Origin of the sequence: Alteromonas salexigens, from assembly GCF_025628895.1 — a bacterium.
Taxonomy (GTDB): domain Bacteria; phylum Pseudomonadota; class Gammaproteobacteria; order Enterobacterales; family Alteromonadaceae; genus Alteromonas; species Alteromonas salexigens.
Map to the genome: position 1 here is coordinate 1 of NZ_JAOTJC010000011.1, position 115,343 is coordinate 115,343.

Genomic DNA, 115,343 nt, shown 5'->3' on the forward strand with positions numbered 1-115,343 from the left:
ACTGGCCAAATGCTACCCCGCGGTCATCCGATCCCGAAGGGGGATCCCATGGTCTCGCAGAGCTCGACCGTTCATCACTAGCGGAATGCCATTAGGCATTCCTTATCGTCTGCGACGGCCGTGCTGAACCCCCATGTGTGAGTAGCATCGCAAAACTTATATTCGATAAGAAGTCCGCTCAGTTAAGCAGACTTTTTCGTTTCTGTAGCCGGGAAACTGGCCAGATGATCCCCCGCGCTGATATTCTGTTTTTATTGCACTACAGTTAAGGTTCCCTGAAGTAAATCGTTCACGAACCCATTTTTAAACACTACCGTGAAGTGTTTAGCTGTATACAATAACGTCGGACTTTATGTTTATATCACTTAGCGCCAGACACATACGGCTAAATATGTACCCTACACGCGCTCGCGCTACTGTGAGGCTCTGTGCGCTTACTATTAACAAAACGTAATCTAAGTACCACTAATTGTTAGTCGACGAAAGCCGTAAGCTATGATTTATTAAAGATATAGCTATACACGTGAAGGGAGGGATATGCGAACAATCCTGGTATTAGCACTATGGCTTACGAGTACAGGGACAAGCTTGGGGCAGCAGCAAGTGGTTATCGGGCTCACCGAAATCCCTAACCTACTGGGACGCTCTGAAACCGCAATGGGGGAATATAATCTGTTCTTAGAGCAGATACCTGCAGAGTTAGAATTACTATTTTTACCCCCGGCCCGTGCAGATCGCGAGTTTGAAAAAGCCTATGTTGATTGCCTGTTTCCTGCCAGTACTGCCGCCATGGAGGTTACTCACCCGGTGCTGCAAAGTGAAGCTGTGTCTGTGGTCTCTGCGTATTTATTCAGGAAATCGCCTAATGGCGGGGTGGCCAGCAATGGTCTTCCGGTGATTGCTGTTCGCCATGGTTTATCATTTGGTGAAGCACGCAAACGGCTGAACGCCAATTTCGTGGAGACCAGCGGCCCTCTACAGTCCCTTAATCTGCTGATGAAAGGCAGAGTCACCCATGCACTGAGTTATCTTCCCGATATGACTGGGGCGGCGAGACGTCTAAATGTGCCTGTACCCTACTATGACTCACAGGGCGCGGTATATTCCGCAGAGGACGCCTTTGTATGCAAGGACACAGAACAAAACAGAGTGTTTCTGACAGAGGTGAATGCGTTTATTATCCAGTGGCGTTTACAACGCGAACAGTCGCTCAGTAACCTGGCACCGCCAAAAGAGCCACAATCCTAAAATTCAGCGCAATAAAAAAGGCCGCCTTGGCGACCTTTTTGCGAGAGATAATATTAAATTACTCTTCGTATTCGTTTACTGAAGAACGCTGATATTGGGTGTACTCAACCCGGGTCACCAAATCATCGTCGTTCATATCAAGGTCATCGAAGTGAAGCTCTACGCCACTCTTCTCTGCTTCATCAGGCGTAATCTTACCGTCATTATCGATATCCATCATCTCGAAATCACCTTTGGCAACGACCGTTTTTTCGGTCTCCATTGTGACTTCGCCATCGTCAGTATCAATTTCCTTTTCAGTGGTAACTTGCACGTTGGCAGTTTGCTCGGCAGAAAGGTTATCATCACCTGCTGAAGACACTGTTTTAGGATCAACTTCTTCTACATCAGCAGAAAGCGTTTGGACTGACGCTACCACATCATCTTCAAAATGCTGTGGGTTGTTGGCGACGTGCGTCTTAAACTCTTTTTTCGAGAGCATCATATCGCCATTCATATCAATATTGGCAAAATGCTCATAGATATCATCGTCATCCGCTTCCTCGCGACTAATGTAACCATTATCGTCATTATCCAGATCCGCGAATGAAGACTCGATTTTATCTTTTTGATCGCCGGCGATGGCACCTGCAGATAATGCACTACTGATTAATGTAACAAGTGTTAACTTCTTCATAATCTTACTCCTTGGTTTTGCCTCCTGAACTGCATAAACGGAGGAGTGAATTCAAAATAAGACATTCATCGAGCGTGCCAATTTGTGTTTTAAGTATGTTTTTCAAGTGGTTACTGTTTTCTGGCCATTGTGTGAAGTGTGGTGGAGTTTGTTAAATCTCCATACTCAAGTGAAATAGCTACGCAGTTTTTTCAGGTATGCAAAGGCATCACGTGTAAAGGTAAATATGTCGTCGTCGGTAACCTGCCGTGAAAATAAGGTCAATTATCGTGCGACGAACAGCGGCAACCGGACAAGTGCCGTTTAACCGCAAAAAACGGTAACTGGCGGCTTTAAACTTTTTGCTCACTGGCTTCGACTTATAGTTATTGGAAACGTCACACCCCGTTGGTCACACTCATGGATATTACGCGTTCGGCGATAAATAATGCTGCTGGCGTAGCAATAGTTATCATAATCGTTGCTGCACTAGGCATTTATAGTCTGTTCTCGCTTCCGGTACAGTTATTTCCCGATATTGAACGACCGACCATTTCTATTCAAACCAACTGGCGTGTAGCATCACCCCAGGAAATTGAGTCTGAAGTCCTCGAGCCTCAGGAAGAAGTATTGCAGGGCCTGCCGGGCTTACATCAAATGCGGGCCTGGGCGAATCAGGGAAACGCATGGATTAACCTGGAATTTGGTTTACAAACTGAATTGCAAAAAACGCTGATTGAAGTGATAAGCCGCATGAATCGTTTGCCACCCTTGCCCAGGGACGCGCTTTCACCCCGGATTATGTTGGGTGGCAATGGTGGTGGCGGTCCGGCATTAACTTACTTTTTCTTACAGCAACTGCCTGGCAACCCTAACCCCATTAATAACTATGTTACCTATTTCGAAGATGTTATCCGGCCTCAGCTGGAGGCTATCCCAGGCGTTTCCCGGGCGCAGATGGAGAGCGGGGTTGGCGGTGAAGAAGAATTTCAAATCATTTTCGATCCCTACCTTGCGGCCCAGTTGGGAATTGAGTTGACCAACATCGCAGGAATGCTGGGCGCGGCTAACGATGTTTCGGGCGGTTTTGTAGAAGTGGGGCGGCGGCGTTATACCTTGCGTTTTGAAGGTCGCTACGCGCCGCAGAAAATGGGTGACATGATACTTGAGTGGCGTAATGGTAGCCCCATCCGGCTCGCCGACATCGCTGAGATAAAAATACAACGGGGCGATGAGAGTAGTTACAGTGTACAAAATGGTAACCCCGCCATCTCCGTACGCATTGACCGTGAAAATAACGCTAACGTCTTGTCTACCCTTGAAGCCGTTAAGCGCAGAGTGACGGCGTTAAATGATAGTGTGCTCATCCATGAAAACCTGACCATGGTGCAGTCATTCGATGCGTCTGTATTTATCTATCGTGCCGTTAATCTGGTGGCTGGTAACCTGGCGCTGGGGATCCTGCTGGCAATCGCCATCTTATGGCTATTTTTGCGTGAGATACGCGCTACTCTGATTGTCGCGTTGTCCATCCCGATATGCTTATTAAGTACATTTGTCGTACTTAAACTCACCGGACGCACGCTGAATGTTATTTCACTTGCCGGGCTGGCCTTTGCGGTTGGCATGGTGCTGGATGCTGCCATTGTGGTGCTCGAAAATATCGTGCGGGCACGCCGTCTTAATGCGGATGCTAATAGCGCCAGCTATGCTGCCACCAAAGAGGTGCTGGGTGCATTACTCGCCTCTACTGCTACCACCGTGGCGATATTCATCCCGGTTATGTTTCTAAACGACGTGGAAGGGCAACTGTTTGCTGATTTAGCGCTGACTATTGCCATCGCCGTCAGTATTTCATTGATTGTCGCAGTTACGGTGTTGCCGGTACTTGCAAGCCGCTGGCTCTCTGCTTCCATGCCGGACGACAGACTGGCAGGGCTATGGTCAAAAATAGCATCAACTATCATGCGCTTATCAGCCACTCAAACCCGCCGCCTGATTACGATTGCGGTATTGATGAGTGTGCCGGTAGGCGGCAGCTTGCTATTAATGCCGAAACTCGATTATTTGCCACCGGTTAAACGGGACGCCGTCGACGCATTTTTCAACTTTCCTGCCGGTGCCAGCCAGGACTTCATAGAACAGGAGGTAATGGACGAGGTGGTAGCCCGTTTGCAACCCTATATGGAGGGTGAGCAGCAACCGGCACTGAAAAACTATTACATTATTACCTGGACGAATGGCGGGACATTAGGGGTTCGCGCGAAAGATCAGAGTCAGGTGAAAGCGTTAGAGTCGCTGGTTCGGGACGAGATCTTAAAAGATCTGCCGGATACCCAAACCTTTGCCATGCAAGGTAACCTTTTCGGCGGCTTTGGCAATGGCCGTTCCATCGATATACACCTACAGGGGACTGATAAGGAAGGGCTGGCTACCGCCGCGCAGGTTGGGCTGGAGACACTAAGTGAGATATTCCCGGGGGCGAACGTAAGAGCTAATCCGGAGCTGGAACAAAGTGAGCCGGAGCTGCAATTTATCCCCAATGATAGCCGGATTATGGAAGTCGGGTATGACCGTCAGCGGGTAGCCAATCTGGTGCGAGCGATGGGCGATGGTATGTATGTGGGCGAGTACTTTGATGGTATTAAACGTCTGAACATTATCTTTCGGGGGCAACCCTGGTCTGCTCCTGAACAATTAGCGGCCACACCGGTGATGACACCCTCGGGACAGATGGTGCAACTGAGTGATCTGGTCACGGTGGACCGGGCTGTTGGGCCTTCCCGGATCCAGCGAATAGACCGGCGTCGTACGCTCACCCTTAACTTTAACCCTCCGGACGGCATGACGCTTGAAGAAGCGATGGCAGTGGTGAAAGAACAGGTAGAGCCAGCGATCCTGTCAGTCATGCCAGTAGACGGCGCCATCAATTATGGTGGCAGTGCCGACAGCCTTAAAAAAGCTATCACCACCATGAGTGCGAACTTTTTATTCGCAATGGGCCTGTTAGTGTTGCTAATGGCAGGGCTATTCCGTTCACTGAAAGACAGCATTATGGTGGTACTGGCCTTGCCGCTGGCCACAGTCGGCGGGGTGATAGCGATACGGCTTTTAAATCTGATCACCTTTCAACCGATGGATCTGCTTACCATGATCGGCTTTATTATCCTGCTGGGTCTGGTCGTCAACAATGCCATCTTACTGGTACATCAGACCCGGCTGGGAGAAAGCAATGGTTTAAATCGACGGGAAGCGGTTCATCAGGCCGTGCTGCTCCGATTGCGCCCTATCTTTATGAGTTCGCTGACCTCGCTGTTTGGCATGCTGCCGCTGCTGCTACTGCCCGGCGCCGGAAGCGTCATTTACCGTGGACTGGCAGCGGTCATCGTGGGCGGGATGACAGTCAGTACGCTGTTTACCCTCATTCTGCTCCCTACACTATTACAATTACGCCTGCCTGGGTTATCCACTACAAAGCAACCGCAGGTTCCAGACACGTATCAAGCAAAACACAGGATTTAACACCATGACCAAATTAAAGATTGCCCTTTACCAGGCTACCGGAGTGCTGTTGTTTGCCCTGACCACAAATTTCAGCGTGCTGGCGCAGGTAGCTGCGCAGCCAGCACCATTAGTAGAGCTTGACGAGGTGACGCAGGAAGTTATTGCGCAACAGGTTTGGGTACCAGGGACGGTAGTCAGTTTAAACGACGCCTCCATTGCTTCTGAAGTGGCGGGCAGAGTGATTTGGTTAGCTGACGTCGGTACCCAGGTTGCTCAGGGGGACCCACTTGCCCGGCTCGATACCACCAGATTACGGCTCAGCCTGGCTCAGGATAAGGCGAATATAGCGAAGTGGGAAGCCAGGGTGGCCAGGCTGGAATCCCGGGTAGGGCGTTTTACTGCAATGGCGGAAACCAACAATGTCTCGGCAGAGCAGCTCGATGAAACACAAGCAGAGCTTGAAGTGGCAAGGCAGGAATTGTCTCAGGCGATTGGCAGCCAGGCGCTGACTGAATACCAGATAGCGCATAGCGTAGTGCGCGCGCCTTTTAACGCGTTGGTGGTTTCTCGCTTGCGCTCGCCCGGTGAGTATACCGGGGTAGGAGAGGAACTAGTTCATATTGTAGATCCTACCCGTGTAGAGGCAGCTATTCGGGCTCCTCTGACCGTGATCCCTTACCTTGAAAGGGGCATGTCGGTGACAGTGACAGACCAGCTACACACCCGTCGCCAGCCTGTCAGAACGCTGGTGCCTGTGGGTAACGCCAATTCTCGTATGATGGAGATCCGGGTGTCACTCGCGGCTGGCGACTTTGCAATAGGCAGTGCGGTGCGTGTTGCGTTACCGCATTCAGATGCGCACGAAGGGCTCACCGTGCCCCGGGATGCCTTAGTGTTGCGTAAAACCGGCGCATTTATTTATCAGATCAATGAACAGGATGAAGCCAGACAGGTGCCCGTCATCACCGGAGTAGGGGTGGGCGAAAGAATTGAGGTGACCGGCGACCTGCGAACCGGCCAACCGGTCATTGTGCGGGGCGCAGAGCGTCTCCGCCCGGGCCAGAAGGTGCGCTATGCGACTCAGGATACCTCGCTCACCGCACAACACCTCTGAACCTGTTTAGGGCTGGCCAGGGTAGCCTGCTAGCGGACAGCCATGATGCATGGACTCGTCCCGGACTCACCAGGCTTATGGTGTGGCAGGGGGAGTCTTCGGGATCATTTCCACCGTCACCGGTACATAAGGCTGACCGGGGGTTAAAATGAACAGCTTGCCGAAATCACTTTCAGCCAGGGAAAATTCAGGTCCACCCAGTAACCGCACGAGCTGCGGCGTGGTGTTACTGTGGCCGGCCACCACCACGTTGCCTGGCAAGGACTTAAGCATGTCCGCAAAGGCGTTGAGATCATCCGGGGCGTAGTGGCGCAGTTTGAGACCCTTATCCTCCGCAAGGGGGGTGACTGTTTCAGTGGTGCGCTGATAGGGCGTAGTATAAATGGCCGTCACTGGAATATCGCCAAGGCGGGCGGCTAATTGCTGGGCACGGGCCACCCCCTCAGCGGTTAATGTCGGGTCCGGGCCGGTATTTTTTTCGTAGTGACGGGTGAGATAGACGGCAGCTGCATGGGCAGATCCAAGCATCAGATAGCAACATAGAAAAAGTACAGCTTTCACGGTTTATCCTTTAATTTATCGTGGCCTGAGGCCATATAGTCAATGTTTAGAATAACCCTAATTGCTCATTGATTATAGTATCGAACTCACTTCCCACGAAAGGTAAGATGCTGTCTGCGATAGGTTTTATTTGTTTTTCAATGTAATGGTCATAGTCGAGTGGCGCCGATACGTGTTCCACCGTTTGTGGCCCGTGGGTAGTAATGAGGTAACGTATCTGGGTTTTGTGCTGATAGCGAAGCCGCTGGTTCTGCTGGCGGTTGATGTCGTCAGCGCGCTGAGCGGCGCGCACATGAGGTGGAATGGTGCGGGTATATTCGGAAAGCGGTTTACGTAACCGTTTGCTATAAACCAGATCAGCGTCATGGTCACCGGCTCGCACCGACGTTACCAGCGTGCGAATATAGTCCTCTACGGGCTCGCCGGCAAAGATACGGGTATACAGCGTCTCCTGAAATGTTTTCGCCAGGCTGGTCCAGTCGCTGCGAACACTTTCCAGTCCTTTAAATATAAGGACCGGCTTATCATCCTGATAGGTCAGGCCGGCATACCGTTTTTTACTGCCGGTCTCAGCACCACGAATAGTCGGCATAAAAAACGTATCAAAATGCGTTTCAAACTCAATTTCCAGGTGACACTCAAGGTCATATTCGGTCTTCAGGTGTTGTTGCCACCTGGCATTTATATGCCGCTTGAGTTGCTCGCCGGTCTGACGTGCCGCGGCGGCGCTGTCCACATGGTGCAGGTGTACAAATGTTGAATCGGTGTCACCGTAAATCACTTCGTGACCCTGCTCTCTTATCCAGGCGGCAGTGGTTTGCATGATCTCATGACCGCGCAGTGTAATACTGCTGGCCAGTCGGGGATCATAGAACGGGCAGCCACCACTACCCAGGACGCCATAAAATGAGTTCATTAATATTTTTATGGCTTGTGAGCGGGGGCCGTCCTGCTGTTGCTTGGCCTCGTCTCGCTGCGCCCACAAATTAGCAATTATGCCCGGTAAAAAGTGATGGTCACGGGAAAACACCGCACCCTTAAAACCAGGGATCGCATGTTCGGGATCCTGAAGTCCTTCTGCCAGACCTAGGGGATCGATGCAGAAAGTTCGAATGATAGAGGGGTACAGACTTTTAAAGTCCAGTACCAGTACGTGGCGGTACAGTCCCGGCGTAGAGCTCATCACATACCCGCCAGGGCTGGCCAGCCCGCCATTTTCGGGTCTTACGCCACAGACGTAGCGGCGTCTGTGCAAGTGCGGCAGGTACACATTGATAAACGCAGCAACTGATCCCCCCGGCCTGCCTAAGTCCAGGCCAGTCAGACGCGCCCGCAGAATAAGAAAATCAATAAAGCGGGTCTTGGCAGCAATCCGGTTAACCAGCACGGTATCCTGAAAATTATACCGCGCCAGCGCAACGGGATCGTCCCGGTACAGCTGTTTGATGGCCGACAGTTTGTCTTCACTTTCAATAAGCTTACCTTCGCCTAACAACGTCGAGGACACCGCATCCAGTGCGAATGACTCGAAGTGATAGGTCATGGTTTTAAGCGCTTCAATGCCGTCAATAACACAGCGGCCGGGTATATCCACAATGACCTGGCCGTCTGACCAGGTTTGCAAGGTGACCGGGAGGCGGTCGCGGCCCAGCTTCAGTTTAGTCCCCATCGCTTTGGCACGTCGCTCAAGCACGGCAAAATCAAACTGCTTCACATTCCAGCCCAATATGAGATCCGGGTCAGCAGCAGCAATACTTTGTTCAAGCCGGACAAGCAGCTCCCGTTCATCTTTCGCCAGGGTCAGAACAAATGAGCTATCCAGAAGAGCGGGCTGAGGGTGAGTGGGCGGTGGAATGAGGATCACTTCCTGCCAGCTTTCTGATGACAGGGCAACTGAATATAAGCTCCCTTGTTCATCACACTCAATATCCAGGCTGAGGCTGCTCAGATACGGGGCGTAACGGGCGGACTTAACGCGGGCGTCGGTAACGCTGTTGCCGGCAGCAACGCGGCCCTGATAGGCGAGTTCACCGTACACAAACCGCTCCATTAAAAAGCGATCGGGCAAACGGATATCCGCTTCATAGGCGGTGATTGACTGGTCTTTGAGTTGCCTGCGTAGCTGTTGAAGCTGAAAGTCGTTGCATGCCCGGACAATGCTTACAGGCTGCAAGCCCAGGGTTAGAAAGTCACTGTCCTCAATCACTATCGCCAGGCCCTGTTTGCGGATGAGGGCACGTACTTTAGTGACGTCATCCACTGCCACAAAACACACACTCTGCTGGGCGGGAGAGTGCAGGCAGACCGGTCCGTTTTCGGTAGCCAGCCATAATTCAACAAAGGACTCGCCCCCGTGGTTGACTACCCGGCGCGAAATCACAAAGCCTTTACCCGATTGTAGTGAGTGCAATGACGTCATTAAAAATCAGCGATGCTTAGCCGGGCTGACGTGCCTGCACTATGCGATCACGGCCGGCTTGCTTCGCTTTATATAAGGCTTCATCCGCAAGCACGGTGAGTTCCCGCGGGGTCTCGGCCATCGCTGACGATACCAGACCTACAGATGCACTGACTTTGCAGCGGGGGTTGCGAATGCGGCCAGGGATAGTTTTCACATCGTTTATAAAACGCCGAAGCATTTCTTCTGCCTGCCCCGGCTGCGTGTGAGGAAAGGCAAATAAAAATTCCTCGCCACCAATTCGGCCGAGAATGTCGGTGGTTCTAAAAGACGATTTGGCGAGACTGCCAAAGGTGCGCAGCACCTCGTCGCCGGTTTGATGACCAAAGGTATCGTTAATTTTCTTGAAATGGTCCAGATCCAGCAGTGCTACCACTAACGGTTCATTATGGCGTATGGCCAGTTGCACCTGGTTATCCAGTACCTCCATGGTTTTTCGCCGGGTGAGCATACCGGTAAGTTCGTCTTCATTGGCCAACAGTTCGAGGCGCTCCTGATGGCGTTTGCCGTTCACGTACAAATAAAGCAGCAACAGACAGATAACGATTAATAAAAACACCATGGCGAAAATATACTGTTGCAGTTTCCGCTCGTTTAAAAGCTGGGTTTGCTGGCGCAGGTTCTGCTCGGTAAGCAGGGCGTTCTTCGCTTCCTGCTGCTCAAGGTCAAAGGCGGTACGAAGTTCAAGTAACCGCTGAGAATTTTGTTGCTGTTCAAGTCTGGTTTGCAGGTCGCGGATGATCAGCATCAACTGATAAGCTTTTTCGTATTCACCAAAAGACGCATATAAACGGGATTTCTCCAACCCAATGCGAATACTCTGAGCAAGGAACACGTCGCCCTCAGCAATGTCATCGGCACGGTTTAGCAGCCTCATGGCCTCGTCGAATTGTTGCTTATTTTCTTCTATTTTCGCCAGGCTGATTAAGGTTTGAATTTGCATGTAGGGATTATCTGCGTCCTCAAATATTCCCAGAGCTTCATTTAGAAACGTTTCGGCATCAATAAGCTTGCCTTGCTGAATAAGGTGGCCGGCCATAATCGCATAACTGTAGGCGGCGCCCTGCAGATCGCCTATTTCTAACGCCAGATTGGCGCTGTCTTTTAACAGCGAAAGGCCCTTCTGCGGATTGCCTGTTGAATAATATGCCCGACCCAGTCCAAACAGAGTGTTGGCGAGTTCCAGCGAGGCGTTGGTGTTGCGATAGTAAGTTTCTGCCTGTTGGTAAAAGGAAATGGCCTGCTCCCATTCACCGCGATATTCAAATACCAGTGCAATCATACTGGCAAAATCCTCAGGCCTGAGCTGAGTGGTGCGATCTTGCGCAAGCCGGTAGCCTTCCTGAAAGAGGGCCAGGGCATCGTCAGTGGTACTCAATGCCAGGTGAATATAGCCCTGAATACTCAGTGCGTAAGTAAGCAGGTCAAAGCGTTGATTCGTCTTAGCCCAGTCTATTGCAGGCCGGGTAAGCGCCAGACCCTCACGAGCCAGCCCCTGGGTCTCTAATGCCTCGGCTTTAGCCACGGCCAGCTGGTGGAAAAGCCAGGGTTGTTGGTCGGGAGTGACCAGACCCAGGCCGTGCTCGGCATGTTCCAGCGCTTTTTGATGCAGTAGCAGGGCGGAATAAGCGCGGCTTAACAGGGCATGCACCCCAGCTTTTTCTTCGTTACTGATCGCCGACGCGTAAGCGCTCTGCAGCCCACGAATAGCCGTGTCTGGTGTTTTGCGGATCTCTGCAGCAAACGGTGCTGCCACTGCCGGCCAGGTGTCACTTGGCGTTTCCTCAGCTGCTAATGCCTGAGGCTGGTAGCAGACACCGATAAGCAAAACCAGAGTATAAAAAAGCCCAGACAAAAACGGCCTTGTCATGGTGTTCCTCTTTTGTAGTGCAGCACGGCTGCTTTTTAGAATATGATGGGGTTATGCATGCTATCACGAAATGATTCAAGCGATGCTGCATATGTACACTGATAACGTTAATGCAATAGTAATACCGCAGCATGTTTCAGGGGCGTAAAACTAACTTACAAACGAGGGACGCGTAATGGCTAAGTTATTATTATCACTGGATGGCGGCGGCATTCGTGGGGCAGCAACCACGCAGTTTTTGTCGCGCATCGACAATGCACTGCACGCAAAACACGGCTTGCGGATCAGAGACTGTGTCGATTTTTATGCAGGCACCAGTACCGGCAGTATTATTGCGTTGGCGCTGGCCACCACTGACTTGTCAATGAGCGACATCAACCGGCTGTACAGCCCGGTGATGGCACGCAAGATATTCAGGCCTAACCGCGGGCTGTTCGAATTCGATGGTATCAATGCCCCTAAGTATGAGGGCAGTGGTAAAACCGCCGTGCTTGACAAATATTTTGGTGAGGCGAGTCTGGCCGACGCTGTTGCCAAAGATCGACACGTGCTGGCGGTTGCTTACGGGGTGGAAAATCGCCGCCCGTACGTGCTCAAAACCACCCATGCCGATCACCTTACCTTAAAGAGTCGTCATATCGCTGATGCCTCCAGCGCCGCCCCCACGTTTTTCCCCACCCGCCCTCTGGTATTACCGCCGGGAAATGAAACACTCTGGCTGGTAGACGGTGGAGTCATTGCCAATAATCCTACGATGTGTGGCATCGCTGAAGTACGTCGGTTGTGGCCCACGGAGCCCTGGGATGGCCTGCGGGTGTTGTCGGTAGGCACCGGTTACCGTACCCGTAAAATTAATGGCCCTGATTCCCGGCACTGGGGCGCCATTGGCTGGATGACTCAGGGGCACCTGATTGATGTGTTGTCGGATGAGCGTGTGGTGGCTTATCAGGCGCTGACGATGAGCGCGTCAGGCAATTATATCCGGGTAAATGCAGAAATGCGGCGCCAGCCCGGCTTGTCTTCGCCACCGGATGACGCCATGGACGACATCAGCGAAGCCAATATTACCAAGCTTAAAGTGATGGGTGACTTTTGGTACGAACGCTATGGTGAGGCGGTGGTCGCTTTGCTTGCCGATGCTTATGAAGGGCCGTCACTGGATCGTATTGATCCGGCCACAGGCCTGCCCGTGACTTACCAGTGAGTGCAGTCCGGTGCAAATAAAAATGCCGCCGTGCTTGGTGACACGGCGGCATTGGAGATAACAAGCCATCTTTGGCGCTATGTGGGTTACTAATCCATTAACAAATCGTCAAACGCATCAGGATCATCTGCATCCTGAGTGAAATCGCGTCCATTGACCGGTAACGGCGTCGCGGAGGCGTCCTGGGCAAAGGCAGTGCGAGTGTAGGCGGCAAAAGACACCGTTAACGCTTCAATTGTTACCTCTATCGTGCCAGTAGCAGTCGCTTCGCCATCAGAAACCTGGAATGTAAAGCTGTCGTTGCCAGTTACCTGAGGATTAGGTGTATAAGTGAATTGTCCATCTGACATTAAATCGACCGTCCCAAGGGTAGCGGCGGAATCGATAGAGAACGTCAGCGCGTCTCCATCCGCATCCGTTGCCGTCAGGGTGTCGGTGAACGCAGTATCGGCCTGAGTGGTGAACGCTTCTGAAACTGCCTCAGGGGCGGTGTTTTCCTTTATTTCATCGTCATCGTCACTATCGAAGCAGCCGGTTAAGGCCAGACTGCCTGCTATGACAAGTAATAACTTACGCATAGATTACTCCTATTCCGAACCAGGTTTAGGGGTGGACAGGTATGGAAACTGGGTGTCCATCATAGTGGCATCGATTGGTGCACCGTCAGTAAAGGGCACGTCGCCTACGCTCGCGTCCTCAGGGGCACACAAACCAAGATCTGTGTCTTCACCCGCCACTGGAATGGGGTAACACAGTCTGCCCATAACGACACGCAGAGCAATATCTACTACATCATCACCAGGACGGCGTCCATTCGGGAAGCCCGCCAGGTCGTTACCCACTACACCAAATGCGGACTGTTCTTCAGCCGGTGTGGCAGCAATACCGGTGTTTAGTCGCAACATCTCTGAAGGCGTGACGGTAGCCTGTTGGTTGACCCCTTCAAAACCGGTGAGGAATGCGGTAACCAGATCTGTTCGTGGGAAATTAGTCGGTGCTAATGTCTCAATATTTGTACCCAATGTATTGTTTACTGCTTCTTTAAACAGAATGTTCAACAGCTCTGGTAGTACTGGGTGGGTTACATAATCAGCAAACTGACCGTCGCTGCTGGGATGGGCTGTGGAAAAGGTGTCTTTGTCGGCAATACCAATAACCAGCTCGTTTACCAGCGGGTTACCCAGGCGTGATACCTGCGTCATGGCACCACCATTAACTTCAGGCTTACTGAACGTGGCATCAGGGTTCAAAATCCGCGCCTGTGGTAAGCTAGCCGTCGTCCAGCTGCCTATGACGCCATTACCGTCGCCCGTTATACATTCCGCGGGCACTTCTACGGCAATCGCGGTGACATTCTTGTTGCGTAAATCGTCGTTTTCAAGGCTCTGGGTGATGCCGCCCGGGAAGCCTTCGCCATCACCTGCGCCTGGTGAGCTGTCACCTTCTACAGGGACATAATTGACCAGGTCGAATGTCTCCCCCAGGTTCACAACAAAGGGATCATTTCGTTGGCCAACGAACACCCGGCCCATTTGTGGGCAATTCGGAATTGAAAAGTCATACACGAACTGGGCGGAATAACGCTCATATTCCTGTTCACTGCTAAAAGTTTTATTACCTATGTAGTCAAGAGGCTTTCCGAAGCTATCGCCAGCGACTGGGGTGAGTGTGGTACGTGTACCAGTGCGAACCGGCCCCGTTACCATCGTCATCGCATAGGATTCGGAGAAATTGGCTGCACTCATGTCGTCAGCAGAAATAGGGCCGACGTTTTTCAGTGGCACTTTAATCATCTTCTGTTCACCTTCCGGGCCTACCGGCAAGGCTATACCTTCATTTTCTGCGGCCAGCATAGACTCAAAATTGAACGTGAAGCTAATGTCCTCAACCGCGTCGCCGTCATTGTCAATGTGAATGGCATATTCTGCAGCCGTGTCCATTGCATAATAATTCGGACCACCGTAGGGGTCTTGTAAAGGAATGTAGTTCGCGATCATCGTGACATACCCTTCACGGCCTGACTCATAGCTGTTGAATACATAAAAATCAGTCGAGTCTACCGTTGGCATACGGGTAATATTAGGCGCTTCACGGTGGCTGGAGGCCAGGGCGGTAGCTGTGATGGCCATACCTGACAGCGCCACCACTATGGGTTTCATTTTAAACATTTTTGTTCCTTTTCTCTGTGAGTTCATAAAGCCTTACGAGCTCGTCCGGGAAGTGGATGCAAAAATTAATAATTTATTTACATTAAGTTTAAGAGTCGGGGCAATAATGCGAGGCTGCGTGTCGGCCGCCTCGCAGGTGGGGAAGGTAAACTGATGAGGGCTGTTATACCGAAACCAATGGCGAGATATACAGAACTTCGGTAGGCGCACCTGTAGGCGAGCCACCCGGCGGTTCCAGGCTCACTGCCAGGGCGGCGATGTCAGGTCTTAGCAATATAGCGGGCGTAGCGCGATCCCAGCGGCCGTCTTCTGGTAGTACCCCTAACGAAATCGGGGCTTGACCATTGGCCGGAACCATCCACAGCTCAAAGTCCTTGTCTGCGCGTTCGGTCAGTTTAGCCGTAGAGCGAACAGTCAGCGACTCGGGCGAGACTTCAATTAACCACAATGGCTCCGCATCGGCGTTATTGACGACGGCAATATGAGTAGGCGCAACGGTTACCGGTGGCTCGCTGGTTCCAAACAGTACTGCAATAATGAACGCTGCGGCAGCTGCGACCCCGGTCATCGTACGCCAGCGACGGGAGCGCTTCTGATACAGTGAGATAACCTTTTGATTGTCTGCTTCGGAATCGGTAAAGCCCAGTCTGGACTGAATGTTTTCCCATACCGCAGAGGAAGGTGACACCGGCGGCACAGATTCACCTAAGCCGTTCAGGTACTGTTCCCACAGCCAGGTGGTTTCACTAATCAGCTGGCTTTCCATCATCAGTTTCTGGTAACGGCGACGGGCCTGACCACGTAGCGTACCCAACACATACTCGGCCGCGAGGGCATTGCGTCGTTCTTCGGCAAGATAATTCATAGTGACAGGCACCGTTGCAGGCTTTGCAGCCCCCGTCTTATCCAGCTTTTAATAGTGCCTAGCGGTGACGCGAGATGCTTAACCACCTCGTGGTGAGACAGCCCGTTAAAGTAGGCAAGATGAATAGCCTGCCGTTGCTGCTGGTCAAGTTCATCCATACATTTATTGAGTTTCTTTTGTTCGCGGGTCGCCATCGTCGACGGACCAATGTCGTCCGGCGGGCCGTCTTCGGCGTCCAGCACCACTTCGTTGCGGATGGAGTGATATCGCATCAGATCTAACGCCCGGTAACGGGCGATACTGACCATCCAGGTGAGTACTGTGCCTTTACCACGTTGATAACTGCCGGCGTTATGCCAGATTTTAATAAATGCGTCCTGGGTTGCTTCCTCGGCCAGTTCCCGCCGCTTAAGCATCTTAAGGACAACGGCATATAACTGCGGGCTGGTGATTTCATACAGTTCAGCGAAGGCTTCTTTTTCACCGTCCGCAGTCGCGCACAGAAGCGGAAAGAGTTGTTCTTGTTCCACGGCTAATCCTTATTGGTGTTTTATAGCCAAACGGCCAGGCCACCAATATGGATGCAGGGCCAGCCGTAATTATTCATCATCGTGAAACATTTCCGGGGGAATAACAATCTGAAGGCCGGCCCGAATTATTAAATTTTGTTCATTTGTGGTTATGAGGGCAGCCGCACATCAATCTGCACGGGCAGGTGGTCAGAAAAGTGCCGGGCTTTGCGATCCCGTAGTTTTTTGCACTTTAACAGGTGCACGTCCGGGCTCGTCCATACTCTGTCCAGCGAAAACAAGGGCAACTGACTGGGGAACGTGGCCCCCACTTTGTGTTGCTTCAGTGTTTTATTGAGCGCTTTAAACGCGGAGGTAAAAAACTGCCACTCATTAAAATCGCCAGCCAACACCAGTGGCATGGGGTCATTTCGTAGCCGCTTACCAATGTATTCATGCAGTTTGGCAAACTGTGAACGGCGTTCCCGCTTCTTTAGTCCCTTATGCGTGTTAATCACGGTAAGTGGCCCGCTGGGCGTGTCTACCACTACCGTCTGAATGTTGCGGGGCTGACGCCCGGCCTGACTGACATCCAGCGTCTCATTACTGATCACCGGGTAGCGGGAGAGCACGGCATTACCATACCAACCGTCTTTTTCCTCCAGTGCCGGTGACGGCACCAATTTAAACACCGAGCCTGCACAAATATCTTTCACATCCCGCTCAATATTACGCTCGGAGGGGCGAGTGTCCATTTCCTGCAATAACACGACGTCGGCGCAGGCATCGGCAAGAAAATTGCCGATGCGCCGATAGTCCTGTTTTTTGTCTCTGCCGATACCGCTATGAATGTTGTAACTGATTATGCGACACATTCTTCAGCTTCTGCCTTCTCTTTCTGTTGTTTGCGTTCCTGATACCAGCGGGCGAATTTTTGTGAGCCCCAAATCATCAGGCCCCACAACACAATTCCGCCGGCCATATATCCAATTGTCTGCGGTGACGGATTACGGAAGATTTGCGTAATAGAGTCTCCTACCAGACCCTTAGCGATCATCGGCGGGAACATGCCCAAAAAGGTCCCAACCAGAAACTGGAAGATACCAATCGAGGAAATGCCCGCCACCAGGTTCACTAAACTGAACGGCGCAATAGGCAGCATACGAATGGCCGCGACGCCCACAATGCCGCTGGTTTTCAGCTTGGCATCGAGGGCTTCTACTTTCGGGCCGCCTACTTTCTTCAGGCCGGCGTTACCGAGGATCTTACCGATACCAAACAAGGCAGCTGAACTTAACAGTGCGCCCAGAATACCGTAGATAGGCCCCCATATAGGGCCGAAGATTGCTGCCACCGCCAGTGACAGTACGGTTACCGGGAAGAATAACAGCCCGCCGATGACATACACCATCAGCACGGTGGGCAGGGCAAAATAGGTGCCCCGGCTTTTTTCCAAAAAGGAATTGATGTTTTCGGCACTGAGCCAGGGAATGGACTGACTGGCCCAGAACATCAGCCCCGCCAGCAACGCTAGCGCAGCAACACCAAGAGCAATCATAATAGTTCGGCGGCGTGGATTTTTAGCAGGCATAGCGCTCCCGTCAATGGTTGGAATGGATATGAGTGGTTCTTCCGGGTCCGACAGTGAGCGGTACAAACTGGAATTTGACTGGTCAGTAAACACTTCGTCGTTGACTATGTTCAATACATAGCCGTGAGCCAGCTGTCCTGTCATTAAGGCTTCAACCGGGTTGTCGCTTTGCAGCAACTCCGCAGTTTCAGCCACTTCCCGCCCGGTATGTTCGGCCAGAAGATCGTCGCGCAGTCTGGCGATCATGTTTCGGTTATGCTCGGTATTGCCCCGAAATACCGTATCAATTTCGGTATCCAGCGTCATAGAGCGGTTGCTCAGGTTCGAAGACCCAATCACTGCATACTTTTCGTCGATGGTCATGACCTTCGCATGAATACGTTTATAAGCTTTACGGCCCTTAATATCCTCAATGGAAGAGTAGGTCATGGCAATGCGGTGAGGCTCGACGCCTTTTTCAAGAATGTCTTTAAACTCAATGCGGCTTGCCCAGAATGCCTCACATTCAAATTTTCCTTTGGGCTCGTAGGAGCTGACAATGACGACCTGGAGTGTGTCACACTCCTTAAGGCGACGATTCAGGGCTTCGGCAATTTCCTGGCGGGTCGTAAACTGGTTCTCAATATAAATAAGCCGTTCTGCCTGACTGATGAGGTCCAGCAGCATGTTGCGAACTTCCTGCACCGGCTCTACCTCATCCATAAACGGAATGGTTCGCGCCAGTGCGCACTCTACGTTTTCAAACCAGGGGTCATACTGTTCTGGCCAGGCAGAGGGGAGGGGGGCATCCGGGCCGTTTTGCGCGTCGTCACGTTTGCCAATAGGCTGCTCTTCCGCAACCCGTAACCATCGCCAGCGCACCAAATCGGCAAAATCTTTAACCACCGGGCCCGCAGCAACCATGTGTACATCGTGCAATGGCCCGTACTCGCCATCAGGCCCATCACGCTCTTCGCTAATCACCGGATGATCCCGGGTATCCCAGCGGTTTACTGACACGTCCATGCCGCCTGAAAACACCACTTCGTCGTCAATTACCACCACCTTCTGGTGCTGACTGCCGCCCATAGGGATGGTGTCATCCAGCTCGGTTTTTACGTTATCAGGCGTCTTCTCTTCCCAGACTTCTTTGGCCCACATTTCGCGCATTGCAAAAAACGCCAGCGATGAATCCCAGCGTAATAAATACACGCGTAAATCAGGATTCTGTTCGGCTTTCCAGGCCAGCAGATCGCCTATCACGGAAGGCGCTTCAGCGTTGGCTTCCTCTTCGCCACGCAGTAACCGAATGCGGCTATCAATGTCCCAGCCAATAATGAAAATGCTGTGTTTGGCCTTGGTAATGGCAGAATGCAGTGCACGATAGTAGTTTGCACAGTCAATCAGCGGGGTAGCATAGGTAGCAGTGCTCGTTACCCAGCAATTTTCGCCCTGCTTAAAAATGGAGTCTGACCCAGACATGATGCCTCCCGATGTCCAAACTAGTCGTAACTTGCAAAATAACAGGGGTAGTGCATAAATCATTCCATAGCACCCGGCTGTAAGCGCCTCTCTATCTGGCGGTATTTCAGTAGGTTAGCGTGGAGTTAATAAAAGGGGCTGTAATTTTGGCTGTGTTTGGCCGGCAAAAATAACGGACTACTTTGTAATATTTTCTGTCGCTGGCTGCGTGATTTCAGAGGCCTGGGACTCATAAGTTTTAGCGTGGCTAAGGTGTTTTTGCAGCGTGGCGAGTAACCGTTCTCGGGTGACGGGCTTTGCCAGGTGGCCGTTCATGCCGGCAGAAAAGGCCTGCGCCACTTCATCCTCCAGGACTGCTGCCGATACGGCGACGATAGGTACATGAGGGTGGCGTGTGCGGATTCTTCGGGCTGCTTCTAGCCCGTCCATATCTGGCATATGCAGGTCCATAAGAATTAAATCAAATGCCGTTGACTCTGTTGCTGTCACCGCCTCCCGGCCGCTGCTGGCAAAACTCAGGGTAAGCCCACAGCCTTCGAGTAACTCACCGATGACCAGCCGGTTAATTTCGTTGTCGTCGGTAACTAATACGCGCCGCTTAAATGGTGCCACAGCATAGGGTAATGCGGTGACGGTCGTGCTCGCAGTGTCGCATATTGGCAGCGGTAACTGGAGCGTGAATACACTGCCCTGACCTTCAGTACTTTGGAGGGTGAGTGTCCCCTGCATAGCCGTAGCCAGATCCCGGGCTATCTGTAACCCCAGCCCGGTCCCGCCAAACAGTCGGGCGTCGCTGTCACGGGCTTGTGCGTAAGGTTCAAAAATGTGTTCCTGGCGATCCTCGGCGATGCCTATCCCGGTATCGGAGACCCGGAAGGCCAGTGTTTGGCTGTTATCATGGGTGCTTAATACTGTGACTTCTACGCTGATATGACCGGCGGTGGTGTACTTGATTGCATTGCTCAACAGGTTATTCATTATTTGTGCCAGCCGGAGAGGGTCGGTGAGGTGCTGTTTGGCCAACGTGTCGGCAACGTGCAGTTCAAGAGGGAGATGCTTTTCTTTCGCTAGCGGACGGTAAGTGTTTAGTACATCTTCCAGTAATACCGGGACGTTTACCGGAGTGGCTTCAATAGCCAGTTTTCCTGCCGAGAGTTTTGAGTAATCCAGAATATCGTTAAGGATAGAGTTTAGCATCTGCCCGGAGCGTCTCGCTGTTTCGAGTGTTGGCCGTTGTGATTCATCCATGGGCTTGAGTAACACAGACTCTAACAATCCCAGCAGGCCGTTCATGGGGGTGCGTAACTCGTGAGACATGGTCGCCAGGAAGCGGGACTGAGTTTCTTTTGCCTGTTGTTCGGATACCAGCGCCTCTTCGAGTGATTGTGACTTATTAATGCTGGTGGCCAGCGCGTTCTCCAGCAGAGTCACTAACACGTAGACCATAGCCGCGACGGTATAGTTAGTAATACATAACCGTACCCAGACATCAAAATCATAGGGTTGTGCACTGAAGGGCACCAGCAAGGTGCAGCTTGCCAGAGCAACGACGACGACAAACCGGTAGACGCCGCTAAGAAGCATTACCGGCACGATAGTCGCCAGAGCGATAAGCGTAGCGGGTAGCATGCCATTCAGAACGATCAGTAGCGGGGCGGCGGGGGTCGAGATAGTCGCCCAGACGATGGCCATTGTGCTGCTTAACACGGGCCTGGTTAGCGCAATCAGTGCCAGTATCAGCCAGGTAACCGGGAACAGTAACGCGATCCCCATAAAAGCAGGGCGAGAGATAAGCAGCGCGGCCAGAATAATCACTGAAAATACCAATAGGATCCAAAATCCGTAGGTACGAATCTGATGGGCGATTACACGGGTATCGGGTGCCGGCGTTTCCATGCCACGGAGTCACTTTTCATTTTAGTGGGCGCTGCTTAAGTCATAACACAAATTAAAGAAGCTGAGGGATTTTTAATCGTATATGCGACGAAAGTATAGGTTAGGGGCATGCCCTCAGCGCACGGGTAGCATGAGTTTCAACTACAACTAAGCGGATGATGGGCTACAAACTGGAGACGGGCGGTGAAGAAAAGCGATCACCGAACAAAAACACCAGGTTCCGGCCCCGCCGTTTAGCACTGTAAAGGGCTTTGTCAGCGTCTTCGAATAGTGAGTCCCAGGAGTCCAGCACGTCGGTAGACTCAGCAATGCCGATGCTCACAGTAGTGGTCACCCGCTCGCCGTTAAACATGATATCGGCTTCGGCCACCGCCCCTCTTAAACGGTCGGCAATGATATGCGCTTTGTCCATAGGCAGGCCGGGCATCAGGATCGCAAACTCTTCGCCGCCCATGCGGCCGATAATGTCGGTATTACGGATCCCTGCCTTGAGGGTGCGGGCAACCTGACGGAGTACCTCATCACCACAAGAATGACCGTAGGTGTCGTTGATATTCTTGAACAAATCAATATCCACCATCAACAGCGAATGCTGGGCAATATTATTATCGGCTACCGAGGCATAAGCTTTTTGCAGAAATGCGCCCCGGGTGTTTACCGTAGTCAGGTCATCGCGGCTGGCCAGTTTCTGCCACTGGTGTTGTTTGCGCAGCATGTGCAGTATCGGCAGCACCAATGCGGTCACCAGCGTGAGCAACAAGTGAGTGAGCAGGGTAAGGTCGAAGAGCGTAGCAATATCAATGTCATTGCCCGCCAGCATTTTTACCAGCAAGACCGTACCCTGTAAAAACAGAATAAAGGCGTGCACCACCAGCACGGCACGCAATGCCGCGTAGGCGCTTTGAAAAGGCGATTTACGGTGGTAGAAACAGCCTTCCGTTATCAGCAGCATACTCGCCATGGCGAAGGAAGTGACCACATTTACTACCGGCCCAAAGAGGCTGGCGGCGGTAATCGCAACCAGCGCAAGGTAAACCAGACTTTGGGCTTTTTGATAAAGCCGGGCTGAGGTACGGGTTAGTTCAAAATGGTAGAGTCCACAAAATAAACCGTAAGTGGATAGCAGCAACAAAAGACAACCGGTGGCGTTGAGAAATTGCAGTCCGCCAGACGACGCTGCCGTTACGGTGGCCACCAGACCCGCTGAGAATAAGCCGCAGGAAACCGCCCACCATGCATAGGCGCGGTGTGTGGGCTGGGCTTTGGCAATAGCAGCGAAGTAAATGCACACCAGCACATTCACCGCCAGGGCCATAACAATGCCGATTGGAACGCTCAGCGACATGCTGGTAGTCACTCCGTCAGGTTTGAAATTTGACGTTGCGGGTACGTCATCAAAAACAAACCTAAGTATACCAGCTAATGCTTAACCCCTACCTTAGTATAGGTATCGGCCGCACTGTTTAGTTATAGTAAATAATACCCTTGGTGTGGTTACGGGCGTTTACGTTCGTCACATGTGTTTAGCTTCGCCCTGGCCTTGTTATCTTCCGCCAGCACCTGTTTTAAATCTTCCATGCGTTGCCTGATGGCTACGCCATATGACTCGTCATCGCCCCAAAGATCGGCTAGTTGATGCATGGACTCGATATCGTGCTCCCGGAACAACTCGCCAGCACGCTGGGCGTCTGCATCACTGTTACCCAATAGCTTCAAAGCCTCGACGCCCAGTACCAGCGCAGAGTCGAACATCTCCCGGTTCAGGGAATGCACCTGCATTTTTAACAGTTGATACGCGTGCCGGCGGTCACGGGCACGAGCCGCGATTTTCAGATTAGGGTAATGCTTTTGTGCTAGCTTGACGATTTGCAGGGTTTTATCCGGGTTATCAATTGCAATTACCAGCAACTCAGCATTGGGGGCACCCGCTGCGTCCAGCAACTCTTTGCGCGCGGCGTCGCCATAGTAGACCGTATTGCCGAATCGGCGCAGTAAATCTATCTGGCTGGGACTATGATCCAGCACGCTCACTTCGTAGCCCTGTGCATGCAACAGGCGGCCAATAATCTGACCAAACCGCCCGTAGCCGGCAATGATCACATGCCGGGACTCGCCGATGTCAGCTGGCTTATCGAACGCGGGCTTGGTGTCGCGCTGCCGGCGCTGGAGCTTGTCGTACACCATCAGCAGAAACGGGGTTATTAGCATCGAAATGGCCACCACCAGGGTAGTGATGTCAATTTGTGCGGGTGACAAAATACTGAGTTGACGCGATAACGACAGCAACACGAAGGCAAATTCGCCCCCCTGGGCCAGCGCCAGGGTAAACAACCATTGTTGACGGTTGTTGATATTAAACAGTTTACCCAGGGCGAACAGGACCAGCCCTTTTATGGTAATTAATGCGCCCACCAGCGCCAGAATAAGACCTGCCTTGTCGGCGAACAGCGCAAAATCAATGGAGGCTCCCACGGTGACAAAAAACAGCCCGAGTAACAGCCCCTTGAAGGGTTCAATGTCAGCTTCCAGTTCATGCCTGAATTCGCTTTCTGCCAGTACCACACCCGCCAGAAAGGTGCCCAGCGCGGCAGACAGACCAATTGCCTGCATTAACAGTGCAATGGCAATGACCAAAAATAGCGCGAAGACAGTGAAAATTTCCCGCAGGCGGGTTTTGGCAATGTAGCGGATGATAGGGGATGAAACATATTTTCCGGCCACAATAATTGCCACAATGGCCGCTACCGAAATCGCTACCTGACCCGCGACAGGCCAGTCGTGTACCATTGAGTGACTGGTGGCTTCCATACTCGAACGCGGCTGGAACGAAAGCAGCGGAAGCAGTGCCATAATCGGAATAATAGCAATGTCCTGAAACAACAGTACTGAAAAGCTGTTCTGACCGGCATCCAGCTTCAGCCAGCCCCGCTCTTCTAAGCTTTGAATGACAATCGCGGTGGAAGAGAGCGCCAGCATTAATCCTACAGCCAGCGACGGTTGCCAGGCCATGTCCAATACATAAAAGGCCACCGCAAACAGCAGTAAGGCTGACAGACTGACCTGCAAACCACCCAGCCCCAGAATGGAATGCCGCAGTGCCCATAATCGGGCCGGGCGTAGCTCCAGGCCAATGAGAAACAGCATCATCACCACCCCGAACTCGGCAAAATGCATAACTTCGGTTTGATCGCCCACCAGCGATAATGCAAACGGTCCGATAAGAATTCCCGCCAGCAGATAACCTAATACAGAGCCCAGTCCAAGTCGTTTGGCGAGAGGGACGGCAATCAGCGCGGCACCAAGATAAATTAATGCTTGTTGAAACATAGTCGGCGTACTTTAAGGTGGGGTAATACCAGTTAGCCACGACCTGACCGCAAAGGCAACGGACAATATCAGCCCGCCAGTATTTGTGGACCCAGGACACATGAGTGTGGCCAAATTATAGCAATAAAAAAGCCGGGCAGAACCCGGCTCGGTGTTTCATGCTCAACCTGAAATTAGAAGCGGTATTCTACACCCAGGCTGGCTTGCTTAAGATCTGTTTCGAAGTTGGTATCGTCGATATCCTCGACGGCTTCTTCAGCATCCAGCTCCGCATCATACACAGTGTATTCCGCATTAATACGCAGGTTCTGGGTAACCGCAAAGCTAACGCCACCACCTACGAACAGGCTCTCATCGTCATAATCGCCGCGGAACGTATCCATTTCGTATTCAGTTTCTGACCATAGCTGACCCAGTTTACCGTATACTGACCAGCGATCAGTGATGGGGTACGATCCTCTCAGTGCAAATGTGTAGCCATCTGTAGACGCATTGGCAAAGTCGCTGCCATAGTCGCCAAAGTCAATCATACTACCTTCAACGGCGAAATATTCGTTAAAACGGTAGCCTAATAAACCCTGCCATACATCTTTGTCATCGTCGAATTCGTCTTCACCTTCAACGCGCAGGTAGCCATAGTTACCACCAACGTAAAAGCCTGCTTCATCGATGTTTTCATCGTAGCCCTGAGCGTGTGCGCCGAATGCTGTAAGTGCAACAATACCCGCAATAGTGCTTTTCATGTGCTTCATAATGACTTCCTCTAGTTTTTTGACCATCCCCCCCGAAAAAGACTGAGGGGCCGTAATAAATGTCACAAGGATTAATTCAAGGCGCATGCCAGTCCCACAAACACCAATAATCAGCGAATTTTGAGAAAGACTTTCAGGGTTGGGTAAATTTTCTGCGTAAAAAGAACAAGGTAGTGAAAATTGCTGGTGAGTGGCTATGAAAAAATCTCTGCCCGCGTGAAGCCTTTTCACGGCTGGCGTATCTGCCAGCCGTGGTCGCATCTATTAATCTGCTTTTTCAATTAGGTGTATTGGTTTTACCCGTTATACGAAAAAGCCATCCTGAACTATCTTAACTATACGTTCAGCTGTTAACGAAAAATTAACAATGAGGGCGGCGCAGTGGCTGCTCCTCACTTATACAGGTAACTATTGATGGCAAAATCTATTTTCAGACGTTCATTGGTGTCGGGCTTTGTCGCTTTGGCATTATCCAGTGGTGCTGCCGTGGCAGACGATCAAAAATCCATGAGCAAGCCCGAAAGCGCTAAGGGGATCGGTGTCAGTAAGCCCTTTACGCCTAAGTCCAACGCATTCTGGTGGCCGGACCAACTCGACTTATCTGCACTACGGGATCACGACCGCCGCTCCAACCCGTATGGCGAAGGCTTTGACTACGCAGAAGCGTTTAATCAGCTGGACCTTGAACAGGTGATGACGGATGTGGATGCCCTGCTTACCGACTCTCAGGACTGGTGGCCGGCTGACTGGGGAAATTATGGCCCCTTCTTTATTCGCCTGTCATGGCACAGCGCAGGTACCTACCGGACGCTGGACGGACGGGGAGGCGGTGAAGGGGCACAGATGCGTTTCGATCCGTTAAACAGCTGGCCGGATAACGGCAACCTGGATAAAGCCAAACGCCTGCTTTGGCCCGTTAAACAGAAATATGGTCGGGCGCTCTCCTGGGGTGACCTGATGATCTTGGCAGGCACCGTGGGCATGAAGAACATGGGCTTTGATATTTACGGCTTCGCTGGTGGCCGCACCGACGACTGGGAGCCGGACATGGTGTACTGGGGTCCTGAAGTAGAAATGCTGGCCAGCGACCGGGAAGAACGTGACGGCAAATTACAGCGTCCGCTGGGTGCCACCCACATGGGGCTGATATACGTCAATCCGGAAGGGCCTAAGGGCAAACCCGATCCCATGGGCTCTGCGAAAAATATTCGCACTGCATTCTCGCGGATGGCGATGAATGACGAAGAGACCGTGGCACTGATTGCCGGTGGCCACACATTTGGGAAAATGCACGGTGCGCACAAAGCCGGAGAGTGTCTGGATGTTGAACCCGGCGCGGCCGCAGTAGAAGAGCAGGGACTTGGTTGGAAAAACAAGTGTGGCAAGGGTAATGCGGAAGACACCGTAACCAGTGGATTGGAAGGCGCATGGACACAGGCGCCCACTCGCTGGACGACCTTGTATCTGTCAAACCTGTTAAATAATGAATGGGAACAGACACGCAGCCCGGGCGGTGCAATTATCTGGGTGCCAAAAGACAAGGCGATGCATGAAGCTGTGCCGGACGCCCACGTAAAAGGCAAGAAAAACCCACCGGTCATGACCACGGCAGACCTGGCGCTCAAGTATGATCCCGAGTATCGCAAAATTGCTGAGCGATTCCTGGCTAACCCGGATGCGTATCAGCAGGCTTTTGCCAAAGCCTGGTTTAAACTGACTCACCGGGATATGGGGCCACGTGATCGTTACCTGGGTAATCAGGTGCCGGACGAAAAGTTCCTGTGGCAAGATCCGGTACAGGAGATTGACTATGATTTAGTCACGCCGTCACAGGTAGAAACCCTGAAAGCGGCGATACTAGACACCGACGTCAGTGTTGCCACATTGGTGAAAGCTGCCTGGGGTGCCGCAGCCAGTTTCCGGGCGTCAGACATGCGCGGCGGGGCGACCGGCGGACGCATCCGGCTTGAGCCTCAGGTGAGCTGGGAAGTGAATGACCCCGCTGAACTGAACAAAGTCTTGGCGGCACTGGAAAAAGTACGTAGCAACTTTAACAGTAAGGCCGGAGACACCCAGATTTCCATGGCCGACATAGTGGTGCTGGGCGGTGCCGCAGCCATTGAAAAAGCCGCCGCCGATGCCGGATACGACATTACCGTGCCCTTTACCCCAGGGCGGGCCGATGCGACCGCCGCGCAGACCGATGTGGAGTCGTTTGCGTTGCTGGAGCCATCAGCCGATGCATTCCGGAATTATTTCAACCAAGACACGAGTTATCGCGGGCCGGCAGACATGCTGGTGGATAAAGCCGATCAGCTCAACCTGACCGTGCCTGAAATGACTGCGCTGGTGGGCGGTCTGCGGGTATTGGGGGCGAACACCGGTGGCAGCGAACACGGCGTGTTTACCGATAACCCCGGCCAGCTGTCGAATGACTTCTTCGTCAACCTGGTGGATATGGGCGTGAAATGGCGTAAAACCGATGATGCGTCAGTCTACGAAGGGCTGAACAGAGAAACCGGGGAAGTATTATATACCGCCACCCCTGTGGATCTCATCTTCGGTTCAAACTCGGAGCTACGAGCGGTCACTGAAGTGTATGCTTATGACGGCGCGGAAGAGCAGTTTGTGAATGACTTTGTCGATGCCTGGACTAAGGTAATGTTGTTAGACCGCTTCGATCTACGTCACGATCTGAACGCCAGTATCGAGTAATCAGTTATATGGTGAAACGTAAAAGGCCAGTCGCGAGACTGGCCTTTTTTATGATTGAGTGTTTGTTATCCGTTAATCGGACGTAGTGTTCTTCAACGAAATCGGCTGCTCATTGACGACCCGGACTTCCCGCTGAGGGAAAGGAATTTCTATATTATGTTCACGTAATGTTTCGAAGACCAGTAATAGCAAATCACCACCAACCCGGTTTTTACCGTCGTCAATGCCTTCCATCCAGAACTCGACAAACATGTTCACGCCGGAGTCACCAAAACTGTCTATTTCACAATCCGGTCGCTCTTCAAATGGTACATCATCGCCACTAATAACCTGCGGATGAGTCGCCACAGCCTCGCGAATGATGTCACACATCGCACGAATATCGGTTTTGTAGGCTACCGAAAAGTCAATCCGGTAGCGCTGTTTGGGATCTTTGTGAGTCCAGTTGGTGAGTAACGAACTGATAAATTTTTCATTGGGCACCAGGATGTCTTTACCGTCATAGGTTTCCAGTACCGCGTAGCGCATCTTGAACTCGCGCACGAATCCCTTACTTCCGTCATCCAGCTCTACGTAATCGCCCACGGTGAGTGACCGGTCCAGCAGGATAATGATCCCCGATATAAAGTTGGAGGCGATGGACTGCAAACCTAATCCCAGACCGACACCCACAGCACCACCAAATACCGCCAGCGCTGTCAGATTGATGCCCATGATATTGAGCAGCAACAGGAAACCCACACAGAACAACGCCACCTCAAACAGCTTAACGAAGACTTCTTTGGTAGTGACGTCCAGCTTATGGTGGCGACGAATTAAGTCCTGGCCTACGTTGTTAGAAGCGCGTCCCAGCCAAAACAGCAGGGCTCCAAAAATTAACACCCGGGCAATACCATAAGCAGATATTTGCACGTTGCCGACGGATATAGAGGCTGACTCTAAGGCATCAATTACCGCAGGCAATACGCCCACCAAATGCAGAAATACGATGGGCAGGCCTACCCAGCGCATAAAGAGGCCCACGGTTTCACTGGTGACGAAAGCCCGTACACAGGAGGTCAGGAATAACATCACAGCCACCACCAGTGCGATTTCCAGCAGCCAGGCATTGAACTGGTATTCATCGCCTAATACAGCGGTGAGTTTTAACAGCGTAATAGCAAGAATAGGATAAAAGGTGCCACCAATACGCCAGCCCAGCCACCTCAGGGCATGATCACCTTCAGCGGGTTGCTGACGGGTAACCGAAAGCCGGTTGCGTAAGGTGTTTCCCAACAGCCAGGCAATCAGGTAAATACCCGCAATTAAGCACAACTGCACGATAAACTGCTTACTGAGCACTGCTGCGGCGGCTTGCTGCAAGAATGCGTCCCACTGTTCAAGCAGTGAAGAGAAATCCATTGTAGTACCTTTTTTTGCTGTCTCTGCTGGCGCAGAGAAGGTCGCGGCGAAGTACGCCCTTATCTTGCTGCTGTTTGTACCCTGTAATGTATTAAGGGTAAAGCAAAATCATTGCTTTACCAGTGTGGCAACCGCATCGTCGGATGATGCAGGCGCTGCACGCTTAAACTGCAAGGTTAGTCTGGCGCCTCCTAGCGAGCTGTCAGCGGCACTGCACATGCCGCCATGCCATTGCATTACGCGCCTTACGATGGCCAAACCTAAGCCGGCCCCGCCGCCTTGACGGCTTCGGGCAGGATCTGGCCGGTAAAAAGCATCGAAAACAGCGCTTTTGTGCTCCTCTGGGATGCCTGGTCCGTCATCGTCAACATGCAGTTCAATATGCGTAGTATCGGCCGTAACTACCACCACGACTCGCTCGGTGGCGTGTCTGACGGCATTAGTGAGAAGATTATCCAGCGCCCGGGCCACCAAATGACTATCGGCAATTAATTCGACTTCGTCTCCTGTCACAGTGATGTTGATATCTTTTCTTATTGTCAGGGCATTAATTCGCTGCTGACATAAGGCAATTAGTGGAATGCTTTCTATCAGCAGGTCGGGTTCTAAAACATTCAGGCGGGTAAAATCCAACATTTCCTGAACCAGCGCATCCAGCTCATCGACATCGCTGATCAGATCCTGAACCTGGTCTGCATTCAGGCCTGCGTCAGTGGCCAACGCAAACTTCATTCTGGCCAGCGGTGTCTTAAATTCATGGGTGACGGCGCCGGTCAGTTCGCGCTGATTGTGCAGCAGGGTTTTTACATTCTGGCTCAGTTCGTCTAACGCATAGCTGACCGCATAAAGTGGCGAACTGCGGGAGAGGGCAGGCACGTGCAGACTGCCATCGGTTTCCAGTTTTCTGGTACTTTTAACGAGTTTTCCCAAATCCCGCCAGAGGGGATAAATCCAGACCGCTATCACGACGCCCAGCAAAATAAAGAACAGACTACTGTAAAGCCACCAGTAACCAGACGTATCCTCTGAATAAGAAAAGGTAGCGGTGATGACCTCACTCTTGTGCACGGGGATATAAATCTTCCACTGCTGCTCATAAAACCCGTGGACCAGCTCTCCTCTGGCCAGCGAGGCGCTAACTGAAGGCCCTAAGGCGAGTGACTGAGAGGGAATTTTTTTATGGGGTACCCCGGCCTGGTCCAGCAGCTCAGTGAGAACGCGCGGCTGGTTGCGATGTGCCTGCAGTAGTTTCAGCCAGGCTTGTTCTGACTCATTCAGGGCAGGCTTACTCACAGGAAGTAGCTGTTCCAGACCCACGCTCAGGGTGATGAGGCTAAGGACAATAACCACGTATAAACTGAAAAACAGCCTTGTCATGCTGCTAGCTCCTAGCCCCAGGCATCAGCGACAAAAAAGAAGCCCTTACCCCATATCGTTTTAATACGATAAGGGTTCTGAGCACAGTCCTTTAGTTTTTTGCGCAGTCGTGAAATTCTGACATCGGCCGAGCGATCGAGTCCGTCATACTCACGACCGATAATCTGCTTGTATATCTGTTCGCGGAATACGATTTCTCCGGCGTGAGTGGCAAGCAGATATAACAGGTCAAATTCATGCGTAGTGAGTTCGACCGGGTGGTGGTCAAGCACTACCCGCCTGGCGCGCTTGTCTATATGTAAGTTGCCATAGGTAAGCGAGTCTGTGGTGGTAACCTGCTGGGGAGGAATGCGGCGTAATAATGCCTGAATGCGGGCCAGCAGTAATCGCGGCTCCACGGGTTTAGTAACGTAATCATCGGCGCCGAGCTCGAGTCCGAGAATTTCATCCAGCGGATCGTTCCTCGCCGTCATGAATAACAGTGGGCCCTGGTAAGTATTTCTCAGCGTCTGGCATAAGGCTAGTCCGCTGTCCCCGGGCAACATTATATCCAGTACAATCACAGCCGGAGGTGTGGCGGCTACCACTTCCATCAGCGTGGTGCCGTCAGGCAAAGCTATCACATGAAAATTATTCTTTTCCAGATACTCCGTAACCAGTTGGCGCAGACGAGTGTCGTCTTCAACTAATATTACCGTGGGATGAGGCGTCACGTTCAAAACAAGCTCCATGGTAAGCGCACCCGGCGTCTGGGAGGATGCGATTCAATAACACTGTGCTTGAGGAGGAAGCGTTTATGCAACCGGTTCTGTTTGTCTGTCAGCTCAAACAATACGTCATCGTCAATTGTCAGTGGAAGCTGTATTTTGGGGGAGGTGAAGCAGCCATAGCGCGAGTTGTCTATATTTAAGCAACTGTTACGTATGACGCTTTCAGCAGCATAAAGCCGGACAGTTACCAGGCTTTCGCATACTTCATCGGGCTTCGAGACCACACATTCTCCGGGAATGATCTCCCATTCGATAGCTTGCAGTGAAGTACTGAACGAAAACCCAGCGATCGTGAGAAGAAACAACAACCCTTTATTATTTTTCATATTAAAACCGATACGCTACGCCAGTGAAGACCGAGTAAATCGTGTCTTTGTTGACGATGGGGCTGTCAGTCATACCTGCATGAAGTCGCGTAAAGCCTGCACGGGTGAGAAGCGTCCACTTCGAAGTCAGCGGGTAGCTCCCGTTAATACTTACCCCATACTGAAGCCCGGCCCGGCCTGTATAGGTTAGCTCGCCAGTGGCGGTATCCTGCTCACGGATACCATAATAATAATCAGTGAGCGCTGCGCTCTTCCAGCTTACATGCGGTGACATCGCTATCTGCCATTTTTTCCACTGCGTATAATAACGGTAGGTGAGGGCTGCATGAAAACCGCTATATACACCGCTAATATCTCTTGCTATGGCTAATTGGAGCTGCTGATTACCGGCGTACCATTGCCCCCGGATACCGCCGTCAACAGCCCAGTTTCGACTGGCAATGTCGTCGACTGAAATGGTGGTACTGGGCTCCTGGGGACTATCCGGGGGAGCGTCCGCAGCTAGCGAAGCAGCAGGGATCAGAATGTTACTGGTATGCCAGAAGCTGAAATTGGCTTTCTCGGCATTGGGGGCGACAAACAATTCAATACTAAACGTATCAGTAGGAATGAACTGGTAACCCAATTCCCCATTGTCGAAATAGGCAGCCTCCCCGTACCAGGCAATGTCGGGTAACAAAATATAGGGAATAGCATCGCCGTCCACCAGCGGGTTGGTGCGCCCGCCCAGACCTAATGCCAGGCCCACCTGCCAACTATTGGGCGGAATACAGCCAGAGCCGTCCTCGCAGGCCGGAGCCTCAGCTTGCGCCGGTAAAGGGGACAAAATAATTAACAGAAAGAACAGAAAAAGTATTTTCATGGTTGATCAGCACGTTATATCAGCTACAAGCCTACCAAAAGACGTCAGAGTTAACACCGCCCGATTACAATTGGTCACAAAATCACGCAACTGATAACGCTTTTTTCTTTGCCACTGCATTACGCTATCCGGGTCAAGCAAGTCTATTTCAGGAGAGAAACTATGGCTGTCTCACGCGCAGCGATTACAAACGTGTTGGCTTCGGCAATTGCGATTACCGTGATAGGAACAGGATGTAATGACTCAGGGGAAACCTTACCGGGAGCAACGCCGCCCCCGTTGCAGACACCCCAGGCTATTTCCGGGCAGCTGGAGCAAAAGCCGGGACCCAGTGCGGCATTGTTTATTAAAAATGGTGTTTATTTCAGTTACGAACAGTATCTGGCCAACCCCACGCCGGTTGATGCCACCGCTGGTGAGGTGCCGAGTACCTATTCAGAAACCACCACGCAGGTAGAAGGTATTGATGAACTGGACAGAATAGAGTTTGATGGGACGCACTTTTTTGTCGCGCAAAACATTACTTCGTTATCGGATACCGATGCTTCACAGGTGGTCATTTATCGTCGGGAGGCCGATAACCGGCTGGTAAATACAGCCACGCTTCCTCTCTCCCAGCCTGACAGCACCCTATCCGGTATTTATCTGCATGCTGACGAGGAAGCCGCTATACTTGCGGCGGTCACCCAGCAGCACCAATACTTTATCCAGCCGCTGGCGGTATCGGCACAGGTGGTCAGCGACACTGCCAGCTATTTTTCGGTAGATGTATTCGACGTTTCAGATAAACGTAATGTCAGTCAACCGACCAATATTGAGGTAGATGGAAACCTGTGGGCTAGCCGGCGAATTGATGATGCAGTTTACTTTGTCAGCGACTATATCCCGCCGGTACCGGAGTTATCGACAGACTCGTCGCCTGCTGCGCAGCGTGCCCGCTATAATCAAATTCTGGATATGGCGGACACCAGTTTTTTGCCAGAAGTAAAAGTCAATGGCGTGGCGCAGCGGGTGCTGGCTCTTGATAATTGCTACCTGCCTGCCAATGCCACCGAGCAAGACGGATACGCCCGTATCGTGCAGATCTTAAAGCTGGATCTGTCAGCACCTGCATCATTACAGGCCACTTGCGTGGTGGGTTATGTTTCGTCTTTTCACATGGGCCACGAGGCACTTTATCTTACCGCCGGTGGTACAACCGATACCACCATCCATAAATTTAACCTGTCAGATTCCCCCCGCTATGTGGCGACCGGACAAGTCGCCGGGATAGCCGGTACGCACTCTGCCCACTCTCAGCTGCGGATGAGCGAGCGGGACGGGGTCTTCCGCATCCTCGCCACTCTTACTGAGCCCCAGAATACGCATCACCTCTATACGCTAGAGCAGCAAGGCGAAGAACTGGTTGTTGTAGGCGAATTGCCCAACAGCACCTATCCCACCCCTATCGGCAAACCTGGCGAACAAGTCTACGCAGTCAGATATGTAAAAGATAAAGCGTACGTTGTGACATTTGAAACCATTGACCCATTGTACGTGCTGGATTTGGCGGATCCTGCCGATCCTCGCATGCTGGGTGAGCTCGAAATTCCTGGCTATTCGAGTTATTTACACCCGTTCGGTGACGACTTGTTGCTGGGTGTGGGCCAGCAAGTTGAGTGGCAATCGCCAGGCTCAGGGGGCGACGCTGGCGACCAACTGGTGCCGGTAAGTTCACTGAAGGTCAGTCTCTTCGATGTACGGGATCCGGCTAATCCGCTGGAAATCGACCAGTATACTGCGGAATACAGCTACACCCCGGTAGAGTTCGACTACCGCACCCTGTCGGTGCTCGAAGGTTCGACCCACACCCTGTTTGGCATGCCGGTAGTCAACTGGGGGACCGGCGCAAGCGACAGCCAGCTTCTGGTATTAAATGTGGCACACGGGGAGCAGCGCCCGTTCATGGAAGTAGCCAACACAGTTATACCCACGGCGGCAACAAGCCACTACAGAGTTTGGGATAACCGCAGTGTACTCACTGACACAGGTGTGTATTACCTGCATGGGAACGAACTCTATTACCAGTCGTATGGTGACAGCGAACAGACCTTAGGACCGTTTCACTAGGCCGGCCTTCCAACTTTTACCACTCCCCGGTTCCTGTCAGGGGCGGCGTGTAAATTTAGCTTACCGCCCGGCCCCGCTTGGCGAGGGTGCACAGGCACCCCCGCCTTTTTTATTGCATTTGGCAGGTTATCAATGCAGATCTCAGGGAAACGTTATGGTTGGCAGCGCGTCGTCTAAACGCCTGCTAAGCGCTAACGCAATATCCACCTTACTGAGGAAAAAAGCCTGCCGGATATTAGCCACAGAATCGCTTGGTGTGTGATAGTGGACATGAGTGTCACCGGCCATAAAAATACTGTCGATGCCCACGGCCAGAAAGCTGGCATGATCACTGGTTTTGCGCCAAGTGGGGCGCGCCAGATAGCGGGCATCAGGGCGGTAAAGTCTGGCTGGACTGATGGCTATTCGCGCGTGTGGGACGGCACCTTTAAACTGTCCCAGCCATTCACGCAGCAGGCTGTTGCGCCGGGGCGTAAGAATAAATGCCCGCTGGCTGCGACCGCCGTGCGCCAACATATCCAGGTTCAGATTAAGCTTGATTTGCGACAATGGTACCGGGGCGTTCTCAACCCAGTGCTTTGACCCATACAGGCCCGCTTCTTCGGCGTCGGTGGCGAGAAATATCACACTGTGGCGGGGTGGGCGTGCTGTAAAAGCGCTCGCCACGGCCAGCATAACGGCAACCCCCGAGGCATTATCATCAGCGCCGTTAAAAACCCGGCCACCCCGTATGCCCAAATGGTCGTAATGAGCGGTGATTACCAGGTAAGTCTGAGGATGCCTGGTGCCCCTGATGAGGCCACTGATATTGACCCCGCAGGTTTTGCTCACATCTGGGGTATAGCAGAATGGCTGGCGATAGTCGTCTGTCAGGGGCTCCAGTGCCAGCTCGGTAAAGCGGCGCTGAAGATATTGCTTGGCCGCGTGATGACCCGGGGTGCCCGGCTTACGCCCGCCCATGGCGTTGTCGGCCAGTTGCGTGAGATCGCGCAATGCCTGCTGATGGAGGGGGCTATTGTCTGCGCCTGAAAGGCCGGCGGCGAATGCGCCGGTACTGAACAGCTGCATGGCAATAAGCACAAGCAGGGTGAACAAGCCACAGCGAATAAACTTCGTGGATACGTCATTCATACCAGTAGATGGCTCCGTGAGATACCGGCAAGGTGAAGGGTTTACTTGTCTTTAATTACAGTAAAGATTGCGTGATTGTCTAGTCCGGGTTACGGGTATGCGACGACGGCAAAGTTAAAGATGGGGGCATTGGAAGCTGGCACGGGTGAGGGGGGAACAAATACGGCAGGGGAGGCGACTTCGCTTGCCTCCCGCCAGCTACAATTACTGACTACTGACCAGTAAGTCGCTGTCAGCGACCGCATTCAGGTTCTGCCGAATCAGGCGGTGCTCCTTACTTAGTTGCTGGGCTTTTTCAAGGTCTGCATGGCAGGCGTCTGCGCGATCTGCCAGACAGTAATATACCGCCCGGTTATTGTAGGCAATGGCGCTTCCGGCTGCACTGGCTACCGCGTCGTTGCAAGATTGCTGCGCCGTGCTGAGGTTGCCGGTGGCAATGTGGGCGACACACAGGTTGTTTAATAGCGGTGCCCGGCGGGACGGCGCGGAAGACATATTCAGTGCTGCCAGGGTTTTACGAATACCGGCGACATACTCGCCCGCTTCTATTTCGCGCACGCCATTTACGTCCTCAATACTGGTTTTTAATTTCAGCGCCGGGCCGTCGGCAGCATGGGCCGCAACAGGCAGAATAATTGCAGTCACAATTGATAGGATTAACGAATGTTGACGTAGCTTAGCCATAAGATTTCCTTAAACGTGGTGGCGTAGGGTCGCAGCAGCGCCGGAGCCGTCTTATTATTGACAGACGGGTTGTAAATGCGTTGCCTTGTAAGCGAGTATGGTTAGCACACTCAGCAAGCGCCTGATGGTTGCATAACTAAAAGCTGATGATTTCCTAATGATGGGTTATCTTTATGAAATAAATAGAGATTTTATGTTTGTGTCTGGACGGGTGATAATTGACTATGACCGATAATGCTGAGTCGACGCGCTTTACCATCGGCGAATATCTGGTAAATACCGATGATAATACCGTCACGTTTGACGGCACCGCGAAGCATATTGAGCCAAGAGCGATGCAGGTATTGCAGGTGCTGGCGGCACAGGCAAATAAAACCGTGAATCGCCAGGCGCTGTTAGAGCAGGTGTGGGGAGACCGGGTGGTAGTGGATGAAGCGCTCACCCGTACGATTTCTCAGTTACGCAACGCATTTAATGACAGCAAAAGCCGCGCAGTCATTCAAACTGTACCCAAAAAGGGTTACCGACTTAATGCTGCGGTGCACTGGCATCAGGAGGTCGCAGGACTCGCGCCCCCCGAAGTGGTTGATCCTATTCGCCCTGAACAGGCTGACGTACCGCCACTCACTGATGATGTTATCCCGGCTGACTATGATAGTGGCAAGGGGGGCAAGTGGCGCTGGGGGCTACCGCTCTTAATTGTAATGGCAATTATCGGAGTGGTTGCCTGGTTAGTCCAGTCGTCCGACTCCAGCCTGCTGGACGAGGCGCCGTCAGTGGCTGTGCTGCCGCTAACCAGCGCGGGTGGAGAAGAGAAATCCGAATATCTGGCACAGGGGATCTCCGAGGAACTGGTGACTGCCCTGGGGCGGGTTGGCAATCTGCGGGTACCCTCACGCTACAGCACGCTGGCGAGTGTCAGACAACATACGACGGTGGAAAGCCTCGCTGGGGCGCTGGATGTACGCTTTTTACTGGAAGGCAGTGTGCAGCAGGCAGACGGGCGTTTTCACATCACCGTGCGTCTGATTGATGCGACAAAAGATGCCACCGTGTGGAGCAACACTTACGAAGACGAAAATGCCCACCTGCTGACCATATCCGATACCGTGGCGCAGGATGTACTGACCGTACTGCTGCCGTCTGCCGGTACCGCATCGACGCTGGGTTCCCGCGGGCAGGTGAGTAATGTGGACGCCTATCAGGCGCTGCTGAAAGGTAACTACTGGCTGATGAATGGCAGCACCAGTGACTGGTTTTTGCAGGCTGAAGCGGCATTTAACAAAGCCATTGAAGAAGATCCCGGCTACGCGCGCGCCTACGGTAGTCTGGCGTATATTTACGCACGGTACGATTACCACGACCGGCATCTGGCCCCCGCTAAGGCCAGACAACTGGCACAAACAGCCATCGATACGGCATTAACATTAGACCCCAACGATACGTATGCACATCTGGCCCGGGCGATCCTTGCCACCTCAGCCCAACGGTTCACCGCCGCTGAAAAAGCCCTGCAACAGGTACTGCAACACAGTCCAAGTCATCCGTCCGCGCTGTATCTGTATTCGGAATTGCGGCTGGCGCAAAATCAGTTTGATACCGCGCAGCGGTATGCTGAACTGGCGCTAGAAGCCGACCCGTATTCGCCCTGGATCAATGTTAATCAGGCCATTGTCCATTTCTGGCGAAATGAACTGGATGCGGCGCTTGAGGCGACCGATGCCGCCATTGCCATTGATGAAAAATACACCTGGGCGTATGTGTGGAAAGCAAAGATACTGCATCAGATGGGCAGACTGCCTGAGGCAATTGCGGTGATGCAGGCCAGCCTTAAGCAGGATGCTTCTTCGCCGGTGAATACGGCCTATGCAGGGTTGCTATATCTGGAACTGGGCCTGCCCGACCAGGCGGATGCACTGTTTACTACCACGGCATCGTTACTGGGAGACGGTACGGACGCCAGATTATGGAAAGGGTTTGTTCGTTTTGCCTATCAGCAGCAAAACCCTGATGTGGCCGCGGCGCTGCTGGCCGAGTCAGCCTTGCTGGACAACCGCATCTTCTCACTGGTTCCTGTGCTGGTGAGTGTCTACCGGCAGCTGGGAGAAGAACAAAAAGCCATCGAGGTATTACAACAGCCCTGGCCGCCAGAAACTGCGCCCAAGGTAAATTATCTGAATTTGCACCGTATGGCGGGTATCGCGGCATTACGTGCGGGGGCGGAGATTACGCCAGACCCTGCACCAGTCAGCATACCGCCCGTATTGCTGCCCAAAGTAACCGGGACCTACGCCATGCTTTCCGATTCCGGGAACGCGGCCCAGGCCAGGACATTACTGCGCGAGCAGTTGCAAACGCGATGGGTGCCCTTCATCTGGAGTGCCGGCTCCGGCTGGCGCAGCGAAATGGCTTCGCAGGCGCCCGCGCTGACTGACCCATTGCACACCTTCCTACAGCGCCGCCAGGCAGCCGCTGCAAAGGTGATGAACAGCGAGCATTGAAGTTGGCGCTGGTGGCGAGCCAGCGTGGTACCACCCCATGCGCCTCTTTTTTAAATGCACAAAAAATATGCTAGCCAAGCGGAAATAAGGGTGCTACCATGCGCTCGCCTTTTGAAGGTTCTATTTACATTTGATCATTGCTACATCCGAAAGTCCCTTGTTTGTCCCCTAGCGCGATTCACATTACGACCTCTACTGATTTAGATCTGTTACAAAGCGATAGCCCTTCAGTGCGACCCGGGTTGCGAATGCACCCACAAATTAATTTATATCAGGAGTTATCTATGTCTACAGTGACAGGTACAGTAAAGTGGTTCGATGAAACTAAAGGTTTCGGTTTTATTTCTCAGCCAGACGGCGGCAAAGATGTATTCGTACATTTCCGCGCGATCAAATCTGACGGCTTCCGCACTCTGACTGAAGGTCAAAGCGTGCAGTTCGTAGTAGAACAAGGCCAGAAAGGCCCTCAGGCTTCAGAAGTAGAAGTACTGTAAACGCCAGTAATACCCCGGGCGCAGCCTTTGCGCCCGTCTATCCAGCCCCTTCTTCACTTCCGTTTTTCTTACCATCTGAGGTACGCATGCCATTTTCTGAGTTGGGCTTATCCGCCCCACTGCTTAGCGCTATTTCTGCGCAAAATTATCAAACACCGTCACCTATCCAGGAACAGGCAATTCCGCCCATTCTGGCCGGTAACGATGTGCTTGCCGCTGCTCAGACCGGAACCGGTAAAACAGCTGGCTTTGCTTTGCCGATCTTGCAACGTTTGTCAGAAGGGCGTAAGCCTGGCGCAAACCAGGTACGAGCACTTATATTAACGCCAACCCGTGAGCTGGCCGCGCAAGTCGCTGACAGTGTGACCGCACTGAGTGCCGATCTGCCATTATCCACTGCGGTAGTATTTGGTGGTGTGGGCATTAACCCGCAAATGAAGCGGTTGCGTCGCGGTGCCGATGTGCTGGTGGCAACCCCCGGCCGGTTACTGGATCTGCATCAGCAAAATGCAGTGAAGTTCGACCAACTGGAAGTGCTGGTTCTGGATGAAGCCGACCGCATGTTGGACATGGGCTTTATCCATGACATCAAACGAATTCTGAAACTGCTGCCTAAAAAACGTCAGACGCTGTTATTCTCAGCAACGTTTTCAGACACAGTGACAGCCTTTGCGCAAACTATCACGAATAACCCGGTGAAGATTTCTACCGCGCCAGAGAATTCCACTGTGGACGTGATTGAGCAAAAGCTGGTACCCCTTGATAAGAGCCGTAAAACATCGGCGCTGATCAAAATGATCAAGAAAAACAACTGGACGCAAACGCTCGTGTTCAGCCGTACCAAGCACGGTGCCAACCGCATCGTGAAAAAACTGCAGTCGGCAGGTATTGCCAGCGCGGCGATCCACGGAAATAAAAGTCAGGGCGCCCGCACCAAGGCACTGGCAGAATTCAAACAAGGCGATATTGATGTCATGGTGGCAACCGACATCGCAGCCCGTGGTATTGATATCAGTCAGCTGCCGGTGGTAGTAAACATCGATTTACCCAACACCGCAGCCGATTATGTGCACCGGATCGGGCGTACCGGTCGTGCAGGCGCTACGGGCCAGGCATGGTCTCTGGTGAGTGCGGACGAACTGCAGCAGCTCAAAGACATTGAAACCCTTATTCAGAAGTTATTGCCAAGGCAGGAACTGGAAGGGTTTGTGCCAGAAGTAGGGCTGCCTGAAACCCGCTTAACCGCACCGAAAAAACCTAAAAAACCGAAGGCACCGCGTCAGCAAGCGAGCAATCGTGGCCAGCAGGAGCGGCCAGCCCGTTCTTCGGCACCGCGTCGCCGACGGCCTGCACAAGGTTCGTCGCAGTCAGCCGCGTACTCGTCCTGACATGTGACTTCCTGTTTTCAGGTAAACGAAACGGCCGCTCTCTGAGCGGCCGTTTTTGTTTGGGGCATTGTTAAAGAGTAAAGGGCAATGCGTTGTGGTACGCCCGCCTGGTGAGTCGTAGTTCGCTACACAGTTTGCGCCAACGCGAAGGGAACAGGTACGAACGAGCGCGCGGCGCGTCACCTCCGCCATCCCGGCGAATCTAGGTTTAAGCTTTGAAGAGAAATTACACCGGACGGGTAGTATGGTCTGGCGTGGTCTGCTTGCTGATGGGCTTGCGCCTTTTAAAGAGCGCGCGGAATGGGCGAATATAGGCATCGGCAACGCTACGGTGACTGGCTTCACGGCCACCCAGTCCGAACCGCAGACGCTTGGCTGTGGATGAAAGAACCAGGCTGTTAAACAGCCGGTCCCAGACTGCCAGGGTGGTCCCGAAGTTTTTGTCGAAATGGACTGGGTTTGTGGAGTGGTGGATCTGGTGTTGTGCCGGGCTGATGAACCACTTTTCAATGGTATTGCCCCACTTCCAGTAAACGTGAGAGTGGCGCAGGTTTGAGCCCGCCATATTAAAGACGAAAATAAACATGTTGGCACCCAGTATGTCCAGCATGCTGAGCGTAGGGCCAAAGAAATAATAGCTCACGCCCACCGCGGCACCCTGTGCTAATGCCATGCGGGTGGCATACAGGAAGCTCTCTAATGGATGTGAGCGGTACACGGTCATTGGGGTAAGCACCTGTGCAGAGTGGTGTACCTTATGAAATTCCCATAAGGCGGGAATTTTATGCATTGCAAGATGTAACAAAAAACGGGTGAAGTCATCGAACAGGAATAGCAACAGAGTAAACCAAAGCGTCACCGTCACCGGATTAGTCGACAGTGGCTGTAGCTGACCGAATACGGCCTCCAGACCGTCCGACAGGCCAATCGCAATGGGCACCATGGTGAGCAGCACCGGCGCCCAGATAAACAGACGTACCACCCGGTTAATTACAAACAGGCGGTAGTCCAGTTTGGCTGAGGTGTGCCACCAAATCCTGGGATTAAACAGGTATTTCACCATGCCTTTGAAGGAACGCTGTTGTTTTTCGTGCACTGCCCACACCAGCACGGCCAGTAAGGCCGCGCTGAGTGTGTAGCCGAAGAACAGCCGGGTGTTAGGGTTCACTAACGACCCGACCATCTGCCCGGCTTCTGTAAACAGGGTCTGAAAAACGCTATCCCACATTACTGTGTCGGTTCCTCTTAAAACTGATACTGGTAGCCTAGCTGCACCTGACGGGGTTTACCCGGACGGGCCCCATAAGGTCTGCGGCTTACAATATCTTCTTCTTCGGTCACGTTGTCCAGTTTCAGATAGACCTTGCCCCAATCGGGGAAACGATAGGACGCAGACATATCCAGCGTGAACATGGCATCGGTGCGCACCCCAGCAAGCGTACTGTCGCGGCTGTCGCCGGTCAGTGCGGTTTGCGCCGCTTCGGGCATATCGCTCACATAATTCGCCAACAGGTACACATCCCAGCGGTTACCTTGCAGACCGATACTTAACGAGCCTACATTATTTGCCAGGTAAGGGACGCTGTCGCCTTCGTTCACAAAGCCCCATTGCGCGAATGACGAGTAAAAGCTGTTATTAAACTCAGACTCGGTACGAGTGTAGTTCACCGTGATGGGCATAGACCAGCCGTTGGTGAGGCGGTAACTGGTGTGCCAGGACGTTTCCAGTCCATACACATCCACTTCGCCAGCCGCAAAGGTCAGGTCAGTCGCGCAGCCAGATGACAGGGAACAGGATTCAATCAGGTTGCTGTAATCACTGTAAAAGGTGGTGACTTCTACCCGGGTGCCGTTGTTGATGTAGCGCCAGCCTGCCTCATAGTTAATGCTTTCTTCTACATCAATAGACGCATCCTGAATGGGGCTGGTGGGCACAAAGCCTTTATGTACCCCGGCAAACACACCGTGCTCGCGGTTTAACGCATAATAACCACTGACACTGGGCAGCCAGATGCGGGTGGTTTTATGTTGGAAATCCTGCTCAAAACCTGGTGTACGGTTCTGGTAGTAACCGTCAATCAACTCGCCTCTTATGCCTGCGGTTAAACGCAAGTCCCCAAGGGTGATAGTGTCTTGCAGGTACACGCTGATGGCTTCGGTATTTTCGGTGTTGGTGGTGGTGGCCCTGGTGTCTTCGCCGGTGGGCGTAAGCGAGCCGCTGCGCATAAAGTAGTTGGTGGCGGTGTGATTACGCTGAATTTCATCTTCATGGAAACGAATGCCGGTGGCTATTTCGTGCTGTAATCCAAACAGGGTAACGTCACCATCAACATCAATTTGCACGCCTTGTGAGAAGAACTCACGGTCGTTGCTGTTCAGTTGCAGGATTTCCTGTGAGGTACTGTCACGCTGGCCGGTCAGCACCTGATAATAGCGCTGGTTGGTTTCATCTTCAGGCCGGGTAAGAATTTCCAGCAGGCTGGGTACCTGTCCGCCCTGAGAGCTGGTGAAGTTATCAATTTTAAACCAGTCGCGCTCAAAATCATTGCGGTACAACCGGGTAGTCACTCTTAACTGGTCTGTTTCGAGCAGGTGAGTTAACTGTACCTGGCTGTGTTCGGCTTCAAATTTATCCAGCTGACTGGCGGCGTAGCGACGGTACGGTGTGGCTGCAAAGTCTGCATCGGTGAGTCCCAGATAGGTTTCATTGGAAGTTTCATCACTGCGACTGACTTTCAGTTCAACCAGCTGAGACGTTTCGCCAACCGAAAAGCGGTAGTTAAACTTGGCCAGGAGATCGGTTTTATCAAACCCGGTGTCGTCGCCATTATCCAGCTCTTTAAACCCATCGGCGCCCAGGGTGATGGCTTCCAGCAGATAGCCAAACTGACCGTTGGTATTACCATAGTGCGCATGGCCTTTGTAATAGCCATCGGTACCTGCGGCCACATCGACGGCGCCTTCGCTATCAGCCGGGATCCCACGGGATACCATGTTGATAGCACCGGCTACGGTATTGGGTCCATACTGGATGGTGGACGGGCCTTTAGTGACCTCCACTGCCGTCATACGCGAGGCCATAGGGAAATAGTAGGCTGCCGGGGCCGAGTAGGGGGCCGGGCCAATCAGCACGCCGTCTTCCATAATATTTATTTTTTTACTACGCTCAGGGGTGACGCCGCGAAAACCAATGTTGGGGCGTAACCCGTAGCCGTCTTCCTGACGGATATTGACGCCGGGCACCTGACTGAGGATGCGGTTGATATCGTCAAACTGAAACTGTTCAAGCTGCAGCTCACCAATAACATCCACAGCGCCCGCTGCCTGGTCGATTTTTTGCTGATTACCGATAATACTTACCCGCTCAACACTGGTCTCGTCGGCCAGCGCTGGGGTGCTGAGTGACGCGCTGATAATTGCAGCTACGGCAGTGAGTCTGCCACGTGAGGTAAACATACTAGTTTTAGTCATTGTCGCCTGCCGATGTTGCTGGAAGCTCAAGTGCTAAGCTTTGAATAAAGTCAGTTTTTAAGGTGTCGGTGACATCTTTTACCCGGTTGTGCAGAGTTTCCGCCTGTTCGGTCTGATCCTCCACAATGCTGGCAAAACTGCCGTCCAGACTTTCTGCGAACTGTATTGCCGCGTCCAGATCGGCCAGCATACGGGTAGCGGTTTCCTCGTCACCCACATCCACCAAAAAGTCATTAAAGCCTGTGGTCGTTTCACCTTCTGCCGCTACCCCACCGGTAAACAGCAATCGCATGGCTTTCAGGTTGGCAATGATGTTTTGCAGCGAATGGTGAGCATATTGAGACTCAACATTCTGCGGGCAGGGCGACAGGCCACAGTCGTTGGCCAGAATGCCAATAGGTGTAGCCAGCTTGGCGTCCTTAGTCACTTCGGTAAGATAGAACATACTGTCGCTGACATCGTTGACTGCTTCCAGCGCTACCCGGTACTCGCTGTCAGGCAGGCCGGCATTTTTCAGCCTGGCGCCGAAACCGTTGTCTCCTTCCCACTCAGCAATTAACGTTTCGGCGTTAGCAATAAGGTCATCAACGGCGAGCTGAGAATAACTACAGCGGGCAGTTTTCCGGGCTTCTTCGGTGCGGTTATTCCAGCCTTCAGGGGCGGTACCAAACGCGGTGCAGGTATGATTTAAATCGTCACTGAACAAGGTGTATTCCAGCGCGTCCAGCCCTTTACGGGTGGCCGTTCTGTCACTGATTGCATAACTGGCGTCGGTGTCTGCCAGAACCACGTCCTGGTCGACCGCGCAGGTGCTGACATTGGGCCAGGAGTAAATACGGTTACGCAGCGCGTTATTATTTTCACTCAGTGGCCCCAGCTGCATCATTTCTGCCAGTTGCCATACGCTCATCGACCCACGCCAGGCCTGGTGAACATCATCACGGGAGCTGGCTTCGGTATCGGTACCAATAGCCGCGCAGTAGGTGTCCACAGATGTCTGCAGCTGTTGCGCTTTGCTCAGAAAATCTTTGTAGGTGGGGATGATGGCATTGTCGACCAGTGAAACCAGCAGGGCGGTTTGGTCAAATGTGGTGTTCACGGGAGTCTGTGGCTGGCCGTACTGTTCGCCGGTCGTACTGCTGGTGCTTTCACCACAGCCGGACAGGGTTAATATCAGTGCCGCAGAGATTGCGCTTAGAGCAACCTTTTTCTTCATAACTTAGCTCCAAAGACAAACCGACAGGGCAACGGCCCTGTCGGTAACAAGTTTTCTGGCAACGTCGCTGCCTTTACCAGTTAGCGACGTTCTCTGCATCAAAGCCATACGCGGCTTGCAGAATTGCGCGGGCTTCCAGCAAATCAGCTTGATAAGCTTCAACATCGCCAGTTAAAACAGGCTGAGTACCCATGTAGGCGTGTACCTGGACAAACTGCTCATCAGTGACTGGCGACAGGCGGTTAAACTGCAGGCCTAACGCAAATCCTTTCATTTCAGACCAGTGCTTGGCGAGGTCGCTGTAATTAAAGTCGTCAGTACCGATAGCCTCCAGGTCTGCGATTGTGTCATTAATATAATGAACAACCGTAGCCGCAATAGACTTCTCCCAGGCCATCAGCGCGGTATCGCGATAGCCCACAAGCTCTGCCATTTGTGCATCAGTCAGCGGGCTGCCTGCTGTGTTGTTCAGCAGCGCACGGCCTTGCAGGAACGCCATCATCGCTTCGGCTGTCAGGTCAGTTGATACTGTTGCACCCAGATCACGCTTGGCGGCGTTGGTGGATTGGCCGAAGTTGTACTCAGCGGTGAAGTCAATATCGCCGTCACCGTCGGTATCATGGTAACCCTGCCAGTCTTCTCGGCCGCCTTTCGACGCAATCTCTTCATCGGAGTAGTCAAGGTAGTTACGTGCGGCACCAAAATAACCAAAGCCTTCATCAAACTGATGCTCAAGGGCGGTGTAGTCGTTACCGGTGTCAGTGTGATCCGATAACAAGCCTTTCCCTTCAGTATCGTTATCCAGGTAGTCGTCAGCACCTTGAGAGAAAGCAACCGACATCAACAGGAACTTTTGAATGAGCTGCTTAAGATCCCGGCCATCTTCAGTCAGGTAAGGGGTAGTAATTTCATTACCGAATGGGTCGAAGCGTGCTTCGCCATTAATGGTGGCCTGCACATTGTCGCCCAGCATATCGAAATAGGTGCGAACTAAGGCTTCTGGCGTGGTATCGCCCACTGACCCCCAGCCTGCGAACTCGGTTTGCCAGTCTTTGTGTTGACCCGTGGCATCGTTCCCGGCGATTTTGCCTACCAGGTTCTTTTCCGAACCGGAGACGTCAGCCAGTGTGGTTTGCTGTGCGGCCGGAGTGGTAGACGTTAATAAGGCGCGAGCCGATAACGCCTCATAGTCGCTGACATCAAAATAGGTTTCCAGCGCAGCAACGACCGCCGCTTTATTGGGAAACAAGCTGAGGTCCAGTGCATTGGCATCACTGAAGTTATTGGCAATAAGAATGTTCAGATCATTAATCAGCAGGTGACGCGCAGTCTGACCGCTGTAGGAAACCGCAGAGGCGTCCGCTGCAAACTGGCTGTCGAAGGCGTATACATCTAATACATCATTCACATTGATTGTGAAATCCTTGGTGTACGATGCGCTGGCAGCGTCTTCCACTGTGATGGTGACGTTGACCGTTTCGGTCGTTTCGAAATCAAATGCCACATCGCTGGCCAGCGACAGTTCATTGCCTGTGATCACAAACTCACTGCTGGTTGTGCTGTACGTAAAGGTATCCCCGGCATCGGCGTCGGTGGCCGACAAGGTACCTACCACCACACCGGCTTCGTTTTCATTCACGGTATTGCTGCTCAGTGTGATATCGGTCGGTGCACTGTTATCAGGCTGTTCCGGCGCAGAGTTGTCATCCGACGAACTTCCACAGGCTGTAATAAACAGGGTGGAGGCGATGGCCAGTGCAATTGGATTCAGCTTCATAATGGTCCCTCTAATAACTAATTCGAAATGCAAGCGCTTATCGTTTGCGTTGGGGAAATATACTAACTGATTACAAATGAGAATCAATATTATTTATATTTTATTAATCCACTTTTCATGCAGCAGCAATATCGGGGTTGTTTGAGGTATTGTTCAGAAGCGAAAGATCCGGCGCATAAGTGGCTTCGACTTTAGGTGTAGATGAGCCGCTTAAATACGCCATTATTTTTGTTAATGAGCCTTTCCTCTGTAGTTTTTCGCCGATTCTTTCTCGCACATGGTTTTGGATCTTATTTTTCGTCATTTGTTTCTATTTCGTTAAAAATTTCGCCATATTTTTTCTTTATTTTTCTGCACACCTCAATTTGATTAATTAGAATGCATTTTTGCGTTTTTAGTCCCCGTTGAGAACATTTGAACTTCAATAAAATCAATATCATATGTTTTGTCTTTTGGTTTGTATAAAGATTGGCCTGAACTATGCATTAGTCTTCGCAGGTATAACCCCAGCGGTTAATGAGGATGAGAGATGATTGATTTTTGCGCAGTGCAAACTCTGAAAGTGAAAAAAGTGGCGATAGTGGTCTCCGCTGTATTATGCACAGGGTCATTATTATATGCAGGCCAGCAGCAAAGCGGGTATCCCGCCGAAGGCCAAATCGCTGAAGCTGATGTTTCACAACAGCAATCCTATATATTGAGTGGGGCGACGGAGACACAACTGCAACATCTGGTAGATGAATTAGGAATAGAAGTTTCCCAACGCTTCACAGTTATCAATGCCGCTGCGGTGCAGGTGAGTCCAGAGCAGGCAGCCATGGCGCGCCAGCTATACCCGGAGATTTCATTATTTGACGACAAAAGCGTAGCGTTAAGCGGTAAAGGTAACAACAAGCGTGATTGCCACCCCAAATGCACCGACCCCTCAACGGGTGACGAGTCGGCGAATTATTCAGCAACATCCCAGCCAGAGTTAGTCTGGAAAGGCGAACAAGAATTTTACTGGCAGGTTAAAAACACCAGCAAGCAGGCACTGACAATTGAAAAGGTTGTCATGAGTTGGCCCGAAGAAAACGGCAAGTTGATAGAATTTAAGGTGGGGAGCCATCATCTGATTGCAGAACCCCGCTTGCCAGGTATGACCACACTTGATGCAAGTGTTATGAAAGACCCGGTAATTAAACAGAACCAGTCAGTAGACTTCAAGGTGAGCTTCGCAGGCCCTATTGTACAGAGCTCTCAGGCCTACGACATTACCGTATTCTTCAAAGAAGGTATTTCAGAAACGCTGAACTCAACTAACTATAGTTTTGATGCAAGCAAAAAACGTGACACCTACTTCCCGTCTGTAATAAACGCTGTTGAGCTTCATCAAAACGGCATCACTGGCGAGGGTGTAACCGTGGCGGTTATAGACAGTGGCATTTCCAGTCACTCTAGCCTGAAGAAAAATACGTATGATGCAACCCGCATCAAAGCGTTCTACGACGTGTTTTCAGGTAAAGCATACTCACAGACAGAACTGGAAACTGGTGAGGAGCTGGCAACCGGTGAGCCTGTTGAGATTGAAGACCTCAATGGCCATGGCAGTCATATCAGCAGTATTATCGCGGGTAGCAGTGAATCCTACGATTTAAATAAACTACCTCGTGGTTCATATAATGGGATCGCACCAGATGCGGGATTGGTAGTAGTAAAGGCTTTCGATGAGAAAGGGTTTTCTACTTACCATGACGTCATTGCGGCAATAGAGTATGTCGTTACTCACAAAGATGAGCTGGGTATCGATGTGCTGAACATGTCATTCAGTGCCGACGCGCAATCTCATTACTGGGACGACCCCATTAACCAAGCGGTTATGGCTGCATGGGAAGCGGGTATTGTGGTCATTGCGTCAGCAGGCAATAAAGGACCTGAGGCCATGACCATTGGTGTGCCTGGGAACAACCCGTACGTAATCACTGTGGGCGCTGTTTCTGATAACTATACACGTAACTCAACTACCGATGACTTTGTGACTAAGTTCTCAGCTGCCGGCCCTACTTACGAAGGGTTTCTTAAACCCGAAGTAGTGGCGTACGGTGGACACGTTAGCGGAAATATGAAGTCAGACTCTTATTTGGCCAAAAACTTTCCGCAGTTTCATGACGGGTTTGACTTCTTTATGATGTCGGGCACCTCTCAGTCAACTGCAATGACGTCGGGTGTGGTTGCCTTAATGCTGCAGCTTGACCCTCACCTTACTCCAGATGACATTAAGTGCCGCCTGGTAGATTCAGCTATCCCGGCCATGATTGACAGCGGCGAGCTTGCTTACAGTGTCTTTCAACAAGGTGCGGGCATGATTGATGCCCAGCGCGCAGTCGATAACACCAAAACCGGATGTGCTAACCGCGGAATGGATGTCGCCAGTGACTTACGTGGTGACAAGCACTACATGGGCCCTGCACGTCAGGACGAAAACGGTAACTTCTATATAGAAGGCTTTGCCGGCTTCGAGTGGAACGGTGTGTACCGCGATGCCAATCTGTGGAGCGATGCGAACCTGTGGTCCGATGCGAACCTGTGGTCCGATGCGAACCTGTGGTCCGATGCCAACCTTTGGTCGGATGCGAACTTGTGGTCAGACGCCAATTTATGGAGCGATGCAAACCTGTGGTCAGACGCCAATTTATGGTCCGACGTAAACATGGGTTGGGTAACGCAGGAATAATCAGCGAGTGAATGCAATGTCATTCCCAAGAGCTAGTTGAATTTTCCACGAGGAAGTAAAAAATGAATTCGTTAAAGATAGTCCTTACCATCGCAGTTGTTGCCCTAGCCGGCGCGATGGTATGGCAAACAAACCAACAACCCGAACAACAGGCTGGCGCCTATGTTGTGCAGGGCGGTTCACAAGAAGTGCTGACAGCAGCGGTGAGAAACACCGGCGGTGAAGTCACCCATACCTTCAGTGTGATCAGTGCGATAGGGGCCAACCTTACCCCGTCACAGGTCGATGCACTTAAAACCGAAGGGTACTCTACGTTCGCCGATCAGAAGGTGGTAACAGAGAGTCTTACTCAGCAGCTTGACGGTGTTACGGACGCCGTCTCTCAAACCTTTGTGATCCCGACTTACATCACTCGCCAAACCGGCGCGAGCCGGGTCCACCGGTATGGAATCACCGGGCGTGGTGTCACGGTGGCAGTAATTGACACCGGGATCGGATATTCCTCACGGCCAGGCTGGTACGCCCGTAAAAATCCCGACAGTCATGAGCGGATCCGGGCACAGTACAACGCCATTAATGACCATATGATGTACCGTTCTACTGATTCAGACGAACATGGTCATGGTAGTCACATTACCGGCATTGCAGTAAGCAGTATTAAAGATAAAAACGGCGACTACAACGGAATGGCTCCCTTTGCCGACCTGGTAGTAGTAAAGGCTTTTGATAAGAATGGCCAGGGATCCTACCTGAACGTCATTCGTGGTCTGGACTGGGTGGTGAAGTATAAAGACAGACTCAACATTCGCGTACTTAACCTGTCATTCGGTTCGCTCCCACAATCAAACTATTGGGAAGATCCGCTTAACCAGGCCGTTATGGCTGCGTGGAATGCCGGCATTGTAGTAGTGACCTCTGCAGGTAACGCAGGCCCGGACCCTATGACGGTATCAGTTCCGGGTAATGTACCTTATGTTATTACCGTTGGTGCTGTTACAGACAACTATACCCCCTACGATTTCAGTGATGATCGTATGACCACCTTTTCTGCTGCCGGTCCTACTCACGAAGGCTTCATCAAGCCTGACGTCGTCGCCTGGGGTGGCCACATGCTGGGCAAGATTCATGATGTAAACCTGCCTACCTTGGTTATGCAGCATCCTGAGTCTATCTATGGCCGTAGTTATTATGAGATTTCTGGGACTTCTCAGGCCGCGGCAGTGGTTACCGGTACTGTTGCCCTGATGCTGGAGTATGATCCGACCCTCACGCCGGATGACGTGAAGTGCCGCTTAATGAGCTCTGCTAATGCGGCCGCCGTAGATGGAAAGCTTGCTTACAGTCCGTTTCGGCAGGGGGCTGGCCTTATCAACGCAGTGGCCGCTGTTCGTAGTACCCAAACCGGGTGTGCAAACGCTGGGTTAGACATTGAAGCGGACCTGGCCGGTATCCAGCATTTTCAGGGGCCTGCCCGTGTCGATGACAATAACAAGCTGTATATCGTAGCGCCAGATGGTACCAGCTGGAACGAGGGCACCAGCTGGAACGAAGGTACCAGCTGGAACGAAGGTACTAGCTGGAACGAAGGCACCAGCTGGAATGAAGGTACCAGCTGGAACGAAGGCACGAGCTGGAACGAAGGTACCAGCTGGAACGAGGGTACCAGCTGGAACGAAGGTACCAGCTGGAACGAGGGTACCAGCTGGAACGAAGGTACCAGCTGGAACGAAGGTACCAGCTGGAATGAAAGCCTGACCCCTACAGCGGTTAATGGCTGGGTTTCACAAGAGTAACTAGCGGGTTACGCGTGTGATTACAGAAAAGCGCCTTTTTATTTAAAGGCGCTTTTTTTATTCGCTGAGCCGCCAATTTCCCACTTATGAATAATTTGCTTATTGGCATTTATCAGGTAACTTGTTATTACGCGTAAGGTTTTAACTAATGGACTACACCTTGAAATTCTTCTGTAGCGTGGCATTGATAACTGCCCTCTCTTTTTCTCCCGTCAGCGCCGGACACGGCAATTTTGATATCAACGTACGTTTTCAGAAGCTGAACATTGAACAGGGACTATCCCAGGAAGTCGTTCAGAGTATTTATCAGGATGAAGAGGGGTATTTGTGGTTTGGCACGCAGGAAGGGTTAAACCGCTATGACGGTTACAACTTTGAAGTGTTTAACCAGGAATATGGCAATGAAAACGCGCTTCCCGAAGACTGGATATTTGATATTCAGGAAGATGCCTCTGGCAACCTATGGGTGGCTACAGACGGTGGTGGTGTGGCCATGTTCGACGAACCCGAGCATGCGTTCATTGCCTACCAGCACGACAGCGACGATCCCCACTCATTAAGTAGTAATACCGTACGGGTCCTCTTTCTGGACAGCAGTGGCCGGTTCTGGATAGGCACGGAAAATGGTCTGGATGAGTATCACCCTGATTCCAAACAGTTCGAATCAATTAACATCGCGCCCACGCCTTCCTCTGAATTCAGCGGCGAATTACAAGTGCGGGCTATTACAGAAGATGCCAATGGTTTGCTATGGATAGGCACAGATGGGAGTGGCTTGTATTCCTATAACCCTCAGACTGGCAATGTTGCCCATTATTTTTCTGCACAAGAGAATAATATTATACATTCTGATCGTATCTCATCGTTGCTGGTCGACAGTGAGAACCGCTTGTGGGCGGGAACCTATGACAAGGGGATTGCCCTTATTAACCCTTCTCGCAATCAAGCTGACTTTTACCAGGCGGAACCGGGTGAGGCCAGTTCACTAAGCCACAATCAAATCAGAGATATTCTTGAAGATAACCAGGGGACAATTTGGCTTGCCACAGACAATGGTCTGGATCGCTGGCTGTCTGACGCGCAGGCATTCGCACACTATCGTCACTCTGTGGAAAACCCTTTTTCTTTATCTTCCAGCAAGATCAATACGATTTACCAGGATCGAGGGAACGTCCTCTGGGTAGGAACCTTCGGTGGCATTAATAAGTGGAACACCGCTACCGCTGTATTCAGACACATGTTTAAACAGTCAGATAGTGACGGCAGTTTGACAGATAATGGCGTCAATGCCTTTGCACAGTCGGACGACGGAACCTTGTGGGTCGGTACCTATGGTGGGCTTAATGGCTTGCATGAAACAGATCGCGAAGTAACCGTGTACACGGCGGGCGGTCGCTCTGATTCACCAAAATTTTTAAACGATGACCGTGTAATGTCACTGTACAGTGCAAGCAGCGGCCACTTGTGGATAGGTACGCGCGCGGCAGGGTTGAGTAAACTCAATCTGGCAACCGGCAAACTTGAACATTACAGCAAGCAGGGCGACAGCGATGTAAGCCTGAGCTCGGATGCCATAACCAAAATAGTTGGCCAGGAAAATGGTGAGCTGTTGATTGGCACATGGGGTGGCGGTCTTAATCGGTTTAATCCGCAAACTGAAACATTCACCCATTTCCGAGCCGATCCGTATAACGGCGGCAGTCTGAGCAGCGATAAGGTGCCGGAGATTTATATCACTCAGGACAAAAAAATATGGGTGGGTACCTGGGATGGCGGAATAACGGTATTTAACCCTGATTTTTCGGTGCACAAAGTCTTGCGCATGGGACTGGAGCCGGGCCAATTAAGCGAAGACAAAGTCTGGAGTATTCTTGAGGATTCCAACCATAATATTTGGGTTGGCACCCAAGGCGGTGGGATCAGTTTGCTGCGGGCTGAAAACCGGGAACTGGGTGAGTATGAATTTGAACGAATTGGTCGCAGTCAGGGCTTACCCAGCATGGTGGTGTATGGGCTTCTGGAGGCTGACGACGGGTCTGTTTGGGGGAGCACTAATCGGGGCATCTCTAAAATTAACCCGAACGACTTGTCTATTCTCAATTACGATGCCGACGATGGGCTGCAGAGCAATGACTTTAACTCCGGCGCCTATTTTAAAGGTGAGGATGGGTGGGTGTATTTCGGCGGTAGCAATGGTGTGACTGCTTTTCATCCGGCTAGGGTCCAGCCAAACTCACATGTGCCGCCGGTAGTCATTACAGAATATGCGACTATTAACGAGCGTTCGCCTTTGTCTGACCGGTTGGAAGAAATAGACAAAATTGAGGTTGCACATGAGGATTATCTGGTGTCTTTTTCTTTTGCTGCACTGGATTTCGCCGAGCCGCAAAAAAATCAGTATGCCTATATGCTGGAAGGGTTTGACCGCGAATGGTTGTACACCAACGATATTCGTAAAGCGACCTATACCAACCTGCCTGACGGCAACTACGTGTTTAAAGTGAAAGCGGCGAATAACGATGGTCTCTGGAATGAGGACGGCGCGTCGATAAAAGTAAAAGTGTTACCTCCGGTATGGCGAACATGGTGGGCTTACACCCTGTATGGAATAGTGGGCTTACTGTTGTTGACGGTACTTATCCTTGCATACCGACGAAAATTAAAGCGAGCCAGACTGTATCACCAGGAACTGGAAAATGAAGTAGGCAGACGAACCAAAGAACTTACCGATCTCAACGAGCAGCTGTATACCGCGAATACTTCCGATAGCTTGTCAGGGTTGAAAAACCGGATTTACCTCTTAAGTATTCTGGAAAAAGAAGTCGCCGATATTCAGCGCCAGATATTTAAAGCAAAAAAAGAGGGCAACCCAGATTTGTCAGTCGGTCCCCGGGTGTTTTTCCTGATGATTGATTTGGATAAGTTCAGGGCGTTTAACGAGAAGAATGACAAACGCACTGGTGACAAAGTCATCCAGGAAGTGGGTGAGCTGTTATCTGACTTCTTCCGCACCTCAGACACGGTGGTTCGCTGGGGCGGAGACCAATTTTTGGTCGTGGGTCAGGTTGATGATGTGCGGGAAGTAAACCGTATCGCGGATCGTCTGCAACAACGTATCAAGAGTCATCCGTTCAAAAATAAAAAGGGATCCACCTGCAGTATCACCTGTTCACTGGGTTTCTCTCTCTACCCATTTTATCCTTCTCAGCCTGAGGCAATGGACTGGCAGCATGTGCAGAAAATTGCCTCACAGGCGATGCTTATCTCTAAGCGAGTAGGAAGAGATACGTGGACGGGGGTCAGGGAAGGCCAAGGTGCTCTGACCGACGAAGACATTGAGTCAATGAATAAAAACTATAAGGCACTGGCGAAGGCCGAGAAGATCAACGTCGTAGAGTTTCATAGCTATGCTAAGAGACTCTTCTGACACCGGCAGAGTTCTGCCTTACAGGTAATTATTAAAATGCACGATGAACACTTATGCCGTGCACCGATATAGCCGATAAACACTAAAGAAAAAGAATCCGAGGTAATCCGTGCGCTTAGCAAAGTCTGAATTTTCCCTTCCTGTCATAGTGGTGATGCTGAGTGTCGGGTTGCTGTTTTCTTTCCGGTCAGCCTTCGCCAGCATTTACAACTCATCCGAACAGGTCCTTCACTTTACCCAGCTTGATGCGGAGCGCACGCTGTCGAACTCGGTGGTAAATGCAATTGCGCAGGACGAGCTGGGATTTATCTGGATTGCCACCCAGGACGGTTTAAACCGGTTTGATGGCAAATATGCCAAGTATTACAACAACGAACCGGGTAATCCCTCCAGTCTGGCGTTTAACTGGGTGTGGGATATTCATGTAGACAGTAAAGGCCAGGTGTGGGTTGTGGGCGATGGTGGCATCAGTCGTTATGAACCACAAACTGACAGTTTTATTAATTACCTCCCGGAAACGAGCTACCCTAACCTCAAAGGCAGTAAATTCCGCACCATTGCCGAAGCACCGAACGGCACTCTGTGGTTTGGTACCCAAACCTCGGGTATTGCTGTTTATAATCCGGAAGCTGATGCATTTAGCCATATTGATGGCGGTCTCGATACCAACGGCTCACTGAACAGCAATAACATCCGCGATATATTAATTGATGATGCAGGGAACGTCTGGGTGGCTACCTACGGGGGAGGGCTGAATGTGCTTCCCGCGGATGCCCAGGATTTTCAGCAGTTTACCACTGAGTCGGCAGTCTCCACGCCCAGTGACAATATCCGTAGTTTATATTCGGCCAATGATGGCACGTTGTGGGTGGGCACCAAAGATAGCGGCGTATTCACTTTTGACCGTGAAAATGGCGTGAAGCGCCACGCCTTCTATGAAGAAGGTAAGCCTGGCGGATTCTGTGACAATTGGGTACGCGATATCTATCAGGACAGTAAGCAACGTATGTGGTTTGCCACCACCGGGGGGCTCTGCCAGTGGGACGCGGGCCAGGATAAATTTATTGCTCATCGTCATGACAATACCCGCACCGACAGTTTGCTGGATAACCGGGTACTGGCGCTGTTTCAGGATGACGGCGGAGTTATGTGGGTGGGGACCTACCAGGGGATTAGCCGTTGGAATGCAGAAATAGAACCGTTTGATTTAATCAACCGTTCGTTTGGTGTCGGCAAAGATATGGACAGTGAAGTAATCACGTCTTTTGCCACATCAACCGACGGAACCCTGTTTGTAGGGACCTGGGGCGGTGGACTGAATGTATTCGATACTCAGGCAGGTACGCTACAGGTAGTGCGCGCGGATCCCGGCACGCCAGGCAAACTTCAGGGCGACCGGGTTATGAGCCTGCTGGTCGATAGTGACAATAACCTGTGGGTAGGCACTCAGCGTAATGGCCTGCATTTACGTAAGGCCGGTGACAGCGAATTTATAAATTTTCGCCATGATCCACAGGACCCCAGCAGCCTCAGTGCCAACGCAGTAAGTAAAATCGTGCAACTGGCTGACGGGACAGTGGTAGTGGGAACCTATGGCGGAGGTATTAATCTGGTCAGAGGCAGTTACTCTTTTGACGCCTTCCGTTACAGCGAAGACGACACGCACTCGTTATCCAGCGATCGCGTCATCGATATTATGCAAGACAGTAATGGTGATATCTGGGTGGCCACCAACGGGGGCGGAATAAACCGATTTATTACCGCAGATAAAGTCTTTGAACATTTCAGGTTTGATCCAGAAAACCCTGACAGTATTGAAAGTGATGATATCTATTCTATGCTGGAAACGGAGGAACATTACTGGTTTGCCACCCACAACGCCGGCGTCGCGCGTTTGAGTAAGGATAGCCTTGCCGCGGGTGAGCCGGTGTTCGAACATTTCTCACGGCCTAATATATTACCCAGTAGTGTGGTTTACGGTATGCTTGCCGACCATCTGGGCTATATCTGGCTCAGCCATTCTAAAGGATTGTCCCGGTTGACCCCCGCCACCATGGAGGTGATGAACTTCAATACCACCCACGGTTTGCAGGGCAGCGACTTTAATAACGGGGCTTACCACAAGGCTGATGATGGCCGGATTTTCTTTGGCGGTCCTAACGGGTTTAACACCTTCATGCCGGGTAATGTGCCAATCAACACCAATAAGGCCCCCATCCGGCTGACCAAATATACCCGGTTGAACGAAGAGGTTTTGCTGGCCGACGATATGAGCGAAGAGGGTGAGCTGGAATTAAGTTATCACGACGCCTTTATTGGTTTTGAATTTGCCGCTCTGGATTTCACTAAACCGGAAGACAACAGCTACCAATATAAGTTGGAAGGCTTTACCGACGATTGGATTGACGCCGGTCAGGATAACACCATTACCTTCTCAAACCTGCTGGACGGCAGCTACACATTGCGAGTTAGAGGAACCAACAATAACGGTATATGGAGTGACGATGAGCTGACCATTCCTATTGTTGTTTCTCCGCCGGTGTGGCGAAGCTGGCAGGCCTTCCTGGCGTACTTTTTGATACTCGCTGCGATCGCACTGCTGTTGTGGCGTAACCACAGAGAAAAAAGAGACCGACAGAAAAAATATCAGCAACAGCTGGAAAAAGATGTGCAGCAACGCACCGAACAGCTCCGGGCCGCCAATGAACAATTGGGTAAAGCGTTTGAAGAAACCAGTCAGGCACGGGAAGCAGCCGAAAAAGCCGCCTCAGCCAAGGAAGACTTCCTGGCTATTATGAGTCACGAAATCCGAACCCCGCTCAATAGCATTCTCGGGATGAGTGAATTGTTGCTGAACTCACCGCTGAGTGCTGTGCAGCAGCGCTATGCCGGTTCTGCCCACCGTGCGGGAAGCATGCTGCTGGAGTTGATCAACGATATCCTGGACTTCTCTAAAATGGAGGCGGGTAAAGTTGAACTGGAACAGACAGAGTTTGACTATCATGGGCTGATTGAAGAAACCTGCTTTTTATTCGCGAACCGGGCACAGGAAAAGGGCGTTGAGCTGACTATCGTAATTGATAAGAACTGCCCGAGGTTCATCATGGGCGATGCGCTGCGGCTCCGTCAGGTGTTGTCTAACCTGCTTTCTAATGCCATCAAGTTTACTGAGTCAGGCTCGGTGGATATTACCACCTACAGCGATGGTAAAAGCGTATACATGCGCGTGGCCGACACGGGCATAGGCATGAACGAAGAGCAGCGCGCCAAGATATTTGAAGCTTTTCAACAAGCAGACACTTCTACTACCCGTAAGTTTGGGGGAACCGGTTTAGGCTTGTCCATCACCAAGCAAATCGTTGAACTGATGCGCGGCCATATTGGCGTTGACTCAGTACCGGGTAAAGGCACAGTCTTCGCCATCGCGTTTCCGGTTAAAGCCGCTGACGCGCAAGTCGATGACTGCGATCTGGCTTTGGTAAGACAGGTGCGCGTAAATGTGATTGTCAGGCAGCCGGCTGTACGGCGCATGGCCACGAATACCATTGAGCGGCTGGATGTCCGGTTTAAGGATTTAAGCGACGACTACGAAGCAGGGTTTAATCTGCCTGCTGATGATCATGATATCTACCTGGTGGACGCAGCATTAGCGAAGACCGATCACTGGCAACAGGCCTGGAGCCAGCTACGGCTAAAAGTGATCGTGCTGACCAGTGCCTACGAAGAATTCGAACAGCCCAAAGCGTTACCTAATTTACAGTTACTCAGTAAACCGGTAAGGCGAACCGCGTTGTTCGAGGCTCTACAAGCCTTAATGGATGGCGAAACCTCAGTACGTCAAATCGATAAACCGCAGGCGTTTCAGGAGACCAGTAGATTTAAAGCCAAAGTGCTGCTGGCGGAAGATGCGCAAACCAATATTGAAGTGGCTACCGCCATGCTGACCATGTTTGGCTGTGAGGTCGACACGGCTTTGGATGGCAGTATTGCAGTAGATAAAATTAAACAAAGCCATTACGATCTGGTCTTTATGGACTGTCAGATGCCGGTGATGGATGGCTTTGAAGCTACCAGGCAGATCCGGCGCCATGAGCAAGAGACTTCTTCCTCACCGGCAACTATCGTAGCGCTGACCGCTGGAGTAGGGCTGGGATATGAAGAGACGGCCGTGGCGGCCGGCATGAACGACTACATGAATAAACCCTTTACCTCGCAGCAGCTATTTAAAATGCTGAACCGGCATTTAGGGCAATGTCGCTACGATGTCGAGCCAGGGGAACCTGTGATTGTGGATCAACAGACCCACACCGTTACCGAAAATGTGGTTGAATCCGCACCTTCTGCAAATGAAGCGCTGATCGATCACAGCGCCATCGAGGCGATAAGAGAGATTGAAAAAAGTACCGGCAGGGAGCTTTTCAGTCGGGTGTTAGCTACATTTGAACAAGAGATGAATCAGAAACAGCCCGAACTCAATACATTAGTGGAAGAGGGCGATGCACAAGGCATCAACAGAGTGGCTCATGCGATGAAGTCATTGTGTGCGAATGCGGGGGCAAAACTACTCAGGGAGCTATGTGGTATCATGGAAGCTGCGGCTAAAGAGCAGAATTTAGACACGTGCAAGCAGTCACTGGCAGAATTCAATGCTAATTATTTACCCACATTACAGTCGCTAAAATCAATCGTGAGTAATTCGAATGAATAACAATTCTGGCGAGACCTTTCAAAACGCCAAGGTATTGATCTGTGACGATGACCCGACCTATTTACTGGTTATGCGGGATACCCTGGAAAGCGAGAACTTTCAGGTCATTGATGCGGCGGATGGTGATACAGCAATCACCAAATACCTGACCTACCAGCCTGATATTGTGCTGCTGGATGTACAAATGCCCGGCATGTCAGGGTTAGAAGTCTGTAAGCAAATACGCCAGCATAAAGCCGGCAAGGATGTGCCTATTTTAATGGTGACCGGGGCGGACGATTACGCCTCAATTCAGAGCGCCTATGATATCGGCGCCACGGACTTCCTGCCCAAGCCCATTAAATGGCCGATAGTCGGGCATCGGGTGCGGTACATGCTGCGAACACGTAACGCGCTGCGGGATCTCCAGTCCAGTGAAGAACAATTGCGCTATCTGGCCTATCACGATGACCTGACCGGGCTGGCTAACCGCCAGAGCTTTCGCGAGCATTTGCAGAAGTTTCTGACCCTGGCTAAGCGTGATAACCATCACGTGGGTGTGTTGTTTATCGATCTGGACCGTTTTAAGCGAATTAACGACACCCTTGGCCACGAATTTGGTGACAAGCTGTTGGCCAAAGTTGCGAAGATTCTGCTTAATAATTTGCGCGACTGCGACCTTATCGCGCGGGATGCCAGAGAAGACGATGTGAGTGAAGTGGCCAGGCTGGGCGGCGACGAATTTATTGTGATGCTCAGCAAGGTCACCGACACCAATGACATCGCGCAGGTGGCTCAGCGTATTATCGACTCCGTCTCCAAGCCCATTAAAATTGGCCAGTATGAGGTGGTGGTCACGCCTAGCTTAGGTATTTCTGTGTATCCACACGACGGCGAAAATGGCGAAGAGCTGATGAAAAACGCCGATGTGGCCATGTATTACGCGAAGGAGCGTGGTCGCAGATGTTATAAGTTTTATTCCGACTCGCTCAACGCCCGTGCGCTGGAGCGGTTGCAACTGGAAGAATCGTTACGCACGGCACTGGTTCGCGAGGAGTTCGAGCTTTATTATCAGCCGCAGGTAGATCTGAAATCAGAGCAGATCACCAGTGTTGAAGCTTTGATCCGCTGGAATCATCCTACCTTGGGTATGGTGTCTCCCGGGGAGTTTATTCCCATTGCCGAAGAAACCGGACTGATTATTGAAATTGGTGAGTGGGTAATGAAAACGGCCTGCGCACAGGCAAAAAGCTGGATTGATGAAGGTTTCCCGCCCTGTCGTATGTCGATAAACCTGTCGAGTGTACAGTTTAAACGTTCTGCCCTCACCGAAACCATAAAAGACGTTATCGAAGAAACCGGGTTGCCGCCGGAATACCTGGAGCTGGAGCTCACTGAAAGTGCCGTTATGACGGACGTAGAGCAGAACATACAACGACTGAAGCAACTTAAAAATATGGGTATCAAAATCGCCATCGATGATTTTGGAACGGGATACTCCTCGTTGAGCTATCTTAAGAAGTTCCCTATCGACACTTTAAAAATAGACCGCTCATTCGTCACAGACCTGGCAGAAAATAAAGAAGATGAGGCGATCGTGAAAGCCATTATGGCTCTGGCTGATACTATGAACCTGGGGGTTATTGCGGAGGGCGTAGAGTCGCAGAGCCAGCTGGCCATATTAAGGCAGTACGAGTGTGAACTTATTCAGGGCTATCTGTTCAGCCGGCCTCTGAACAAAGATGATATCGGTATGTTATTAAAAACGGGTTTGCCGAAACGCAAACAACAGTAACGTATCGTCCCGGGGGCTCACAATAATTACGGACTGACCACAGTGTTAAACGCAATGTCTGAACACGTTAATACCGACCCAGCAAATACAGTAGTATTAGTTGATAACGAGCTGTTGCCCTCCGTGGAGCTCACCGAGCTACTGGCTGAATGTGGTTTACAGGTCAGGGTATGGAGTAAATCATTTAAGAGCCTGGTGGCCGATACCAGTGCTGATTCGTTTGCGTATGTCTTTTTAAACGTAAATTATTGCGGCGACCCAAAGTACTTTGCTGAGCAGGCGCTGTCACTTAACGCCCCGGTGGTTTACTTTAATCCTCAGAGTGAAGGCGTGGTACCCGACGACGCTGAGCAGCCGTTTTATTACCTGACGGGACAGCCATCAGTGGTAGATGTGCGGGTGGCGCTGGAAGTCAGCCGGTATAAGTTCCGTAGCCGGGGCACTATCAGCAGTCAGCTAAATATGCTGAGCAAAGCCTTCTCCTGCGTGGGAGATTACCTGATTTGTCTGGACTTTCAGGGGCACATCACACATGTGAACACGCGTGCCTGTGAGTTGTTTTGCGTTAATGAAGCCGAGGTTAAAGGAACACCCTGGTACACCCTTATTAAAACCCGCCAGGACTTATCTGCCCGCCACACCCAACAGTTTATTTCAGCGGCCATTAATACCCGGGCGGTCACAAAAATCCAGCCAATCGCACTACAAATCTCGAAGAAAGAAAGTGTACTGGTGGATGGCATCATCGGGCCAACTAACGAGTCAGGCAATAAAACCGGCGTAGTGTGTATCCTGCGGCAGTTAACCTCACTGGGGGCGCTGCCGGATTTAGTTAGCAGTGAAGAGAATGCCGATGAGATTGACATTCACCGTATTGAAGCCACCGGCACATTGCTATTCAGTCCCGACCAACTGAACAATATTAACCTGCGGTATGGGCGTCTGGTGGGTGACAGGATACTGGTGGAGATAGGTGAAGAATTAAAGTCAGTGCTCAGGCCGACCGATCTGGCTACCCATTATGGCGGGGCGAATTTTCTGGTGCTTTTCTCTGAGTCAACTAAAGCACAAATCGACAATTTGGTAAAAATACTCCAAAAGAAGCTGGTGTCGCACAAATTTCATGACGGTCAGATTAGCCTGACGTTCAGCTTTGGGTTGGCAACCAATAACGAGCTGGTTAACTACTCGCCGGTTGAGTTATTTTACTATGCCAATTACTCATTGGCACAGGCGCAGGACTTGGGTGGCGATCAAATACGCATCTGGAAACAGGAAAACGCCCTCCAGCAAATAGGCAACTTTGACCGGGTCAGTGGTAACTTTTCTGAAACCGGCAGCACCGATTATCAGAAAATGTTGATGCTGTGGAGTATTCTTAATAATCCTCAACACATTGCCACCGAAACAGAGTTTCTTGAATTTCTGCTCTCTCATCTCAATTCCGGCTTCGAATTAGCAAAATCAGCTTTTTTTGCGCTGGAAGGTGACAGTCTGAACTTTAAAGTAGGATTGGATGCTACCCGAAGCGTGTTGGGGGCAGGGGATGTGGGGCTGTCCGACAACCAGCAGGAATACATGGAGGAGGTGCGCAATGGCGAGACCCAAGAAGTTATCTTCACCTCCATTCTGGGCGACAGTACCGAAGTGTGTGTGGTGATCAAAGGCAACAAGTCACCGCTTGGATTGCTGTGGCTTGCGTTTGCTGCCGAGCAAACGTTTAGCCTGAAAAACCAGCGGATGCTGGATAATATTGCGGAGTTTGCTGCGGTGAAACTGGAGCAGCTGGCCAGTTCAGTAAACCAACCAAAATCAAAACTAAACACAAGTGCGGGCGAGGAACAGGACGGGATAAATTTCTGGTACACCTCCCGGGAGATGGCAGAACAGGCTGAATTCATTGAAAAAGTGGCGCCCACAGATGCCACCGTATTAATTACCGGTGAGTCAGGCACGGGCAAAGAATTACTGGCCAAAAGCATCCATGCCCGCAGTACTCGCAAAGACAAGCCGTTTGTAATTTTTGACTGCGGTGCGGTAGTGGAAAGCCTCATCGAAAGTGAATTGTTCGGACACAAACGGGGCGCTTTCACCGGGGCGAGTAAAGATTCAGTGGGCTGTATTCAGCGTGCCCATAAGGGCACCCTGTTTTTGGATGAGGTGGGCGAGCTACCCATTGAAACCCAGGTTAAGCTGCTGCGCTTTACCCAGGAAAAGCAGTTTGCTCAGGTGGGCAGCAACAGTTACAAAAAAGTGGATGTACGGTTAGTCGCGGCCACCAACGTCGACTTACTGGAACGAATTAAGAAAGGGCTGTTCAGGGAAGATTTATACTACCGACTTAACGTATTTAACTTAAAAAGTTTGCCGCTGCGCAAACGCAAAGATGACATCCTGTATCTTGCCGGACGCTATTTGACCCTGTTTGCCGAAGAATACAGCAAGTCCATTGTTGATTTCAGTGAAGATGCTAAACAGGCATTGCATCAGTATGAATGGCCGGGCAATGTCCGGGAGCTAAGAAACCTCATTCATAAAGCGGTAATTCTGTGTCAGTCCCGATTGCTAAACTGCACCGATCTTGGATTATATCCGCTGGAAGACATGTTCACAGAAACCGCCGATGTACCTTCAGTTGATAACGCGTCTGTTGTTTCGTTACCCGGCCAGATGGCGAACAAAAGCGCTCCCACCGATGTGGTAACTCTGGGCTTTCCCGAACACGCTGAGCAAACGTCAATGTGGCAGCAAGCATCGACAGCAGACAGCGCCTTTTCAGATAGGGATACTGCGCCATCTCAGGGACGGGCTGCAGATCCGGGCGTGGATGATCAAGAGCCTGTAAATGACAAAGTGCTGGATGATTCTCACTGGACCACGTTAATTTCGATGAGCCGTGAACAGGGCTTTCAGATTGCGCCGTGGCTCGAGCGCTGTCTGATGGAACGCAGTCTGCGAGAAAATAATCAGGTGGTGTTGCGCGCGGCAAATACCCTTGGCGTTGCTGAAAGCTCGTTCAGAAGAAAGTGGCAAAAACTTCAGGATATCAGCGCACCGCTCACAGCCGAATTGGCAGCGTCCAGTGAACGTGCAGTGCATATGCTCCTGAGTACCCCGCAAATCACCAACAAGGTAGAGACCATGCAGGCGTTACTTACCCAAGCATGTGAAGATCTCAGCTTGTCCGCAACCCAAGGCGCCCGGGTGTTAGCCGTCTCCGCGCCTACCTATCGTAAAATGCGGCGTGAGATAGCTGGCTAGTGTTTTTTGTTTTGGTAACGTCAGAATGGGTCGCGCTTAACCGCACGACCCGCATTGGGCAGTATCCCTAATATCTTGTCAGCACCGCTGCTTCAATAAATGACCCGCCTCACTGATGGTACAAAAACGTACCGCCCGCTGTTCTGAAACAAAGTCCACAACCCGCCTGATTGCCGTAGTAATAGTTTCGAATGCATTTTTTTGTGCGACCAGGCTGTTACCGTTATCCACTAACGAGGAACTGTGCATGAACATATGCAGAACCGGGTAATCGTTCTCAAGGGCCCGCTGACACAGTGCAATCATGTCGTCTGACGTTGTGAGCTCAGGGCATAAATATAATTGCCTGAGTAGTCTCGTGTGCCAGGCCACACCTACCGGACGAAGCAGCTTGGCGGCGGGATGCGAAAGCTGTTTATAGATGGCGTTACTTTTCGAAAAGTCAGCCCGGTTAAAGCCGACCGTCACCGGTATCTCGTAGATAGCGCGCTGCGCCCCGGCAACGGTGGGGGTTTGACTGTCTGGCCAGTAAGGGAGCAATGGCGCATCACTGCAGTCAAAGTAATCAGTGCGGTAAAAGGGGTACACACTGGAGTCGACATCTATGCCGTACTGCGTCAGCAGTTGCAGTACTTCCCCGTTAATACCCCATCTGCCGGTGCGGAAGGAGCGCGGTGTAGTACCAAACTGTTCGCGCAGTTTGTCTATCAGGGCTTTTAGTTTCGCTTCGACCTGTGAGGAAGGCAAGTTTACAACGTGGGATTCCTTTTCCCCGGTGGCGCCGTAAAAAGGCGGGTTGGCCCACGGATGAAGGTGGGCACCAATTTCACAGAGCTTTTCTTCCACATAAGGACGCAACGTGTGCACCGCCTGGCTGTCATCAGCAACCGCGTAGTCTACAAAATAGGTGGGACGCACGCCTAATTCGGCGAACAAAGCCTGCAGCCCCGGGAGTTGCTTAATATTATCTAACGCAAAGTCAGACTCAGGAAAGCCCTGCTCCCAGTCCCACTCTTCTTCAGTGTCTATAGACAATACGAAAAGTAGCGGGGGCTGTGTGGGTTTTGTTAATTCACCAACAGAAGGAGCCGATGTGCCCAACCTTGGCGCCAGCCAGGCTTTTTCGTTCGATAATGATAAAGTTGATGCCCGGCGTACGATAGCCGACGAGGCATTCAGTGCCAGATTCTTCTGGTAAGTAGCCGCCGGCCAGTTGTTTCTCACCGGGGCATAATCGGTGGGGGCGGGGGCAGAATTATAAAACTCACTTACCCCCGTATTTTGCATTAATAACGCCAGGATCCGGCAATAGTGTTGTTCCTCTGAGTTTGCCAGCCGTTGCGTTATGTACGCAAGCAACTGGTTTGCTTTTCGCTCCATCGCCGCATACTGATTATTGCTGTAATAGTTAGCCAGCAGCAACACGTTGACCTTCCTGAGATCCTGCGCCGTCCAGGTATCATTGGGGTACTCAAGGATCTCAGGGGTCTGCAGATAGGGCTGTTCGTTTTCAGCCATCCATTGTGCATAGAGAACAAGGGCGTCTCTGGCCTGGTAAAAATATTCGTCACATTCATCCTGGTGACTTTTTACAAACAGGTAGCGGGTGACGGCTTGTAAAAACACCGTGTAAAACCAGCAGTGTTCAATATTTTTAAGATCCCTCTCATCCACATCATCATTGGGGTGGAAAGTATGCAAAATAACATGCTCAGCATGGGCTAAGTAGGCCTTGTTCTGAGTAAGCTCGAAGCTGTCTAACAGGGCCTGAATGTAGTTTGCGGTTCCCCGGTCCAGAGGATACTGTTCTTTGAACGGATTTTTTAAGCCACGCACATGCCGGTTTCGCAGCGATAATGCCAGCTCAAGGCAGGTGCCGGAACCCTCATACACCCGGGTTATCCATTTCGTCAGTGTCAGAACGGCCTGCTTACTTCGTTCATCGCCGGTAAGAAAATAGTGCAGCATCAGGCCGGTGGTATAGCAATGTTGCCCTCCGGGACCGCCACCCCCGGCATGATCCATATATGCGCCCTGCTCGTGGTGTTTTGAATAAGAACGGTGTGAGCTGGTATACGCTTGCAGGTAATGATCGGTGTGCCAGAAAAGCCCGCCGTTATATTCAGGCTTATCAAACTCGGTATGATAAATATCAATATCAACCACATGAGCGGCAAGATCGTTAGCCAATTCGAACCAACGATTATCGCCGGTGAGCAAGTATTGTCTTAACATGCCGTAAAGCGGATCGTACTGATTGTTATAATGACTGACGAATATCTCGCTGCCGTCCTGGTAAGCAGCTTCATGATCCGCATACAGGTCGCCAAAATTACGCCAGCCATATTCATCCAGTTGTTCGCGCTTGGCAAAGAATGAGCTATCGCCATCCAGCCCCTGCTGGATTATCGTGTGCAGTTCATCAGTTGGCCGGGTAGCGCTAAAATGTGCCAGCACATTGCATTGCTGTGTCCAGGCAGGGTCAACATGCCATTGTGTGCCCGCTAAACAGGAATCCAGGCTAAGGTCGTTTTCAGCAAACCATACTGTGTGGGATTTTTTCTCGCCCCCCTGCAATTCATGGGGGGCATTCTGAGCCACGGGGAACAACTCCATGCGTATTTGTGCCGATGTGCAGGTCAGAGCGCTGGGAAAGTTCTGCCAGAAGTCGGCCATCGTAATCACATAGTGTGAGGTGCTATTTTTTAGCTGCGGTTGGCATCTGTTCCCGGCTAGCAGTTCTTGGCCGCCACTTTCAACAACAAATCCATTGCGATCAAAAGGCAGCTTGTTGTGTCTGTTTACATGCACAGGGCTTTGCCAGTTCTCACCACCACTGGCAACCTGAGAAATGGTAAACGGCTGACTGGGTAACGGCTGGAAATCTTCACCTGGCGCGAGTCGGTATTGTATGTCGTCATCCGGGGAATGTGTCTGACATACCGCCAGACTATTGAAGTAAAACGCATTCGGGTCGCCTAAGTCCCATAAACCATTCTCGTGCACTGCCGCAGCAGGATTATGAATGACCAGCTCCAGGCTCGTGGCAGGCAGCCCGGCATATATTCGATAATGTGCCGTAAACGCAATATGAGACTGAGCCTGCTCATTGCGGAACCTGCCGCTCATGGTTACCAGCAGGCTCAGCGTGTCCCCCGTCACAGGAGAACACGCATGTTCGACCCGGTGCTCCTCTGCGTAAGCAAACCAGACATTATTATGCGCATCGCATAACTCTACAAAAGAATCCGCGTGACACTCATCACTAAGCGGCACTGACAGCTTAGATTTACTAAGCGTGAAGTGATGACCACCACCGGTGATTAAAAAATTATCGACACTTTCTTCCACCGATAAGCCTTGCGCACTTTTCTGGGGAAGCGTTTTCAACGGATAAGGGGTCACCGATAAACGACAAGACTCAGGCAGGCCATTACTGTCTACTGCACTTATTTCCAGCCATTTAATGCTTTGATCAGGCCACCGCGCCAGCGTTCGACAATGGCAGTCTATGTCGCCTTTATCTGAGTTTAACCGGAGTTGGGAAATGGACGTGAGAGCCCCTTGTGGGAAAGGCACGCCGGTACTTAGCAATTTGGGGGAGGAGGTGCGTGCATCACGCCGCAATGTTACGTGGAGTTTGCCTTCCTGGTCAGTCTGCATAACGGCGCAATCCGTTGAAATAGTATGTATTCACTACAAAGTTATCTCATCTTTCACAATATTGCTACGCGGGGAAGATAGGGGAGAGAAATCCGGGAATTGCAGCGGGCGTCTAAAGGGGGTGATTTTTATACTATTTGTGTATTTAGTAATCAGCTGAAATCGTGCTAAAAAATTATTAAGCCGCAACAAAAAAAAGCGGTACTTCAACTTCTTTCATTTCTTATTTTGGAAAATGACATTATGAAAACGGATTTTACCCAAGTGGTATTCAATGCTCTGGGCATGATTAACCAAACACGTGCGGATGATCGTCAGATCCCACTATCCCCTGATACGTCCTTATATGGTCCTAAAGGGCATTTGGATTCAATGGATTTAGTGAGTTTACTCGTCGACATCGAAGACGACTTGGCTGACAGCGGATTTAACGTATCACTAAGCGATGATAAGGCCATGTCGCGAACAAACAGTCCTTTTCTCAATATCAACACGTTAGTTAATTTCATCGAAGTGTCGATAAAAGAAAGGGACAGCTCATGGGTCGGTTAGTTGTTATTACAGGAGCCAGTCGCGGTCTTGGGCTAGCGTTGGTTGAGCACTTTGTGGCGAAAGGAGACACCGTGTATGGGCTGTCCCGTGGGATGTCTGACTTTCAGCACGAAAACTATCGTCATCACGAGGTAGATGTTACCGATGAATCCGCGCTCACTCTCTTCTTTCGGGAGCTAAAAAGCCAGGCCTCTCATATTGATGTGCTCATTAACAATGCCGGCATTGCCAGCATGAATGCATTTGCCATCACCCCGTCAAAGACCAGCGAACGTATTTTTGACGTCAACGTACATGGTACCGCGCTCTGTTGCCAGCGGGCGTTAAGTCTGCTCAAGCGCAGTGAATCCCCAAGAATTATCAACTTCACTACTGTCGCCGTGCCTTTACTGCTTGAAGGCGAAGCGGTGTATGCCGCTAGCAAGAGTGCGGTAGAAACGCTAACCAAAATACTCGCTAAAGAATACGGCCATTTCGGTATTACCTGTAATGCTGTGGGGCCGTCACCCATTGCCACTGCGCTTATTCAGTCTGTCCCCAAAGACAAAATAGACAGGCTGATACGCAAGCAAGCGGTAAAACGCATGGCGGAAGCCTCCGATGTGCTTAATGTTGTGGACTTTTTCGCTAAACCGGAAAGTCACATGATCACAGGACAATTGCTTTATTTGGGAGGGGTGTCGCAATGATTGAGTTTTTCCTGGAAACCATGAGAAAGTCGCCGGAGCATGAAGCGGTAGTAGCAGATTCATTACGAATTACTTATGGAGAGTTACTGCAAGAAATTGCCTCGCTTGAGGCATGGATAGAAAAAGAAAACATTCCCGCTGGTGCCGTTGTTTCGTTTAACGGGGACTACTCTGCCAGTGCTATTGCATTGTTTATGGCGCTGGCGAATAACCACAATATTGTCGTGCCGCTATCAAATGATTCACGCGCGCACTTCGATGAGTTTCGGGCCATTGCACAGACAGAATACGATATCAGCCTGGATGACGGCGAGTGTGTGGCTCACAAAACCGGACGTGATGCCAATCATGAGCATTATCAGGCATTAAGAGAAGTCCGGCACCCGGGACTGGTATTATTTTCATCGGGCAGCACAGGTAAGAGTAAGGGAATTGTACAGGACCTGAGCCTGTTGATGAGAAAGTTTAAAACGCCACGTAAATCGTTGCGCATGCTTATTTTTCTGCAGCTTGACCACATTGGCGGCGTGAACTCGCTGCTGTTTGCGCTGGCGAATAAAGGCACCGTCATCGTTGCTAACGATCGGTCCCCTGAAAGCGTCTGTGAAGCAATACAGAATCATCGAGCTCAGGTGCTGCCCACGTCGCCCACATTTCTGAATTTACTGTTGCTGAGTGGTATCCATACCCGATATGACCTCTCCAGTCTGACCCTCATTACATACGGTACTGAGCCTATGCAACAAAGTACGCTGGCTCGTCTCAATGATGTGTTTCCGAACACCCAGTTTCAGCAAACTTATGGGTTATCGGAAGTGGGGATTCTGCGTTCTAAGTCAAAAGATCCTGGCTCGTTATGGGTCAAGGTCGGTGGTCAGGAATTTGATGTGAAGGTGGTGGACGGCACGCTGCGTATCCGCTCTGAATCTGCCATGCTTGGCTACCTTAATGCGCCATCGCCATTCGATGAGGAAGGCTTTATGGATACCGAGGATCTGGTGGAGCAGCAGGGCGAGTGGATTCGGATCCTGGGTCGCAAAAGCGAAATTATTAATGTCGGTGGTGCGAAAGTATTTCCCGCAGAAGTGGAAAGTACATTGCTGGAAATGCATGAGGTCGAAGACGCCGTAGTGTATGGGGAGTCCCACCCTATCACCGGGAAAATTGTGGTGGCGAAAATTAAACCTACGGGGGCCATGACGCCGCGGGAAATGAAGTTACGGGTTAGACAATTCTGCACCGATAAAATGAACAGTTATAAAGTGCCCAGTAAAATATTGCTCACTGAAGATACAACCTATAACGAGCGATTCAAACGCATGCGGAGGGATGTCAAATGATTGAAGCAATAGCGGAAGAAAGAAAGCGTACCGTCAACGGGCGGCAGATGGTGAAGAAAATGATGATAGCGCTTAGCCAGCTTATCGTAATGCCTCTGGTTGTACCTTGTAAGCTTGAAGAATGGCTAAGTGAGGGGAAAGCAGAGACGGTATTCGGCTTTTCTGCTCAACTCGTTGCCATGCTGCCAGGCATGCCGGGGGCATTTTTGCGTAAGGCCTTTTATTCACTCACTCTGAAATCGTGCTCAACCGATTGTCACATTGGCTTTGGGACCCTGTTTGCGCATCGCTCGTCTGTAATTGAACAGCATGTATACATTGGCACCTATGCCATTATCGGGTCAGCGCATATCGGCGAATATAGCCTGATAGGCAGTCGCGCCAGTATCATTAGCAGACAGACACTGCATACGATGGGCAGTGACGGACGCTGGACGTCTTACAGCAGTGATGCAGTAGTGCCTACTACTATTGCCAAAAATGTCTGGGTGGGCGAGGGATGTACTATAGCGGCCGACATTGGTGAGGGCAGTCAGATAAGTTCCGGCTCTGTGGTGACCACTGACATCAAACCGGGGATTCTAGTAGGCGGCAATCCACCCCGGTTCATAAAAAATATTGATATTCCGGTAGCCAGCTAACTCAGGTTTAAAATTATGTCTGTGCCGTCCTCGCGACAAAACTTTATCGACTGGATGAAAACAATAGGAATGCTGCTCATTGTGGCAGGCCACGTAATTGGCGATCCTTACTCCGCGTTTAACCAAATTGCGCAACCCGCTTATACCAAGCAATTAGGTGTCGCCTTTTTTGTTTTTATAACCGGGTGGGGACTGGCTAATGTACGCAGTCCGACGCCGCTTACTGTGTACAGCCGGTTGTTCGCCATATTTGCCTATGGGTTCGTCTTCGCGGTCTTGTTTAGTCTTCTTGCGCTTGTGCTGAAGGGAGGCTTGCAACTGAGTAATTACTCGCCCTTTTTATTAGGCGCCAATGTGTTGTTTAACAACTTTCCCGCCAACCCCACAACCTGGTATATCGGGACGTATCTGCATTTGTTGGTGCTCTGGTTCCTCGTAACCCGGCACATATCTGTGAACATGATGACGCTGGTCGTTGCCTTTATACTGGAAAATATAATCAGGATGAGTCTGTTGAATGCAGGCGTGCCCTTTATTGCTTATATGCTTTTCCCTAACTGGCTGACAGTATTTTTACTCGGTCACTATCTTCACCAGCATACCGACAAGCCATCGTTAAAACTTGCCGCAATTGTGGGCGCTACGTGGGTGCTGGTCGCGGCCGGCTGGAGTAATGTTATGAACGGCATCACGGTTGGTGATGGCTTCCCATTCCGCTCTTTATTTGTAGAGGAGCAGTGGGCGATACCGCTTCAGTCATTACTGATTTCTGCCACTTATTTTATTAGTACCTGGCTGTTTTTCCAAATGGCGAGATGCCTTCCTGAAAGCCGGGTTGTGAAGTTTTTTGCCCGCAATACTATTATTATTTTTATAATCCATTTGCCCATTATCTTCGCTATTTATCCAACCTACTACGCATGGTTAGACACCTTTGGGATACCGCCGTTGGCACAACAATTGAGCCTTATTGTATTTATTTACTGGGGATGTGCTATGGTCTCAGAGTGGATCACCCGTGCGTTACGGCTGGAGAGATGGCGTGAACCTTTATGGAAAAGGTTACAGCTCAAGTGGTTCAGAGCACGGCCGGCCGGGTAGGTGAAAAGAGATTCAGCTCGTGGGCACAGGTGTTGATAGAGTACGCCTTATAGACTACCTCTTTCCCATGGAGCTTTAGAATTGGTCGGTGAATACTGTGACCCTTGTCTCGGCAACAAATGGTCACTCACCGTGGTACGAAAAAACGAGATATACACGGGGTAGTTTCGTTTACAGCAATAACAAACAAAAAGCCGCATAAGCGGCTTTTTTGAATACAATTAATCTAACTTTCCTCACTCGTATTGTTTAAGTGGAAGGCGCGTAACTCGCTCATGCCTAAACTCGGAACCCGTTCACCAGTGATTGCGATGAGCTGGCCATATCTGCCAGTTGCCTGGCGGCATCGCTGGCCTGAGTTGTATCTTGCTCAATTGACTGCGACATTTGTGATATGCGGGTGACATTTTCGCTGACACTGGCCGATGCTGCGTTCTGTTCCTGAGTCGCTTGTGCCACAGCCTCTGCCATTACCTGAACCCGCTCCACGATAGCAGCCAACTCTTTCATGGCTTTGGATACATGGCTAACCATGTTTATACCGTTACCCGCCACCGTCACGGCCTCTTTCATTTGAGCAACCGAAGAACGGGAAGACTGATTCATGCGCTCAATAATAGCGGCAATTTTTTCAGTGCTGGACTGGGAGCGTGTGGCTAACGTTCTCACCTCATCGGCCACCACCGAAAATCCCCGGCCGGCTTCGCCTGCCCTGGCCGCTTCAATGGCCGCGTTTAACGCTAACAGGTTGGTTTGTTCAGCAATGCCGGTTATATCTTCCAGCAGTTGGGTGATATTCACCACTTCTTGCTGCAGCGATTCAATCACACTCTGAGACTCGGTTAGTTGTCCTACCAATTGCTCTATGTTTTTAGCTGCTTCATGGGCAAGCGCCATATTTTCACGCAGGTTATCCCGCGCCGTAACGCCATGGTCCCGTGTTTCTACTGTGGAACGAGCCACGTCAGAAATTGAGTTAGACAGCTGTTGTACACAACTTACCACCTGCTGTGTTTCATCGTGCTGACGACTGACACTGTCATTACTGCTTCGCATGATGGTATTGAGTTGCCCCGCTGCGGCAGACAGGCTGGTGGCATCATTTTTAATTTTCCCGACAATCGTTTGAATTTGTTCGATAAAATTATTAAATGGCCGGATTATGTCATTAATTTCAGGAATGCTTGACGGTGCCAGGCGGCGTGTCAAATCACCGTCTCCCTGGCTTAATGTTTCACAGGTATTACCGAGAGCCGCCAGAGGTTTAAGCACCATTTTGGTAAGCATGAGTGCCAGAATTGCAGCAAGTATCAATATGACCAACGATTTAATCACCACGGAGAGTAGAAGTCGGTTTTTCAAGGCAACCGCGGGCGCCAGTGCCTCGGCTACGTCAATTTCCGCGAGCAGACCGTAGGTGTAATCGCCTAGCCTGACGGGCACATAAGCTGAGAATACTGATTCACCGCGATAATCCTCGACAGTATCAAAGCCTTGTTCGCCGCGCAGGGCTTGGTTGGCCGCGCTACTTTCAACGCGTTGGATCCCAACTGACGTGCCGGCTTTACGAATTTGTGGAGCGATATCCCCAGGGATAGCTCGCAGGTATTCTTCAGGCTCTTGCAGGAAAAAACGGCTTTCCGTCACCAGCAGATGATCCGGCGATACCAGGTACGTTTCACCTGAGTTTCCAAATCCGCGGGCTTCCCATTCACTGTCGTGGGTCATAATTTGACTGATGCGATCGATGGGTATCTGAAAAATAAGGATCCCAACCCGCTGGCCCTGCGCATTCACAATCGGAGAAGACAGGAATCCCGCTAGCGCATCATAAGAGGGTAAGTATACCTGTAGCTTACTCATGGAGACGTTTTCAGCGTCCTGTTGTTGCATTGCGAGACGGTAAGCTTCACCAATTCCGGTATCTGCATAAGGACCGTGTTTCACACTGCTGCCGTAATCAAGCTCTTTAAAAACGCTGTATACGATGTTCCCGGTGGCGGGGTCGACGATAAAAATATCGTAATACCCGAAATCGTACAGAAAGCGTCGGATGTGGGGGTGGAACTGCGCATGGGCAGTGGTATAGCGTGAGTTAACAGGAGGCTGTAGCAAAAGATCTTTTTCACCCAGGCCATGGTTGGAGCCAGCAATATAATCGTATTGAAGGGTTTGCGCTGTAGGATTTAAATTATCGAGCAACGCCAAAGGAGCAGTAAAGGCTTCGCCATTGCGCGTTCTGAATGCTTGATTAAAGTCGTTAGTGTAGTAAGACGCAAGCGCTTGTCTTTGCGATGTGGTCAACGGCGCCCGCTCACTACTATAGCTGTTAAAGGCAGGGACGAACTCCTGCGCAGCGCTGACGATAAGCGGCGAATCTGAAAAGTTGCTGATCTGTGCCTGACTAAATTCAATATATCGGGAAATGGCTTGCTGAGCCTGAATGCTTTGTTGAGTGAGCTTTTCTCGTGCAGCATTTTCAAGTGCAGTATTGGAGGACGTCACCGAGACATACAGGAATACTGTGGCCAGGGTCAAAATAGATATGCCCACCAGCGCCATAATAGACAATAACAGCCGTGTTCTTAATTTCATGTGGTAAGTCCCTCTACCTTCCCAGCAGGGAAATGTTCAGATTGATTGAATTTAGTACATAATGCGGAAGTCTTCCTATTTTCTGTGGTGATTATGTTGCTATTGCCGCTAAACAACGCCGAAAATGTTGATAATTGTTTACGTGTTATACTAAAGTCTACCTCTTTCTTCGATGCTTAACGAACTCTCAGTGGCACGAAGTTTTTTACCTGAACGGGGGCAGGAATGCTATTCAGCGGTGCTTTTATTATCCGTTTTTAAGGCCAATAAAACCCCTAATATGGCAAACAGTAAGCCGGTTTGTAGGTAGGGCAGGTGGGCGTCGGCGTGAGGTGATACCACGAACGTATACAAGGCCTGTAGAATAAATATGCCGGTAGCAATGTGAAAGGCGATGCGGGTGAATTTATGTGACATACATGTTCCTGTGACGGGGCTGAGCGCCCCGTATTATTCTGTTACCAATGGTGGTTCATATTGGTATTACCATACGCCTGATATATGGAATCATTGGCGTTGGCTACCTCGGCAAAGAACGCACCGAGTTTGTAGAACAAACCTGCCCCACTGACTTCAGCAAGCTCGGTGGTGCTGACTTCTTCAAGTAAATTGTGTTGATCGTCCATGTTCATATCTTTTTTCCTTTTAACGTCTGTTGTCTGAGTAGCCTTCGTAAAAGTCGAACGCAGCCTCGGCGATGGCAATAGCCACGGCAACATGCCCCCATCCTGCACCTGACACGCAATCTACTTCGTTTTCGCTAATTTCAATCATTGAAAGTTTCCTTTTTTAAAGTATCGACCAATTCCTCTGGTCGGAAATGAATTTAGCGAACAAAAGCGAGAGAGAAAACTGGACCAAATGACGGTTTTGCGCGCTAGGTGTTTAGTCATTCGCGCAAAGCCGTAACCGGCCATATACTTAATCAGGGTATTGTGGTTACCCGGTTTAAGTCGCGTGCTGAACGCAACCCTGAAGTTTCGTTCAGCACTTTTTACTACGCGTATCAGCCGTTGGCGCCGGCCAGTATGCAAATGCCTCTGTGGTCTGGCAGGGGGCGGAGAGAGGCATGGCATCATTGACATTTTACGGGGCGGTAGAAGGCGTAACCGGCTCAATGTATTTGCTGGAAGCTGGCGATAAGAAGGTGCTGTTAGACTGTGGCTTGTTTCAGGGGCGGCGCAAAGAAGAGGCGGCCAATCATCAACCCTTTCCGTTTAGGGTGAGTGAGCTGGATGCCGTGGTGGTATCGCACGCGCACCTTGATCACTCGGGCCGTCTGCCGCTATTGGTGGCAGGAGGGTACAAGGGGCCCATCTACATGACTAACCCTACGTCTGATCTGGTCGCCGTATTGCTGAAAGATGCCGCCTCGTTACAGGAGCGCGATGCCGAGTGGGAGAACAAACGCAGGCGCCGTGCCGGGAAAAAGGAGGTTGAGCCACTGTATACACTCGAAGACGTTGATGACACGTTAAGCTTTTGTCGGGGGCTTGCTTACTATCAGCGCCATTATGTAACTGCCGGTATTGCGGTTTGTTTCCAGGATGCCGGGCATATATTGGGCTCCGCGATCGTCGAGATATTCGTCACTGAAAACGGACAGCATAAAAAGCTGGTATTTTCAGGTGACTTAGGAAACTCGCAGGCAGCCTTACTCCGCGACCCCAGTATCGTAGAAAACGCCGATATAGTGTTACTGGAGTCAACCTATGGCGATCGTGAGCACCGTACTATGGCGGAGACCCTAAAAGAGTTTGAAGACGTCATTCAAGAGGCGTCAGCCAATGGCGGCAATATATTAATCCCGTCCTTCGCGGTAGGCAGAACGCAGGAAATTATTTTTCGTCTGGGCGAGTTATATCAGAAAGGTAAGCTGACCCACCAGGTCGTCTACTTAGACAGTCCAATGGCCATCGCGGTCACAGAAATTTATCACCGGTACCAGCATGTGTATAACGAGGAAGATATGCAAGCTATTGAGCAGCATTCCCCGGCCGGGATGATGCACAGCAAAAGCCTGCACAGTTTCTTGCCTACCTTGCGCTACAGCACTACCACCGAAGAGTCGATTGCGCTCAATCGCATTGTCAGTGGTGCCATATTTATCGCCGGTAGCGGGATGTGCAATGGCGGACGCATTCGACATCATTTTAAGCATAACCTGTGGCGGAAGCAGTCTCACGTCATTTTCGTCGGATTTCAGGCGGTTGGCACGCCCGGACGAGCGCTGGTGGACGGTGCCAAGACCTTTAAAATTGGTGGCGATGATATCGCGGTGAAAGCGCAAATTCATACGCTGGGCGGGTTTTCGGCTCATGCCAGCCAGTCACAGTTACTTGAGTGGTTATCGCATTTTAAAGCCGTTAAACCACGATTATTTCTGGTCCATGGCGAGAGCGGCGCCAAAGCAGCACTTAAACAGGCGGTTGATGCGCAGGGATGGCAGGCGGTCATCCCTGAGCTGGGACAAACAGTTACCCTGTAACATACGGCGCTGTCTGAACAGCCGTCTTTTGAAAATATTTTTATTAACTGATTGATAAGGGGGCGGCTCACCTGTTGCTGAGGCGCAAAGCACCGGGCACGGGCCTGAGATGCGTTGGCGCTGCGGCGTTCAACTAAAAAAGCTATGTTTGTTCACCATTTAGTCAACTGGTTGGTGCAGTTGACTCTAGTGGTTTACCCCTATGGTGGATGTCGATTTTTTATTCGATGCTGAAATGGTTCCGCTATACGGCGACTTCAGATAACAATTATCTGACGCCGATAGCCCCGAAATCAAAGGATCGGATAATGAAAAAAAGAAACCTCGTTTATGCGGCACTCGCGGCTGCATTACCCTTCATGGCGAGTTCATCCAATGTACACGCCCCCCTTGATACGTCATCCCATCGCATTGCTGAAATTAATCTCAACGACAGCTATGTAAAAACGCCCGCCAGTGCAGAACTTTCCACGGCACTCGCGCAGTTGCAAGCAGCGTTTCCCAACGCTACGTCGCGCACTACCAATGGCAACTTAGACACTGTCTTTGGGATTGCAGTTGACGTTGCAGGCAGCTCCCCGGAGCTTAGGGGACTGGACTTCATCAGCAGACATACCGCTTTACTGGGCGGCTTAACGTCAGAAAACCTGGTATTTAACCCTTTCCGCAGCAAAGCGGCACTGGGCGGGCACTTGGTGCGCTTCGACCAGGTGGTGGACGGCGTTAAAGTCAAAGACCGTGGGTTAGGATTACTGATTGATAAGTCTGGCGTGGTACGAGCCGTATTTGCTGATACTGTAACCAACCCCACAGTAAGTAACGACAGTGTACTGAGTGCAGAAGCCGCGGTGGGTGTGGCCACTGCAGACCTGGTCACATTCAAGCGCACGTTACCCGTTGAGGCGCTTGATGTATTAACCCCGGCTTTTTCACAAATCGAGAAAGCCCTGGGCGTATTTGCTAAGCCCGTACCTCAACAGGTAGTCGTGCAGGACAATGATACCCTGCGTATGGCATGGCGTTTCTTCTACTATTCGACCAATCCTTTCGGTGTGTTTGAATATGTCATCGACGCCCAGAACGGTGAAATACTTGCCAGAAACGATCAGGTCAGAACGTTATTACCCGGGGATGGTGATTCACAAGCTACCCAAACGGGAGCACTGCAACAAACCGCAGATTATTTCCCTACGTTCCCACCCATTACTGACTCCATGCAGCGCGAGTGTTTAATTGAAGATGAAGCGGGCGGCTATACAGGCAAACCTAAAGGTATGGAGCGAATTAATCTTCGCAAATTTGACGACAGTAATGTGGTCACCGGCACCGAAGGCCTGCTAACAGGTAAGCACGCGGTTATTGAAAGTGCACTGCCGACCAAAGGCGCGTTCCCTCAGGCGGCCACAGGCACTTATCACTTTAGTGAAGATGCCGGCATAGAAGCGCGGCCAAAAGAAAATGATCACGTCACGCCGTCGCCGGCCCATCATATTGACGGTATCAGTCAGTTTATCTATATCACCACCTTACTGGAGTATCTGGATTATCTGCATAAAGACGGTGACAGCGTGCACAGTCGCGGTGTAGGTGATGGGTCGTTTCCTAACAGTTACCCGAATGAAGCGGTACCGCTTACCGGCGTAGTGCATATCCCTAATGTACTGGATCCACCCGACAACCCGGCCGATCCTGATTTTATGGCGAAACTGCTGGGACTCGATAACGCGTTTGCGGTGCCCTTGTCACAGGAAATTGCCGGCGAAGAAGTGGTGGTAAACCCCACTGCGTACGGTCACGGTTTCTTGTTTAACAATCTGGCGATGGACTTCTCCGTGCCTATCCACGAAGGGACACATGCGACTATTACGCCCATCGCCGGTTTTGAAGGCGGGCCTGAGGGCGGCGCACTGAATGAAGGGCAGGCTGATTTATGGGCCTATACCGTGGGTGAAACGCCTGATTTGGGCACCTACCCGGTTAACTCTTGTGATCTTCGCGATTACCTTCGGGAGTTAGATGTCGATCCTGATTCATTTGAGTTTATCCGTTCTGCACAAAGTCAGATCCGTTATTCGCAACTCGGCACCCGGGACAATGCCTTTGAAGTGCACAGAGACGGTGAGATTTACGCCGGCGCCATGTGGGATTTGCGTGAGCTGATGGTGGCATTGCAACCACGGAGCGAGTTCAAGCGCCCAGACGCCGTGACTGGCGAACCCACTCAGGATATCAGCCTGGGTAAAGAGACCTGGGAGCGTATTTTCTTAGGCTCTATGTATGTATTAGGCGTGACAGCGCCCGATACCTTCGTAAAAGCCAGAGACGCCGTGTTAATTGCTGATGCAGCCCTGTACCCAAGTGATGCACTTGACCTGACGGCGCCTGGCCGTCATCACGCTTTGATTGAGCGCGTGTTTGCAGCCCGTGAAATGGGTGCCAACGCGAAAGCGCCAGTAGGTGGACGCCAGACAGTATCCACTGCTGTCAGCGAGTTTACTGCCAGCCAGGAAAAACCTGCGACGCCAGCCACTGTCGATGCGCACATTATTTCCGACGATGCGATTGAGGTAACCTGGGACGCCGTGCCTGAGGCGGTCGCCTATCAGGTGCTCAAACGTAAGAAAGGAACCAGTACGCGCTTATTTACCGGGGTGCCGACCCGAGAATACTATGAAGGTGACGTCAGGTTTGATGGCTTTACCCACGTAGAGTTCGTTGCCGGTGATACTGTGTATGTGGATAAAGGCCAGGGCTTAGGCCGTGGTGCAGGGCAGGGGATTGACTCCTTTGACTACGAATATGTTGTCAGAGCCATTGCGCCGGCCAGCAATAAGCAAATTGGCTTCTCAAATATGTCAGGGATTGCTTCGACCGGGCTGGATGCCGTGGATGTAAGCAAGCAGGTCGACTATAAGATTGACAATGTAAGCTATAGCGATGGCATTTTCGCCTTCGATCTGGCGCTGATTAACACGGGCGATGAGCGAATTTATGGTCCAGTTGATTTCAATATCACCCGCATCAGCGAGCGCAGTGTCACCGTGCTGAATGCGGATAACGGGGGCACCGGTCAGCGACGGGATACCGCTACCTTTAGGTTTGATCAGTCACTGGATGTTGACGGCACGTCCGGCACCCGCCATGTGAAACTGGATAACCCGAATGGCAAGCTGTTCACCCTGCGCGCGCGCATAAATGGGTATGAAGCCGGGGCATCGTCTACCGGTGTGGGTGAAACCCCAACCAACGACACCTCTGCAGCCAATGAGCAAGGCGTGGTTTACCACAACATTGAAGAGCATACCGGTGTCATCATCGTAGGTGCCGCAGACGAAGCCTTGGTTGAAGGTGTGGACTATGTGGATATTCCCTTCACTGCGTTACCGAGCGCCTCGAGTGTAGTGGCTACGTTAAGCGCTGACGCTGAAGTGGTGGCCGTACCGGACCTTGACTTTGAGTTACTGGATGCCGAGGGCAACATCATGGACTCGTCTGGCAACCTTGGCTCGAATGAGCAAGTGGGTGGCGGCATAGTCCCTGGTGAGACCTACCGGGCACGGGTTAACGGCTGGGCCAATGGCCCTACCACATACCGGGTAGTGATTGATCAGTTCGTTAGCGATGAGCAGGACGCGAACGTTGATCAAAACGGCGACTCAACAACAGGCACGGTATCGTTCGAGTTTAATCCTCTGACGTATACTATCACCCCTGTAGGGTTAGTTAACTAAGTCTTACCCTGTAATACAGCCCTACTTGCTTGTGCTAAAGCAGTAGGGCTTTTTTATTTTTCGCATATCCCAGAGGTGAGTACGCATTTTTGCGCTATTGATCTCACCAGGCGGTTAGACCGAAAGGTGACGACAGCGATGAATTCATTGACTCAGAAACGGATTACTCTGCGGATTTAATATGACAGGTGCCTTGCAATAATTCTTCATTGCAGTCACTGCCATGCAGCACCGAAATATCTCCGGTAGTCTCTAAAATAACGGCCCGAACCTTTGAAAACTCTAATACGTTAGCTTCTCTGAGTTTCGCAATTAAATCACTTTTGGCAACCCGGGTTTCTTTTAAAGCTGCTTCCAGAATTACCCCATCGCGCATTAGTATTACGGGCGCATTTTGCATCCAGGATTCAAATCGGTCGGACGACTGCCGAATGTTGGCAGTGCTGTATTGCACCAGGAACAAGGTGGCCATTGCCAGACCTGACTGAAAAAAAGCGCTCCAACTGGTAGATTGACTCGCGCCTGCTAATAGCGACCCCATCGCTATTGTCATCACGAAATCAAAATTGGTCATTTTGGAAAATGAACGTAAGCCGTTAATGCGCACCAGAATTACGACCCAGCATATCGCCAGAGCCGCCAGTAAAAAACTACGTATTATTAAATCAAGCGTTGCTGAGTCGACAAACATACGAATATCCGCAAGAAAATTAAAAGTGTTATTTAATACTCAAAAAAAAGCAGAACAGATGCGAGACGCAGACAAAACACAGCTGCAATCTGACTCGAAAAAAGCTGGCGACATTAGTGCTATTCTACGCATACAAAGCATTTGAATATAACGTCAAGACGGATGGGGTAACAAGGCCGTATCTACTACAAAGAGCGTCATTAAAAGACGTTACACAGCATCGGTGTTCAATTAAACGGTAGTTAACTCGGCGCACATTGAAACGGCGTGATCTAGCCTACTTCTGATAGGAAAATAGCTACACGTTATTATTCTTCACACGGAAGCTGAGACTAAGAAATTTGTAGCGTCCGACACGATATAACGCATAAATTCTATAATTGCCAAATTTATGAGTGGGGTAGCAAAATATCTCTGTTGAAGCATCAAAATTTATAGTATTGGATATTATACTTTTCTATAAATAAATATGCGTAATGGCTCTTTCTTAAAAAAGTAATTGATTTATTGTTGACCAGACACTAAGTTAATGTGTAAAAATTACAAAGTAAAATTTTCAAGGAAGAAAAATGAAGAAATGGATTTTAGTGCCTACTCTTGCCGCTATACTTGCCACTACTGGGTGTTCCTCAACTGACGAAAGCGCCGAAAATGCTGCGACGATGAATCGTGATCAGGCAATTGCTACGTTGTCTGAACAAATCGCTGAAGTGGGCTATAACCCGGTTGCTATTCAGCCTGGCGTCGATGAATTTCTGAATATTTGTGCATCGGTTCTAAAGCGCCAACACAAGGTGATGGAAGAATACCGTACGCAAGCTGAGCACTATGCTGATGTGCAAGCATTTCTTTATGCCCATAAAGACAAAGAGCCAGCAGAGCTGCAAGCCGCTATTGTTGAGTTCGACAATGGTGCACAATCTGAAGATGAGAAAATTGCCCCCAAAATCCTTGCTTACCAGTCTGCTATTGATGAAGTTTCTAAACAAAACGCCGAGCTGACTGTTGAGATCACTGTGCAAGTTGCACAAGCCGCCTATATGATAACTCAGTACGGTCAGGCTATTGCGCAGTCAACCGCACTAAATATGGCTGGTAGTCTGTTTAGTAGCGAAGAGAAGAACGCGGATAACGACCTAGGTTTAGCCGTATTGCGTGCAAAAGATCAGATTAGTCTTGCCTCAGATGCAAACAAAATCATATCGATAGAACAAGATACCATCAAAGCTATCGATAGCCTTCAGGCAGAACTCGACGCTAAAAGCTAAGCTATGTTGTCCGCAAAGTGGTGGGGCGTCGCTTCGGCGATAGCCCTGATGATGCTTGCCTGCCTGGCGCGAGCGGATCAGCAAGCTCCTGGCTGGGTGCACCAGCCTCCCATAAGCTCAGACAGCACGTTTGCCGGTGTCGGTACTGGTATGACGGCGGCAATAGCTAGGCGTAATGCGCTGGCCGACATTACTCAACAAATTTCCACTCGTGTTTCATCGACCACCGTCTCTAGTCAAAGTAAAGCGGCGGGTGATATCAACTCGACATTTGAAATGACGGTGACAGGCGCATCTGTGGCCATTCAGTTTAACGATATCAGTGTTGAAGATACCTATCTGCATTCCGCGACCCAGCAGGTCAGTGTTCTGGTGCATGTAAGTAAGGCGTCGGTTATCCGGCATATCCTGCAACGACTGAATTACTATGCTTCTTTACAATTCCCCGAAACGGGGTCGGAGAGCGAAAAACTACTCTGGCTGCTGCGCTATAAGCACGAACTTGAACAAGCGAACGCGTATGCGCTGGCTTATCAAAACTTAACTGGCGCGGCTTCTGCGTATACTTTTAAGACGCAATTGGCAAAGCTATTACAGGCGGAGCAGACGCTGGGCGTAAGAGTCGTTGCCGGGCGTGATATGTCGGACGTTAGCGCTTTGATACGCCGTCAATTGCCCGCTTCCGGAGAGCCTGACCTATGGTTGCAGCTGGCCTGGAAAAAGCAACACAGATCCAACGCAAACAATGTGCAACAACGCATCTCTCTGACCGCACAGCTCACAGAATCTCAGTCACCATACAGGCAGTTGCATAGCGCCACGATTGGGGTGATTGGCGAAGGTGACTCGCTGGCTACGGCCGCACTAAACGCTACTCAGAAACTGAATCAACAGCTAACTCAGCCAATAGCTCATTGGCTATTCAAAGATTTAAACGCAATAGGACATACACAGTGAATCGAACCGTAAACATTATATTTTCGTTAATTGCGGCAAGTGTTTTGACTGCATGCCAATCGACTCAGCAAGCGCAGCAAACGCAAACAGGCAACGTTAGCAACCGTGCCTCCAATGCTCAAATTGCAAAAAGTGCGTATAACTTTGAGGATCAGGACATCAAGGTCCCTGCCTTCTTTGATACTCAAGGACTCGCGAACTGCAATTTTGACCGCGCAAGTGAGGCTGACAATTGCCCGTTGAAAAAGCCTGTGGTGCGCATGTATTTCAGTGGAACAGATGTCGGCGGTGAAGGGCAGGGTGTTCAGGCTCTCCGTGAATATGACAACAATCAACTGTTAAAAATGTTGGAAAATCAGTTTGCCGGCATTAATCGCTTTCGTATTGTAACGCGTGATGATGCAGTTATATCAAAAGAACAGCAGTTACAACTTGAACAGCAAGGAGCCACTAACGTTGCGACGAGAGCTACCGCAAACCGAGTGCTGCAGCCTGATTATGTAGTGAAACTGGATACACTTCGCACAGTTAAAAATGAAGGCAGTATTACCGGTTGGATGGATTATACACTGGAAATCACGTCCGCCATTATCGACCCGTACACACGAGAAATGCTCGCTTATCCGAATGTGGGAAAAATTCGCGTTAAATCAGAAGACGTGCGTGATCGCAGCGAATTGAAATACGTCATGGCGAACAACCGCCATGTCAGTGGGTTCCGTTATTTTGATAGTGCACACGTAAATGCAGTAATGAATGATATGGCATCCCGCGGTATTGATATATTGCTTACGCGAATGCTTTCTGAAATGCCCGCCACCGCGCAGGTTTTCGGTATTAAAGGCAACCAGATTAGTCTTGACCGTGGCCAGAATGCCGGTGTGCTCCCTAACGAAACAATGATCGTGTTTCAATACAGTGCGGGGTTTGTAGAGCCCATTGGAGTGGCAAACGTCAACCCGTCACGTAACAGCGCTATGGGTGAAATTACGCTGTGGAAAGACTCTAAACTTGCGGACAGCATAGCAAAACAAGCGGAAGCTGGGGTTTATCGGCCTGACAGTAACACGAAAATATTCGCTGTCTCTGTGGGAACCCCAGCCGGTTTCCTGGAGAGCCGCACATGATACTCAGAGCACTGCTGGTTGCATGCTCTCTTGTGCCGGCAGTAGCTGAAGCACAACAACACCTGCAAATATCTTTAGCGGGCGACATCTCCACACAAAACTGTGCGTATGGTCGCGGGGATAGTGCTATCCAGGAAGCGAAAGCACAAGCTCTGGCAGAAATTTCACGTCAGGTAAAAAGTGGAAGTTTACTCTCATTAGCAGAAAGCCAACAGTCACTCTCCTCTGAAACGATCAGCTATTTACAAACGCTATCGTCATTGCAACAGGAAGGCATGGATCTTCAGGGGTTAAAAACTGATATATCAGCGCCTGTCCTGCAAGGAAGCGAGACGTGTATCACCGTCACGTTGCTACACCAGAGCCTTTCCCAGGGGCAATCCGAGGGGGGCTGGGCCACTACTGATGAAGTGATATCTGTAACAGTGGTTGGTGAAGGGTGGGAAGACCGGCAACGAGGCGTTAGTGCACGCAAAAGTGCCGAGCTTGATGCTCTGCGACGGGCTATTTCCCAGGTCGTCGGTACCTGGCTGACAGAGCAACGATCGCAACACTCAAATACAGCTGAACTCACCACCGAGACGACCAGCAATTTTGAGTTGCAGAGCTTCGTTGCTCAACAGTTGCAAACCAAATCCGCCGGGACAGTTAAAGCCTGGTCGGTATTGGAATCCCAGCCTATACAGCCGAATGGCATGAAGGTCACTATCCGAGCCGATGTAGAGAAAACGCCATTGGCTGTTGCCAGCAAAAATATTCTGCAACAGATTGGTTCGCCCAGAGTCGCAGTAGTCGCACCCCAGCCTTTGGCTGACACCCTCAGACTATGGCTTTCAGAACAAGGCATTGAAATCAGTTCCGCTGCAAACTTAACGTTAAGAGCATCACATCAGCTGATAAAGAGGTCGGGCACCGCACGGCTGAACCTGAGCATTATTCTTGAAGATCAGGCGGGTAATGCGTATGGGCGCTGGCAGAATCGCCCCGAGCTGATCGCGCTGCCCTATTCAGACCAGGTACTCAGGGACCTTATTAAGGTGCACCTATCCACTGACGGACAAAAGAAGGAATTCCACCAACAACTCAATAGTGCCTTCATGCGGGTGGTAAAAGAGGAGGGGCTCATACACGACATATTTATCAGCAGTCAGTATCTCTCCCAACCCGACCGATTAAACAGTGTGTTGTCGACAATGGGGGGGGCGAGCGCTGTATCGGTGTCGCATTCCGATGGCATTTACAAAGCACAAATGCGATTCACCGGCACGACGGGAGAGTTAGTCGCCGCGCTTAGACAATCGTTACAACCAATTGCTGGCAGAGTTATGCCACAGCCAACTATCAACAATGATTTCAATATCCGTTTCGACTAAGGACAGAACAATGAAGCACAGACTATTAAGCGCTGCCGTACTACTTGGATTAGCTGGTCAGGTGAATGCGCAAGATTTTGATTTAACCGACCTGACACCAGCACGTCCGGGGGAAAGCGTTGATGCGGGCGACACTATGTCACAGGGCAATGTCGTTGTGGGTAATAACGAAGCGACCGCCATGAAAGTAGCGCACCAACAGCTGGTTAACAATGACGAAGACGGTATCCGTCTTATTCAGGTAGGCAGTGGTACCGGAATTTTGTCAATTGGCAGCGCGTTTTACGAAACTTACGACAACCTTAATGCAACATTGTTATCGAAACGTGCAGCTTATAACCAGGCCGCCTTGATAGCCAAAAAGCAACTTGCCGAGAATTTTGAAGGCGTGCAGTTGCAGTGTGAAAATGTCGCTAAGCTGAGCATAGACTATATCGATACAGGCTCCGATAGTGTTGGTAACGAAGCCGCAAGCATGCAAGAAAGTTGTGTTAACTCCGTAGCAGGCTCGGTATCTGGTTATGTGACCTACGATGTTTTTGACGATGTAGATGCTAATCAGGTTCGTATCAGCTTTGTGTCGACACCGAAAACGCGAGCTCAGATCCGCGAAAAGAACGGGGCGGTCGAAGTGACCACCAATCCGAACGAAATTTTCCGTCAGGTAGTGAATGATATCAATACAGGGGTGTTACCCCCTATGGGCGCCAAAGTCCTGACCAATGCTAATACAGGCGAAGTCACTGTATTGGGCTATGGCTCGGCGATTGTGCGCCAAAACGACGATTCGCGTATGTCAAAAAGACTGAAGCAAATGGCAAAGAGTCAGTCACAAACGCGTGCGCGAGCCGCCCTTCTGGGCACACTTGAGGGGGCGGAAGTCTATTGGCAGGGCGGATTCGACGAGAGTCAGATGGAGAGTACTCAGCAGTTCGAATACACAGATCCGGAACGTGATCCCAGTAAAGTGAAAAAATTAGACGATACCCGTAGTCAGTTTTTGAACCAGGTAAAACAAAGTGACGCGTACTCGGCAGTGACTGCAGGTAAGCTACCCCAGGGGATCGGTATGCGCAGCTTCCTGAGCGAGGACGGGCACTGGCAATACACTGTAGCGGTTTATTCGCCAAGTCTTGAGGCGACGGCGCAAGAAGCAAAGCGTGAGATGAGTAATAGTGGCAGAGCGACACAAAGCAGTTCTGGTGAATCGATTAAGGCGTACGGTGGGCGTAACAGTGAGGCAGGCAATCCTCAGGGAGCATCTGGTTCGGTGTCAGATGACGACAGCTTGTGAAAAAGTGGTTGATTCTCGCCGCACTGGTTGGCAGCAACCAGTGGGCGACAGCTTCGGAAGTAGGCCTGTTAGAGCGTTTTGAGCAGAAACTCGACAACAATGTTGCAGCAGTAAAAACTCAGCAGTCGTTACCACAAAGCCTGCAAAAAAAAGCATGCCGGCTTTTGTTAAGCCAGCCAAAGCGGGCGTTTTTGCGAAATGAACTCAGCCAGCAGGTAGGCTTTACCATAGACTCATCGGTGAGTTATTTCAGTGGCGCAATAGAAAACATAAAATTGTGGCGGGATGATGGCTGGCAATACTGTTCAGGCCAGGTTGAGTTCGACAACTATCAGGATAATTTAGCGGGTTTAGCTGTACGCGCTGCCTGGGCAATGAGCGATGAGGTAAGCGAGGATCAACTCTCGTCGCTACTAAAGTTAAGCCTGAGAAATTCATCAACAAGTGCAGATGCCGTAGTTTTGATTGCATTTCTTGCACCAACCGCACAGCAATTCAGCTACTTGCAAAAAAATTTAGTCAAGGAGCAGGTAAGTTTAGATGTAAGCCGGTTGGCAGCCGCAAAACTGTATATAAAGCAACAGGATTATGGAACTGCGATAACCATACTGAGTGACTGTACAACAGTGGAGTGCAGGCGCTTGAAGCTTTCGGCAGAGACGGAAAAGGAAAGACAGGATGCTCATGAAGCCACGGATCTGGGCAGCTACTTTAGCGGTAGTTAGTTACGTTGCAACTGCTCCGGCAAACGCACGACAGCAGCCTGAAGACGCTGAATTTGAACGTTTTCAGCAGCAGCTTAGCAGTGAGTTTGCGGAGTACGAGCGCCAGCAGAAAGCTATGTACGACGAATTTGTCGAGGAATGGCAACGTGCACAGCAAGCCTACAAAAAAGAGCTCAGTGCAATTTGGGGCGAGGCGGAACTGTCCGACAGCAAGCGGTATGTAAGCTACAGTCAGGACTTGCGTCAAAAAACTGTAGTAGATTACCAGCAAAATACTGTGTCTATAGAAGTACAAGGGCAACTTGATGAAGTCGACTTGTTGCAACGTATAGAAGCACGCTTAGCAGAGTTGGCAACAACACCAGTCCAGCAGGCAGTGAAGGAGGATCCAATTGTCCAGAGACTGCCAGAATCTTTACATCTCTCGGGTGGCACTAATACTGACGCAACTCTGTTGGACCCGGATACAGAAGTGTTGTCGATTGTCAGAGATGTGACGCCTAGCATCAAAGCGACACCCACTACTACTTCAATGACCGTAACATTACCCAGTGTGGCCGCGCAAAAAAGAGTTACGCGGGTGTTACCTACGGTGAAAAGTTACGCCCAAAAGCATGGGTTATCGGTGCCCTTGATGCTGGCGATAATTCACACAGAGTCCAGCTTCAATCCTATGGCCCGCTCACATATCCCAGCGTTCGGGTTAATGCAAATTGTACCCACTACGGCTGGCCGTGATGTCAGCGAGTACTTGTATGGAGAGCAGCAGCTTTTTAGTCCTGCGTATTTATTTGAAGCGGAGCGGAATATTGAAGCGGGTAGTGTGTATTTCTATTTACTCAGTCGGCGCTATTTCGGAGGAGTTAAAAACGATGGTGTTCGTCAGTGGCTTGCTATTGCAGCTTATAACACCGGGCCAGGAAACGTTGCTCGCACATTTGGTCATGGCTTCAGTTTAGCTCAGGCGACGCACGTGGCGAACACCATGAGCTCGGCAGAAGTGCATAGACATTTGATGTCCTCTCTCCCAGCACAAGAAACTAAAGACTACCTCACTAAAATTTCGGAACGTCAGTCTTATTATCAACAACTATTGGAAACGCTATGATAAAGAAAACTTTCATCGTATTCGCCATTACTGGCGGGCTGGCGGCATGTTCGTCTCAACCGGATTCGACCGGGCAGCAACTGCAAGCGCAAACAAATCAGAATGTGCGGCAAGCTACTGGCAATCCTCAGGACACGGCACCAAGCTGGGTATTCGCACCAAGCTCAGAGAAAGGGCTGGCGGCGTCTGCCTGTGTTGACTGGTCAGGCAACATGGCGGTAGATAAACCGCAGGCCTTAGCCGCAGCGCGCGCTGATTTAACTCAGCAAATACAGGTTAAAGCCAGCGTTTTGGACAAACTATATAACCGAAAAGTACAAGCTGAAGACGGCAGTTCAGTCGGGGCGAGTTTTGAACAGGTATCAAAGCAAGTTGCAAGTGAAACACTGGTAGGGTCAATACCTGAAGAGATGTCATTAGCGAGAATTGACGGTAAAAAGTATCTGTGTTCAATGGTTGTTCTAAATGAAACCCGGGATACATTCGATGCAATTGTGGATGCATCGAATCGTTCAATTGACCCTCAGTCGAAAGCGGCCATGTACGAGGAATTTCGCGCTCAAAAAGCAATGAAAGAGTTGGAGGCTGAACTGGAAGACTAAGTTAGTAGTGGTGAGGCGAGATGTAAGAGAGCATTAGCTGAGCCTCTTACCAGTGATGCACGGATAATTCCGCAGCATGCGGTCTTAGGCGACGGTAGGCCGCATGCTTGCTCACACCTCATTGTACCCCTGAAAATACTTTCTAAGCGCATCCCTATTGCCATAGTGGATGCGCAATTTCATTTCAGTGGCTGATTTACTCCGTATAGGCAGTATGCCCTGAAGTGCCTACTTAATTTTTACGATTGGTCAACTGCTCACTGAGATTGCTCAACACCGTACCAATCTTTTTAAGGTACTTATCGCAGCCTTCAATTCCGTGGCGCGCTTTTAGATAATCCGGGTCGTTATAACCCAGCCAAACCTGGCCTTCCTCGTCCTCCCACACCAACACTTTTTGCGGCAGATCGATAGCGACCGACTGCGCGCAGTGCATTAATGGCGTACCAACCTTGGGATTACCAAAAATCAGGGTTTCTGTAGGACGCAGGGAAAGATCAGCGTTTTCCGCATTCGCTGCGTGGTCAATGCGGGTGAAGAAGGTCAGCTTTTTCTCGTTAACCAGCGCTTCTAAACGGTCGGCGGTTTCTGTTACCGAAAAAGCACTGGCTTTTTTAACCAGCCCCTCGGCTGCATGGGCAGTGAATGTCGTACATGCGGCGAGCAATAACAGACTGAGTTGAACTTTCATCCTTTTCTCCTTTTGATGTGAGGCGGGCACAAGACATCACCCATTTAATCTCAGGGTAGTCAACATCTGTTCGTTTGTTACCCGCACTTTGTAACGATCGATCATAGACAGCAGACTGATCTGAACCTTTTTTTCTTCATATATCTTTAATGTGGTCGCCGTTTTGTGGGCAGTGAAGAGAGCAGATTTATTCAGCAGTTAATTTTTTACTGGAGTCGACAGCGTGAACAAGCCAGCGGATTTCCCGGATAAAAGTAAAGTTGTACTCATCATTATCGACATGATTAATGATTTGGAATTTGAGGATGGCGAAAAAATGCTTTCCCCCGCACTTGAAGCTGCTCGGAATATCGCTGCGTTTAAGGAAGAACAATTAAAAAACAGGTCGATACCCACGATTTACGTTAATGACAACTTCGGCAAATGGCGATCGGATTTTCGTCAGTTAGTCTCCCATGTTCTGGATGATGGGGTGCGGGGGGAAGAAGTTACCAGAATATTGCACCCGGATGAGGACGACTACTTTGTAATAAAAGCGCGCCATTCAGGCTTCTTTGGCACAACATTGGAAACCTTGTTACAGCACCTCGGAGCTGAAACCTTAATTCTGGCCGGGCTTACCGGCGACATGTGCGTTCAGTTTACCGCGCAGGATGCCCATATGCGGCAGTTTAATCTGATTATTCCACCCGACTTAATCGTCTGTGCTGACGAGAAGACCAAGCAAACTGCAATTTCTCAGATGGCGTTAACGTGTAAAGCCGCTACGCCCTGTTCTTCTGATATTAACCTGGATGAATATTTGTGAATAAACAACAGTCTTTCAACAGTATTTATACTCATGGGTTCGCCCGGGTCGCCGTATGTATACCCCAGGTGAAGGTTGCTGACCCTGCTTACAATAGTGCTCAGATTATTGAGTTAGCACAACGGGCCGCGTCCAACCAGGCGTCGGTCTGTTTGTTCCCGGAACTGTGTATTAGTGCATATTCCTGTGGGGACTTGTTTCACCAGGACGCATTGCTGGATGGATGCGAAGCCGCTATTAAAGACATTAAAGAGGCCTCCAAATCAATCCGTCCATTATTGTTAGTGGGCGCTCCACTGAACATTGAGGGGGCGCTGTATAACTGTGCGTTGGCCATACACAATGGCAGGATTTTAGGGATTGTGCCCAAAACGTTTTTGCCTAATTACCGGGAATTTTATGAAAAACGTCAATTCACATCGGGGCGGGACTGTCTGCTAAGCGAAGTTGAATTACTCGGGGAGCAGGTGCCGTTTGGTTCTGATCTGATTTACAACGCAGTAGATGTGAAACACCTGCGTATCCATAGTGAAATTTGTGAAGATCTGTGGACGCCCATTCCCCCCAGTACCTACGCTGCACTCGCGGGTGCTACACTATTAACCAATTTATCCGCAAGTAACATTACAATAGGTAAAGCACGCTATCGCAGAGATTTGTGTGCCCGGCAGTCAGGAGCCTGTATTGCTGCCTATCTGTATGCTGCGGCAGGACCTGGTGAATCTACTACGGATCTGGCATGGGATGGTCACGGATTAATTTTTGAAAACGATAAACTGTTGAAGGAAGCCGGTCGGTTTACCCCAGAGGCCGACCTGTTATTGGCGGACGTGGATTTGGAACGGTTAAGCCAGGACCGTATGCGCTTAACCAGTTTTCAGGACTCGGTGAGTGTCCATAAAGAGCAGGTTGCTAAAGTTCGCCGCATTGATTTTACGCTAAACCCTGTAGAAGCCGGACTCCCTCTTTTACGTGACATCGATCGTTTTCCTTTCGTGCCCGCCGATAGCGGGGATTTGGATACACGCTGTTATGAAACGTTCAACATCCAGATCCACGGCCTCAAAAAGCGGCTTAAAGCCTCCGGGTTTACCAAGCTGGTCATTGGCGTCTCAGGCGGTCTGGACTCCACCCACGCGCTTATAGTTGCAGCGAAAACCATGGATCGGATGGACCTGCCTCGGTCAAATATCTTAGCGTACACAATGCCTGCCTATGCCACGAGCAGTAAAACCAAGAGTAACGCCCATATCCTCATGGAGAGCTTAGGGGTTACTGCCAAAGAAATAGATATTCAGCCTTCTTGTGATCAGATGCTGCGTGATATTGAGCATCCTTATGCCCGAGGAGAAGAGGTGTACGATGTGAATTTTGAAAATGTGCAGGCAGGCGAACGCACGTCACACCTGTTCAGATTAGCCGGCCAGAACCATGCCCTGGTTTTAGGCACCGGAGACCTGTCGGAAATTGGGTTAGGCTGGATGACGTATGGCGTGGGCGATCATATGTCGCATTACAACGTAAACGCCAGTGTGCCCAAAACATTAATTCAGCATCTTATACGGTGGATTGCCGATCAACAGGAGTTCGATGCTGATACCCGCAAAGTTCTGACTGATATCGTCGATACAGAAATTTCTCCAGAATTAGTACCAGGTAAGGAAGATGGGGAACAGCCCGCTCAGAAAACAGAAGACAAAATCGGTCCTTACGAACTGCAGGATTTTAATTTGTACTGGAGCACCCGATATGGGGTTCGGCCTTCGAAGGTTGCGTTTCTTGCCTACCATGCGTGGCATGACAAAGAGCAGGGGAGTTGGCCAAGCACGCTTCCGGAAGCCAGCCGAAACGAATATGCCTTGAAAGATATAAAGCACTGGCTGGAAGTATACTGTTACCGATTCTTCAAAATTAGCCAGTTTAAACGCTCGGCGTTGCCTGACGGTCCGAAAGTGGGATCGGGAGGTTCACTATCTCCGCGTGGGGACTGGCGGGCGCCCAGCGATGCAGAGGCCGAAGTGTGGCTGGAAGAGATTAAAAATATTCCTGATAGCTTGTAACGGCGATTCAAAACTCTAAAACAGTACCTCGCTATTATAGAGGCCAGCACGACGAGCCTACCGCTACTTTGACAAAGGAGCTGTAACCTATAGACTGACTATACACATAATTTAACAAGTGATAAAAATGACAGGTCGCCTTTGACAGTTTGGTTTGCTAGTGCTCTTATAATTTGTGTTGTTGTTTTCCTCATCGACAGCATCACCCCCTTGGGAATGGCTGCTGGGTACCTGTATATTCCCTCCCTAATTTTGTGCTCCTTTTCCAGAAACGTTACTCAATTGCGAACAACGTTTCTAATCATCCTGCTGTTTTTTATAAGCGGTACGCTTGCGAGCTATATGCTGCACGAAATAATGCTTGAATGGTTTTGGGCCCTGAACAGGCTCCTATCTAGCACGATGCTGACGCTTATTTTTTTCGGTTTATATAGGGTAATAAAGAAGGTCAATAGACTGGAGGAGGAGAAGCAGGTTATTGACAAGGTAATTGACGCCGCAGGTATTGATGTCATCTTATTGGATTTAAAACGTGAGGTGGTTGATCTTTTAGGTGGTGGCGGAGCGATGAGCTTGTTCAATATTAAAACACGCCTTTGCCTGGAAGATTACCTTGCAAGCCTGGGTACAAAAAACCAAGCACGTATGCATGAGCTACTAAAAAGCATTGGTGGTAGGAGTGGATTTGAATATGAATCTGACTTTCTTGATGTCACCCCACACGAGCACTGGTACAGAATAAAAGGTTTTCAAGTATCAACTGGCAAGTATCACTGCATTGTTCAGAATATTTCTTTAAAGAGTGATGAGGGTGAGACCACCAATAACCTAAACGCTATTTTAGATTTACTACCTTGTTTTGCATGGACGGCTAAACCTTCAGGAGAAATAGACCATGTAAACCAGCGGCTAATTGAAAGTACTCAATATTCGAAAGAGGACCTGGTAAACCAGTGGGCAGATTATGTCCATGAGGAAGATAAGGACAAGCTACTTAACGATTGGGCCTACGCACTTAAAGTAAAAGAAAAGTTAAGTTACGAAGCCCGGTTCAGAAGAAAAGATGGGACCCTTATACACTCAGTTAACGAAATCTCTCCGATTTTCAACGACAAGCAACATTTGATTAAATGGTTCGGATTTGGCTTGGATATATCTGACCTTCATAGGCTGCAACAACGAACTACGCTTCTCAACCGAATAATTGAGGAGACTCATAATGCGGCGATGTTTTGTGAGTTTGACGAGAAAAAAGCAGTATTGACAGCAAAGTATTTCAATAAAGCCTGTGAAAAACTGACTGGTTTTAGTGAGACTGAGATAGTCGGAAAAAACCCGATAAAAATACTGAATATGAAGGAGAGGACGTCGCTGGAAAGCCCATTTTCCCAGGTTCACATTAATGGGCGAGATTTGTTATCAGGTGAAGTCCACGTTAAAACAAAAAAAGGTAACGAAATCATTGTCGATGTTTACTCCCTTTCATTAGATGATGACACCCATAGTGATTCTTATTCAGTCATTATCATCATGCAGGACAAGACCACCGAAAAAAGGCTTGAGGCAATAACGCATCGAAATTCCCGCATGGATTCAATTGGGCACTTAACAGGTGGGATTGCACATGACTTTAATAATTTACTTGCAGTCATATCCGGAAACCTGGAACTGATTAAGTTAGAAGCAATTTCAGAGCGAGTGCTATCGCTAACCGATAACGCACAATCAGCTGCACAACAGGGAGCTAGCCTTACCAGAAGCTTGTTACAGTTTGCGCGGGGGAGTGAGAACCAGACTACCGACTTTACACCAGTATCTGAGACTCTGGCTGCGCAACTGGCTCTGTTTACTTCCGTGAATAGCGAGCAGCAAATTGATATAGCCGATGATATCCAGCCAAACCTCAATGCAGTTATTCCTCATTCTCAATTAGAAAGTATTGTCATTAACTTGCTGAATAATGCAAAGGATGCGCTCTTCGATACTCTCCGGCCCCATATAAAGGTACAGGCATCACTGGTCCTTATTGACAAGTATGAAGCAGAAAGCCTGGCAATCGAGCCAGGAGATTACGTTAAAATTGTCTTTTCAGACAACGGTTGCGGTATGTCAGGTGATCAGCTAGAGAATATTTTTTCACCTTTTTATACTACAAAAAATAAATCGAAAGGAACCGGGTTAGGATTAAGTTTAGTGTTTGCATATGTTCGTCAAAGTGGCGGCATTATTGATGTTAAGTCCGAAATAGGGAAAGGTACAACCTTTATATTGTACCTCAGGAAAGCCCGAATAAACCGCCGTGAACCGTTGGATAAAGATCATAGTTTGGGGGGAGGATTTTATCCGGATTCTGTTGCCCTCATAATTGAAGATAAACCTAAGGTCGCGGAAGTTGCGAAACGTCATCTGGAAAGTTTTGGTTTTAATTGCCGAACATACGGCAGTGGCGCTCACGTCCTCGACGCAATTACACCGTCCAGTAAAGTTGATTTAATTTTCACTGATATTTCGTTACCCGGAGAACTAGATGGCTTCGACGTGGCTAGAGAGATAGTTAAATGTGTGGGTGAAAAGCCGGTTATTTATGTCTCTGGTTACTTTGAAGAGGTAAGTGATGATGCTTTAATAGCAGGAGCCGTCAAATTGGAAAAACCTTATACGCGGCTGGAACTTGCAAGGGCTTTAGAAAGTGTCATGTGAGTCCTGGTGTTACCTTACAGTAGCCAAAGGTGTAAGTGCCTTCATTAATTCTGAGCACGCAATGAGTACGAGAGGTTAAATATGCTGAGGTTTTTGGTCATCGACGATGATGAACTAACCGCAAAGACGCTCCAGGGCATGGCACAGGCATGCGGCGCGGACGCTAAATACGTTTGTGACCATACGATGTTTTTCGAAATAATGGAGCAGTTTGATCCTGATATTATCGCTTTAGATCTCCGCATGCCCCACATTGATGGTATTGAAGTACTCCGTGAGATGGCACGCAGACGCGTAGGTGCCAGAGTTTTTATAATAAGTGGTGCAGGCACCCCTATACTCTCATCTGCGAAACGAATTGCGCATAACCTGGGCATTAACTTAGCTTGCATACTTTCGAAGCCTTTTTCCATTGAGCAATTACAAGACAGGCTTAATGAACTCCACTCGAATAAGCTGGTAAAAAGCTGTGAGTCAAGCAAACGGGAAATGAATTCATCGCTTAACGAAGATGAGTTCCTTACGGCGCTTAAAGAGGCAATTAAAGGACAAGATATAGAGGTATATTTCCAACCTAAGGTCAGATGCGACTCCGGAACGCTGGAAGGATTTGAGGTCTTAGCTAGGTGGCGGCATCCTACAGAAGGGTTCATTAACCCCGAATTATTTATCAGTTTATGTGAAATACACGGGCTTATTGACCTGCTTACAATGCAGGTGTTTGAGAAAGCCTTGGCGTGGTTGAGTAGCTTAGATGAAAATCACATAACGGACTCAGAAATACCGTGTGAGCTTCGCTGGACAAAACTAAGCATAAATATTTCAGCGCAGTCTTTATCTAACGATATTTTATTTAGCAACATTATTGATAAGTGCAAATCACTCGATATTTCACCTAGTCGGATTACGTTGGAAATTACAGAATCCAGTGCGATGGATGATAGCGGACCTGTTCTCGAAAATCTTACGCGCTTGCGCTTGATGGGATTTGAATTATCAATTGATGACTTCGGTACCGGTTACTCGTCACTTCTACAATTAGTAAAAGCGCCTTTCTCTGAGATAAAAATTGACAAAACATTTGTATTGAAAGCGGATGCAGATACACAATCACGGGCAATTACCAAATCAATTACAGACTTAGGCCGAAGCCTGGAAACTCAGGTCACTGCTGAGGGCGTTGAATCAGCGGCCACAATGGACTTCTTGAAGCACATAAAATGTCATCTGGCACAAGGCTATTTCATTGGTAGGCCCATGCCACAAGCAGATATTTTAAATTGGTTTTATGAAAGGGAACGTAGCAGAGAAAAAGAGAGGTTGGATGCTCTTCGTGCGTTAGAGCTTTTGGACACGCCGCCAGAGTCAAGGTTTGACAGGATAACCCGTCTTACCAGACGCCTTTTTGATGTCCCGATCGCGCTAATTTCGCTACTGGATGAAGATCGTCAGTGGTTCAAATCTGCAGAAGGGTTAACTATCAAAGAGACGCCCCGAGGGATAGCATTCTGTGACACCGCTATTCGGCAGGACGGCATCTTTATAGTGGAAGATGCTCGTCAGGATAAAAGGTTTCGCGATAACCCGCTGGTAACCGGTGAGCCTAATATTCGCTTTTACGCGGGCAAACCGCTTCAGGATTTGCAAGGACATAAGTTTGGTACGCTTTGTATCATTGATGCAGAGCCAAGAATGCTCAGTTACTCCGAAATAAAAATGCTCGGTGAGCTTGCTGAATTTGCAAATAGTCAGCTCACTCTGCAGCAAGATGACGTTCTCGATGAGAAGATAGGCATCCTTCCTCGCGGCACCTACAATGCACAGGCGAGAAAAATAGTTCAAATTTGTCGGCAGCTCAGTTTAAACCTTTGTGCAGTCAGTGTAAGGATAATGAATTTCGGGACCATGGAACGCGAGCTTGGTGAAGCTGATTCAGAAAATTTACTTCGTGACCTGAATAAACTTTTACTGCCATTCGGTCAGTTTACCGACCTTTTGGGGCGCAGAAGATATGCGGAAGTAGTGGCTATGGTTATTGCTCCCGGCAAAGGAGAAGAATTAGAAATTTGCGACCAGATCCATAAAGCTGTCGTTGCGTGGTGTAAAGAGAAGAGCAAAAACGGAATTTATGTGGATTGCGAAATCGGGATTTCGACTATTCCGCCAGGCGAGGATGAACCCTATGACACACTAATGGATAATAATTGGCAACTTTATGCTGCGATTATCATTGAGTGAACAAGGTTAAGCACTTAAAAATGGCTACAGGTAACGCAGGTATATCATGCTGAAAGTCTTGGTTGTCGATGACATGGCACTAATGTGTCAGATGATAAAAGATTCTTTAAATAAATTTACAGATATCGAATGCAGTATAAAAACGACTTTTGCGGCAGCTGAATTTTTCCTGAGCGAATCCGCTATTGACCTGGCAATTATAGATTTAAGCTTGGGTGATGAAAGTGGGGTTAAATTAGTGCACCAGATCCGGTCTGCTGTTTGTCGGTGCCGCCATGATATTCCCATATTGGTTATCTCTGGCAATACTTACAAATCTGAAATTGAAAGTTGTATAACACTTGATGTGCAGGAAATCATAGCAAAGCCATTGCAGCCTGCTCGATTGATCCAGCATATACAGCTCTATCGAAATAAAGAGTTGTATCTTAAGCCTGCTGAATTCTACCAGAGCGCCGTCTCCATGCCCGCCTCTCTGGACCCGAAGAGGTACTCGCCATCTGTCGTTGTTTCGCCTAAGCAAGATTCTCCGCAACGGCCTAGCGTGGCAAGTGAAGTAGAGAAGAAACTTCCAGCTGACTATAAGCCATTGCTAACCTGGCCGGAGGGCACTACCGGTTACTATCAACTCGATAAGAGAATTAAGCAGTTAGGCAAAGTTTTGAACATGCTTGTATATTCCGCATCTCAACCGCATTTAAAACAAATGCTGGATACGCTTATTAAAGAAGCAAAAATACTAAGTGATGACATCCACTATATTAGTGAAAAATATAAAAAACGTGAGCCTAATAACCCTGCCTGGCCAGCATTAAGTACTCGTATACAAGAATTTCAAAAATTGTCTTACAGCTTACTTTTGAGCAATTTTAACCGTAAAGAGGTGATTTCCAACTTCTGCCACAAAGCCGCCAGCGCATGGAGCCGGCTGCACAGAAAGCCTGTTTTTAAACGTAGTGAAAACCAGTAAGAACGCTGATCTTATTACCAAGCTTCTGTTCACAGCTGTTTTAGCAGACACAGAACATCGTTACTATTAATCTTATATGATGAGTATCCCGCCTAGAGTATTTCTCGTTAATTTCGTATCAGGGAGGGGGCAGTAAATTGCGGAAGTCGTGATTGATTTAACTATTTTCCGGTGACAAACTGTCGTTCTAATCGATATCAAAATATGTAAACGAACTGAACTGTTCAATATTGCGTCTTATCAGGGCATAGCTTTCCAAGCGGTGACACCAATAAAGGTAATAACCCTAGCCGTTGTAGAAAGCTTTTTAATCTTACTTAAGATGCAGCAATCACGTGTCCCTAAAAGAGATAAATAGAGGTTTTTTATGCAATTTATTTATAAAATTGGCTTAGCCCTGATGCTTGCTTTTAGCACACAAGCTTTAGCGCATGGTGATGTGAAGCTTGAAAGCAGCTCGCCATCAGACAATGCAATGTTGATGAGCGCTCCAGAGCAACTGACGTTGAGCTATACCAAGCCACTGCGACTGATGAAGGTCAGTATTAACGGAAAGAAGACCGGTGATGTCGGCTTTGATTTTGAGCCTAAAGCTAAAAAGCAAGCCACGTATTCCTGGCAATTACCTGTTTTAAAGCCTGATTCGTACACGGTTGAGTGGATAGCAATGGGGGGGGACGGCCATAAAATGAAGGCGACCGTCTCTTTTATGGTTCACTAGGCTTGCCATGGAGTTAATTCTTTGGAAGGCAACTATCGTTGTTTCTAAAGCCTTGTTCTACATTGGCTTTGCATGTGTTGTGGGGTGTGCTTTTTTAATCGGCCCGCCCGCCCGAAGCCGCGCCTTTTGCAAAAATATTGTATACCATGTCGCTCCTGTGCTGGTGCTATCACTGTTAGCCGCTGCGGTGTGGTTTTTTGCCAAAACCGGCGCATTTTCTGAAAGCGGTCTGCAAGGGGCGGTTGACCCCATAATGCTTGAGGTGATGTGGGATTCTCCTGTGGGCGATGTTACTTTGGTCAGAATGCTGATGTCTGCACTGGCGATACCTGCATTACTTCTGATATTCATAAAGCGTGTTCACTTTACTATCGTAAGAGCCATGCTGATTGCGCTGGCAGTTTACGGTCTTTATAGTTTTACACTTGTTGGGCATGTCGCAGAAAAAGGGGTGGTAGACAAACTCGTTCTGGCGACGCATGTCGCCCTCATGGGGTGGTGGTTTGGCGCGCTCTTACCGCTAAGAATGGTATGTCAGCACTTTTCTGTGGAAGACACGCAAAAAATTATGACAATGTTCGGCAGGGTGGCAGGGTACCTTGTGCCCACACTGCTGCTGCTCGGTATATACATGGCGGTCAATCTGTTTACGGCACCTAATGACCTGATTCAGTCTCAGTATGGCCGTACCTTTCTTAGCAAACTACTGGTAGTAGGCTTATTGCTATTACTTGCCGCACGACACCGTTTTATGCTGGTGCCCGCCATGACGGAGGCTGAGGATACAGCAAAAATGAAACGCTCTATAAATATTGAAATAATCCTGGCCGTTACGTTGCTGTTAATCACCTCAGTATTAACCAGTGTGGTAGGGCCTCAATTTGATTAGGAAAAATAATAATGCGAAAACTCTTATTGGCACTCATATTCGCCGCCATTTCATCCTCTGTTTTGGGCCATGACAACAAGGAACAAACACACCAGTCTGAACTCTCCGGCAGTGAGAGTGCGCCGGGGCAGGTAGTATTGTCGTTTCATAAGGCATTACGAGACCAAGATAAAGTTATCGCCAAATCTTTACTATCAGATAACGTCATAATTGTTGAAGGAGGAAGAGTCGAGCGCAGCGCTCAGGAATACGCTTCTCATCATATGTTGTCAGATATGAAATTTTTAAGTACGTTAACTTCAGAACTGGTGGAACATACGGTAAAAGAGTATAGCGATTCCGCTACATCTTTAACTGTTTCCGTTAATACCGCTGAGTCGGGCAAGATATACCGTTCGTATGAAACAGCGGTGCTCACAAAACGTGACGGAAAGTGGAAAATCGCACACTTGCACTGGTCAACGGCAAAGTAAGTACATGGCAGCCTCTGAGCGTGAACTCAGAGGCGCATCAAAGGACCGCAGTGTAACTATATCAGTAACATAATTAACGCGCCCGCTATCATAAACAGATTTTCTGATAGCGATACAAACCCCAGCGGCACGTTACTATCACCGCCTACACAGGCACACTTAAGTTCACGTTTATCAATATAAACCGCTTTAAAAACGGATAGAGCACCAACCGTTCCGATGAATAAAGAAAAAGGCGCAACCGCGAGTGCGGGCAACTGCGCAATCATGCCAATTCCTGCATAAGCTTCCACAAACGGATAAATATAGCCATATGGTAACCACTTCATCGCCACCAGGTCGTAAGTAATGAATGAGTTAGTAAAGCTGTACAAATCCATGAGTTTTTGGACCGCAAGGATCGTCATGGAAAAGGCAATAAACAGCATCAGAGTTCTCACCGACAGGTAATAGCCTGAGACAGAGAATTGAAATGCCATTGATAGCAAAGCCGCCACTGAGAAAATAGCAATGACAGGGGTGTAGGTGGTTCCCATTTGACCCGCTTCGTCTTTACCAAAATAGCTGCGAAGTTCATCGTACCCACCTACGCGCTCATCATCAATAAAGGCCTGAGGTGTCGTCTCCACGCCATGTTCTTTTTTGAACTTATTAGCTTCCTCGCGCGAAGTAAGTTGATGATCGTCGACTGTGAAGCCTTTTCGTTCTAGTAAGTCTTTGGCTCTCAATCCTTAGGGACATATATGTTCGTCAGTGACCATACGATATAGGATGGCGTTCTTACTCATTTGACTCACCTTGATTCAGTTTTCCCTTAAACTTTGGAATTGGGCGTTGCTCGGATTCTCCCTGCGACATAACTTTTCCGTTTTCAGAAATATCTTTAATCAGCCACTCCATTTCTTTAATTTCTTTACGCTGCGCTTTGATAATTTCATTTGCCAGTTCACGTACCCGCACGTCTTCAATATTCGAGCGCTCACTAGTCAGAATAGCAATGGAATGGTGAGGTATCATCGCTTTCATATAGGCAGTGTCTGACACTGTACTTTGGGAACGAACAAGATAAAGACTCACGGCAAAGAGCACTGCCGCCAGCAGAAAAATAGTTATATTAAGTTTTTTGTTATTATACATGCCCAGCATAAAAGCCAGCATGATGATTGCCATCACCGCTCCCATGTAGAGCGCCATATAGCTTCGCGTTTCACTGAACCATACATGGGATATTGCGTAGGTATTGAGATACATCATAAGAAACATCGCAATTGTGGATGAAATGATCATTGCTATAAATTTTGAGTATTTCATATGTAATCCTTACGCAGAACAAGTTGGCTTGTGTAAAACTCTCTTACAACAGAAAAGTTAAATGAATTAACTGTATGATAGTTCAAGATTTGTACCATTAAAGAGGAAGCTATGGTTTCGGCCCTTGTAATCAGCACAACTACTCTTCTAGTGAGCGTCGCTATACACCTTTTTAATATTTCGGTGGTTGCCGACAGGGCGCTAAAAAAACTTAACAAAGGCTGGATAAAAACGCAGGCGGTTGTTTTTATTGCCATTGCTAGTCAGATTCTACTCGCTGCTATTTTCACATTGGCTTATCATATTGGACTGAGCCTTGATCTAGGCAGCTTTAAAGAGCCTGCGACATTTCTCGATATTTTCTACTTTTCACTGACGACTATTACCACCCTAGGCCTTGGTACGATTGTGCCCACTGGCCATCTACAGATGCTAGCAGGCGTAGAGTCGGCTACAGGCTTTCTCTTAATAAGCTGTTCAGCATCAAAAGTATTCAAGACTATGTAGGCTTGATTAGATTGCTGTACTACGACGTACATGCTACGAAAGAGGCATAACCTAAATAGCGCCCTCAGCGAATATAAAGCTTGGTGGCTTGACCGGCTCGGGCAAACTGCCGCGAGGGAAGCTGGAATAGAAATAGTGCTGATGCGTGAAGCAAAAACAACTACCCCTCTATCAATAGAATGCCTGATCAACTACAGAAAGTTAGCGGTTGGATAATTATCCAGGCTGACATACACCATTCTGGCAATACACGGGCTTTCAACTAGATTTTAAAAAGTGAAGATTATTGAAGTGGCAATGTGCGATTAGTAAGAGTTTAAATTTACAAAACCATTTAAAAATCATCAGATACAAAAAAACGACTTGCGTCGGTTTAGAGATGGTACCAGTGGCCGGACTTAAACCGGCACGCCCGTGAAGACAACGGATTTTGAAAATGCTGAGCATAAAATAATACTTATTTTACGGTGTCTTAAGGTGAATTTTTCGTGCTATGCAAATTCTTTGCATGATTTAGAGGCGTTTTCCTGACAATGCAGTAGTTCCTGGCATGTGCCATTTCTTGTCTCTGAACGGGTTCAGTGGTAGTCTCCAGCATGTATTAATCTCGAAGAGCAGTTGTGGCAAACTTGAAATTAGTTTTATTAATCCTGTTGATGGCATTGCAACTGTCGGGCGCTAGGCCGGCCGCAGAAGCGAGCCATGGGGTTGATGATTCTTCCCATCAGTATTTCCATAATGTTGGACAACCACACAGTCATGCTGAGCATGACGTTGAGAAGTTCGAGATTAATTACAGTGATAATGCGGTTGAGCATAGTAATCCCTCCCACGATGGTACTACGGTATTTGTACTGGATTTACCATTAATTACGTTGCCGGACCGGCAACAAAACTCTGTCATTAAACCTTTAGACAGTTCTTGGGAGCCACCTTTCCTCTATCAAATTCCTCCGCCACCCAAAGCCTGAACTCAGTCATTAGTTTGCTCTCGCTTGCCAAAGTAAGTGGGAATAGTTTCGTATGATTAAAATCTGGGTTTTTGTAACATGTTTAAGTCAAAGTGTTCCTTTTGGGGAATTTCGCAGCTATTGAAAATGGTTGCTGGCGTTGGTGCTATCAGCTATTCCGCGCTCGTTCTGTCTGCACCTGGAGCCCATGGGCCTAACGGAGAACATCTGGATGTGGATCCGCAGGTTCACCAGGCACAGAGACCGACATTTGAAAGTTTCACTGAGTCCTTTGAGCTACTCGGGGAGGTCTTCGTCGACAGGGTAAAAGTGTACCTGCATGATTTTCCAACGAATACGCCGGTGGCGGATGCCTCCGTTGAACTGGAGTCGGGCTCGCTCAGTGCGCAGGCTGGCTTTAGTGACGAGCAGCAACATTATGTTATTCGTGATGAAACGTTCGTAGCAAAGCTGAACCAACCGGGTGAGCATGAAATTGTGATCACTATCCTTACCGAAGAAAGCGGCGACCTGCTGGCATCTACGCTACTCACTCCAGAAGCAGCATCGGAGGCTGAGCAAGAAGCAGCACACCATCATGGAGTTTCATGGACTATGGTAGTCATTGCATTACTGTGTTTTGCTGGTGGTCTTGTAGTAGGCAGATTGAGGTGGGGGAAAAAGCAATGAGACTGCTGAGCATAGTTACCGCATTTATCTTTATAACCCACACAGCATCAGCCGCACCGGGCGCACACGGTCCTAACGGCGAGCATATTACCAATGAAGAAAAGGTCGTGGGTCAGTTGGGACGACAGGCCGATGGCTCCGTCATAATGCCTATGCCTACTCAGGCGATGTTGGGCATTGCAACCCAGATAGTGACAGAAACGACGATCTCCAAAACAATCAAGATGTCCGGCGTGGTCAGGCCGCATCCGGAAGGTCACGCGGTTGTGCAACCCAGTAGCGATGGACGCTTTGAAGCGCCAGAGTCAGGTGTGCTAACGAGTGGAAAAAGCGTTAAAGCAGGGCAGGTTCTCGGCTACGTTCATTATCAGGACACGGCCTATGAACTTGCTTCTCAGAATAGTGAGCTGAAAGTTGTTCGTAACCAGATTGCACAAACGCGGCGGGACGTAGACCGGCTCAAGTCATTAGGAGAGCTGGCCTCAAAACAAGAGCTGGATCAGCTTCAGACACAGCTTAAAAACCTGACCGAACAGGAATACGCGTTACAGCAGGGCCTGGAAAAGCCAGAAGCGCTGGTAGCACCAATTGGCGGTACGATCATCAATAACAATATCAGAAACGGCCAGTGGATAGAGGCCGGAACGGATCTCTTCGAGATTATTGCCCTCGACCTACGCCTGGTTGACGCTACTACGTCAGAGGTCGCCCACCTAACATCACTCTCTCAGGCAACACTTCTTGAAAACAGTGCGGTAAAACTCAGTTACATTGGCTACTCCCCCCGTATTTCGGGCGGTTTAGCAAGTGTGCATTTTGAAAGCAGGGGTGAAGATGATTCCGCTGCGCCTTTATTACTTGGTCAGCCAGTTACCGTGATTGCACCAGTCGACAGCAGCATAAATGGCCTGGTGCTACCTGCAAAAGCGTTAGTTAAAAACAGTGCCAATTTACCGGTAGTGTGGATCAAGGTTTCAGCGGAGCGCTTTATGCCGCAAGCCGTGCGTTACCAGACGCTGGGCGAAAATGAAATTGTTGTTATTGCCGGGTTAGGTGCTGATAACAGGGTGGTTACCGCCGGTGCATCACTACTCAATCAGGTCCGATAGGAGCAGCTATGTTTAATTTGCTTGTACAAAGCAGCCTGCGCCATCGCCTGTTGGTTCTGGTAATCGCATTGTTAACCATGCTGTATGGGTTCTGGCAAAGCCAGTCTTTGCCTGTGGATGTATTTCCTGATCTGAACAAGCCGGTGGTCACAATACTGACTGAAGCAGGCGGTATGGCGCCAGAAGAAGTCGAACAGCTTGTTACCTTTCCGCTGGAGAATATTCTTAATGGTGTCACCGGCGTCAGCCGCATCCGCTCTACTTCGGGTATAGGTTTGTCGATAGTGTACGTTGAGTTTGACTGGGATACGGATATTTACCGTAACCGGCAACTGGTGGCGGAGCGGCTTGACCAGGCGGGGGCCCAGCTACCAGCTGATATAACGCCGGTGATGGGCCCCGTGTCTTCTATCATGGGCGAGATCATGCTTATCGCCTTGCCACTTGAAGAGGCGTCCGGCACGGGGCCAATGCGTGCCAGAGAGTACGCTGATTTTGTGTTGAGACCACGCTTACTGTCGATATCCGGCATTTCTCAGGTTATCCCTATCGGTGGTGAGGTCCGTCAGGTTCGCGTCGCGCCAGACATTAATAAAATGCAGGCGCTTGACGTTTCAGTCAATCAGTTGAGAAGCGCTCTGGAAGATTTTGCAACCAATCAGGGCGGCGGTTTTGTTGACTTAAATAATCGTGAATACCTCATTCGGCACCAGGGGCGCACGTTAGAGCTTGATGATCTGCGGATGTTGGCTATTGACTGGAATGACGGTCTCGCGACTCAGTTAGCGCAGGTCGCTGACGTCTCTTTTGCTCCAGCGGTTAAGCGTGGCGATGGCGGATATAATGGTAAACCCGCGGTTATCGTGAATATTCAGAAGCAGCCCGGCACAGATACTGTGCACCTTACCCGAGAAATTGAGTCTGCACTGAATGAGCTGCGCTCAGGACTGCCACAAGGCATTGCCGCACCGGAGGTACTATTCCGTCAGGCTGACTTTATTCAAACCTCGGTGGATAACGTCACTGAAGCATTGCGCGATGGTGCAATTCTGGTAGTAATCATCCTGTTTCTATTTCTTTTGTCTGCACGAACCACGTTAATTTCGCTGATAGCTATCCCGCTATCTCTGACGATTACAATTGTCGTGTTTAAGCTACTTGGGCAGACCATCAACGTCATGACACTAGGCGGTCTAGCAATCGCCATTGGTGAGTTGGTTGATGACTCGGTTGTTGATGTTGAAAACATATTACGACGGTTAAAGCAAAATGCGCGTGCATCTTCGCCTGATTCGGTTTTTAACGTGGTATGGAAAGCCAGTGTCGAAGTGCGTTCTGGTATTGTTTACGCCACCATGATTGTGGTGCTGGTTTTTGTTCCTTTATTCGCGCTGCCGGGTATAGAAGGGCGGCTGTTCTCTCCCTTAGGCGTTGCCTACATTATTGCTATTTTATCGTCATTACTCGTCTCGATGACGGTAACACCGGTGCTTTGCTATTACCTGCTGCCGGGTATGAAGTTACTGAAACAAGATGATAGCAGGCTGGTTAGTACGCTCAAACGCTGGCAGGCGAACTGGCTTCACTGGGCACTGCCAAAACGCCGTATTTTATTGTCGCTTGCTGGCGTGCTGGCTCTTGTCAGTGCGCTTGTTACAACCCAGTTTCCGCGTGCTTTTCTGCCGTCGTTTAATGAAGGCTCACTGGTTATAGGTGTGATTTTTGAACCTGGCACCTCGCTGGAGGAATCAGATCGCATGGGCCGTCTGGCCGAATCGCTATTGCTTTCAGTACCAGAAGTCACAGGCGTAGGACGTCGTACAGGCAGGGCAAGGCTGGATGAGCACGCACAGGGCGTACATTCTTCTGAGATTGATGTTGATCTCGAACCCTCAGAAAGAGACCGGGAGGTCGTGGTTGAAGAGGTCCGAGAAAAGCTCAGTGTGCTACCGGCGCAAGTGGCCGTAGGCCAGCCTATCTCACACCGGCTAGACCACTTGTTGTCAGGCGTCAGAGCACAACTGGCGATTAAGGTGTTTGGTAATAATCTGGATGGCTTGCGCATTACTGCGGAAGAAATACGCAAAGCGCTGGGAACGATACCAGGACTCGTAGATATCAATGTTGAAAAACAGGTACTCATACCGCAGCTGAGCGTTCGTTTAAAGCAGGATAAGTTATCACAGTATGGCCTGACGCCTGGTCAGGCACTTCGTCATCTAGCCATGCTTACCGATGGTGAGGAAGTGGTCGATATCATTGATGGCGTGAAACGCTATGCGCTGGTATTGCGGCTGGATGATAAAGCTCGCACGCCCGCCTCTTTGGCAGAGACGGTGCTGAGTACACTGGCCGGAAACGTCCCTGTATCTGAAATTGCTGACATCAGCCTGGATGACGGGCCAAACCAGATCTTAAGAGAAAATGGCCGAAGACGGCTGGTTATCTACGCGAACAGTGAAAATGTTGATGTTACCGAGCTTCTCAGGCAAGTCCGAGAGGTAACTGGCAACATAGAACTGAATCAGGAAGGGTTTATTACCATTGAGGGGCAGTTTCTGGCACAGGAACAGGCTATGCAGTTGCTTGTCTGGCTGTCACTGGCCTCTTTTTCCCTCATTTACTTAGTGTTGTATCTGCGTTATCAGTCTTGGGTGCTTGCCAGCATTATCATGTGTAGTTTGCCAATGGCGCTGGTTGGTGCAGTGTTTGCGATGTGGCTTACCAACACGCCTTTGTCGGTCGCTTCCGTAGTTGGTTTCATTACGCTTACCGGCATTGCATCGCGTAATGGCATTTTAAAGGTCAGCCATTATCTCAATTTACTTCGCTTTGAGGGCGAGACGTTTAATACCGCACTCATTGTGCGCGGGGCTCAGGAGCGGCTTTCGCCGGTAATGATGACCTCCATGGTCACCGCGTTTGCACTTATTCCCATACTGATGGCGGCAGATGAGCCGGGCAAAGAGATTTTGCATCCGGTCGCTGTGGTTATCTTTTCAGGGCTAATTAGCTCGACCATTCTGGATATTTTATTGACCCCGCTTCTTTACAGAGTATGGGGCCAGAAAGCGTCGGCTGCCTGGCAGCAGCGCAAGTCAGAAGAGTTAGTTTAAAAAGGTTTAGCGGTAGCGCCTTAACAAGTCTGCCGAATAGTTGGAGAGGTTAATATGAAAAAGGCACTATTGATGGCATTAGGTATAGCATTCGGTTTAAGCGCAGTGTCGCCGGTTGCACTAAGCCATGGGAGCACTGAGCCAGAGCATGGCGGTGTGGTAAAAGTAGAGCATGAATTGGCGATTGAACTGGTGCGAGAAGAAAAGAACATCAGTTTGTACATCAAAGACCATGGTGAGGCTTTTGCTACCAATGAATTGACTGGTAGTGTCATTGTATTAGGGGCTGGCGAAAAACAAGAAAGTGATCTGAGTCCTGCTGGGGGCAACAAGATGACCGCGCCAATCAGTATTCCGGACGGGGCAAAAGTACTGGTTAAAGTGCAGTCTGGTGATCACCACGCAGTAACCGTCAGATATAGTTTTTAGACTAAGTGTGGGCGGCGAGGAATTGTCCTTTATAACGCGCTGGGCCGACACTCGGCCGGCGCGTCAGCGTGCCGCTTAACTAATCCTGAGATACAAAAAAACCGACTTTCGTCGGTTTGCTCTCTAATCAAAGAGATGGTACCAGAGGCCGGACTTGAACCGGCACGCCCGTGAAGGCAACGGATTTTGAATCCGTCATGTCTACCAATTTCATCACTCTGGCACAGATAGATGTGCGTCACCTCTTTCAGGTAACGGTGCGATTATAACTGGAGTTTGGGCTGTGGCAAGTGCTTATAGTGTATTTTTGAGATTAGCCTGTTTACTTGCTGGATTCTTGTTCAGTGGGGCCGCGAAAGAGCGTGTGCCCATTCACGCGGCGGTAAAGCAATACAGTGGAGCGCGACGGCGGCCTGTGGCAGACTACCCGCACTTAAAGATGTATCGTGGAAATGTCTGTGACAAAACGAGTATCACCTACCGCAAAAAAACAAACCCACGCTGACAACGCAGAGCCCTATGGTCAGCGTGCCGGTTTTCTGCGCCGGCTGGCGGCTATGGTTTACGACACGCTGGTGGCCATGGCCGTGGGCATGTGTGCTGCCATGGTACTGATAGTGACGCTGGTGGTTCTACTTAGCAACGGTGTGCTGGATATGCACGGCTATGAACAACCTTCTGAAACCATCCAGCATTCCTTACTCTACAAAACGATTATTCAGGTGTGGGTAGGTGGCTGGATTGCCGGTTTCTTTCTGTGGTTCTGGAAGCGGGGCGGACAAACCCTGGGAATGCGGGCATGGCGCCTGCGTATATTCAGTACCGTAGATGAGCCTGTCACATGGCCACGACTGCTGGTAAGGCTGGTGGCGTCACTGGGGGGACTGGGCACCCTGTTAGTGTTGTTCGACGTGAAGCATAAACAGTCGTTACAGGACAGACTGGCAAAAACGGAAGTGCTCGCGCTGTCTAAAGTGGCCAACGATCACAAGAGCTGGTAGTTGTTGGCGGCTGCCTCAAGGCAGCCGAACAAACCCTTAGCGGCGTAGCAGAAATGCCGCTACTGCTGCGAACATGGCGCTGGGAAGTAGTGCCCCCAGAAACGGCGGCAACTGATAAACCAGGCTCAGTGGGCCAAAGACTTCATTGGTAATGAAAAAGCCAAAGCCGGTTAACACACCCATGATTACCCGGGCACCCATAGTCACGCTGCGCAGTGGCCCGAAGATAAACGATAACGCCATCAGCAACATCACCCCCACTGACACCGGCTGCAGTATTTTTCGCCATAAAGCCAGTTCATAGCGACTGGGATCCTGGTCGTTATTTTCCAGATAACCAATGTAGTCGTTTAAGCCCTGAATAGATAAGGCTTCTGGTTTTACCGCCACAATACCCAGCTTATCCGGCGTCAGACTGGAATCCCAGCGCATGCGTGCCTGTGGATCCTGGGTGATTTTCGCGTCGGTAAAACGGGTGACAGTAACATCTTCTAACCACCAACCCTCACCATCGAACCCGGCATCTTGTGCATAGGTAATACTGTTCAGTGTAAGGTCTGGGTGGAAATCGTAAATACTGACTTCGCTCAGACTTTCTTTAGTCACCACCTGGCCAATACTCACAAAGTGGTTGCCGTCTTTGGCCCATACCAGTTGGTCGGACGAAAACAGACTACCGCCGGAAATAGCCTCGGTCCGGATCTCTTTGGCTTTGGACTCGCTGTAGGGAGTAACCCATTCACCTATCGCCATCACAAACAGGATCATCACCACAGCTGACTTCATCGCAGAATTGATGATATTCCAGCGACTGAGGCCGGCGGCCTGCATAACCACCAGTTCGCTGTTGCTGGCCAACAGGCCCATACCCACCAGACCGCCCAGCAAGGTGGCCATCGGGAAAAACTGTTCGAGGTCGCGGGGCAGGCTTAGGATCACGTAAATTGTGGCGATCATCATGTCGTAGTCGCCTTCACCCAGTTTCCGTAATTGCTCTACGAACTTGATGAGCGCGCTTAATCCAATTAACACCGATAGCGTGACAGTAATGGTGCCAAGCAACGTGCGGGCGATATATAAATCAAGAAGCTTAAACATTATTTCTTACCCAGAATCCAGGCTCTGAAATGCGTACCGGTTTTGCGGTCACGCGCAATTAATCCGACACCAATTATCAGCATGATCGCATGTACCCACCACAGTCCGAGCTGGGGTGGCATTTTACCGTCTTCCAGCACCCGCCGGCTGGCAAGCAGTAACAGGAAGTAGCCAAGGTATAGCAGTATGGCCGGGAACATTTTGCCGAACCGGCCCTGACGCGGATCGACGGCGCTTAAGGGGACGGCAATTAACACCAGAAACGGAATCGACAGCGGTATGGCTATCCGCCACTGTAATTCGGCTCTGGCTTCGATGGAATCGTCATTCCATAACTCGGAAGTTGGCAATACACTCACCTTGCGCCTGTCCTGCTCTACGGGCTTGTCGTTAATCTGAATCTGGTATTCGTCGAAGGCGACTTTGCGGAAGCTGCTCTGGTGTTGTTCGCCCTCGTACTGGACGCCTGAGTTCAACACCAGATTGCGGGTGCCGTCTTCGTTATTACGGATACGGCCTTCCTGGGCATACACCACCCGAACCTGGGACTGGGGCGTATCATTCTGTTGCTGCGACAGGAACACCCGTTGCAGGCTGTCGTCACCCGAATTGGTTTCATGTACGAATATAACCGCTTTGCCATTACCGGTTTGCTGAAACCGACCGGGAATGATGGCGGAAAAACCGGCTTCTGAGCGAGCTTTTTCGCGTAATTTATATTCATTTTCTGCCGCCATCGGGGCCAGATAGAGGGTTATCGCTCCCGTTATGCACATAATAATGAGTGACAGGAACAGCATGACCCGGGTGATATACCACTCACTGATGCCACAGGCCCGCATGACAGTCATTTCACTGTCAACGTACAGTCGCCCGTGCGCAAGCATAATGCCAAGATAAGCACTGATCGGCATCACCAGCGATGATAATATAGGGGCATACAGCGCCAGGAAGCCCAGCACCAGTCCGGCAGGGATGTCACCGTCAGAAGCGTCGCCCAACACACGCACGAAGCGGAGGGTAACGAAAATCGCCATCAGGATGAGGAAAATGGCCAGCTGAGACTTTACCGTTTCCTTAAGTAAATAGCGGAATATCAGCATGTCGCGCCTTTAGGAAAATTAGGAATTTTAGTGAAAGAAACCACAATTTTGAGTAAACTTAGTGTTTTTACAAGTTTTGCCTGCATTCAATAAACCGTTTGCATGATCGTACGGCGCCGGTACACGTGTGTATCAGTTTATACCCTACATTGCGCCATACGCAGCCCACGTGCAACACTGGCTGCGTATTAAAACATAAAGCAGTGCAAAACGTTATGTGAATTTCGTTATCATGCGAACCCGACAGCAAATAAGCGAGGTGATATCGTGGAGTTTAGTGTAAAAAGTGGCAGCCCGGAAAAACAGCGCAGCGCATGTATTGTCGTCGGCGTCTTTGAGCCACGACGCTTAACTGCGGTGGCTGAGCAACTGGATGAAATCAGTGAAGGTTATATCAGCAATCTGCTGCGCCGCGGTGACCTGGAAGGCAAGGCCGGCCAGATGCTGTTACTGCATCATGTTCCCAACGTGCTGAGTGAGCGCGTACTACTGGTTGGCTGCGGTAAAGAACGCGAGCTGGACGAGCGCCAGTATAAACAAATTATTGCCAAAACCATCAAGACCCTGAATGAGACGGGTTCTATGGAAGCGGTGTGTTTCCTTACAGAACTGCATGTGAAAGGCCGTGACACCTACTGGAAAGTCAGACAGGCCGTCGAAGCCACTCAGGATTCGCTGTACACGTTCATGCAGCTGAAAACCAAAAAAGGCGAGCCTCGCCGTCCATTACGTAAAATGGTGTTCAATGTGCCTACTCGTCGTGAACTGACGGTTGGCGAGCGAGCAGTTGAACATGGTCTGGCGATTGCCAAAGGCGCCAAAGTTACCCGTGATGTGGCGAATATGCCGCCGAACATTTGTAATCCGGCGTACCTGTGGGAACAGGCACAAGCGTTGGCCAGTGACTATGACAGCGTAACTGCTGAAGTGGTTAACGAAGCACAAATGGCCGAGCTGGGCATGCAAGCTTATCTGGCAGTGGGTCGTGGCTCAGATAATGAGTCGATGATGAGTATCATGCACCACCGGGGCGGTCCGTCTGATCAGGCGCCCATTGTACTGGTCGGTAAGGGACTGACATTCGATTCCGGCGGTATCTCACTGAAGCCCGGTGAAGCCATGGACGAAATGAAGTACGACATGGGCGGCGCGGCCGGCGTGTTGGGTGTGATGCATACCGTGGCAGAACTTAACCTGCCGATTAACGTGACCGGCGTACTGGCAGGTTGTGAAAATATGCCAGACGGCAAAGCTTATCGCCCCGGTGACATCCTCACCACCATGTCCGGCCAAACAGTAGAAGTGCTGAATACCGATGCCGAGGGGCGGTTGGTACTGTGCGATGCACTGACCTACGTTGAACGCTACGAGCCAGAGCTGGTAATTGACGTGGCAACACTAACCGGGGCAGCCATAATTGCGCTGGGCCATCACGCTACAGGATTGATGAGTA

Annotated in this window: 83 protein-coding genes and 1 tRNA gene (1 of these 84 running past the window's edge); 46 read left to right on the forward strand and 38 right to left on the reverse strand. The window is 50.1% G+C overall.

Annotation, left to right across the window (positions count from 1 at the left end):
- Positions 1 to 588 precede the first annotated feature (588 nt).
- On the forward strand, positions 589 to 1,248 hold the full coding sequence (locus OCL06_RS12105) for a hypothetical protein (RefSeq protein WP_262994903.1): 660 nt from the start codon (positions 589 to 591) through the stop codon (positions 1,246 to 1,248).
- Positions 1,249 to 1,306: 58 nt separating this feature from the next.
- Here the strand turns inward: OCL06_RS12105 and OCL06_RS12110 are convergent, their stop codons facing one another.
- Positions 1,307 to 1,924, reverse strand: a complete 618-nt coding sequence (locus OCL06_RS12110) for an EF-hand domain-containing protein (RefSeq protein ID WP_262994906.1) — start codon at positions 1,922 to 1,924, stop codon at positions 1,307 to 1,309.
- A gap of 399 nt (positions 1,925 to 2,323) precedes the next feature.
- Here OCL06_RS12110 and OCL06_RS12115 point away from each other — a divergent pair, with 399 nt between their 5' ends.
- Together OCL06_RS12115 and OCL06_RS12120 are read left to right on the forward strand one after the other, a co-directional pair.
- Positions 2,324 to 5,425 (forward strand): efflux RND transporter permease subunit, encoded by a 3,102-nt coding sequence (locus OCL06_RS12115; RefSeq protein ID WP_262994908.1) that lies wholly within the window; start codon positions 2,324 to 2,326, stop codon positions 5,423 to 5,425.
- A gap of 4 nt (positions 5,426 to 5,429) precedes the next feature.
- Positions 5,430 to 6,521 carry an efflux RND transporter periplasmic adaptor subunit gene (locus OCL06_RS12120; RefSeq protein ID WP_262994910.1) on the forward strand — a complete coding sequence of 364 codons (1,092 nt, stop codon included), beginning with the start codon at positions 5,430 to 5,432 and terminating at the stop codon, positions 6,519 to 6,521.
- 75 nt (positions 6,522 to 6,596) lie between these two features.
- On the opposite strand, the gene OCL06_RS12125 is transcribed toward OCL06_RS12120, so the two are convergent.
- From OCL06_RS12125 to OCL06_RS12135, 3 genes are read right to left on the reverse strand one after another with little or no spacing between them, the layout of a single operon-like run.
- The gene (locus tag OCL06_RS12125; protein WP_262994912.1) at positions 6,597 to 7,082 is read right to left on the reverse strand and encodes a histidine phosphatase family protein; all 486 of its coding nucleotides are present in this window, start codon (positions 7,080 to 7,082) and stop codon (positions 6,597 to 6,599) included.
- A 46-nt stretch (positions 7,083 to 7,128) separates the two neighbouring features.
- Entirely contained in the window at positions 7,129 to 9,501 is a 2,373-nt protein-coding gene (locus tag OCL06_RS12130) for a DNA polymerase II (protein ID WP_262994914.1), read from the reverse strand.
- Between the two features lie 16 nt (positions 9,502 to 9,517).
- Entirely contained in the window at positions 9,518 to 11,410 is a 1,893-nt protein-coding gene (locus tag OCL06_RS12135; RefSeq protein ID WP_262994916.1) for a tetratricopeptide repeat-containing diguanylate cyclase, read from the reverse strand.
- Between the two features lie 175 nt (positions 11,411 to 11,585).
- Between OCL06_RS12135 and OCL06_RS12140 the strand changes: the two genes are divergently transcribed.
- Positions 11,586 to 12,614, forward strand: a complete 1,029-nt coding sequence (locus tag OCL06_RS12140) for a patatin-like phospholipase family protein (protein ID WP_262994918.1) — start codon at positions 11,586 to 11,588, stop codon at positions 12,612 to 12,614.
- Between the two features lie 89 nt (positions 12,615 to 12,703).
- Here OCL06_RS12140 and OCL06_RS12145 read toward each other — a convergent pair whose 3' ends face one another.
- The 10 genes from OCL06_RS12145 to OCL06_RS12190 form a co-directional block, all read right to left on the reverse strand.
- Complete coding sequence (locus tag OCL06_RS12145) at positions 12,704 to 13,192, reverse strand: cadherin-like domain-containing protein (RefSeq protein WP_262994920.1); 489 nt, start codon at positions 13,190 to 13,192, stop codon at positions 12,704 to 12,706.
- 9 nt (positions 13,193 to 13,201) lie between these two features.
- Positions 13,202 to 14,782, reverse strand: a complete 1,581-nt coding sequence (locus OCL06_RS12150; RefSeq protein ID WP_262994922.1) for a DUF4331 domain-containing protein — start codon at positions 14,780 to 14,782, stop codon at positions 13,202 to 13,204.
- Between the two features lie 163 nt (positions 14,783 to 14,945).
- Positions 14,946 to 15,647 carry an anti-sigma factor gene (locus tag OCL06_RS12155; protein WP_262994924.1) on the reverse strand — a complete coding sequence of 234 codons (702 nt, stop codon included), beginning with the start codon at positions 15,645 to 15,647 and terminating at the stop codon, positions 14,946 to 14,948.
- Entirely contained in the window at positions 15,644 to 16,177 is a 534-nt protein-coding gene (locus OCL06_RS12160) for a sigma-70 family RNA polymerase sigma factor (protein WP_262994926.1), read from the reverse strand. The genes OCL06_RS12155 and OCL06_RS12160 overlap by 4 nt, the downstream gene beginning before the upstream one ends.
- A gap of 149 nt (positions 16,178 to 16,326) precedes the next feature.
- A complete protein-coding gene (locus OCL06_RS12165; protein ID WP_262994928.1) occupies positions 16,327 to 17,031 on the reverse strand; it encodes an endonuclease/exonuclease/phosphatase family protein in 705 nt (234 codons plus the stop codon).
- Positions 17,019 to 19,208, reverse strand: coding sequence for a VTT domain-containing protein (locus tag OCL06_RS12170; RefSeq protein ID WP_262994930.1), 2,190 nt, complete (start codon positions 19,206 to 19,208; stop codon positions 17,019 to 17,021). The genes OCL06_RS12165 and OCL06_RS12170 overlap by 13 nt, the downstream gene beginning before the upstream one ends.
- A gap of 177 nt (positions 19,209 to 19,385) precedes the next feature.
- Positions 19,386 to 21,104 (reverse strand): ATP-binding protein, encoded by a 1,719-nt coding sequence (locus tag OCL06_RS12175; RefSeq protein ID WP_262994932.1) that lies wholly within the window; start codon positions 21,102 to 21,104, stop codon positions 19,386 to 19,388.
- 163 nt (positions 21,105 to 21,267) lie between these two features.
- Positions 21,268 to 22,449 carry a GGDEF domain-containing protein gene (locus OCL06_RS12180; protein ID WP_262994934.1) on the reverse strand — a complete coding sequence of 394 codons (1,182 nt, stop codon included), beginning with the start codon at positions 22,447 to 22,449 and terminating at the stop codon, positions 21,268 to 21,270.
- A 149-nt stretch (positions 22,450 to 22,598) separates the two neighbouring features.
- Positions 22,599 to 24,431: a monovalent cation:proton antiporter-2 (CPA2) family protein gene (locus OCL06_RS12185; protein ID WP_262994936.1), complete on the reverse strand. Its 1,833-nt coding sequence runs from the start codon at positions 24,429 to 24,431 to the stop codon at positions 22,599 to 22,601.
- 173 nt (positions 24,432 to 24,604) lie between these two features.
- On the reverse strand, positions 24,605 to 25,183 hold the full coding sequence (locus OCL06_RS12190; RefSeq protein WP_262994938.1) for a porin family protein: 579 nt from the start codon (positions 25,181 to 25,183) through the stop codon (positions 24,605 to 24,607).
- A gap of 414 nt (positions 25,184 to 25,597) precedes the next feature.
- Between OCL06_RS12190 and katG the strand changes: the two genes are divergently transcribed.
- Positions 25,598 to 27,898, forward strand: a complete 2,301-nt coding sequence (gene katG, locus OCL06_RS12195; RefSeq protein WP_262994939.1) for a catalase/peroxidase HPI — start codon at positions 25,598 to 25,600, stop codon at positions 27,896 to 27,898.
- A gap of 72 nt (positions 27,899 to 27,970) precedes the next feature.
- Here katG and OCL06_RS12200 read toward each other — a convergent pair whose 3' ends face one another.
- The 5 genes from OCL06_RS12200 to OCL06_RS12220 form a co-directional block, all read right to left on the reverse strand.
- Positions 27,971 to 29,299, reverse strand: coding sequence for a mechanosensitive ion channel family protein (locus tag OCL06_RS12200; protein ID WP_262994942.1), 1,329 nt, complete (start codon positions 29,297 to 29,299; stop codon positions 27,971 to 27,973).
- 108 nt (positions 29,300 to 29,407) lie between these two features.
- Complete coding sequence (locus OCL06_RS12205) at positions 29,408 to 30,676, reverse strand: ATP-binding protein (RefSeq protein WP_262994944.1); 1,269 nt, start codon at positions 30,674 to 30,676, stop codon at positions 29,408 to 29,410.
- Between the two features lie 11 nt (positions 30,677 to 30,687).
- On the reverse strand, positions 30,688 to 31,407 hold the full coding sequence (locus OCL06_RS12210) for a response regulator (RefSeq protein ID WP_262994946.1): 720 nt from the start codon (positions 31,405 to 31,407) through the stop codon (positions 30,688 to 30,690).
- Positions 31,392 to 31,772: a DUF3019 domain-containing protein gene (locus OCL06_RS12215; RefSeq protein ID WP_262994947.1), complete on the reverse strand. Its 381-nt coding sequence runs from the start codon at positions 31,770 to 31,772 to the stop codon at positions 31,392 to 31,394. Before OCL06_RS12215 ends, OCL06_RS12210 begins: the two co-directional genes overlap by 16 nt.
- Before the next feature lies 1 nt (position 31,773).
- Complete coding sequence (locus tag OCL06_RS12220) at positions 31,774 to 32,634, reverse strand: MipA/OmpV family protein (protein ID WP_262994949.1); 861 nt, start codon at positions 32,632 to 32,634, stop codon at positions 31,774 to 31,776.
- Between the two features lie 162 nt (positions 32,635 to 32,796).
- Between OCL06_RS12220 and OCL06_RS12225 the strand changes: the two genes are divergently transcribed.
- The gene (locus OCL06_RS12225) at positions 32,797 to 34,743 is read left to right on the forward strand and encodes a beta-propeller domain-containing protein (RefSeq protein WP_262994951.1); all 1,947 of its coding nucleotides are present in this window, start codon (positions 32,797 to 32,799) and stop codon (positions 34,741 to 34,743) included.
- Between the two features lie 141 nt (positions 34,744 to 34,884).
- Here the strand turns inward: OCL06_RS12225 and OCL06_RS12230 are convergent, their stop codons facing one another.
- Positions 34,885 to 35,874: a M28 family peptidase gene (locus tag OCL06_RS12230; protein WP_262994953.1), complete on the reverse strand. Its 990-nt coding sequence runs from the start codon at positions 35,872 to 35,874 to the stop codon at positions 34,885 to 34,887.
- Positions 35,875 to 36,078: 204 nt separating this feature from the next.
- Positions 36,079 to 36,558 carry a hypothetical protein gene (locus OCL06_RS12235; RefSeq protein WP_262994955.1) on the reverse strand — a complete coding sequence of 160 codons (480 nt, stop codon included), beginning with the start codon at positions 36,556 to 36,558 and terminating at the stop codon, positions 36,079 to 36,081.
- A 224-nt stretch (positions 36,559 to 36,782) separates the two neighbouring features.
- Here OCL06_RS12235 and OCL06_RS12240 point away from each other — a divergent pair, with 224 nt between their 5' ends.
- The 3 genes from OCL06_RS12240 (at position 36,783) to OCL06_RS12250 (ending at position 40,941) form a co-directional block, all read left to right on the forward strand.
- The gene (locus OCL06_RS12240) at positions 36,783 to 39,059 is read left to right on the forward strand and encodes a tetratricopeptide repeat protein (protein ID WP_262994957.1); all 2,277 of its coding nucleotides are present in this window, start codon (positions 36,783 to 36,785) and stop codon (positions 39,057 to 39,059) included.
- 284 nt (positions 39,060 to 39,343) lie between these two features.
- Positions 39,344 to 39,553 carry a transcription antiterminator/RNA stability regulator CspE gene (cspE, locus tag OCL06_RS12245; RefSeq protein WP_262994959.1) on the forward strand — a complete coding sequence of 70 codons (210 nt, stop codon included), beginning with the start codon at positions 39,344 to 39,346 and terminating at the stop codon, positions 39,551 to 39,553.
- An 86-nt stretch (positions 39,554 to 39,639) separates the two neighbouring features.
- Positions 39,640 to 40,941, forward strand: a complete 1,302-nt coding sequence (locus tag OCL06_RS12250; protein WP_262994961.1) for a DEAD/DEAH box helicase — start codon at positions 39,640 to 39,642, stop codon at positions 40,939 to 40,941.
- A 226-nt stretch (positions 40,942 to 41,167) separates the two neighbouring features.
- Here OCL06_RS12250 and OCL06_RS12255 read toward each other — a convergent pair whose 3' ends face one another.
- The 5 genes from OCL06_RS12255 to OCL06_RS12275 form a co-directional block, all read right to left on the reverse strand.
- Positions 41,168 to 42,169 (reverse strand): sterol desaturase family protein, encoded by a 1,002-nt coding sequence (locus OCL06_RS12255; RefSeq protein WP_262994963.1) that lies wholly within the window; start codon positions 42,167 to 42,169, stop codon positions 41,168 to 41,170.
- A 17-nt stretch (positions 42,170 to 42,186) separates the two neighbouring features.
- Complete coding sequence (locus tag OCL06_RS12260; RefSeq protein WP_262994965.1) at positions 42,187 to 44,412, reverse strand: TonB-dependent receptor family protein; 2,226 nt, start codon at positions 44,410 to 44,412, stop codon at positions 42,187 to 42,189.
- Complete coding sequence (locus OCL06_RS12265; protein ID WP_262994968.1) at positions 44,405 to 45,628, reverse strand: imelysin family protein; 1,224 nt, start codon at positions 45,626 to 45,628, stop codon at positions 44,405 to 44,407. Before OCL06_RS12265 ends, OCL06_RS12260 begins: the two co-directional genes overlap by 8 nt.
- Before the next feature lie 73 nt (positions 45,629 to 45,701).
- A complete protein-coding gene (locus OCL06_RS12270; RefSeq protein WP_262994970.1) occupies positions 45,702 to 47,405 on the reverse strand; it encodes a DUF4856 domain-containing protein in 1,704 nt (567 codons plus the stop codon).
- A gap of 115 nt (positions 47,406 to 47,520) precedes the next feature.
- The gene (locus OCL06_RS12275) at positions 47,521 to 47,709 is read right to left on the reverse strand and encodes a hypothetical protein (RefSeq protein ID WP_262994972.1); all 189 of its coding nucleotides are present in this window, start codon (positions 47,707 to 47,709) and stop codon (positions 47,521 to 47,523) included.
- 225 nt (positions 47,710 to 47,934) lie between these two features.
- On the opposite strand from OCL06_RS12275, the gene OCL06_RS12280 reads away from it, so the two are divergent.
- The 6 genes from OCL06_RS12280 (at position 47,935) to OCL06_RS12305 (ending at position 65,081) form a co-directional block, all read left to right on the forward strand.
- Positions 47,935 to 50,118: a S8 family peptidase gene (locus OCL06_RS12280; RefSeq protein ID WP_262994974.1), complete on the forward strand. Its 2,184-nt coding sequence runs from the start codon at positions 47,935 to 47,937 to the stop codon at positions 50,116 to 50,118.
- Positions 50,119 to 50,180: 62 nt separating this feature from the next.
- On the forward strand, positions 50,181 to 51,911 hold the full coding sequence (locus OCL06_RS12285; RefSeq protein ID WP_262994976.1) for a S8 family peptidase: 1,731 nt from the start codon (positions 50,181 to 50,183) through the stop codon (positions 51,909 to 51,911).
- Between the two features lie 148 nt (positions 51,912 to 52,059).
- Entirely contained in the window at positions 52,060 to 55,338 is a 3,279-nt protein-coding gene (locus tag OCL06_RS12290; protein WP_262994978.1) for a ligand-binding sensor domain-containing protein, read from the forward strand.
- 109 nt (positions 55,339 to 55,447) lie between these two features.
- A complete protein-coding gene (locus OCL06_RS12295; protein WP_262994980.1) occupies positions 55,448 to 60,046 on the forward strand; it encodes a two-component regulator propeller domain-containing protein in 4,599 nt (1,532 codons plus the stop codon).
- Entirely contained in the window at positions 60,039 to 61,820 is a 1,782-nt protein-coding gene (locus tag OCL06_RS12300; RefSeq protein ID WP_262994983.1) for a two-component system response regulator, read from the forward strand. Before OCL06_RS12295 ends, OCL06_RS12300 begins: the two co-directional genes overlap by 8 nt.
- 54 nt (positions 61,821 to 61,874) lie before the next feature.
- A complete protein-coding gene (locus OCL06_RS12305) occupies positions 61,875 to 65,081 on the forward strand; it encodes a sigma 54-interacting transcriptional regulator (protein ID WP_262994985.1) in 3,207 nt (1,068 codons plus the stop codon).
- 78 nt (positions 65,082 to 65,159) lie between these two features.
- On the opposite strand, the gene OCL06_RS16175 is transcribed toward OCL06_RS12305, so the two are convergent.
- The gene (locus OCL06_RS16175; RefSeq protein WP_308446012.1) at positions 65,160 to 68,744 is read right to left on the reverse strand and encodes a polysaccharide deacetylase family protein; all 3,585 of its coding nucleotides are present in this window, start codon (positions 68,742 to 68,744) and stop codon (positions 65,160 to 65,162) included.
- Between the two features lie 243 nt (positions 68,745 to 68,987).
- Here OCL06_RS16175 and OCL06_RS12320 point away from each other — a divergent pair, with 243 nt between their 5' ends.
- From OCL06_RS12320 to OCL06_RS12340, 5 genes are read left to right on the forward strand one after another with little or no spacing between them, the layout of a single operon-like run.
- Positions 68,988 to 69,296 carry an acyl carrier protein gene (locus OCL06_RS12320; protein ID WP_262994987.1) on the forward strand — a complete coding sequence of 103 codons (309 nt, stop codon included), beginning with the start codon at positions 68,988 to 68,990 and terminating at the stop codon, positions 69,294 to 69,296.
- Positions 69,284 to 69,985, forward strand: coding sequence for an SDR family NAD(P)-dependent oxidoreductase (locus tag OCL06_RS12325; RefSeq protein WP_262994989.1), 702 nt, complete (start codon positions 69,284 to 69,286; stop codon positions 69,983 to 69,985). The genes OCL06_RS12320 and OCL06_RS12325 overlap by 13 nt, the downstream gene beginning before the upstream one ends.
- On the forward strand, positions 69,982 to 71,325 hold the full coding sequence (locus OCL06_RS12330; RefSeq protein ID WP_262994991.1) for an ANL family adenylate-forming protein: 1,344 nt from the start codon (positions 69,982 to 69,984) through the stop codon (positions 71,323 to 71,325). Before OCL06_RS12325 ends, OCL06_RS12330 begins: the two co-directional genes overlap by 4 nt.
- Complete coding sequence (locus OCL06_RS12335; protein ID WP_262994993.1) at positions 71,322 to 71,966, forward strand: acyltransferase; 645 nt, start codon at positions 71,322 to 71,324, stop codon at positions 71,964 to 71,966. The genes OCL06_RS12330 and OCL06_RS12335 overlap by 4 nt, the downstream gene beginning before the upstream one ends.
- Before the next feature lie 15 nt (positions 71,967 to 71,981).
- A complete protein-coding gene (locus OCL06_RS12340) occupies positions 71,982 to 73,067 on the forward strand; it encodes an acyltransferase family protein (RefSeq protein ID WP_262994995.1) in 1,086 nt (361 codons plus the stop codon).
- Between the two features lie 279 nt (positions 73,068 to 73,346).
- Here OCL06_RS12340 and OCL06_RS12345 read toward each other — a convergent pair whose 3' ends face one another.
- The 4 genes from OCL06_RS12345 to OCL06_RS12360 form a co-directional block, all read right to left on the reverse strand.
- The gene (locus OCL06_RS12345; protein ID WP_262994997.1) at positions 73,347 to 75,662 is read right to left on the reverse strand and encodes a methyl-accepting chemotaxis protein; all 2,316 of its coding nucleotides are present in this window, start codon (positions 75,660 to 75,662) and stop codon (positions 73,347 to 73,349) included.
- Positions 75,663 to 75,890: 228 nt separating this feature from the next.
- Positions 75,891 to 76,079 (reverse strand): hypothetical protein, encoded by a 189-nt coding sequence (locus OCL06_RS12350; protein WP_262994999.1) that lies wholly within the window; start codon positions 76,077 to 76,079, stop codon positions 75,891 to 75,893.
- Positions 76,080 to 76,120: 41 nt separating this feature from the next.
- Positions 76,121 to 76,294, reverse strand: a complete 174-nt coding sequence (locus OCL06_RS12355; protein WP_262995001.1) for a hypothetical protein — start codon at positions 76,292 to 76,294, stop codon at positions 76,121 to 76,123.
- A gap of 13 nt (positions 76,295 to 76,307) precedes the next feature.
- Positions 76,308 to 76,436 carry a hypothetical protein gene (locus OCL06_RS12360; RefSeq protein WP_262995002.1) on the reverse strand — a complete coding sequence of 43 codons (129 nt, stop codon included), beginning with the start codon at positions 76,434 to 76,436 and terminating at the stop codon, positions 76,308 to 76,310.
- Positions 76,437 to 76,731: 295 nt separating this feature from the next.
- On the opposite strand from OCL06_RS12360, the gene OCL06_RS12365 reads away from it, so the two are divergent.
- Entirely contained in the window at positions 76,732 to 78,150 is a 1,419-nt protein-coding gene (locus tag OCL06_RS12365; RefSeq protein WP_262995004.1) for an MBL fold metallo-hydrolase RNA specificity domain-containing protein, read from the forward strand.
- A gap of 308 nt (positions 78,151 to 78,458) precedes the next feature.
- Positions 78,459 to 81,881 (forward strand): M36 family metallopeptidase, encoded by a 3,423-nt coding sequence (locus OCL06_RS12370; RefSeq protein ID WP_262995006.1) that lies wholly within the window; start codon positions 78,459 to 78,461, stop codon positions 81,879 to 81,881.
- A gap of 163 nt (positions 81,882 to 82,044) precedes the next feature.
- On the opposite strand, the gene OCL06_RS12375 is transcribed toward OCL06_RS12370, so the two are convergent.
- The gene (locus OCL06_RS12375) at positions 82,045 to 82,572 is read right to left on the reverse strand and encodes a DUF421 domain-containing protein (protein ID WP_262995008.1); all 528 of its coding nucleotides are present in this window, start codon (positions 82,570 to 82,572) and stop codon (positions 82,045 to 82,047) included.
- Between the two features lie 569 nt (positions 82,573 to 83,141).
- On the opposite strand from OCL06_RS12375, the gene OCL06_RS12380 reads away from it, so the two are divergent.
- The 8 genes from OCL06_RS12380 to OCL06_RS12415 are packed head-to-tail and all read left to right on the forward strand — an operon-like array spanning position 83,142 to position 91,026.
- Positions 83,142 to 83,840: a hypothetical protein gene (locus OCL06_RS12380; protein ID WP_262995010.1), complete on the forward strand. Its 699-nt coding sequence runs from the start codon at positions 83,142 to 83,144 to the stop codon at positions 83,838 to 83,840.
- A 3-nt stretch (positions 83,841 to 83,843) separates the two neighbouring features.
- Positions 83,844 to 84,797 carry an LPP20 family lipoprotein gene (locus OCL06_RS12385; RefSeq protein ID WP_262995012.1) on the forward strand — a complete coding sequence of 318 codons (954 nt, stop codon included), beginning with the start codon at positions 83,844 to 83,846 and terminating at the stop codon, positions 84,795 to 84,797.
- Complete coding sequence (locus OCL06_RS12390) at positions 84,794 to 85,924, forward strand: hypothetical protein (RefSeq protein ID WP_262995014.1); 1,131 nt, start codon at positions 84,794 to 84,796, stop codon at positions 85,922 to 85,924. Before OCL06_RS12385 ends, OCL06_RS12390 begins: the two co-directional genes overlap by 4 nt.
- Positions 85,921 to 87,297 (forward strand): hypothetical protein, encoded by a 1,377-nt coding sequence (locus tag OCL06_RS12395; RefSeq protein WP_262995015.1) that lies wholly within the window; start codon positions 85,921 to 85,923, stop codon positions 87,295 to 87,297. Before OCL06_RS12390 ends, OCL06_RS12395 begins: the two co-directional genes overlap by 4 nt.
- A gap of 10 nt (positions 87,298 to 87,307) precedes the next feature.
- On the forward strand, positions 87,308 to 88,591 hold the full coding sequence (locus OCL06_RS12400) for a hypothetical protein (protein ID WP_262995017.1): 1,284 nt from the start codon (positions 87,308 to 87,310) through the stop codon (positions 88,589 to 88,591).
- Entirely contained in the window at positions 88,588 to 89,316 is a 729-nt protein-coding gene (locus tag OCL06_RS12405) for a hypothetical protein (RefSeq protein ID WP_262995019.1), read from the forward strand. Before OCL06_RS12400 ends, OCL06_RS12405 begins: the two co-directional genes overlap by 4 nt.
- Positions 89,276 to 90,424 carry a transglycosylase SLT domain-containing protein gene (locus tag OCL06_RS12410; RefSeq protein ID WP_262995021.1) on the forward strand — a complete coding sequence of 383 codons (1,149 nt, stop codon included), beginning with the start codon at positions 89,276 to 89,278 and terminating at the stop codon, positions 90,422 to 90,424. Before OCL06_RS12405 ends, OCL06_RS12410 begins: the two co-directional genes overlap by 41 nt.
- The gene (locus OCL06_RS12415; protein ID WP_262995023.1) at positions 90,421 to 91,026 is read left to right on the forward strand and encodes a hypothetical protein; all 606 of its coding nucleotides are present in this window, start codon (positions 90,421 to 90,423) and stop codon (positions 91,024 to 91,026) included. The genes OCL06_RS12410 and OCL06_RS12415 overlap by 4 nt, the downstream gene beginning before the upstream one ends.
- Positions 91,027 to 91,258: 232 nt before the next feature.
- On the opposite strand, the gene OCL06_RS12420 is transcribed toward OCL06_RS12415, so the two are convergent.
- Positions 91,259 to 91,717, reverse strand: a complete 459-nt coding sequence (locus tag OCL06_RS12420; protein WP_262995025.1) for a DUF302 domain-containing protein — start codon at positions 91,715 to 91,717, stop codon at positions 91,259 to 91,261.
- A gap of 223 nt (positions 91,718 to 91,940) precedes the next feature.
- On the opposite strand from OCL06_RS12420, the gene OCL06_RS12425 reads away from it, so the two are divergent.
- From OCL06_RS12425 to OCL06_RS12460, 8 genes are all read left to right on the forward strand, one after another.
- Complete coding sequence (locus OCL06_RS12425; RefSeq protein WP_262995027.1) at positions 91,941 to 92,525, forward strand: cysteine hydrolase family protein; 585 nt, start codon at positions 91,941 to 91,943, stop codon at positions 92,523 to 92,525.
- Positions 92,522 to 94,585, forward strand: coding sequence for an NAD(+) synthase (locus tag OCL06_RS12430; RefSeq protein ID WP_262995029.1), 2,064 nt, complete (start codon positions 92,522 to 92,524; stop codon positions 94,583 to 94,585). Before OCL06_RS12425 ends, OCL06_RS12430 begins: the two co-directional genes overlap by 4 nt.
- A 141-nt stretch (positions 94,586 to 94,726) precedes the next feature.
- Positions 94,727 to 97,285 (forward strand): hybrid sensor histidine kinase/response regulator, encoded by a 2,559-nt coding sequence (locus OCL06_RS12435; RefSeq protein ID WP_262995031.1) that lies wholly within the window; start codon positions 94,727 to 94,729, stop codon positions 97,283 to 97,285.
- A gap of 81 nt (positions 97,286 to 97,366) precedes the next feature.
- Positions 97,367 to 99,523, forward strand: a complete 2,157-nt coding sequence (locus tag OCL06_RS12440) for an EAL domain-containing protein (protein ID WP_262995033.1) — start codon at positions 97,367 to 97,369, stop codon at positions 99,521 to 99,523.
- Between the two features lie 46 nt (positions 99,524 to 99,569).
- Entirely contained in the window at positions 99,570 to 100,493 is a 924-nt protein-coding gene (locus tag OCL06_RS12445) for a response regulator (protein ID WP_262995035.1), read from the forward strand.
- Between the two features lie 367 nt (positions 100,494 to 100,860).
- The gene (locus OCL06_RS12450; RefSeq protein ID WP_262995037.1) at positions 100,861 to 101,214 is read left to right on the forward strand and encodes a copper resistance CopC family protein; all 354 of its coding nucleotides are present in this window, start codon (positions 100,861 to 100,863) and stop codon (positions 101,212 to 101,214) included.
- A gap of 7 nt (positions 101,215 to 101,221) precedes the next feature.
- Entirely contained in the window at positions 101,222 to 102,103 is an 882-nt protein-coding gene (locus OCL06_RS12455) for a CopD family protein (protein ID WP_505606711.1), read from the forward strand.
- A gap of 11 nt (positions 102,104 to 102,114) precedes the next feature.
- A complete protein-coding gene (locus tag OCL06_RS12460; protein WP_262995041.1) occupies positions 102,115 to 102,576 on the forward strand; it encodes a YybH family protein in 462 nt (153 codons plus the stop codon).
- Positions 102,577 to 102,632: 56 nt separating this feature from the next.
- On the opposite strand, the gene OCL06_RS12465 is transcribed toward OCL06_RS12460, so the two are convergent.
- Positions 102,633 to 103,304 (reverse strand): MauE/DoxX family redox-associated membrane protein, encoded by a 672-nt coding sequence (locus tag OCL06_RS12465; protein WP_262995043.1) that lies wholly within the window; start codon positions 103,302 to 103,304, stop codon positions 102,633 to 102,635.
- Positions 103,305 to 103,356: 52 nt separating this feature from the next.
- Positions 103,357 to 103,887: a DUF305 domain-containing protein gene (locus tag OCL06_RS12470; protein ID WP_262995045.1), complete on the reverse strand. Its 531-nt coding sequence runs from the start codon at positions 103,885 to 103,887 to the stop codon at positions 103,357 to 103,359.
- 111 nt (positions 103,888 to 103,998) lie between these two features.
- Here OCL06_RS12470 and OCL06_RS12475 point away from each other — a divergent pair, with 111 nt between their 5' ends.
- The 6 genes from OCL06_RS12475 to OCL06_RS12500 all read left to right on the forward strand — a co-directional run bounded on the left by OCL06_RS12475 (position 103,999) and on the right by OCL06_RS12500 (position 110,688).
- The gene (locus OCL06_RS12475; RefSeq protein ID WP_262995047.1) at positions 103,999 to 104,394 is read left to right on the forward strand and encodes an ion channel; all 396 of its coding nucleotides are present in this window, start codon (positions 103,999 to 104,001) and stop codon (positions 104,392 to 104,394) included.
- A 620-nt stretch (positions 104,395 to 105,014) separates the two neighbouring features.
- Positions 105,015 to 105,365, forward strand: coding sequence for a hypothetical protein (locus OCL06_RS12480; RefSeq protein WP_262995049.1), 351 nt, complete (start codon positions 105,015 to 105,017; stop codon positions 105,363 to 105,365).
- Between the two features lie 120 nt (positions 105,366 to 105,485).
- Positions 105,486 to 106,034 (forward strand): hypothetical protein, encoded by a 549-nt coding sequence (locus OCL06_RS12485; protein WP_262995051.1) that lies wholly within the window; start codon positions 105,486 to 105,488, stop codon positions 106,032 to 106,034.
- A complete protein-coding gene (locus tag OCL06_RS12490; protein ID WP_262995053.1) occupies positions 106,031 to 107,143 on the forward strand; it encodes an efflux RND transporter periplasmic adaptor subunit in 1,113 nt (370 codons plus the stop codon). Before OCL06_RS12485 ends, OCL06_RS12490 begins: the two co-directional genes overlap by 4 nt.
- 8 nt (positions 107,144 to 107,151) lie before the next feature.
- Positions 107,152 to 110,259 carry an efflux RND transporter permease subunit gene (locus OCL06_RS12495; protein ID WP_262995055.1) on the forward strand — a complete coding sequence of 1,036 codons (3,108 nt, stop codon included), beginning with the start codon at positions 107,152 to 107,154 and terminating at the stop codon, positions 110,257 to 110,259.
- 54 nt (positions 110,260 to 110,313) lie between these two features.
- On the forward strand, positions 110,314 to 110,688 hold the full coding sequence (locus OCL06_RS12500) for a hypothetical protein (RefSeq protein WP_262995056.1): 375 nt from the start codon (positions 110,314 to 110,316) through the stop codon (positions 110,686 to 110,688).
- Positions 110,689 to 110,824: 136 nt separating this feature from the next.
- Here the strand turns inward: OCL06_RS12500 and OCL06_RS12505 are convergent.
- Positions 110,825 to 110,911 (reverse strand) — tRNA-Leu (locus OCL06_RS12505).
- A 316-nt stretch (positions 110,912 to 111,227) separates the two neighbouring features.
- On the opposite strand from OCL06_RS12505, the gene OCL06_RS12510 reads away from it, so the two are divergent.
- On the forward strand, positions 111,228 to 111,689 hold the full coding sequence (locus OCL06_RS12510) for an RDD family protein (protein ID WP_262995160.1): 462 nt from the start codon (positions 111,228 to 111,230) through the stop codon (positions 111,687 to 111,689).
- 36 nt (positions 111,690 to 111,725) lie between these two features.
- On the opposite strand, the gene lptG is transcribed toward OCL06_RS12510, so the two are convergent.
- Complete coding sequence (lptG, locus tag OCL06_RS12515; protein WP_262995057.1) at positions 111,726 to 112,787, reverse strand: LPS export ABC transporter permease LptG; 1,062 nt, start codon at positions 112,785 to 112,787, stop codon at positions 111,726 to 111,728.
- Positions 112,787 to 113,890 carry an LPS export ABC transporter permease LptF gene (lptF, locus tag OCL06_RS12520; protein WP_262995058.1) on the reverse strand — a complete coding sequence of 368 codons (1,104 nt, stop codon included), beginning with the start codon at positions 113,888 to 113,890 and terminating at the stop codon, positions 112,787 to 112,789. The genes lptG and lptF overlap by 1 nt, the downstream gene beginning before the upstream one ends.
- Positions 113,891 to 114,157: 267 nt before the next feature.
- Here lptF and pepA point away from each other — a divergent pair, with 267 nt between their 5' ends.
- A protein-coding gene (pepA, locus tag OCL06_RS12525) for a leucyl aminopeptidase (RefSeq protein WP_262995059.1) crosses the window boundary here: on the forward strand, positions 114,158 to 115,343 show its 5' portion. Its footprint extends 320 nt past the window's final position; the window shows 1,186 of its 1,506 coding nt (coding positions 1-1,186); it begins with the start codon at positions 114,158 to 114,160; its stop codon lies off the right edge, out of view.

Coding starts and splice junctions, on each gene's coding strand:
- OCL06_RS12110 (WP_262994906.1), bottom strand. CDS start 1,924: ATGAAGAAGTTAACACTTGTTACATTAATCAGTAGTGCATTATCTGCA.
- OCL06_RS12115 (WP_262994908.1), top strand. CDS start 2,324: ATGGATATTACGCGTTCGGCGATAAATAATGCTGCTGGCGTAGCAATA.
- OCL06_RS12120 (WP_262994910.1), top strand. CDS start 5,430: ATGACCAAATTAAAGATTGCCCTTTACCAGGCTACCGGAGTGCTGTTG.
- OCL06_RS12130 (WP_262994914.1), bottom strand. CDS start 9,501: ATGACGTCATTGCACTCACTACAATCGGGTAAAGGCTTTGTGATTTCG.
- OCL06_RS12135 (WP_262994916.1), bottom strand. CDS start 11,410: ATGACAAGGCCGTTTTTGTCTGGGCTTTTTTATACTCTGGTTTTGCTT.
- OCL06_RS12140 (WP_262994918.1), top strand. CDS start 11,586: ATGGCTAAGTTATTATTATCACTGGATGGCGGCGGCATTCGTGGGGCA.
- OCL06_RS12145 (WP_262994920.1), bottom strand. CDS start 13,192: ATGCGTAAGTTATTACTTGTCATAGCAGGCAGTCTGGCCTTAACCGGC.
- OCL06_RS12150 (WP_262994922.1), bottom strand. CDS start 14,782: ATGTTTAAAATGAAACCCATAGTGGTGGCGCTGTCAGGTATGGCCATC.
- OCL06_RS12155 (WP_262994924.1), bottom strand. CDS start 15,647: ATGAATTATCTTGCCGAAGAACGACGCAATGCCCTCGCGGCCGAGTAT.
- OCL06_RS12165 (WP_262994928.1), bottom strand. CDS start 17,031: ATGTGTCGCATAATCAGTTACAACATTCATAGCGGTATCGGCAGAGAC.
- OCL06_RS12170 (WP_262994930.1), bottom strand. CDS start 19,208: ATGTCTGGGTCAGACTCCATTTTTAAGCAGGGCGAAAATTGCTGGGTA.
- OCL06_RS12175 (WP_262994932.1), bottom strand. CDS start 21,104: ATGGAAACGCCGGCACCCGATACCCGTGTAATCGCCCATCAGATTCGT.
- OCL06_RS12180 (WP_262994934.1), bottom strand. CDS start 22,449: ATGTCGCTGAGCGTTCCAATCGGCATTGTTATGGCCCTGGCGGTGAAT.
- OCL06_RS12185 (WP_262994936.1), bottom strand. CDS start 24,431: ATGTTTCAACAAGCATTAATTTATCTTGGTGCCGCGCTGATTGCCGTC.
- OCL06_RS12190 (WP_262994938.1), bottom strand. CDS start 25,183: ATGAAGCACATGAAAAGCACTATTGCGGGTATTGTTGCACTTACAGCA.
- katG (WP_262994939.1), top strand. CDS start 25,598: ATGGCAAAATCTATTTTCAGACGTTCATTGGTGTCGGGCTTTGTCGCT.
- OCL06_RS12200 (WP_262994942.1), bottom strand. CDS start 29,299: ATGGATTTCTCTTCACTGCTTGAACAGTGGGACGCATTCTTGCAGCAA.
- OCL06_RS12205 (WP_262994944.1), bottom strand. CDS start 30,676: ATGACAAGGCTGTTTTTCAGTTTATACGTGGTTATTGTCCTTAGCCTC.
- OCL06_RS12210 (WP_262994946.1), bottom strand. CDS start 31,407: ATGGAGCTTGTTTTGAACGTGACGCCTCATCCCACGGTAATATTAGTT.
- OCL06_RS12215 (WP_262994947.1), bottom strand. CDS start 31,772: ATGAAAAATAATAAAGGGTTGTTGTTTCTTCTCACGATCGCTGGGTTT.
- OCL06_RS12220 (WP_262994949.1), bottom strand. CDS start 32,634: ATGAAAATACTTTTTCTGTTCTTTCTGTTAATTATTTTGTCCCCTTTA.
- OCL06_RS12225 (WP_262994951.1), top strand. CDS start 32,797: ATGGCTGTCTCACGCGCAGCGATTACAAACGTGTTGGCTTCGGCAATT.
- OCL06_RS12230 (WP_262994953.1), bottom strand. CDS start 35,874: ATGAATGACGTATCCACGAAGTTTATTCGCTGTGGCTTGTTCACCCTG.
- OCL06_RS12235 (WP_262994955.1), bottom strand. CDS start 36,558: ATGGCTAAGCTACGTCAACATTCGTTAATCCTATCAATTGTGACTGCA.
- OCL06_RS12240 (WP_262994957.1), top strand. CDS start 36,783: ATGACCGATAATGCTGAGTCGACGCGCTTTACCATCGGCGAATATCTG.
- cspE (WP_262994959.1), top strand. CDS start 39,344: ATGTCTACAGTGACAGGTACAGTAAAGTGGTTCGATGAAACTAAAGGT.
- OCL06_RS12250 (WP_262994961.1), top strand. CDS start 39,640: ATGCCATTTTCTGAGTTGGGCTTATCCGCCCCACTGCTTAGCGCTATT.
- OCL06_RS12255 (WP_262994963.1), bottom strand. CDS start 42,169: ATGTGGGATAGCGTTTTTCAGACCCTGTTTACAGAAGCCGGGCAGATG.
- OCL06_RS12260 (WP_262994965.1), bottom strand. CDS start 44,412: ATGACTAAAACTAGTATGTTTACCTCACGTGGCAGACTCACTGCCGTA.
- OCL06_RS12265 (WP_262994968.1), bottom strand. CDS start 45,628: ATGAAGAAAAAGGTTGCTCTAAGCGCAATCTCTGCGGCACTGATATTA.
- OCL06_RS12270 (WP_262994970.1), bottom strand. CDS start 47,405: ATGAAGCTGAATCCAATTGCACTGGCCATCGCCTCCACCCTGTTTATT.
- OCL06_RS12275 (WP_262994972.1), bottom strand. CDS start 47,709: ATGACGAAAAATAAGATCCAAAACCATGTGCGAGAAAGAATCGGCGAA.
- OCL06_RS12280 (WP_262994974.1), top strand. CDS start 47,935: ATGATTGATTTTTGCGCAGTGCAAACTCTGAAAGTGAAAAAAGTGGCG.
- OCL06_RS12285 (WP_262994976.1), top strand. CDS start 50,181: ATGAATTCGTTAAAGATAGTCCTTACCATCGCAGTTGTTGCCCTAGCC.
- OCL06_RS12290 (WP_262994978.1), top strand. CDS start 52,060: ATGGACTACACCTTGAAATTCTTCTGTAGCGTGGCATTGATAACTGCC.
- OCL06_RS12300 (WP_262994983.1), top strand. CDS start 60,039: ATGAATAACAATTCTGGCGAGACCTTTCAAAACGCCAAGGTATTGATC.
- OCL06_RS12305 (WP_262994985.1), top strand. CDS start 61,875: ATGTCTGAACACGTTAATACCGACCCAGCAAATACAGTAGTATTAGTT.
- OCL06_RS16175 (WP_308446012.1), bottom strand. CDS start 68,744: ATGCAGACTGACCAGGAAGGCAAACTCCACGTAACATTGCGGCGTGAT.
- OCL06_RS12320 (WP_262994987.1), top strand. CDS start 68,988: ATGAAAACGGATTTTACCCAAGTGGTATTCAATGCTCTGGGCATGATT.
- OCL06_RS12325 (WP_262994989.1), top strand. CDS start 69,284: ATGGGTCGGTTAGTTGTTATTACAGGAGCCAGTCGCGGTCTTGGGCTA.
- OCL06_RS12330 (WP_262994991.1), top strand. CDS start 69,982: ATGATTGAGTTTTTCCTGGAAACCATGAGAAAGTCGCCGGAGCATGAA.
- OCL06_RS12335 (WP_262994993.1), top strand. CDS start 71,322: ATGATTGAAGCAATAGCGGAAGAAAGAAAGCGTACCGTCAACGGGCGG.
- OCL06_RS12340 (WP_262994995.1), top strand. CDS start 71,982: ATGTCTGTGCCGTCCTCGCGACAAAACTTTATCGACTGGATGAAAACA.
- OCL06_RS12345 (WP_262994997.1), bottom strand. CDS start 75,662: ATGAAATTAAGAACACGGCTGTTATTGTCTATTATGGCGCTGGTGGGC.
- OCL06_RS12350 (WP_262994999.1), bottom strand. CDS start 76,079: ATGTCACATAAATTCACCCGCATCGCCTTTCACATTGCTACCGGCATA.
- OCL06_RS12355 (WP_262995001.1), bottom strand. CDS start 76,294: ATGAACATGGACGATCAACACAATTTACTTGAAGAAGTCAGCACCACC.
- OCL06_RS12360 (WP_262995002.1), bottom strand. CDS start 76,436: ATGATTGAAATTAGCGAAAACGAAGTAGATTGCGTGTCAGGTGCAGGA.
- OCL06_RS12365 (WP_262995004.1), top strand. CDS start 76,732: ATGGCATCATTGACATTTTACGGGGCGGTAGAAGGCGTAACCGGCTCA.
- OCL06_RS12370 (WP_262995006.1), top strand. CDS start 78,459: ATGAAAAAAAGAAACCTCGTTTATGCGGCACTCGCGGCTGCATTACCC.
- OCL06_RS12375 (WP_262995008.1), bottom strand. CDS start 82,572: ATGTTTGTCGACTCAGCAACGCTTGATTTAATAATACGTAGTTTTTTA.
- OCL06_RS12380 (WP_262995010.1), top strand. CDS start 83,142: ATGAAGAAATGGATTTTAGTGCCTACTCTTGCCGCTATACTTGCCACT.
- OCL06_RS12385 (WP_262995012.1), top strand. CDS start 83,844: ATGTTGTCCGCAAAGTGGTGGGGCGTCGCTTCGGCGATAGCCCTGATG.
- OCL06_RS12395 (WP_262995015.1), top strand. CDS start 85,921: ATGATACTCAGAGCACTGCTGGTTGCATGCTCTCTTGTGCCGGCAGTA.
- OCL06_RS12400 (WP_262995017.1), top strand. CDS start 87,308: ATGAAGCACAGACTATTAAGCGCTGCCGTACTACTTGGATTAGCTGGT.
- OCL06_RS12410 (WP_262995021.1), top strand. CDS start 89,276: ATGAAGCCACGGATCTGGGCAGCTACTTTAGCGGTAGTTAGTTACGTT.
- OCL06_RS12415 (WP_262995023.1), top strand. CDS start 90,421: ATGATAAAGAAAACTTTCATCGTATTCGCCATTACTGGCGGGCTGGCG.
- OCL06_RS12420 (WP_262995025.1), bottom strand. CDS start 91,717: ATGAAAGTTCAACTCAGTCTGTTATTGCTCGCCGCATGTACGACATTC.
- OCL06_RS12440 (WP_262995033.1), top strand. CDS start 97,367: ATGCTGAGGTTTTTGGTCATCGACGATGATGAACTAACCGCAAAGACG.
- OCL06_RS12445 (WP_262995035.1), top strand. CDS start 99,570: ATGCTGAAAGTCTTGGTTGTCGATGACATGGCACTAATGTGTCAGATG.
- OCL06_RS12450 (WP_262995037.1), top strand. CDS start 100,861: ATGCAATTTATTTATAAAATTGGCTTAGCCCTGATGCTTGCTTTTAGC.
- OCL06_RS12455 (WP_505606711.1), top strand. CDS start 101,222: ATGGAGTTAATTCTTTGGAAGGCAACTATCGTTGTTTCTAAAGCCTTG.
- OCL06_RS12460 (WP_262995041.1), top strand. CDS start 102,115: ATGCGAAAACTCTTATTGGCACTCATATTCGCCGCCATTTCATCCTCT.
- OCL06_RS12470 (WP_262995045.1), bottom strand. CDS start 103,887: ATGAAATACTCAAAATTTATAGCAATGATCATTTCATCCACAATTGCG.
- OCL06_RS12475 (WP_262995047.1), top strand. CDS start 103,999: ATGGTTTCGGCCCTTGTAATCAGCACAACTACTCTTCTAGTGAGCGTC.
- OCL06_RS12490 (WP_262995053.1), top strand. CDS start 106,031: ATGAGACTGCTGAGCATAGTTACCGCATTTATCTTTATAACCCACACA.
- OCL06_RS12495 (WP_262995055.1), top strand. CDS start 107,152: ATGTTTAATTTGCTTGTACAAAGCAGCCTGCGCCATCGCCTGTTGGTT.
- OCL06_RS12500 (WP_262995056.1), top strand. CDS start 110,314: ATGAAAAAGGCACTATTGATGGCATTAGGTATAGCATTCGGTTTAAGC.
- lptG (WP_262995057.1), bottom strand. CDS start 112,787: ATGTTTAAGCTTCTTGATTTATATATCGCCCGCACGTTGCTTGGCACC.
- lptF (WP_262995058.1), bottom strand. CDS start 113,890: ATGCTGATATTCCGCTATTTACTTAAGGAAACGGTAAAGTCTCAGCTG.